Genomic DNA, 115343 nt, shown 5'->3' with positions numbered 1-115343 from the left:
GAGCAACAGTGTTAGGCGCTCATAGGCTTGCAACCGCAACGGCAATGAATCTTTATAGTGAGCAGCCCTCAACTCCAGGTCCTTTTTACTTCTTTCACCGCTGATCAATACCCGGATGAGTGTATAGGCGGTTAAAAAAGTGATCAGGGAAGGGATGGTATATTTTAATATCTCAGTTACGTCGGAAAAAGTCATGTGAAACGGATTGTATTGCTGACGAAAGTACTATAAAACAGAGCAATAAATGAACGTGTTTACTTTGTAGTTTGTTGCGTAGTTTTGCTCATCAAAATTATTTCAGACATGAACGATCAATCAGTTGAGAAAGAAATGAGTGTAGCCGGGAACCCGGTTGCATTAACGGCAAGTGCAGTTGCGGAAATAAAACGGCTGCTTGTGGCAGAAGCGGTTTCGCCGGATCATGGATTGCGCGTTGGTGTAAAGGGTGGCGGCTGTTCGGGCATGACCTATGTTTTAGGATTTGACAATAAGGAAGAAACGGATGAAGAATTTATGATTGATGGCATCAGGGTGCTGATGAATCCTTCGCACCAGTTATATCTATTCGGCATGCAAGTCGATTTTCAGGAAGGGTTGAATGCAAGAGGTTTTGTTTTTAACAATCCGAATGCCACCAAGACCTGCGGCTGCGGCACTTCATTTTCCGCATAAATGGATTTATGTTACCTGCTGCTTCGATGAAACCGGTATATCATTGCCGTCGCCATCATGACAGGATTACGCCGCGTTTTTCATCCGGACCGAAATCAATTTTATCTCTTCCCGACACAGGTATAGGAAGCCTTTGCATATCATGAATATTCATTACGTATCCGGCCGGTGCAATAATCCAAATAAAAATATGGATTCAACAATCGTGCGTTGAAACGGAACCGGTAGCATTATCTTCCCTTTCAAAAAAATCACTCCTGATCTGCCGTAGTGCCTCCAGCACATTTGCTTTGAAGATGTCAAATTGTTCAAGCACGGCATCCTGAACCTTACCGGATAAAGGCAACTGGTGCATATCATCCACAAATGAACTTTGATCGCGGATGCTTAGCATCGAGATGTTGGTCTTAATCTTATGCGTTCCGGCCTTTGCGGCTGCCGCATCATTGCGCAAGAGCGAACGCTCAATCAGCTCGAGTTCTTTAGGTGTCTCTTCCAAATACATCTGCAGAATTGGAAGGATGGCATTCATCTCATTATCAAAATAATCATTCAGAAAAAAAAGATTGTATTGCTTTTCTGCCCCCATTGCTCAAATGATGTTTATTGTTTATAAATCCCCGGTTGAAATTAACAGAATTATTCAACAATAAACCTGCTGATGCCGGTTGCGACCCCGCCGGATTTTAACTGCAGGAGATAGGTGCCCGGTGGTATTGCCGGCAGGGAAAAAGGCTGATGGATTTGCCGGCATTCAAACTGAAAGATTTTTCTACCTGAAAGATCTATGACCATTGCCTGCAGCGGAAGCAACAGCTCGCCGTTTAATTGCAGGATGCCATGATCATGAACAGGATTGGGAAGAATGGTGAATTCATCCGTAGGATCCTTTATTTTTTCCGTACCGGTAACCAGTTCAATTTGGCTGACCATGGTGCTGTCGCAGCCATGTTCATCCGTCGCAGAAAAAGTAACCCAGTATGATCCGGTAAACGGATAGCTGTGTGACGGATACAAATCGATGGTGTTTTCAGGCGATCCGTCGCCAAAGTTCCAGCTGAAAAAAGCAGGAGTGAAAGGCGCGCCGGGTGAAAAAGTTGCATTCACACCCGAGGATAAATAGGTAAAGGAAACAGGTGGTTTAGAAAAAATTTCCAATGGCATTTCAAGGGAAGCCGCACAGGATGACAGACTTACGGTGTCATTGCCCGCTTCAGCAAAAAAAAAGGCGGTATTGATGGCTTGTGAAAGTAGGTTTCCATTCAGCTTCCATTCAAATGCCGCTGAACTAACCGTAGTATTGTTGAAGAATACTGCCTGATCTTCGCAGGGCGAACTGTCGTCAGCCGTAAAACTCACATCAGCAGGACAAGGTATGATTCCGGCCGCATCCAGCTTCACCACATAGCCATCCGGATTATATGCGCCAAATCCTTCCGTTTCGCCCACAACATAAATGTTGCCATCTGCAGTGTACAGCAAGCTAAAAGCGATTTCATTCTTCAAACCTCCATAGTGATGCGACCAGGCTGTATCACCGGTCAGATTGGTTTTCACCAGCAAAAATTCACTGCCTTTAACCTGGCTGAAAGTGTTTCCGGTGATGAGGAACCCATCGGGCAATGCAGCGAATCCATAGCCAAAGTCGCCGGCATGCACGGCAACGGGAAAAGTAACTGCATTTAATCCGGCGGAATCCGTCTGAATAATCTTGATGAACCCGCTGTCGGCTGTCGTTGGCTGATTAGCCAGCAGATAAAAATTGCCAACAGCATCTTCGGCAGCATCGTAACCATAATCAGTGCCCGCACTTTCAAATGCCTGCGACCATTGCATGACAAGGTTGCTGTCCACTTTAACGGCATATACATCAAAGGTGGGAGTGAATGAATTGCTGTTCCCGATCATCAGATAGCCATGGTCATGGGTAGGAATCACCTTTTTCAAAATATCTGAGCCTGTTCCACCATAATGTGCTTCTGCCAGCTCATTCCCATCTTCATCAACAGTCACCAAAAAAAAATCGAAACTGCCATAGGTATTAGAATTCGTGCTTCCTGCCAGCAAAATCCTGTTGCCGGACATGGTAGCGGCACTGACGCAATAATCTCCGCCATTGGCACCATAGTAATTTTGCCATACAGCATTACCGTTGAAGTCTGTCTTCACTGCAAAAAAATCGTAGGTATTGTTCGACGGATTCAGTGATTGGCCTGCAAACAGGTAACCGTCAATCAAACCGGTGATAGCATAGGCGTAGTCCGGAGAACTGCTGCCGAATGTCTTTGTCCAAAGTGTATCACCATCGGTATTCATGGATACCACATAAAAATCAGGATTGTTTACAGTGCCATATCCAAAACTCTCGGTATAACCGGCTGTTATCAGGTTGCCGTCATCCGCTGCATAGATGGTACGCAGTATTTCATTTGCGCTGCCTCCATACACCTTTTCAAAACCTTCCTGGGCAAAGAGGATACCGGCCATCAGCAGCAGGCCAATGAGTATGTAAAGTGTTTTTCTCACTGCTTAAAAGTAAAGAAATACATGCATAAGCCACAGCCGTTGCGCTGCTGCACTTTGTTTTCAGGCCAATACTATGGCACAACATGAATCTCCTTAATTTTACCAAAAATTATAGTATGGAATTCAGGATTGAAAAAGATACCATGGGGCAGGTGCAGGTGCCTGCCGATAAATACTGGGGTGCGCAAACACAGCGGTCAACTGAAAATTTCAGGATTGCGCAGGACATCAACCGGATGCCTAAAGAAATCATCCGTGCCTTTGCTTATCTGAAAAAGGCGGCAGCACTCACCAACCTCGAATTGGGTGTTTTGCCGAAGGAAAAATGCGACCTCATCGGTAAAGTTTGTGATGAAATACTGGAGGGCAAGTTAGATGATCAGTTTCCACTGGTGGTGTGGCAAACCGGAAGCGGCACGCAGAGCAATATGAATATGAATGAGGTGATTGCCTATCGCGCCCATGTGTTGCATGGCGGCAAACTCACTGATGAAAAAAAGGTGCTGAATCCGAATGATGACGTCAATAAATCGCAGTCTTCCAACGACACCTTTCCTACGGCGATGCATATTGCCGCCTATCGCATATTGACTGATACCACACTGCCCGCATTGCGCACACTACGCGATACGCTGGCTTACAAATCAAAAGAATTTATGCAGGTGGTGAAGATCGGCAGAACACATTTCATGGATGCAACGCCCCTGACCGTTGGACAGGAACTTTCCGGCTATGTCTCGCAGCTGAATCATGGCATAAGGGCAGTTGAAAATACCTTACCGCACCTGGCGGAACTGGCACTGGGAGGCACAGCAGTGGGAACAGGGTTGAATGCGCCAAAAGGATATGATATAAAGGTGGCAGCCCAAATTGCCGAAATCACCGGTTTGCCTTTCGTTACCGCGGAGAATAAATTTGAATCGCTGGCAGCACATGATGCTGTGGTAGAAGCGCATGGCGCCCTGAAAACCGTTGCCGTAAGCCTGATGAAAATAGGCAATGACATCAGGATGCTTTCTTCCGGTCCGCGCGCCGGCATAGGCGAATTATTTATTCCCGACAATGAACCGGGCTCATCTATCATGCCCGGTAAAGTAAACCCGACCCAATGCGAAGCGATGACGATGGTAGCCGCGCAGGTGCTGGGTAATGATGTAGCCATTAACATCGGAGGCGCTAACGGTCATTTTGAACTGAATGTTTTCAAACCCATGATGATCTATAATTTTTTGCACTCGGCGCGGCTGATCGGCGATGTGTGTGTTTCCTTCAATGATAAATGCGCCGTGGGTATTGAGCCGCTGCAGGAGAATATCAGCAGGCATGTGAACAATTCGCTGATGCTGGTAACCGCACTGAACACGAAGATCGGTTATTATAAAGCTGCAGAGATTGCGCAGAAGGCACACCGTGAACATAAGACACTCAAGCAAACCGCAACCGAACTGGGCTATGTAACGCCGGAACAGTTTGATGAATGGGTGAAACCGGAAGAGATGGTAGGCGACTTGCTTTAACAAAGCATGAACATCATTTCAGTACATCTTCACGTGCTTTCCTGCTTTCCGAACCTTGCCTTCAGGTAAAGAAACACGGAAGGAATGAGGGAAATGCCGATGATACCCAACACAATCAATTCAAAGTTTTGCTGTACAAACGGAAGGTTGCCGAAATAATAGCCGGCATAGGTAAAGATGACCACCCATAAGAGGCCGCCGATAAAATTGTAAAGCATAAACCGAGTGTATTTCATTTGTCCCACGCCGGCAATGAACGGCGCAAACGTCCGGAGTATTGGTGCAAAACGGGTATATACAATGGTCATGGAACCATAGTTGTCAAAGAATTTTTTAGTACGGTCGAGGTATTCCTTTTTGATGAATTTGTAATTGCCATCGAACACCTTCGGGCCGATGTAACGCCCTACCGAATAGTTCAATAGGTTACCCGTGAAGGCAGCTATCACCATCAGGACCACGAGCAGGTGCACATTCAGTCCGCTGCCATCGAGTGCTGCAATGGCACCCGCGGCAAACAGCAATGAGTCGCCGGGCAGAAATGGTGTTACCACCAATCCTGTTTCACAAAAAATAATGGCGAAAAGTATCAGCAGGGTAAGCGTTCCATATTCTGAAACGAGCACCGCTAAATGCTTATCGATGTGCAAGACAAAATCAATCAGCGTGTGAACCAGCTCCATCCAAAAAAATTTCGGGCAAAGGTATTTAAATAATCGGGAGCGGCTTGCGAGCGACGGCGATCGTTAAATCGTAAGCGGATAGATGGATTAATCAAATGCTGCATCCTATCCAGCCAGGTGAAATATATGAGCCGGCTGCGGTCAACTGATATTTATTCCTGTTCGTTTTTTTATTTCGTGCCGACGAGGTCGGTGTTCAGGCCACACTCTGTTTTCTTCAGCCCAAACCATCGTCCTTCACGCGAACCGGTTTCCATTTCCAATTTACGCGTGCACGGCTCGCAACCGATGCTGAAGTAGCCTTTGTCTTCCAGCGGATGATGAGGAATATTGTATTCTTTGCGATAGGCGTAAATCATCTTCGGCGACCAGTCGAGCATCGGATGAAAACGGATGGTATTGAATGGCGCCGGTTCTTCGGTCTTGAAACTTTTTCTTACATCACTCTGATCGCCGCGTACACCGTTGATCCAGACATCATGCGCGGCAAGCACCGGTTCGAGTGGCTGTGTCTTATTCAGGTAGCAGCAGTAATCAGGGTCGGAAGCAAACAAGAGTTTACCTCCCGCGTCTTTTTGCATGCTCTTGGGCGTTAACGGAAAAACATTGCGTACATCCAGTGCAAACATTTTCGCGATGTGGTCTTTGAAAGCAACTGTTTCAGGAAAATGATAGCCGGTATGAATAAAAAAAACCGGAATGGATTTGTCAACGCGGCTGATGATATGCAGCAGCACCAGGCTGTGCGTCTGAAAAGAAGACGTCGTGAACATCTTCAACCCGTTTTCCCGGTAGGCGATGATTTTATCTTTGATGGCATTGAATTCCATGTGACAGATTTTGAAAATTCATCCGGATTTACAATGTAAATATACTGCGATGCCCATCATGACGTAAAAAGTAAGTCAGCTGCCAGGCTCATGCTTCACGCGGCGATTCCTGCTTCCATTCCTTGTTACGCAGGAGGATTAACAACACAACCGAGGAATTCAGCATGCAGCGATTTATTCGTCGCAATTAATTCCTTTCCGAACAAATAATTTTCACCGCCGCTGAAATCTGAAACCTGTCCGCCTGCTTCTTTTACAACCAGCGCGCCACCTGCAATATCCCAGGCATTAAGGTTGTATTCATAAAAAGCATCCAGCCTTCCGCAGGCAACATAAACCATATCCACCGCTGCTGACCCCAACCGGCGGACACCATGACTGTTTTGAAACAGGTACTTCAGCGTGTTAAAGAAACGATCCATGTGCGTAAAACTTTTATAGGGGAAGCCGGTTGCACATAGTGCATTTCGCAGCGCATCCGTCGCTGTTACACTGATTTTATTTCCATTGAGAAAAGCGCCCCCGTTCTTCCAGGCATAAAAACATTCATCCAGGTTTACTTCATACACAACACCCACCAGCAATTCATTTTTTTGAAGCAGTGCAATGCTGACTGCAAATAAGGGTATGCCATGAATGAAATTAGTGGTACCGTCCAGCGGATCAATGATCCATCTTAAATCCGTTCCGGTGTCATCCACCGTTTTCTCTTCTGTTAAAAAACCAGCATCGGGTAAGGCAGCGCGCAATCCCTGCACAATCATTTTTTCTGCAGTCACATCCACGTAAGAAACAAGATCGCGTTCACCCTTTTGCTCGACGCTCGACTGTGCAAACTTTTTTCGCTCTTCCCTGATGAAAGCGCCTGCCTGACGGGCAATGTCTGCTGCCTGGCGGCAAATGATCTCCAGATTCATTTTTGATAATTTTTTAAACTTAACGTTTGTATTAATTGCTTATGGCGTCTTGCCTGCTCAAATTAAAACAATGTGGAACAAAGCAGCAAGGAAGGGTGGATACATGGCTTTAGGAAGGCAGGCACAAGTCTTCCCTGCCCCGGGGCATTGCCAGGACTTGCCCGTGTGAGCGTTACACGGATACACTATCCGTTTAATGCGACACTTTAAATCTGCTTAATTCCTGCCCGTTTCGCCCATGCAAGGAGCGCCAGCAAAATACTCATCAATATGGCTGCCCTTCCGATATAGTCACCATAGCGAACATAAAAAGTGAATGCTGTGTTTGCATGTAAAGTTGCTTTTATGGCTGCCGGCTTCCACCACGCTGTGGCCTGTGAAACATCACCACGCTGATTGATGAAGGCGGAAGTGCCGGTGTTTGCAGCCTGTGCCACATCTCTTCTTGTCTCAATGGCCCGCAACCTGGCATATTGAAGGTGCTGCCTGTAGCCGGCCGTATTTCCCCACCAGCCGTCATTGGTGATGATAAATAAAAGATTGCCGCCACGCCGCACATATTCGGTTGTATATTCTCCATAGATGGATTCGTAACAAATCATCGGACCCACTCCGGTGGAATCGGCGTCACGAAAAACATCTCTGTGTTCCTGTTTTCCAAGGCTGCCGCTAATGCCTCCCATCTGAATGGCCAGCGGCTCTAAAAATCTGAAGAGTTGCGGATAGGGCATTTGTTCCACTCCCGGAACCAGCTTTGATTTGTGATAGACCGGAATGTTGCCGGATGAATCAAGCTGTATGGCTGTGTTAAACGCATCATACCAGAAATGACCATTAGCGGCATAACGCGCGGTAACAGTTTCTTTGGTATCATACTTTTTGTAAGCATTTATGCCGGTAACCAGCTTCAGCTGCGGATACGGCAACAAAAATTGTTTGAGTGCGTCAATGGTTTTATCGGCGGAAAGGTCATTGAGAAATATTCCCTGCGGAATTGCGGTTTCAGGCCATACCAGGTAATCCGTTTCTGCATCAATGCTTTTTTGGGAGAGCTGCAACAAGGCGTCCAGTTGTTTATCCAGCGTGGTGAAGTCGAATTTTTCATTGTATGGATCAATATTGGGTTGAATCAACACCACTTCTTTACCTGCGCCTTTTTCCCGGTAGGAAAAATAAACAGCCAGGGAAAAGGCAACCGGCAAAAGTATCAGCAATGCAACCGGCAAATAATTTTTGCTGAATAATTTTCGCTCCTTTGCCGAAGGCTGTGCGCTTTGCACACTCCCTTTTATCAACTGATAAATAAGAATATTGGCAGTCAATATCCAGGCTGTTCCGCCAAAGACGCCAGTGTATTCATACCATTGCACCACCTGTGGAAACTGCGCGAAGCCATTGCCCAGTGTAAGCCACGGCCAGGTGAGATCCCACCGCAGGTGAATGTATTCGAAGGTGATCCAGTAGGCCACCAGTGAAACATAGCCCCACGTTTCACCGAGTTGCTTCTTGGTGCGGTGAAAGCCAAGCAAGGGAATGCACATAAGCAACGGGTTGGCGGTGTTGGCAAAAATTCCGGCAAAAGCGGTAGAGATATCTTTGGTTCCAAAATAGGTGGCACCGACCCACCACGTTGTGCCGATATTCCATATGAACAAAGCGAGATAGCTGTAACCGAAAAAATTTCCTGCGGAATGAGCGGCCTTGCCACAGGTATCCTCGAGCCAGAGAACAGGCACGAAGCCGATAAACAACAAAGGAAAAAAAGGCAGTGGCGGCCATGCTAACCACAGTAAGATGCCGGCGGAGATGGCAAGAAAGTATTTAGTTGATTTACGCATGTGCTTCGATGTAAGTTGTAATAAACAGTCAGCCCGCTCCTTCAATTACCACTACAATCTCACCCTTCACCGGTTTGGTTTTATAATGCGAAAGCAAGGTAGTGGCCGTGCCTCGCTGTGTTTCTTCAAACATTTTAGTCAGTTCGCGGGATACACTTATTTTCCGGTGTGCCCCGAAAAATTCGCACAGCTCTTCCAGCAATTTATCGAGCCGGTTCGGTGATTCATAGAGGATGATGGTACGTTTTTCCAAAGCCAGCGATTTCAGTCTTGTCTGCCTTCCTTTTTTTTGCGGGAGGAAGCCGGCAAAGAGAAATTCACTGGCAGGAAATCCCGAAACCAGCAGTGCCGGCACAAATGCAGTGGCGCCGGGCAAACACGTGACCGGAACATTTTCCTTTACACATTCGCGCACCAGCAGGTAACCTGCATCGGAAATGCCGGGAGTGCCGGCATCGGAAATCATGGCCAGTTGTTCGCCATGCTTCAGGCGTTGCACCAGTTGCGCCGTTACTTCATGCTCGTTGTGCTGATGGTAGGGAATCATTTTGGTGTCAATTGCAAAATGCTGCAGCAAAATCCCCGACTTGCGTGTGTCTTCGGCCAGTATCAGCTGCGCTTCCTTCAGCACCCTGATGGCGCGCAGTGTCATGTCTTCAAGGTTGCCGATGGGTGTGGGTACGATATAGAGCATGAACGGTATTAAACATTACAAGGTGCACAAACAACGAATGGCATGGGTTAAAAAGTGCCGGCAAATTCTGTCAGCAACCGGAACAGGTTATCATAAGCGGTTAACGGCAGTGTCTGCGCACGGTCATACACATCATGGTAAGCCGCAATGCCGCCCATGGTATAGATGAAAAAGCAGGGAACTCCCTTTTCAAAAAACGAATAGTGATCACTGTTGGCGGCCTTGCCTCTCGGGGAAACAACTTTCAGCAGTTGCTCTTTTTCATTCAGCACAACCAGTTGCCTGAACGGCTGTGGAAATTCAGTGCCGTTTACCACTTTAATGCCTTCATCTCCTGTTCCGACAATATCAAGGTTTACTAAAAATTTAATGTTACCTAACGGGAAAAGCGGGTGATGCACGTAATACTGTGAACCCAGCAGCCCCAGTTCTTCACCGCTGAAAAACATAAATGCCACTGAGTACTTCGGCGGATGCGCCGTATAATATTTTGCCAGGTTCATCACCATGGAAGTGCCGCTGGCATTGTCATTCGCGCCGGGGAAATAGGTGCTGTCGCCCATCTGACCAAGGTGATCGTAGTGTGCGGTGAATACCAGGAAGGAATCAGGCACAGCTGTTCCTTTAACGAACCCGATCACATTTTGGTTGCTGTAGTTTTTCTTCCATTTACTTTCAATGTCAACTGTTACCACTGTTTTTTTGGTTGCAGGCAGGTTGCCTTTTACCTGCAGCCAGCACCATGGCAATTGTTCCTGCGAAGCATGCCAGGTGAGCTTATCCGCTGAATATTCCACCACACCTTTTGCGCCGAATGCATTTGTTGTTTGCAGCGACTCTTGCCAATTCGCATACTGCGCCACCGTAAACTGATCCTTCGGAACAAGTAAAAAAATCTGCCGGTTGCTTCGTTCAGACAAATCGCTGCACAGTTTATAGACTGCTGCGCGGGAAGTATCTGCTGCCGGTAAACTGATTTTTCTTGTGGCAAATTTTCCGCGGCAGGAGCCTGAAGCGGCATTCACTAAAAAATCCTTGCCCGGCGACAATACCGTATCATTCACCGAAAAATGCAGGGCACCCGGAAAAACATTCACACTGAGCGGATATTGCTGGTAATAGCTTTCATGAAATGACTGCAACCCGCTTTCCTGCAGCGAGTGCCGGATAAATTCAGCAGCTTTCCAGTCGGCAGAATCCACATAACCTCTTCCGTTCATGGCGGATGAAGTAAGTGTATCAATCACCCTCGTGGCATAATCAATGGCAGATGACTGCGCGGTTACATCCGATACTGTAATGAAAACAATCAGCGTCAGCCAATGCGGGCAACATCGCAGCTGCAATGGTATATGCTGAAGAGCACGAAGCGGCAGGCTGCCATACCTGTTTTTCACCAGGCTGCTATTCATGCACTTCGCATTCAAAATATTCCATCACCGGATTCGCCAGCAGTTTTTTGCAGGCTGCTTCGGCAAGCGTTTTGGCTGCATTGGCATCATCTGCTTCAATCTTCAGTTGAATGTGTTTACCGATACGGACATCGCCCATTTCCTTCATACCAAGATTATTTAATCCGTGCAGCACCGCTTTGCCTTGCGGATCGAGTAATTCTTTAAGCGGCATAACTTTTATTTCGGCAGTGTATGTCATGATGAAAACGTTTTCAGTAGTCTGTTTTAATCGATGGATCTTTTCTTTTCACAAAAAAATATTGTGCCAGGCAAATGGCGATATACAGCAATATCACCGCTGCAATGCCTGCATATTTTAATACGATGATCAGCAAGATGCTGACGGCCAGGAAAATCAGCAGTACTTCATTTCCCTTCCAGCCGTATGATTTTGGTTTCAGTGCAAACATGGGTATTTCCGCTACCATCAGCCAGGAAAATAAAGCGATGGCAGCATACAGATACCATGGGTTCAGGATGTAAGGTGCCAGGTGAAAGGCATTCGTGAAAACCATCAGCGGCAGAGCTGCGGCAAACAATGCATTGGCCGGTGTAGCCAGGCCGATGAATCCTGTATGCTGCCTTTCATCTACATTGAATTTTGCCAGCCGGTAAACAGCACAGAGCGCCACCAGCAGCGATGGTAACTGGTAAGCTATCGGAATATTCAATGCATCGGGTTGCAGCTGCCAGGCACCGCCCAGCAATTGATAATAGATGCAGGTAGGTAACACGCCAAAGGTGACTGCGTCGGCCAGTGAATCCAGCTGCGCGCCAATCGGTGAATGGACTTTCAGCAGCCGTGCGAGAAAGCCATCGAAGAAATCGAGTACCGCGGCTCCAAAAATCATAAACGATGAAAGGTGAAGCCGGTTATTATATCCGAAAATAACGGCGAGGTTGCTGCCCGACGGATCGAGCTCTTTCAGTTCTATCGGGAAGATGTGATCGTTGAACGCAAAGAGGACACCCAAACAACCAAGCAACAGGTTGCCGAGGGTGAACATATTCGGAATGTGACGGACAAAAACCGGCTGTGACATTTACAATTAGGTGACGGCGAAGATACTCGCGTATTCTCAGAATCAGAAATGAAGTGCGCTGTGTACCGCCTGACTAATGGAGGAGCAGATCGAGAATCTTAGTCTCATGCCCGTCCACATTGGCGGATGAACCGGTGGCATACAGTACGGCTCCATTTGTATCAAGTTTTTCAGCATACACATAATAGGGGCCGTCCTGCAGGGGAAACAATGAATAATAACCCGACGATCCGGTTGTGGCAGATTTATCAAAGGCGGAAGGATGATCCTGGAATTGCACGATGGACTGATACAGATAAACCGTGACATCGCCGGCAGGCACCTCAAGCCGTGAAGTGTCGTTGATATAAGTCACTTTTCCCTGAATTACATTGCTGTTAGACTGACATGCATGCAGATGCAGCAGCAGCACGAACAACCATATTTTTAATGGCAACGACATGGTTCACCGCTTTACTGAAAGAAAGTACGGTTGCTGTGAAGTTACAGGAAGCGGCAACACTATCCAAAATAAATCTGTGCTGCAAAACCGCTGTGTTTTCCATTAAATAAATCATGCCATCAATTGCCTTATTGTGAGGCTGGCTGTTGCATCGAATGTTATCATGGTCTTCAGAAAAACAATTTTACCGTTTGTGTCCATGCAGGTGTCTGAACACTAACCAGGAAGATACCATTGCCGGGCGATGCAATATCAAAATTGTTGATGCCCGCTGAAAAGCTGATCGGCTGGCGGCTGACGATTCTTCCAGTCAGATCGTATAGGTAAATCCAGCCTTTGCCCTGTTCTGCCGACATTAACTCCATGGAATAACCTTGAGCTGAATGCGTGAATGTGGCACGTGACGGTGAAGTCCATTCGTCGGTTTCCTTTCCTGCCTTATTACAGTTTGCAATCTTCAGTTCGATCCTGTTGCCTGTTTTGTTCACCGTCAGCCCCTGTATGGTGAGCAGCCCGCCGGTATAAATAAAACTCCCGCTCTGTATCTTGGTATTTGATGCATCAAAGTTTTTCCACTTAATGGTTTGCCCGGATGCCGGATTAAAATTCTGCATCCGGCGAAACGTAATATCCGTTGAACAGGAATTGTATTGTTCCGGATCAAGCACACCACCTACATAAAAATCCTTTACGGAAACATTGATGGTGAAGTCGCAGATATTGTCGGTGATGCTGTCGTCCCAGTCGAGATAACCATTAATAGCACCGTATTTAGCACCCGATGATGGCGAACCATTGCCCGGATCCTGGTTCACTGAGCAATTGGAAAAGGCCGGGTAAGCTTTGTTGGAGCGGTACCTGAAAAAATCGGGTGTGGTTTCATCCGGCAGAAAATTTTTTCCGTCGCCGCCATGATTGCGCTGATCCCAATAGAAAACGCCGCCGACGTGATTCGATTCGAGGGAATCAAACCAAGAAATAATTTTACTCGACCAGGTGATGGTTACATCCTTTTTGCCATGCACATCAAACAGGAGTGGCAGGTTGAAATTTTCTTTGAGGTTCACCATTGTGCGTGCATCCAATGCCTGGTATACGGATAAGGGTGCACCTGTCGCCGGATCTGTTATGTCGGAGTTCAGGTTGCTGCTGCTTGCGCCCCACATCTCTTCATACAATTCTCCTTTGGAGCCAACGGGTTTTACAAACATGGGCTCTACCGTGGCATATACAGCACTGATCTCATCCGGGAAAAAGATGCCCGTAAGCAATGCGCCATAGCCGCTGGCGGAAACACCTTTTGTATAAACACGTGTGGAGTCAATCGGGAAATATTTCTTCGCCCAGCGGATGGCTTCTATATACCGCCGCTGACAATACATCTTAACCGTGCCGGCAACAGGAATCGGATTCTGATCCGTATAGATGTTGAAATTTTCATGGTAGCCTGCAAAGTACGTTCCGTCGCCAATACCCACGGATGTTCCGTTTGGCAACGGCAGCCAGTCATAAACGCCCATTACATAACAATTGGTGATATCACCATCCAGCCCTGCGCCGGATGTGATGGCGGCACCCGATCCTTCATAAACCACAATCAGCGGATAGGATGTGGCGCTACCTCTTTTGGTCAGGTAAAAATTGAAACCAAATGAACCGATGCTGTTCATGGCAGGATACAACGCCGTTTCCTGGTTATTTACAAATTGTGTGTAGTAGTCTTTGAATTCATTGCCCGGTGCAGTAACAGTTTGCTGAAATACCGGCCTTGGTTTCGCTACGGTCTCGCTCACTGCTGCAGATAGGCTGTTCTTTCCCACCGTAACCGTTTTTGACTCTACGGATGTGGTAAGATCGGTAACCGTTACCGCATAAAAGAATGGCAGGTTATCGGTACAGGTTATCACATACAAGCCCTGCGTGCTGCTCAGCGGCAGGCCCGTATCTTCAATTTTATAATATACATCGCCGGGCAGGTCTGCCGAAAGCTGAATATTTTGCGATGAATTATCCCGTACAAATCCCATCAACTTGGATGTAACAAGCTGACTGCTGGTTGTAAACTTGGCGGTGCTCCGGTAAATGTTGTATTGAAACTGCGATCCCGCCGGGTTGGTCCAGGTAAGAAAGACCTGGCCATTGCGATACGTTGCTTTCAGGTCGGTAACAATCGCGCCAAAGGATGATGCAACATGGCATAATGAAATGGGGATTAAAAGGATTAAAGCATAACTAAATTTTCTTAGATAGTGCGTAGCAGTAAAAGTCATTGGCATTGGTTTGGTTGGTTGAGTGTGTAGTTATCGTTAGGTATTTTATTCCTGTAATTGCCTTCTGAACCGCTGACAGGAAATATGCTGTGCCAGCTTCCATGCGACAGTGCCTGCAGCCGGCAGATCTAGTTTTACCGCAACTTCCTGTTGCATAACATCAGGCATGAATGAAGCAGAATGAATAGTGCCGGCAACGACAACGGCTGATCCGTTTTGTGCATCACCGTGCCCTTCTTTCCCTGAAAAAAACAAATGGCTATTCATACTGCTGTGTTTTACGTTATGATGGTCCCAGGGATCTGGAGTTCGATGGTTCAATGTATCTGTATCAATCCTGCCGGCATTTTTCATCCTGCAAACAATTACTGCAAAACTGTACGGTCGATTATCCGCTCATCCGGACAAACTTATCCATTGAACAGGTCTATGACTGCTGTCAGCATTAACTTATTAGATATTAATTAAATACTTAAAACAAGAAAACTTCTTCCGCCCCTGGCACGACAAACCGCAGCAGTCAGCAATAATCGGGCTAATAATTATTGAAGCCGGGGATGCAGTTATTTTTTTAGCAGCGGAATTTTAAGTGGCTGAACAGAAGCGAATAGGATATTAAATCAACTCCTGATATCGCGGATTTTTTATACACCGGGGAATGTGTCTTTTCATTTCAAGGCGAGCGTTTATGACTGTGTCCGCAAAATGATACGGTTGCCATAGCCAACGCTCCGGCTTCCACCGCATCCGTATTTTAAACGGTGCTTATCGTTTTTGGAGCAATGCTACATTTTCGACATGCTTGGTATGCGGGAACAGATCAAACGGCCGGATACATTCAATCGAATACGCAGTATTCAAAAGACTAAGATCACGAGCCTGTGTTGTTACATTACAACTCACATAAACAATGCGATCGGGCGCCATTTGCAGCAATTCAGCTACAACAGCATGATGCATACCTGCCCTTGGTGGATCTGTGATCACCACATCCGGCACGCCATTTTGCAAATGAAATGGCTGACCCGGAATTTTTGCAATGTCTGCAACATAAAATGATACATTACTGATATTGTTGAGCAATGCATTTGCTTTGGCATCTTCAATGGCCTGTTCAACCTGTTCTATACCGACCACCTTTCTGCAAGACCGTGCCAGGTACAGTGCAATGCTGCCTGTGCCTGTGTAAAGATCATATACCAGCTCATCTCCTTTCAAAGCGGCATATTCCTTTACGCAGGCGTATAACCGCGCTGCCTGCATCGTATTGGTTTGAAAAAAGGATTTTGCGCTGATCCTGAACCGTAGGTCATCGATGCATTCGTAAATCACATCGGCACCGGCATAAGTGATCACCGGCAGATCATAGATCGTATCATTCCTTTTCTGATTGATGACATATTGCAGTGAAGTAATCTCCGGAAACTGCAGGTGTAAAAAATGCAGGAGTCCGTCAATCATTGCCTGATCCGGCCGTGCAAAAACCACCAGCACCATTACTTCGCCCGTTGATGCCATCCTGATCATCAGGTTACGCATAAAGCCGCTTTGGTTCCGCAGGTAGAAATAATCATAATGATTGTCGAGTGTGTATTGCTTCACCGCCAGCCTGATACGGTTGCTGAGTGCTGGTTGCAAGTCGCATGATTTAACATCAAATACCCTGTCAAAAGCGCCGGGCAGATGAAAACCAAGAGCAGGTTGCGGTGGTTGCCCTTTGGCGGCATAATCTTCAGCTATCAGCCATTCTCGGTCGGAGAATGTAAATTCCAGTTTATTACGGTAATAGCGGTTCTGCTGCGCTCCCACCATCGGATCTTTTTTGCCGATCACCACTTTGCCCATTCGCTCCAGCGTATCAATCACCGATGCTTCTTTATAACGGAGCTGTGCTTCGTACTGCAGGTGCTGCCACTGACAGCCTCCGCATTTCCCAAAGTGCACACAAAAAGGTTGTTGCCGCAATGGCGATGGTTCCAGTATCTCCACCACGTCGGCTTCCATCCAGTCTTTTTTGTTTTTGGTGATGCGCGCTTTCACCGATTCACCGGGCACGGCACCTTTTACGAATACCACCTTGCCATCGTGGTGCGCAATACACTTCCCTTCATTCGCAAAGGCGGATACTGCCAGCTGAATTGTAATGGATTCTTTGTTATTCATGAGCGGGTGAAGGTACGCCGGCAGGCAATCAGTTGGTGTAAAAACAAGGTAAAGGTGCGACACCTGACAGCAGATAAAGGCCGCATGAATAAGTTATTGTTCACTTTGTAATGACGCCTGCTTTCTCCCTGTAACCGCAACAGGTTATCATGCCAGCCGGCATTTGTGGATAATTAGGTCATTACTTAAAAATAAATATCTTTGCGTCCTCCAAAAAAAATCCAAACCAACAGCATTTCCTCTCTTATGAAACGTACGTTAATCGTAATGGCGCTCCTCCTCGCCACCTTTTTTACTCATGCACAAGCTCCTGAAAACGCCACCCTGTTCACTATCGGAAATGAGAAAGTATCGAAAGATGAATTTGTGAAGGTGTACCAGAAGACCAATGTAAGCGGCGAAGCTGATTTCAGCGAAAAATCGTTACGCGACTATCTCGATTTATATATCAACTTCCGTTTGAAAGTAAAGGAAGCGCGTGATATGAAACTCGATACCACCGCCGCAGTGCTGAATGAATTCAAAACATACCGCAGCAAACTGACGCCCTCTTACATGTATGATACGGCCGTTGTCCGCGAAGCCTATAAACGGCTGCAGACCGATGTGCATGTTGAACACATCCTCGTAAAGCTGGATCCGAATGCTTCCCCTGCCGATACCTTAAAAGCATACAAGAAGATTTCCGCCTGGAGAAAGTTATTGGTAAGCGGAAAGAAGAACTTTAATACCCTTGCTGCAGATTCTTCCAGTGATCCTACGGCAAAAGACAACAAGGGCGACCTCGGATGGATTACAGCCATGCAGGTGATCTATCCGTTTGAATCCGCGGCGTACAATACTAAACCCGGCACTATCAGTTTGCCGGTACGTACCCGTTTCGGCTATCACCTCATTCAGACAATGGAAACACGGCCATCCCGCGGAACCGTTACCGTTGCGCATCTTTTTATTAAGGTGCCGAACAATGCAACCGATGAAGACAAGCAAAAGGCGAAGAGCAGGATTGATTCCTTATCAGGTGTGATTAAGAACGGCGGAAACTGGGATGAACTGGTGAAACAGTTTTCGCAGGATAAAACTTCATCGGCCAATGGCGGCAAACTGTCTCCGTTCGGCACCGGACAAATGGTAGCCGAATTTGAGAATGCCGCATTCAGTCTGAAAAATCCCGGTGATATCTCTGCGCCGGTACAAACGAAGTTCGGCTGGCACATTATCAAGCTGATTGAAAAGAAACCGATGGGCAGCTACGAATCGATGAAGGATGACATCCGCAAAAAAGTGGAAAACGGAACCTGGTCGGAGTATTCAAAACAGGCTTTCATCAATAAACTCAAAAAGGATTATAAGTACAAAGAAATACCGGGAACAAAAGATGAGCTGCGTCAGCGCATGGACTCCAGCCTGCTGAAAGGCAACTGGAGCGATACCCTCTGCCGCGGCATGGTTACACCCATGTTTGCACTGGCTGATGCAAATTACAAACCCGGCATCAAGCCATTCAGGCAGAATGACTTCGCTGATTTTATTGTGAAGAATCAGCGTAAGTATATGAACCTCGGCGGCATTGACAACATGTACAACAAGCTGTATGACCAATATGTGGCTGCCAGCGTAACAGCCTATGAAGATGAACGGCTGGAAGCAAAGTATCCCGCTTTCAACGACCTGATGGATGAATATATGAACGGCATTCTGCTCTTCGATCTTGCCAGTGAAAAAGTATGGACGAAAGCTGTGGAAGACACTGTGGGACTCAAAGAATTTTACGAGGCGCATAAGACCAACTACATGGGACAGGAACGTGCACAGGTAACCACCTTCACTGCTAAGAATCAGGCTGTGGCCGATCAACTGTCAAAATACCTGGAAAAAGGAACTGCCAACGAGACCATTCTTTCGAAGATAAACAAGAAAGATCCTGATAACCTGACTATCCTGACTGAAGAGTTTGAAAAAGGCAAAGATTCTGAAATTGAAAAGCTGGGATGGGAAGCGGGTAAGACCTATACGGTTAAATCAGATTCTTCCATACGTATTCTTAAAGTGAATCAATTGCTCCCACCCGCACCCAAACCTCTGGGCGAAGTGAAAGGGTACGTAGTAGCCGACTACCAGGAATCTCTGGAGAAAACATGGATCACCGACCTTCGCAGAAAATATCCTGTATCCGTTAATGAGCAGGTCTTTCAGTCGATGGTGAAAAAATAAACCGTTCACAGTTGCCTGTTCGCAGCCGGCCACTGCGGCAGCAAACGTTTCAAGATCAATACACCGAGATAGCGCAAGGTTAACACCTTGCGCTATTCAGTTTATAGCACTGCATGAAAGTTCTTCAGTTTAACATCCTTATCATTCTGCTGGCCTTAGCAGGCTCCTGCAATTTTTTCAGTAATCCTGATGAAGGTGAAAAACCTGTCGCCCGTGTATATGATAAGTTTCTTTATCAATCCGACCTGGAAGGAGTAGGCAGAGGTGCAGCCCGGCCGGAGGACAGCATTCAAATGGTAAAAAACTACGTGGACAGCTGGATACGGCACAACCTGCTGCTCCGGTATGCGCAGGACAACCTGCCGGAAGAACAAAGAGTTTTAAATGAGCAGATGAAGGATTACCGTGAGTCGCTGCTGATTTATTTGTATGAGAAGGAATTGCTGAACGATAAACTGGATACCGTGGTGAATGCAGCAGAAGTGGCGCAGTATTACCAGGATCATAAGGAGACTTTCCAACTCAAACAGAGTATCTCAAGGGTGAAGTACATCATGCTTCGCATGGACACTAGGGTGCAACTTGATTCCGTGAGAAGCTGGATGCGCAACACCACGCCGGACAACTATCCGAAGCTCAGGGGATTTTGCACTGAAAATGCAGTGCGCTACTCTATTTCTGACAGCATCTGGTACAATAAGGATGAACTCACGGCGTTTCTTCCGGTCGCTAAATTTAATTTTGATAATGCGCAGTTTAACAGAAGCTATCTTGAAGTACCGGATTCCGGTTTTGCTTACCTCATGAAATTTGATGACTACCGGATAAAAGGAAATGATGCCCCGATTAATTTTGTCAGGGAAGAGATCACGAATATCATTCTGAATAAACGAAAGCTGGCCTTTATCAGCGCAATCCATAAAAGCATCTATGAAGAAGCTTTGAAAAAAAGCGACTTTGAATCATTCCTTGACTCATCCGTTAACGCAACAAGGTAAAAAATGGTAGTTTCGCCGTTATTGCGGGTTACGCCTTTTAACCTTATCAGGAAAGTGATACATCTGCCGGCCGACTTAGAAAATAATTGATTTACCCTATTCTACCATTCGTGCGCACCACTCTTTTCATTTTGCTGCTGCTATCCAATTACCTGCTGAAAGCACAGCCTGTTCTTGCCGATAAAATTGTCGGTATTGTGGACGACCGCATGATCCTGCTTTCGGAAATTGAAGCGCAATACCTGCAAACCACTTACCAGGCAACGTCGCCTGTACCGCCTGATTTAAAATGCGAACTCCTCAATGCAGCGCTGACAGAAAAACTCATGGTGGCACAGGCTATTCTTGACAGCGTGGAAGTAACTGATGAAATGGTAGAAAATGAACTCGACCGGAGGGTTCGCACCTTTGCCAATGTTGCCGGATCAGTGGAGAAACTGGAAGAATATTATGGCAAATCCATCCTGGAAATGAAGGATGAGTTCCGGCCGCAGGTTCGTGAAAACCTTCTGGCTGACGGTGAGAAATCAAAAATTGCCGGCGATCTGAAAGTGACACCTTCTGAGGTAATGACTTTCTTCAACAAAATTCCTAAAGACTCACTGCCGTATTATAATGCAGCCATGGAACTGGGTGAACTGATCATTTATCCTAAAGTGAGTGAGGCGGTACGTGCTTACAGCAAAGATAAAATCGCCGATCTGCTGAGCAGGGTTAATAACGGCGAAGATTTCGCAACACTGGCAAGCACTTATTCGGAAGATCCGGGAAGCGCCGAAAGGGGTGGTGAACTGGGCTTCGTGAATCGCGGTGAACTCGACCCTGAGTTTGAAGCGGCTGCTTTCAGTTTAAAGAAGCCCAACGAAGTGTCCGGCATCATTGAATCAGCATACGGTTTTCATATCATTCAGCTAATTGAACGGCGTGGTGACCGCATCAATGTCCGCCACATCCTTATCCGCCCGAAAACAACTTCTTTTGATCTGAACACGGCAGCCAAACTGATGGATAGCATTTACGAGCTGATTCAATCCGGAAAGTATTCTTTTACGGAGGCCGTCAATAAATTCAGTGAAGATGAATATTCAAAAGGAAATGGCGGTATGCTGGTAAACCCATCTACAGGAACCAACCAGTTTGATGTGAGCGAACTGGGAAACTATGATCAAACACTTGTGCCTGCTACGGATACCTTGCAGGTAGGCGCTATTTCCAGGCCTATGCTTTTTCGTAACGAGCGCGGCGAAACAGGTTATCGCATACTATACATGAAATCGAAGATCAAACCGCATCAGGCGAATCTGAAGGATGACTATAACAGGATACAGGACATGGCATTAGGTCAGAAGCAGGTTGATACGATAAATAAATGGCTGGAAGACAGGATTGCAAAATCTTATGTATTCGTGGCTCCGGAATTTCACAATTGTAAGGTGATAAAGCGATGGATCAACAACCAACAGTAATGAAGTATGCGAACGATGCAGCCGCTATTGACGGGCTGGCTGCCTGTTACAACCAACTCACGGGAGAGATCAGTAAGGTCATCGTCGGGCAGCGGGATGTTGTTAAATACGTGCTGCTCTCTGTCTTTTGCGACGGTCACAGCCTGTTGGTTGGTGTGCCCGGCCTTGCCAAGACATTGCTGGTAAAAACCATTGCCGATGTGCTTGACCTCAGCTTCAAAAGGATACAGTTCACCCCTGACCTGATGCCTTCTGACATTATCGGATCGGAGATCATGAATGAGTCACGGCAATTCTATTTTAATAAAGGACCCATTTTCGCCAATATCATCCTGGCAGATGAAATCAACCGTACGCCTCCAAAAACACAGGCAGCCTTACTGGAATCCATGCAGGAACGGAGTGTGACGTTTGCGGGACAGCTGCATACGCTGCCGTTGCCATTTTTTGTACTGGCCACCCAAAACCCTATAGAGCAGGAAGGAACTTATCCTTTACCCGAAGCGCAGCTCGACCGGTTCATGTTTAACATTAAACTCGATTATCTCCTGAACGAAGAAGAGATTGCTATGGTGAAAGGGACTACTTCCTCGCAGCAGCGTTCGGTGAATAAAATAGTTTCCGGCAGCGATATTCAGTTCTTCCAGCAACTGGTCAGGAAAATACCCGTTGCCGATAATGTGCTCAGCTACGCCGTTGCCCTTGCCCGCAAAACACGGCCCGGTCAGCAGGAAGCTCCTGCCGTGGTGAATGATTATGTTTCGTGGGGAGCAGGTCCGCGAGCTTCACAGTTCCTGGTGTTGGGTGCCAAATGCAATGCCGCCATCAACGGAAAATATTCGCCGGATATCGAAGATGTGAAAGCAGTGGCAACACCGGTGCTGCGCCACCGCATCATCCTCAACTACAAAGCGGAAGCAGAAGGAATCACGATAGAAGAAGTCATCAAAAAGATCATCTGATCATTGCCGGTAAATTCTTGGCTCCGGCCCGTTTAAGTCACGCCTGACGGGACCGCTGTTAAGGTTCAGCCATACAAGCATTATTTTAGTGCCATGCCATCGATGCTTCAGGTCGTATTGAATTTTATGCTGCTCGTATCAGTGAAAACTGATGCTCTCTTTATTACCACGGATTACCTGCAAAACGGCTACCTGATCACCGCGCATAATGAATTACAAAAGGTGGATTCTGCCGGGAACCTGCTCGCCACCTTTAATCAAAACCGGTATGGCAGACTTGCATTTGCAGACGCCACCAATCCGATGCAACTGGTGCTTTCATATCCTGACTATGGCACGATTGTGATACTCGACAATACGCTGTCGGAAATCAGTGCACTGTCTCTCCGCAAGATCAATATTCAGAGCTACAGTGCTGCCTGTTTTTCATCACATGACAATAACATCTGGATTTTTGACGACCAGGATTACAAACTGAAAAAGATTGATAAGAACAACGATATTATTGTGGAAAGCGGTGACATGTTTTCCCTGCTCGGCCATGCCGTTCATCCGGTATATATGCAGGAAAACGATCAATATATCTACCTGAGCGATCCTGCAGAAGGCATTTTGATATTTGATATTTACGGCACCTATTATCAGAAACTGCCTTTTAAAAACATCAGCAAATTCCAGGTGCGTGGCAGCCAGTTATATTTTCGCGAAGCAGATGCTTTGCATGCCTACCAGTTTAAAACACTGGAATCGAAAAATATTTCACTGCCTGATACCGCTGCCGTGGAAGATATCAGCATTGAAAAAAACCGGTTTTATCTTCTTCGCAAAGACCGTCTTGACATCTATTCTTATTGATGAAGGTTGCTTCATTACACACCAAGCAGGCATGCTCCGTCACCAACCGGACTATTCCTCCGTATCTTCCTTTTCAACAGGCATCATGCCCAGCATTTCATAGAGCGGGGCGATATCATATACATTACGGTTGTATTTATTCGCCAGAACGATGATGCAGGTTTCTTTCCCGGGCATCCGGACAAACAAAGTATTATAACCCCGCCACCACCCATTATGGTAAATGATGGTTGAACTGTCATCCAATTCCTTCAGGCGCCAGCCAAGCCCGTAGTTCTTCCGGCCCGGCTTTTCAAAACTGTACCCTTTATAGGCTTCATCCAACAGTTCCTGTCCTAATAACAAGCCATGATTTAAAGCCTGGTCGAAAAAGTAAAGATCAGCGGCGGTGGTGTAGATTCCTTTATCACCGGCAACACCATCGTAAGGCACATCACCAACTTCTGTCCATCTGCTTCCTTCATACGCTGTACATTGATTACGATGCGGCATTGTGTCGGTCACATCCCTCAGGTAAGTATGATACATATGAGCCGGATAGAAAATATGCTCCGTCAGGTAATTGCCAAATGATTGGCCACTTGCAATTTCCACTAAGCGGGCCAGTAAAGCGTAGTTCGTATTGCAATATTGAAAATGATGGCCGGGAACCGATTGCAACGGCGGCTTATCCCTGATGAAATAGTTCACCACATCCTGGTTACTGATATAGGTGCCCGCATCAAGTTTCATCGTGTCAAACAAGTAGATGTAATTGAGCAAACCCGAACGGTGGTTGAGGAGATGACGTATGGTAATACTATCGTAGGGGAAGTCTTTAATGTACGCAGATACAGGATCATCAATATGCAACCGCCCCTTTTCCTGCAACTGCAGAATAGCTGTGGCGGTGAATGGCTTGCTGGCAGAAGCAAGTTGAAATGCAGAACTATCGGTGAGCAAAATTTTCCGCGGATAATTCAGATAACCGAAGTGCTGCTTGTACAGAATCTTTCCGTGTTGTGCAACGAGCACGGTGCCGTTAAACCCGCCTCTTTTTGCCTTGTGCTGAAAAAATGTGTCAATCCTGTGGGCAAGTTGTCGGTCTGTTGCATCCAGTGGTACTATTTGTTCCCATGCATATTGCTTATTTTGATAACGGGCGGCACTCTCATTGCAGGATGATGCAACAATGAGCAGCGATAGTATAAGGAGCATGGCAGTGAAACCATGAACAGTCTTCAAAAATAAGAGCGCTTTAATCATGTCGGAAAAACGCGAAGATATTTCAAATTAGCAGGGATTCATCTATGGAAAAATCTCACTGGCACGATACTTTAATAAACCGCATTTATGGATATAATGAAACACAAAAAAAGACTTCCCTTCGGCAGGCATTGCCTTGCAGTTCAGATTGATTAGCTTCAAGGAAATAAAAATGCTGCTTTCAAAATAAAGCTGGATGGTTGGAATGCGGGCAATGAACAAATGAGTATATGCTATGTGCTAATAATCGCTTTATTATGAGACAAATCATACTAAAGAGCAACATGGAAATAACTTGCAGATCTCATAACCTGGCTCATAGGTTAAAATCAAGCTTTTTCAGCCATTTTCAGCGGCAATATTACTCACAAGAAATAAAAAGTATGAATTTGCTTGGAAAATCAAAATTGTTGAAACATTTTTATGTGACTTAAGTTTAAATGTTAATAACCCCTGTGGCTTCTTAATAAAGGAACCGACCTCCTGGAAATGCAATAGTAGCGGTAGCATTTTTGATGGCACGGTTCAAATTACTGAGATTTAGATAGGCATAACATCCTCTTAATCAAGGCTTCTGCCAGATTATAGGATGAAATTAGTGTCGGTAACAATCAGTCAGCTGCAGGGTGGTCTTTTGTTATGAATGCCTGCTTTGAGTAACAGAATTTGTGACTTTTCAACATTAGGCAGTTTACCTGACCGAATGGCGATGAGATTAAATAGCATAAACTAATTGGTATGAAAAGAATTGTTACCCTGTTATTACCCGGATTATTGTTGACCGTTAATGTATTTGCACAATGTAACCTGGCAAAGCCGGGTAATGTAGCCATGCCTAATTTATATAGCTGTAATGCCACGCTTACCTGGAATGCTGTTAACGGGGCATCTTATTATATGGTAAAGTATAAACTGGCATCAGGAACGTTTATCCTTTTACCGGATATCATCACGGGCACTTCCTTTAACTTCACAGGATTAACACCAAATACTGATTATACTTTTGCCGTTGCAGCTTATTGCTCGAATAATGAAAACAGCGGCTGGAAGCAGGTTAACAAAACCACCCAAAAATGCGCCGACCCAATTGCTGTTTCCGTTTTAAATATCACCCAAAATCAGGCAACTGTTTCCTGGGTTGCGCAATGCGGTTCCAGTGTCTTCAAAGTGCGTTATAAGTTGCATACGGCATCCGGATATACTGTCTTGTCCAACATTCAGTCAACATCTTACCAGTTTAACGGTTTATTAAAAAATACCTCTTACGATGTTTGTGTACAGAGTGTTTGCGGAACCGATGTATCCAAATGGACTACACCGGTAACATTCACGACCACCACCACGCCTCCGGTTGTTAACAAACCCAATTTTGTGATTTTCCTGGTAGATGACGGACGATACGATAACTATCAGCCGTCCGGCGGTCCTTCCTGGTTCCTTACACCTTCTATCAACCGCATCGCTTACGAAGGCGCCAATTTCACCTACACTTTTCCCACTACCTCTCAATGTGCACCCAGCCGCGTTTCCATTTATACGGGTTTATATGCGCATCATCATGGTGCATTGGATAATAGTACGCGCATGTATGATGGCTTGCCACTGATCCAACAGATATTGAAGGATAACGGATATTATACAGGATTCGTAGGTAAATACGGGCAATTGCAGGGCAAGCCTTCCGGATTCAATTATTGGGCTACCAGCGATGGAAACATTTACATAAATGCCAATTTCAATATTAACAACAGCCCGGACACTACCATGCAGGGGCATATTTCCGATAACTATCAGGCGCTGGCATTGAACTTCCTGAACAGCGTGCCTTCGTCAAGCCCATTCCTGCTTATGTTTTTTACCCGGGTTCCGCATGGGCCTAATGTGCCAAGGCCGGCAGATCTGAATCTCTACACGACAGAAACGATGCCTTTCCCTTCCAATTTCAGTAAATACAGTATTAATTACCCTTCTTATTTTTATGATACACATAACTGGAATTACAGCTCTCAAGAGACCGATTCACTTACATTATTGGAATTTCAAAACCTGGCAAGCGTAGAATCCAATGTTTCATCAATCATGAGTTGGCTGGAACAACATAATAAGCTGGACAGTACGATGGTAATTTATTCATCTGACAATGGTTATATGAGAGGAGAACACAAACTGGAAGCAAAACAGATTGCTCAGGAAGAATCTATCCGTGTGCCGCTCTACGTCAGGTTTCCATCGTGGTTTCAGCCGGGCACCGTCTATAATGATAAAATGGCCACCAATATTGATATCGCTCCAACCATTCTTGATGCAGCACACATTACCAATACTTATAATATGGATGGAACGTCTATCCGGAAACTCGCAGACGGTTCAGCACAAAGGAAATACTTCTTCTATCAATATGCGGGCGAATCCGGGGCTCCTTCTATCAGGGCAGTACGCTCATCACAATACAAGTATGTGAAGCATTATTGCACCAGTGCGGTGGAAGAATTTTATGATATCGCCGCTGACCCAAAAGAAAACACTAACCTGATAAATAACTCCTCTTATACCGCTCTTATTCAGTCGTACAGAACAATTTTGGACAGCATCAGGACTTCAGTTGGTGATTATACACCAGTTTCTACCAATTGCAACCTTTCAAACCCGCAAAAAGATCTGAGCAATGGGGATGAAAACGAAAATATCAATGACCGCATTTTAAGGTTATGGCCCAGCCCTGCTTCATCCTATTTTATCCTGAGTTTTAATGAAGCCGGCAACAGGGAAAACATCAGTGTAGAAGTTTCAAATACAATCGGTGAGCAGGTTTTCCGGAAAAATATTGATCAGGCTGATGTAATGAATATGGTGGTTGACTGCAAAAGCTGGTCACCCGGATTTTACATCGTTAAACTCACAAAGGGAAATAGCACCTATACGGAAAAGGTAATGGTTGGCGAATAATAGCCGGACTCACAAAATTAACTTCAGTGTCTTTTTATTTCACCGCCAAATACACCCTGCGATATTCGTATGTGCGTTCAAAGCTAACAGATGCTTTTTGAATTCAGTGTTGTGAAATGATGTTTTCTCTCTTTGAACCGCTGATGATCAGGGCATATCAGCCCGGGTATTCCACAAAATTCCTTTCCGTTTCATACAGCCTGACGGCCACATCAAATTTCACATCCAGCCGCCTGCGGATCTTTTCATAGATCACCCATACTATGTTTTCGGCAGTTGGATTCAGGTTGCGAAACTCTGCAGTGTCTTCATTGAGGTTTCGGTGATCAAATTTATCCAGCACTTCTTCCTTAATGATATCCTTGAGTACTTTAAGGTCAATCACATATCCTGTTTCCGGGTCAGTTTCACCGGTTACTTTCACCTCGAGATAATAGTTGTGGCCATGGTAAAGGGGATTACTGCACAAACCAAATACTTCGGCGTTTTTTTTATCGTCCCAATCTTTTCTATACAGACGGTGCGCTGCATTAAAATGTTCTTTTCTGTAAACAGCTACACGCATGGTTGAAACAATTTTGATTTAATTGGGTTATACGGTTATTAACTTGCCTTGATAAAACATACTCCGAAAAATGATCAATATGATTTTAAGCTGCATCTTCCTGGCCATGATGCCTTGCGTACCTCAACCGGCCCCAACTATTTACAACTATAAAGTGACTTCCATAGATGGTGGCACAATTGACCTTGCCTCGTTCAAAGGTAAAAAGATTCTCATCGTGAACGTTGCATCCGAATGCGGCTATACGCCACAGTATGAAGAACTTGAGAAGTTGTACCGTCAATATCGTGATCAACTCGTTATCATCGGATTTCCTGCCAATGATTTTATGGGTCAGGAGCCCGGCAGTAACCAGGAAATACTGCAATTCTGCACTTCCAAATATGATGTCACCTTTCCGTTAGCGACAAAAATTTCGGTGAAAGGAGCAGATATGGCGCCCATCTACCACTGGCTTACGGAGAAAAAACTAAATGGTGTGGAAGACTCCGAAGTAAGCTGGAACTTCAACAAATACCTCGTGAATGAATCAGGTGAATATGTCTGTCATTTCAAATCAAAGGTGGCACCATTTGATCCTGCCCTGATTGCCGCGATTGAAAAATGAGGCATGATGCAATATTTTGCCGCGTATTTTGCAGCCTGATAACCGTGTAAGGTAATGAACCCGGCGCGATGCTTCAACGCACAATCTCCAATCTCTTAACAGCCTGCCATTCTTCCGCCTTCAGTCGAACAAAATAGATTCCAGCCGGAAGATTCTCAACATTCAATTGAAAAACATCTTCCGAAACGGATGTTTCTTGCTGTAATAAAACCTGTCCCATGATATTAGTTAGCATTACCGTCAGGCTCTCACCGGCAAATCCTTTAACTGCAACATTGAGGTTGGAATTGGCAGGATTCGGATAAATTGACACCACCGGCTCATCGCTGCCGAATGGCACATCTTCTTCCAACCTGAATGGCGTAGCGCTGATTTTTGCATTAATGATATAGCATTGTGAATTGCTGAACGCACCATTCTTACCATATATTTTCACTTTGTATATACCTGTTACGCCGGTGTTGAAGATGACGGATTCATTCGTCGTGCCTCCCTTCTTGGACTCCGTTACGAAGTTTTCATTGGTATCATAAAACTTGAGATTGTAATTTGCAGGCAGCGAAGATATTTTCACTTTAATATTGCTTGCAGCCGCACTGTTGCTGAATGCAAACCAGTCTTCGTCGGTTGCACTGCTGATCTGCGACAAGATATCTGCATTCGTCACAATTGTTTTCGCATTTCCTTTGGCATTGTTGGGTTCAAAAGTTTCTGTACAGAGTGGCGCCTGCAAATCGAGTGTATAATCTTCAACTTCACCATAGCTGAAGGTGCTGCATGGGGTGGGCGTGCTTTCAAAATTCATGCTCACACGCATACGGGTTGTACCCGTAGATGCTCCATAAGGAACAGCCAGTGTAACAGTTTTATTGCTCCCGTCTGTGGTATTGAAGGTTATGGCGGTTTCACCTTCATCTGTAAAATCACCATCTATATTCCAGTCAACAAATACAGCCCATTTTTCCGGATACACATCCGCTTCCATAAAACCATTGAACCCGGCACTGACAGTCAGTGTATAGGATGATCCTTTGTTTACCACCGTACTCAGGTTGGTGGCATTATAATAACCGCCGGCATCCGGATAAGCATATGCCCTGCTGATACTTCCGAGATTCACATAGTCAATGTATTCATAAATTGCATTGCTGTTGCCGCCTGACTTACAATACACTTCCCCCTGTGATGTAGTTGAAAAAACTTTATCAGTGGTATAGACAGAAAAACCGCCAAGACATTTCGTCTGTATGCGATAGTTATACAGTGTTCCCCAGGCTAAGCCTGTAAGTGTTTTACTTGGTGACAACGGCAATGCAGTTACTGTAGTCCATTGTGTTCCGACGTATGGCTTATATTGAATGTTATAACCCAATGATCCGATCACGCTTGTCCAAGTCACTACGGCGGAAGAAGAGGTTATACCGGATGCACTGAGCGAGGTCGGCTTATTACAGGCATTCGATGGCTGTGCATTTCCGGGCAAGCCGATTCCGACAGCATACCAGGCATTTTTTACCTGTATCACAGCGTTTGAATATGCACCATACAAATCCGTTGCAGCATTGATACAGGCCTCCCGCCAATCGCTGTATTCCGACAGATTGAAAAGATAGACGGTTTGTGAGCGGTAGATAATCTGTTCGGCAGTGCTTTGCCCGATAGCATCGACAAAATAACTATCACCATTGTCATTGGTACCGCTGCCGCCATTTACTAAAAGATAAAACATAAAGTTACCTACACCGCTGTTATAATGCACTCCATAATTATCATTAGAGGAAGTCCACCAATAAGTACCCAAATAGGTATCGGGTTGACTATACAGATTCGGATCTGATAAGTCCCGTACTTTCCAACCCATATCATTGCCTATCACCCAGTTCACATCCCCTGGTTTTTGATAGAACTGAATACATTTTCCCATGATGTCGCTCAGGCTCTCATTGATGGCACCCGGTTCCTGAAGATACTGCAAACCACAGGTATAATGGGTAAGCCCATGCGTGAGTTCATGTCCGCAAATATCTATGCTTGACACACCCGTATTGTTAGATGATACCTTACCGTAGATCATGGAAGAACCATCCCATTTTGCATTATCGTGCATAGTAATGTTCAGGTAGCTATAGAGCGGCAGGCCGGCATTGTCGAGGCTGTTACGGCCAAATTTGGTAAGGTAATAGTCATACGTAGCTGCCGTGCCGAAATGAATATCCAATGCATATTGATTGAATCCATTCAATGTCCAGTTGGAAGAAGTTGATGTATAGTCACCGCCACCTTGTTCTAATGTGAAGATTCCTTGCCCCCGTGTGAGATCATGCAGGGTATAAACACCCGCATTCAGGTCACTGTGTATGGTAACGCTGCCGCTGTAAGCTGTAGCAGCCGTTCCTGTTGCATCAACAGCATGCATACGCTCTTCGCTGCCTAATATCGCTGCTGTCTGCGCATCCACAAATATCCATGCACGACTGAGCGGTTCTGATGCAAACACATCTACTTTGTAAGCAAGCCGTAAGTGGCGGGTATTGATTTTACTTCCTGCACAATACCAGACCAATTCAGGATCGGCCACTTTAGCCAACATCCGTTCGGACATGGTTAGATAAACAGTTGCTTTTACGGATTGCATGGCAGCCTCCATCGCTGCCGTCATGGGCACAACAGCACTTGCATGGTTAAGCATATCCTCACCGAATCCTTTGACAAGGTTACCGCTCATGCCACTGATCATGCCCGACTTCACATGCACGATATACATGGTATTTTCAACAGGTATACCAAGGTAAGTCTGGAGGTAACGGTAATGCGTGAATCCCAATGCATCCGTCTCCGCATTCAGTAACCGGAGATTGCTGTTAGCCTCCAGCCCTAGGTCTGCCGGCAGTTTCCCGGCATCGAAAGCAAATTTTGCTGAATCCGGGATGGAAACATAATGGGTAGTTTCCGTGCGCTCATTCCAGGCAAGATCTCTTAATTTCTGTTGGGCAAAACTGAAGGTAAAAAAGGAAATGCACAGAACAGTATTGAGAAAAGCGGTTTTCAGCATATTATGCAAGGTTGAAGTGAACTGAAGCGCAGGCTGAAAGTATCTTTTGAATCAGGCCTGGTGCGTACAATATAAGGAAATAATATAGCATCCGAACCTCCGATTTCTGATTTGAAGCTGATTACTGTATGATACAATGGCAAAAGATAATACCCTGTCTTTTATTTGATTAAGTAATCCTTCACTTCAATTATTGCCCGCTGATACGTCTGAACCGATAACTAGTATTACATTAGACTAATGATCAGAGCTCTTATAGTGGATGATGATGATCAGTCGAGAGATACACTCAAGCTGCTTATTGAAAAATATCAGCCCGAAATTTCTTCTATCTCTCTGGCAGGTGATGCCATGCTTGCCCGGCAGCTGATTGATGCGGAGCAACCTGATCTGATCTTCCTCGATGTTGAGATGCCGCAATACTCAGGCTTTGACCTGCTGAATATGATTGCAGCAAAAAATTTCGATGTCATCTTCACTTCTTCTTTTCAGCAATATGCCATCAAAGCCATCCGGTTCAGTGCCCTCGACTATCTGCTGAAACCGGTGCAGAAAGAGGAATTGGCACAGGCCATTCAGCGGCATCTTGAAAAAAGAGACTACGTGCATCACCGGCCGGCGCTCTATCAGAATCTGCTGCAAACCATTCAAAGCCGGGAGGTAAAAGACTTCCGGCTCGCCATACCCACTACGGAAGGCGTCTTCTTCTTTCATCCCGACGACATTATCCGGTGCGAAGCAGAACGCAGCTACACAAAATTTTTTCTCTCTTCTCACAAAACCTTTCTCGCATCAAAACCTTTGCGGGAGTATGAAGAACTGCTGCAGGAAAATGGTTTCCTGCGGGTGCATAAGTCACACCTCATAAACATACAATATGTGATCCGTTACCTGCCTTCCGGTTATCTGCTGATGAAAGACGAATCGAAAGTGGAAGTGGCGCGGAGAAGAAAAGCGGAGATTGAATCCGTGCTGAGAAATAAGACTTCATAAAAAACAATCCGGTTTTCCGTTGGGAAAATCGTCCCTGCCGAAGGGAAGTCAGCACCTGGCGTTTAATAAGATTACCTTAACTCGCAGCACCACATTTTTCTGATATAACTCCCATGAAGCACAGCATATCTTTTTTCGTAACAATGCTGATCGTGATGCTTGCATATGGGCAAACACCGGTTATTGATTCGCTGGAACGTGTTTTAGATAAGGAGACGAGTGACACGGGCAGAATTGTTTTGCTGAACAGGCTGGCGTTGGAAGCGGAAGATACCATCTCGCTGGCTTTCGCGAACCGTGCCATGGATTTACTGCAATCGCTGCCACCCTCGTTTCAGCGCGATAACAAAAAATTTTACCGCTATCAGCAGGCGGAAGCTTACTATTGGATCTCCAGTTATTACAACAGGTATACGGAGGAATCCGACTCAGGTATCAAATACCTCAAACTGACACTTCAAACAGCATTACAGGCAGGTGATTCTATTCATATCGGGCTGGTGTATAATGATTTCGCAGTGGTGTATAATTATAAGGGAGCCGATACGAGCATATACTGGCTCAACAAGAGCCTGCCCTATACCATCGCATCAAATGACTCCGCACAACTGGCCACTGCTTACTCCAACTTTGGCCATCTATACCGGATCAAAGGCCAATACCAGCAAGCGCTCGATTACTTGTTCCTCGGCATGAAACTCGACGAGCATTTTGGCAACGACGCCGATGTTGCAGTTGAGCTGAATAACATCGGGCAGATCTATTTTGAGATGGAATTCTACAAAGAGGCGCTCGAATATTCTTTCAAGTCGTTGCGGATCTCCAAGCAGGTAAAAGATGAACACGCCATAGCACTGCGCTATAATAATCTCGGCGGAATTTACGACGAGATGAAAATGTATGATTCAGCCCTCGTGTACTATGACAGCAGCCTGCAGATCCGTACCAGGATCGGCACCACGGTTGCACTGGCAAAATCCTATTCCAACATTGGCTCCACCTGGGCAAACCTCGAAGACTACGACAAAGCGATTACTTTCTATAGCCGAAGTATCGGCTATGCAAAGCAAACAAAAGATACAGCGCAGCTACTGGAAACTTACACCAGCCTGGCCGGCGCCTTTCTCCGCAAAGGCATAAAGACAGACAGTGCCGAGTTGCTGCTGAAGGCTGCCTACAAATATTTTAAGATAAACGGCAATGCGCGAAACATGCAATCCATTACACGCCTGCTGATGGATGTTTACAGCAGCAAGAAAGATTTTACCAATGCCTATGCTTTCTCGCTCGAATATCTTGCTGCACGCGACAGTGTGGAAAGCAGGGACGCCAGGAAAAATGTATTGAGAAAGCAGTTTGAATTTGAATACCAGAACAAGGTGGCACTGGCAGCAGCGGAGCAACAAAAGAAGGATGATGCTGCGGAAATACGGCTGGCCGCCCAAAAGAAAATCCGCAACCTGTTTATTGCCGGTTCTGTATTCCTGCTGATCATAATTGGCCTGCTGTTTAACCGGTTTTGGCTCAAACAAAAAACAGCTAAAGCATTAGAAGCAAAAAATAAAGTGATTGAGCAGGAGAAATTGCGGGCGGAAGAAAGTGAGCAGTTCAAATCAAGATTTCTGGCTAACATGAGTCATGAGATTCGGACACCCATGAATGCAGTCATCGGTCTCACCGACCTGTTGCTGGATTCACCTGTCACGGAACAACAACAATTTTACCTGGATGCTATCCGCAAATCATCGGAGAACCTGATGGTGATCCTGAATGATGTATTGGATCTCAGCAAGCTCGAAGCAGGTAAAATGGAACTTGAAAAATCACCCTTCAGCATCCGTGCAGTGGCAGAGAACGTGATGAACACCTTACGACATAAAGCGGAAGAAAAGGGGTTAGGAACAGTCATGACCATCAGTGATGAGGTGCCGGAATATGTACTCGGCGATTCCACACGGCTCTTCCAGGTGCTCATCAACCTGATTGGCAATGCCATCAAGTTCACAGAAAGAGGCAAGGTGATGGTGGAGATAGGTGGTGTACGTGCTGAGATAAATACCAATGATGCCAGCATACGCCATACGGATGTAACCTTCCGGATTAAAGATACCGGCATCGGTATTTCAAAAGAAAAGCTCGACACCATCTTTGAATCATTCAGGCAGGCTGCTCTTGATACTTCCCGCAAATTCGGCGGAACAGGACTGGGGCTTTCCATTGCGCAACAAATAGTGCAGTTGCATGGCGGCGAGATCAGTGTGGTGAGTGAAGAAAACAAAGGTTCCGTTTTCAGCTTCACCATACGTTATGAAAATTCAACGGAGGAAGCTTACCTGCGGGTTCACACACCGGTTGCGCGAATAGATTATTCCAGGTTTGCAACGCTTAAAATACTGCTGGCAGAAGACAATGAATACAATCAGCTGGTAACTGTTGAATCACTGAAGCGATTGGTGCCTTCTATGCGAATAGATGTTACGGAAAATGGGCGCGAAGCAATGGAGGCGCTTTCTGAAGAATCATATGACGTGATACTCATGGATGTTCAAATGCCTGAGCTGAATGGTTATGAGGCCACCAAAAAAATAAGACAGCAATTTCCGGCAGATAAAAAAGATATTCCTGTCATTGCACTTACCGCTTCTGCCACCCGTGAAGAAATTGCAACAGGTTTTGAAGCCGGCATCAGCGCACATCTTGCAAAGCCATTTGTAGCTGCTGAACTCTTGCTCGTCATGGCACGCGTGCTGGGATGGAGCACGGCAGAAATTCAACCAACAGCGTTGCTGACTCCCGGTATACAAGAAAAGAACGGGCAGGTTGATTTATCGGCACTGTCGAAATATTGCGCGGGCGACGCTGACCTGATGAAATTGTATATTGAAAAATTCATTCACTCCGCACCACTTGCAATTTCACAGATAAAAAGCGCACTGGAAAGACATGATGCCGGACTTTTCAAACGCCTGCTTCATTCGATGAAACCACAACTGGTGATGCTTGGCCTGCAAAACCTGCATCATCATGCCACTCAAATGGAGCAGATGGCAGCGGAAAAGATGACCTCAGATGAATTACCGAAAATGCTGCTTCAATTTGAAACAGCCATCTGCGAGGCGATCACTTTTCTTTCCGCCATTAACCGTGATCCGGCCATTCCAACTCCATGAACCGTGCACGCTTTGCATCGTGCATAGCACTGCCAAACCGTGTTGCAGACTGCCTGAAAATACCAATTGGAAATTACAGGCTGCCGTTCGGAAAACTGAATTAGCTTACCGTAATACAGCATGCATCTTTGACCCATCAATCTATTCAACCAAAACTTTTCAATCATGAAAAAATCCCTGTTACACATTGTACCGGCAGTCGCCATCCTAGTATGTGCCTTTAACCTGCAGGTATCCGCTCAGGCCAACACCACACTATCTAATCTCGTTGCGCCTACGGCAGTCAATCAGAGCTTAGTGCCAAGCGCCACCAACAGCAAAAGCCTGGGCACATCCACCGCTGCATGGAAAGATGCATGGTTTATGGGTAAGATTAATATTGGCGGCTCGTCCACTCCATCAACGATGATGGACATTACGCCTACCGGCACTTCTACCGGAGCCTTGAACCTGAAACCCAATGGTGCGGTGCTTCCTTCAACCGGTGAGCTGCGTTTTTCCGAGTTAACCGGCAACGGATCAAACTATGTAGGCTTCAGAGCACCGGCTACCATCATTTCCAACAACATCTGGACGCTGCCCAGCACCGATGGAACCAGCGGACAGTTACTTTCCACCAATGGTACCGGCGCATTAAGCTGGGTTTCTCCACCTATCAGTGGCCTTACAAGCAACTTTATTCCCAGGTGGAACGGATCTTCACTGGTTGACGGAACACTGTATGATAACGGAGAGAAGATCGGACTCGGCATCGTGGCGCCGCAGGCTTTCATGCATATCAGCAAATCAGGCGATGCTGATCATCCGCATGTCTGGCTGAAAGAAGTAAGCACCGACGGTTATGCCCGTATATATCTTTCTTCATTTACCAATGTTATCGGCGATGAATCGAAATGGAAGATCCTGGGAAGAACGTCTACAACGGCAGAGAACAATCAATTCTATATTCAACAGGTGCGCAATATTTTTGGTGACAATGTTGGTTATACGAGATTCTTTATTGACTATGACGGAAAAACAGGCATCGGCACTTCGTTGCCGACAGCGAAGTTACATGTGAATACTGATTTTGCAGGAGATGCCTTTTTAGTTGGTCCCGAATCAGGAACACCACGTTTCGTAGTGGATGGCACAGGCCGCAGCGGTTTCAATGTGGCCGATCCCAATGCAAGAGTGCATATAAATTCAGATGCAGGCGAAGATGCTTTCAGGGCCCAGGTAAACAATACAACCAAACTACTGGTGAGCAGTACCGGAGGTGTATCGGTAGGAAGTGCAAGCACTCCGCCTGTCAACGGATTGTATGTGGCAGGCAGCATAGGTCTTGGCACAACAGCTCCCGCCGTCAAATTACACATCAACGGAACAGACGAAGTATTGCGGCTTGATGGAACGAACCCTTACATTCAACTATTCAACAATGCTGTAGCAAAAAGCTACCTGCAGCAAAACGGCGATGATCTGAGACTGGGCACGGTCGGATCCAATTCCGGTGGCAAGGTGCAGTTCACGGCAGGATCATCTACGGTGATGACCTTGAAGTCGAACGGTAAAGTGGGTATCGGCACAACCACTCCTTCAGCCCTGCTACACCTGAAAGGATCCAACGAACTCATGCGCCTGGATGGCACAGATGGTTACATTGATTTCTACAATTCCAGCGCGCAAAAGGCATTTATCCAATGTTCAGGCAATAACCTGAAGATAGCAAGCAATTCAGGCAATATCATTTTTGGTAATAATGTAACAGGTGATCAGTTGTTTATCCTTTCTGACGGCCGTATTGGCATGGGAACATCCACTCCCAAGACTGGCTACAAACTCTCCGTAGAAGGTAAGGTAGCCTGCCGTGAGCTGAAAGTGGAAACCGCTTCATGGCCTGACTATGTTTTTGAAAGTGATTATCATCTTCTGCCGCTGCATGAACTCGAGCGCTTCATCACCAATAACAATCACCTGCCGGGAATCCCATCAGCAGAAGAAGTACAGGCTGACGGACTGTCGGTAGGCGAAATGCAACATAAGATGATGCAGAAAATTGAAGAGCTCACTTTATATGTGATCGACCTGCAAAAGCAAAATGCGGCCCTTGCAGAGAAAGTGAGTGCCATGGAAGTAAAATAGTATCCTGCTTTCAACACACTTCAACTTACTACCATGAAAAAAATTATCGTCTTCACAGGTTACTGTTTGCTGATGGTTGCATGGCTGGTTTCTCATCATCAGGCGGCGCAGGCACAACCATCTGCAGTAACGTACAGGCCATTGGATGAGGCCGCACTCAGCACCAAAGAAAGAGCATATGCTGCCGGCGCTTTAAAAAGCCAATTCGTTTTGCAGCATTGGTATGCTGAATTTTCCTTCGATCCTGCTGCACCGGAACTGAATCTCCAGTTGCCCGAATCTGCCGGAATCACTTTTGCGCTAACCCGCAGAAATGAACAGTCGGAAAGTTTAGTGGCCTGGTGCGGCAAATCCGCTGACGGTGCTACCGCAACACTGGTATGGCATAACGGCATGATTCACGGCAACATTGCAGTCAATCCAAGGCTGGTCTACAGCATCCGCCCGCTGGGCGGCAACCGCCACATCATCTACGTCATCAATCAGCAATATGCGCCGAGAGAGGAATCGCAGGCACAATATGAAAGAATGAAACAGGGTGTGGTTGTTCCGGAGGAATTCAACAAGCCCCGCTTTGAACTACCGGAAGCGGATGATCTTCGCAGCGGCGGCAATGATTGTTACATCAGGGTATTGGTGGGCTTCGATCAGATTGCCGCGTCCAATGAAGCGGATCCAGTTGGTTTCGCTCTGGAATGCGCTGAACTATCCAATACCATTTACGCGAACAGCCAGGTTAATTTTCAGATGGAGATCGCTTATGTGAGAAGTTATAATGATGTTGCCTCTGAGGATATTGATGATGCACTGGCTGAATGGGAATTCGGTTTAACAGATGAAAAGTTCAATGATGTTTTCAGTGAACGTGAACAGTATGATGCTGACTTCTGTATCCTTATTGCAGAGGATTTTGACGGCGACTACGTCGGGCTGGCCGCTACCATTCTCGCCAGCTATGGCTCAGCTTTTTGCGTGGTGGAGCGGAACAGTGCCATCGATAATCTTTCCTTCCCGCATGAGATCGGCCACCTCATGGGTGCGCGTCACGATCTGTACGTGGATGGCTCCGGAGATTACAACCATGGCTACATCATTCATTCTGAAAAAGTGCGTACCGTGATGGCGTATGATGATGAATGTGATGATAATGGCTATAACTGCCAGCGTATTCAGTATTTCTCCACGCCCGACGTAAATTATCCGGGAACCAGCAAGCCTTTGGGCACTGCAGCCGAGGAACATAATGAAAGAGCGCTGGATGAAAATGAAAGTGAATTCGCGGACTTCGAAACGGTTGTGAGCAACAAGTCTTTCTTCTATCCCGAGTTTATTGACGGTAATATCTATGGCAGTATAACAGCCATCAATACCATTCAACATGTCAGCACCTACGAAGTTACCGGTGGCGCAGAGGTAGTCTGGAGTGCCGGCGACTGGATACTTCTGGAAGCCGGTTTTTATGCCGGAGGCGGCGCAACCTTCCAGGCGAAAACAGCAGGATGTGACGCACTGCGGATGCAGGATGGGAACATCAGTCAGCATGAATCTTCAGGCTCATTGCTGACCATGAACATTTTTCCCAATCCGGCATCGCAGGAAACAACCATTTCCATTCAACTTGAAAAAAAATCATCTGTTTCCATCAGCATTGTTGACCTGCAGGGCAGACTGATCACTAAGCATGACAGCCGGCTGTACGAAGCAGGCCCTCAGCAGCTTGCAATCGATTGTGGTGCTCTTGCATCCGGAACATACCTGTGTTATGTAGCTGTTGACGGGGAACCCATGGTGAGCAAACTGATCATTCAACATGATTAGCATCATTCATCGGGAGCGAACATGCCATAATTCACGCATTAAAATTTATCTGACATGAAATCTCTATTGATAATCCTGCTATTCAGCCTGAACAGCATTTTAGCCAATGCACAAATTGTTGTGTGCTTCAATACGGTGGCAGACCAGGATCCTGCAAGTTGTGATAATATTTACTGCTCGCCGAATGCGCCTTATAGCTTTTCAAAAGGAATTTACCGCATTCCTTATGAAGATGGCATTGTGGTAAGCGTTACCAACGATCACATTAAGCATTGTCCGCGCGGCGCTATTGACATGCACGGAGATTCCGGCGATAATGAATACAACATTGTCGCAGCGGCATCAGGCTGGATTCGAGCTATCAGTGACGGCCATACGCAGCAATGCACCTGCAAAAACGGCGATAACTGCGACAACAACTATGTGTGGATTGAACATCCCAATGGCGAATGGACAAAATATACCCACGTACGTTATCATACCGCCAGCGACCTGCATGATGAAGGTGATTGGGTAAACGTGGGCAACGTGATTGGCATAGAAGGTACAGTTGGCTGCTCAACTGGCGATCACTGCCACTTTGAAGTAGCAACGCCGCTGGCAGGTGTTGATGATTTACATTTTGATACCGGTGGCGGATGGATTGACGAAGATTCAGCCATGAACCTCGTACCACTTTTTTGCAACATATCCGGCTACATCATGAAAAGCGGCGAATCCTATATCGCCGTTGATTGTCCGAATAACTGTGATGTCACACTGCCATCAACGAACACGACTTACAGTGGCGGCACGTTTAAAGCGTTTATCGACAATGATGCGCTGAGTACCACCGATAATATTTTATTTCAGGCAGCATCAAGTGGTGTCATGCAAGGTGGTTCGTCTATTACACTCAATCCGGGCTTCCAGGCAGAATTCCTTTCAACGTTTGAAGCAAGAACAGGTAGTTGCAGCGGGGCAGGATTTAACAAAGCGACTGAGTATGCTGCGGGCGAAGCAAATGAAGATTTATCGATAGAGCCAAACCCTGCTTCGCAAACCACTGTTGTGAAATGGGAAATGATTCAGCCGGGCGCGGTGAAAATGATGCTCTGTGATATCAGCGGTCATGCCCTGATTACCCTGATGGATGCACAACCGGTGAATGCAGGACGGCATCAGCAATCAATTGATCTGAGCAGCCTTGCTTCCGGCGCATATTACCTGCTGACGATCATTGACGGCCGGCAGCTGATCAGAAAAATAATTGTTCAGCAGTAGCAACACATGCATCTGTTCCTAAACGCATAAGCCGTTTCAAATGACTGATACTATGAAATTCCTGACATCCATACTGTTGTTTGGCATCATTGCCCGAAGCGTGTCGGCTCAAACCAATGTCTGCTTTTCCCTGCCGGAAACCGATGAGTTCTTTTGCGGGAATTTTGAATACTGTTCTGCAGATGGTGCACCGTTTACTTTTTCCAGGGGTATTTATCGTCTTCCGTTTACCGAACTGACTTCCGTGCATGTTGATTTCGACCATGAAACAAATTGTCCGCGCGGCGGAATAAAAATGCATGCCAATGGCACACCTTCCAACCATTACTATATTGTTGCAGCAGCCGACGGCTGGATTCGTGGAAACAGTGATAACGGTTGTGCAGATCTAAACTGCAGCAACTATGTATGGATGGAACATCCAAACGGTGAATGGACTTTCTACCAGGGTTTGATTACCGGTTCATTCAACGACGAACTCACCTACGGCGACTGGGTTACTGCAGGAACACTGCTGGGAGAAGAAGGCTATCGAAGCAGTGCCGATACAGAGAAAGGAATTTACTTCGTAGTGGTGGTACCGGTAGACACGGATAAAGTGGCTTTCAATCCGCAGTATGGATATCCGCTCGAACAATGGACCGATAAGGTAGTTCCGCTTTTCTGCAACGTATCGGATAATTTGCTGAGTTATGGTGCCAACTACACGGCGCTTGCCTGCGGCTCATCCTGCGATGCTTTCGTTCCGTTTTTGGATGTTACATATGATGCCGGCAATTTCGAAACTTTTATTGCTGATGCATCATTGAGCAATTCCGCCAACATGGTATTTGAGACGGCATCTGCCGGCATCATGCAAAGCGGCTCCTCCGTAACACTCCTGCCGGGCTTTCATGCAAAAACACTTTCCCACTTCCAGGCACGAATCGGCGAATGCAGCGGAGCAGGATTTACTAAAATGATCCGGGAAAACGAAGCATCAGCTGTGTTGCACCATGACCTTTCAGTATATCCGAATCCGGCCAGCGCTTCCACATTGGTTTCATTCAATCTCGCCGAATCTACTACAGTCAGGATTGAACTGGACGACTTGAACGGCAGCATTGTAAAAGTGATAACGGAGGGAAATCTTGTTGCCGGGCAACACAGCATACAAGTTAAACTCGACGGATTGACACAAGGTATGTACATGATCAGGAAAACGGAACGGGGATTCTCCTTGATGCAAAAGTTGATTGTGCAGTGACGAAAGCGGCCAAACGCACCGCTTCTTCATTTTCAATTTTCCATTTCGCAATCATGCTGTCAGCTGTCCATTCAATGAAGTCAGGCACGATGTATGCTGAAGCCTGTCTGGCTGACATTATTTTCCTTCCTCCTGTTTTCCCAATTAAATAAAATCCTTAACCGGATTATCCGCTGAAGATTTTCATCCTTCATCCTCAGAGCATTTTTTTTCCGTTCCTGAGCTGCCTGCATTTGCCGCATAGCATTCGCCGGCAGTTCACTATTTTTGAACCTCGCATGTTTTTCAGAGATGTCATCGGTCAGCAGGAGATCAAGCAGAAGCTCATCATCAGCGTAAAGGAAAGCCGTGTAAGTCACACACAGCTGTTTCTCGGGCCGGAGGGTTCCGGCAATCTCGCGCTGGCATTTGCCTATGCACAATATGTGAACTGCGAAAACAGGCAGTCCGACGACAGCTGTGGCAAGTGTTCATCCTGCGTGAAGTCGCAGAAGATGATTCATCCCGACATACATTATTCTTTCCCGGCTTTCAAGTTGAAACCGGGCAGTGAAAATCCGGCGCTCAGCAGTGATTTTCTTCCGTTGTGGCGCGAGGCTATGCTGGAAAATCCATACCGTAATGCTTCCGGCTGGCTTGATTTCATCAATGCGGAAAACAGGCAGGGAAATATTTCAGCCGCTGAATGCCGCGCCATCATACACAACCTGAATCTGAAAACGTTTGAATCCGATTATAAAATTCTAATACTGTGGCGTGCCGAATATCTGCTGAAGGAAGGTAATATCCTGCTAAAACTGCTGGAAGAACCACCGGCCAAAACACTGTTGCTGCTCGTAGCGGAAAACCGCGATCAGTTATTATCCACCATTCTTTCGAGAACACAGATACTCAGCATACCAAGACTTGCGGGAGAAGAAATACTGGAAGTGCTCACCGCCAAGCACGGGTTGTCGCACGAAGCAGCCGCTAAGATTGTCCGGCGGGCTGATGGCAATTACAATGAAGCGATCCGGCTTTTGACGCATGTGGAAGACAATAACCAGGAATTGTTCAGTCGCTGGATGCGGTTGCTTTATGCACCCAATGCTGCAGAACTGATGCAGTGGGTAGAAGAGATTTCAAAAATCGGCAGAGAATCGCAGAAGAGTTTTTTCAGGTATGCCCTGGAATTTCTGCATGAGTGTATCATGTTGCAGCAGATCGGCGAGCAGCAGTCGCGGCTGTACGAAGATGAAAAACGCCTGGGCACATGGATGGCGCAGAAGATGACTGCGTATGACTGGCAATCCATGGCAGATTTGTTTGATAAATCACATTATCATATAGAGCGCAATGCCCATCCGAAAATCCTCTTCCTCAACCTTTCACTGCGGCTGCAGCCCATCATCAGCCGGAAAAAATTATCTTTAACCGCTTGAGTCGGAGTGGACCTTGCCCGCATATGAAGGCGGCAAAGTTTTGATGCATCTGCTTTCAGCAAAAGGCAACATCAACAGGCATGAACGCTGTTTCCGGCAAGGGCTTGAAATAAATCACGTATTAATCTTTACTGCTAACGATGGGATGCAACGGTTGTACTACAGGCGTAAATGGAAAGCCATCAGGTTGTAAGAGCAACGGCACCTGCAGCAATGGCGGCTGTAACAGGATGAATGTTTACGACTGGCTGTCGGATATTCCCGTAGTGGATGAAGCGGAAGCTTCCCGCTTTGTGGAAGTAAGCTTTAAGAACGGCGCAAGGAAAGAATTTTACCGCAACATTCACCACCTGCTCATTGACACGCATGATGTGGTGGTGGTGGAAAGCGGCACCGGAGGTTATGACGTAGGTGTGGCATCACTGACCGGCGAACTGGTGAAGCTGCAGATGAAACGCCGTCGTGTGCCTGAAAACTCTGATGACATCAAAGGCATTGTCAGAAAAGCCAATGAATACGATCTGAAGAAATGGGAAGATGCCCGCATGCTCGACCGCGAGACGATGGTACGTGCCCGTGCCATTGCACGGCAGATGAACCTGAACATGAAGATCGGCGATGTGGAATACCAGGGCGACGGCAAGAAAGCCACCTTCTACTATACGGCAGATGAAAGGGTAGATTTCCGCGAGCTGATAAAAACATTTGCCAAAGAATTTCATATCAAAGTGGAGATGCATCAGATCGGCGCAAGGCAGGAAGCAGGCCGTATCGGAGGTATTGGTTCCTGCGGGCGCGAACTCTGCTGCAGCACGTGGCTCACTGAATTTAAAACTGTTACCACCACTGCCGCACGTTATCAGCAGATGAGCATCAACCAGGCTAAACTTTCAGGTCAGTGCGGTCGGCTTAAATGTTGCCTCAATTACGAGCTCGACACGTATATGGATGCGTTGCATGATTTTCCGCAACACATCGACCGTGTTGAAACGGAAACCGGCATCGCTTATCTTCAGAAGACCGATATCTTTAAACGGATGTTGTGGTTTGCCTACAAAGACAGCGCAGTATTTCATCCGCTGACTGTTGAACGCGTGAAAGAGATTGCCGAAATGAATAAGAATGGCACTAAACCAACCGATCTCGGTGCCATCAAACTCGCACCGGTGAAAGAGACGTATGAATTTACCGATACGGTTGGGCAGACAAGCCTTGCCACGCTCGACAGCAAATCCAAAAACAAGAAGCGGAAAAATAAAAGCGGGAAAAGGCCTGCAGGCAATCGCCCGCAGGGACAACGGCCACAGGGCAATCGTCCGCCACAGTCAGGAAGCAAACCCGATACACGCCCCAACCGGCCACCGCAGTCAAATAAAAAATAAATGCCGGCCAATACAGACGGAATGAGCAGCAGTCAACTTTTGCATGGTATCAGCATGCCGGCAGGTAACACCATGAACAAGGCCGGCCGCAAACTATCAGTCCTGCTGCTGATGGTCATCACGCTGGTATCCTGCGAAAAAAACAGGGTGTATGAAAAAAATATCAGCATCGGGAAATATGTATGGGACAGCAGAGTAGTTCCGGCTTTCACTGTTGAAATTTCAGATACAGCCCAGCTATACAATATTTATGTAAACATCCGTCATGCTGATCTTTATCCTTTTCAAAACATCTGGCTGCAGATCGGCACTGAATTTCCGGATGGCACCAACACCAGCCGTCGCTACGAAATAATGCTCGCCAATGATGAAGGTAAATGGCATGGTGAAGGCCTTGGTGATATCTGGGACTTCCGCTCGCTTGTACAGGAAAATGCCTTCTTCAAAACACCAGGAACTTATACTTTCACTTTAACGCAAAATATGCGGCAGGATCCTTTGCCGGGCATTATGGCGGTTGGATTGAGAGTAGAAAAAACCGGATTGCAGAAAAATGCAAACTGATTAAACTGCAGGCAACGTACATACAGCAGTTGCAAACAATCAAAGTCCAGGTCACTCCAGGTCGGTACTCAGCTTAAACCGGCAAATGCGGTTATTGCCTTTGTCAGCCACATATACCAGCTTATCAAAATAGCATACACCGGATGGCTGCATAAATTGAAACGGCCCGCTGCCCTGTCCGCCAAATGATGCAAGCAACTGTTTTTTGTTCGTGCTGGTTGCCGGCGCATTTACTCCCTCAAATCCCTTTTGTGTGAACTGGTAGAATGAATCTGTTCCGCTGTCAACAATAAAGATATAGCCGCTGAAATCAGGAGCGACATAAATATCTTCCGGCACCAGGAAACGTCCGGGCATATATAAAAACCGGCTTGCCTTGGAGGTATCAAAATTCAGCAGCGAAGCATTTTCGGTGTACACAACGCCGGCATCAGGATCCAGCACTTCTTTAATCCATAACGCTTTATACTGCGCCACCGGATCTTTCTGCAGCAATAAAAAATCATGCGATGTGCTGATGCCGGTGGTGCTTTGCGGTGGTGCGGCAAAACAGGCAATGCTGCTCACGCCCAACACGGATTTAAGGCTGGAACTTACAGGATTCAATCCGATGGAATAGCCGGTATTGGTGCCCTCGTCATTATAAAACAATATCGTGTTATCAGGGCGGGCAATGGAGGAAATACTGTTGGATGGACCGGTGCGCGCAACATACAGCCTATTTTCACTTGTGGTGCCAAGGCCCGTGAAGGAAACCGCTTCGTCACCGGATCCCCTGAATGCAGTGTTGTTGCGCGACACATCACAAAACGGATGAATAAGCGTATCAATGATAAGTGGTTCATCGGCCGTTGCTGTATTGATGAGGTGATAAACTGCCGGCAAATCATAGCTGATACCGTCAATCACTTTTTCCACTCTCCCGATTACGAATGTATGCAACCGCCTGTCCTGTATCACATCAGTGGCGCCTTTAATGGCAATGGTTCTTTGCTTCAGTCCCTTCTGATCAAAAACCTCGAGGCCATTGTCGTCCACCACATACACCATCTCATCATATCCGGCATAAACATCCACAGGGTTGGGAATGCCCTGCCAGAAGGGTTGAAGCGGAACATACCCTACCTGGTCAGGATAGAGGTCAGGATCAATCGCTCCCTGTTCAAATATTTCCTGCACCGTTTCATCATCCTTGCTGCCGAACAGGAAATCGCAGGAAGACAGGCCGGGCAACAGGCATATCAACAGGCCAATTTGATAAGCGTTTTTCAATGATAATCTGTTTAGAATTTATTTCAGGTTGAACGGGTATTAAAACAATGAGGCGCTGAAGGTCAGCCGGTGAACGGTTCCGAGACGGCTCTTGTCTTCAAAACCATAGTCGAGCTGCAACATGCCAAAGCTTCTTTTAAATCTTACGCCAAATCCGAAATTCGGAATGCCTTTCTCATCGATACCAAATTCATAACCGGTACGGCAGAACATGGTATTTCTCCATGCGTATTCAGCGCCCAGGTTATAGGTTTCATTGTTATCTGTCGGATGATTCAGCTGCCCGGTAACCGTCAGCCTGTTTTCAGCGTTCTTCACCGGATCCCAGGCAATGCCAATGCGAAAGACAGCCGGCACGCCGATTTTTTCAAACTGCTGAATAGTATCAAATCCTTCCAGCGTGGAAACCGTGATATCACCTGACGGCTCGGTATTGAATCCAAAGTTGGACACTCCCACGGCAAAGCGTGTATTGGCAATTCCCACTTCATACTGAAATCCGAAATCGATCACGGCATTGTCGGCATACACATCGGCAAAGCTCTCGCGTATGTATTTTCCGGTAAGCCCGAAGCTGAAGTTATCGGTGAGAATTCTTCCCATGGTAACTGCCAATGCGAAATCGTTTGCATTAAAAGTTTGCCCAGTGCCGAAGGGTTGAAACGTTGTGGTAACATCCATGGGGCCTGTGGAAAGATACGTTAAGCCAGCACCTAAAAAAGTCTGTTTGCTCACCTGGTGCACGATGCCGATATAACTCATATTCACATCGCCGAAATATAAAGTCTGTGACAGCTGCAGGTGAACATCCTGTGTATCCGTTTTAGTAATACCGGCCGGATTCCAGTACAGCGCGGCTACATCATCCGTTGTTGCAATCACGCTTCCTCCCATACCCGTTGACCGTGCATCCGGTGCGATCTTCAGAAACTGAAAGCCGGTAGTGCCGGTGCGGCTACCGCCAAAAGAAGGCAGCAGCTGCGCATGAACAGCATTCATGACACCAAGCGTCAGCAGCAGCAAAAGCATACCATTTTTCATGGGCTGCGAAAGGTAGCATATTTAATAAAACGGTCACCGTTAAATAATGCTTTCAGCCATGCATATTCTGAACCATTCTTACCGGCAGTTTAATGTCTTTAAAAAACAATAATTCAAATGACGGCAGTCAAGTAAGTGGCTGAAGGCAACCAGTCAATACGGTCATTCATTTTATAGTGGACGGCTGCAGTTGTTGTGTGCATTTGTAGTCAGTTTATGAATCGTTGTTTGCAACATACGTCAGGCGCTTTGGCTGATTGTGTCAAACCCGCTAATTTTACGGGCAGATCATGCATTTTTTTCCTGAAGCATTAGAGCGCTATGCCGAAGCGCATACAAAACCCGAATCGGAAGTGCTCCGGCAGTTGAACCGTGAGACGAATGCACGCGTGCTGATGCCGCAGATGCTGTCAGGTCATTTGCAGGGGCAGTTTATCAGGATGATCAGCTTGATGCTGCAACCCTCCGGCATACTGGAGATCGGCACTTTCACCGGATATTCCGCCATCTGCCTGAGTGAAGGGTTACAGCCAAAGGGCAAGCTAATTACCATTGACATTAATGAGGAGCTGAAAGAAATGACCGTGCGTTATTTCCGGCAGGCCGGTATCCTGGATCAGACAGATTTCCGGACAGGTGACGCGGCGGATATAATTCCAACCATTGATGCAACGTTTGATCTGGTGTTTATCGATGCGGATAAGTTGAACTACAGCCTTTATTACGACCTGGTCATTGACAAGCTGAGGCCCGGAGGCATCCTGCTCGCTGATAATGTCTTGTGGAGCGGCAAGGTAACTGAAGATCATCCGGATGCGGAAACACAGGCATTAAAAGACTTCAACCGGAAGGTACAGGAAGACGACAGGGTGGACAATGTACTCGTGACTTTGCGTGACGGGCTGATGATGATCAGGAAGAAATAAGCAGGAGAATAAAAATAACAGGCAACAGCATGCAGCATACACTTTTCAGCATTACCATGAAGAAATTACTGGTTACGGTTATATACATTTTCGCGGCAACAGTGATGTTGTCTGCACAAACATATGATCAGCTTGTGGAAGCTTATATCCGTCAATACAGCGGTGTAGCGGTGGAAGAGATGCAACGTACCGGCATTCCGGCAAGCATTACACTGGCGCAGGGAATTATTGAAAGCAATGCCGGGCAGAGCCCATTGGCCACACAGGCAAACAATCATTTCGGCATCAAGTGCCATGTTGAATGGAAAGGCCCTTCCTTCACCTATGATGACGACCGGAAGAACGAATGCTTCCGCCAATATGATTCCGCTATTGTTTCTTACAGGGATCATTCTGACTTCCTGCAGAGCAGGCCACGCTACGCCGTGCTGTTTACCTACGACGTTAAAGACTATAAGGCATGGGCGAAAGGGCTTAAAGCATGCGGTTATGCCACCAATCCGCAGTATGCAAACATTCTTATCAAATGTATTGATGACTATGATCTGCATCAGTGGGACCTTACCGAAAGTGAACGCTCAAAATGGTTTGCCTCGCTGAATAAATCAGCAGCGGATCCCGTGATAAAAGCCGATGGCAATCCTGCAGTGGTGAATGCCGCGCCCACCATAAAGAATGCAACCGAGCGGATTTATGTCTTTAATGATATTGATTGTGTGACTTTGCTGGAAGGTGAATCTTTGAATGATCTTGCCACCACCTATGAAATCGGCATTAAACGGCTGATGCGGTACAACGACATCACCACAGCCGCACAAATTGCAACCGGCGACCGCGTTTACCTGCAGCCGAAAAGGCATAACGGAGCGGTGGCCACGCATACTGTCTTAGCCGGTGAAACCATGTTCAGCATTTCCCGTGATCATGGCATCCAATTGAACAAACTGTATGAAAAAAACCTGATGGCGCCAGGTACACAGCCTGCCGCAGGCGAAGTGCTTTTCCTGCAGGAGGTGCGTAAAGAAATGCCTGCATTGCTTGCAGAAAAAACAAACAGTGCTTCCGCAAGTGCTCAAGTGGCAGTATATGAAAAGCCTTCCGGAGAAAAAATTCATATTGTTGCGAAAGGCGACACATTATATTCCATATCGAAAAAATACAATGTCACCGTCGGCGAACTGCAGGCCATCAATCATCTCCAATCGACCAATCTGCAGGTGGGTGAAAAGCTGCTGGTGACAAAATAATAAAGCTGCACCGTTTCACTTTATTTTGCCGGCTGCAACATCAGCTTTAAAGAGGGCTGCTGTTGCAGCAATGCATTGCTTCATTGGGGTAAACTGAAAATTCAGCGCTTTTACAAGTTTTGAATTGTCGTAGCGGCAGGAAAGCTGCGCAATAGTCGCTGTTTCCCGGCTGATAAGCGTCTGCTCTGCGAGGAATAATCCGCGCAAATATTCGAGTCGCCAGACTAACGATGTAAGCCATCCATCCGCCTTCATCACGGGTCGTTTTTTACCCATCGCATCCGCTATTTCAAAAAGAAAATCGCGGTAGCTGAGGTTTTCCGCATTGATAATAAATTTTTCCTGCTCTATGCTGCTTTTCATCAATGCTATCATCAGTCCGGCAACATCCTTTGCTGCAACAAAACCTGTACTGCCGGAAGTATATACCCATAAGCCCTTCCATACATCCAGGAAAAAGCGCGGCGGACCGGTTTTCCAGTTACCTTCTCCTATCACGATGGAAGGATTTACGATCACGGCATTCAGTCCTTCGGCCATGCCACGCCAGACCTCCCTTTCACCAAGATATTTGCTGACAGCATATTGAGAATTAAACCCGTTAAAGTCCCACTCCGTGGCTTCATTGATATCAGCCGGTTTTGCCGGCCTGCCAATGGCGGCCACCGAACTTACATGCAGCAACCTTATATTTTTTTTGCTGAGCGCAACATTCACTACGTTGGCAGTGCCTTCCACATTCACCTTCCGCAAAGCATCGCGATGGCGGCGCTGAAAGGAAACCATGCCTGCGCAATGATATACTTCGCGGCAGCCTTCCATCTGCGCTTCGAGCGATGAAACGTCAAGTATGTCGCCGTCAACCCATTCAATACCGGCAACAGTATCGAGGCCGGCCGGTATGCTGCTGCTGCGTTTCAGGGCACGCACAGGCTCGCCCTCCTGTGCGAGTGCCTGAAGCAGGTGACTGCCTATAAATCCTGTTCCGCCGGTGACAAAAATCATGATGAAGCTTTGGAGGGTAAGATACTACACGGGAGCAAATTGTACTGTGCTCATTGTGCGAACAGGATACACATCGTGCAACAATTGTATGTAAATCTTAAAGGCAGTAATCAGTGCATCATGCATCATAGCTGCAGAACAATGGCATGGTCCGTTGCGATCCGACAAAACAAAAAAACCCCGCATCACCTGATACGGGGTCACTTGTTTCTGATGTAATTCTTACAGGTTCGCAGGTGTTTCCAGCCGCTTGCCGGTTGTCTGATAGATTTCGCCGCCGATGGAATCAGAAGAGGCACCGGTAACGGATGAAAGCACATTCACTTCATTGCGCATACGCAAAGCACCCATGAGGCAAACCAGCAATGCTTCCTTAAACTTAATAGTGGCAGGATCAGGTACCACTAACGGAACGGAAGAATGATAGTTAATCCGTTCGAGCAGGAATTTATTGAAGGCACCACCGCCTGATACCAGCATGGAATGACTCTCATCCTTTGTCAGGAATTCTGTCGCGTAAATATTCTTGATGTCTTTACCGATCTGCAAAGCGATATGTTCCGTGGCGGTGCATAATTTATCTTCAATCTGCATGCGGTATTTCTTGAATACCGGCTGGAAGATTTTCGTTACCCAGCCGCCGCCGATGGATTTTGGATACGGCTTTTCATAATACCATTGCGCATTGAGTTCATTCAGCAAATCGTGGTTGACGGTGCCGGAACGGGCAATCATACCGTCTTTGTCATATTCAAGGTCTATCTCTGCCGCAAGCGCATTCAGCACCATATTGGCACCGCAAATATCAAATCCGATCATTTTTCCGTCGAGGTTACAGCTGATATTGGCAATGCCGCCGATATTCAGGCAAAACTTGAAATCACCAAACAACATCTTATCACCGGTGGGTGCAATCGGTGTTCCCTGTCCGCCCAATGCCACATCAACTGTTCTGAAATTACAAACCACGGGCAAACCTGTTTCGGCCACAATAGCGCCGCCGTCGCCAATCTGGCTGGTCATCTGATTTTCGGGCTGATGGAAAACCGTCTGGCCATGCGAAGCGATAAAATCAATTTTTCCATCCAGCATATTTTCCTGAATGAATTTGCGCGCCACCTCGCCAAGGTAGTGGCCATAGAAAGCATCTGTTTTAAGGTAAGTAACCGCATTCTGCAGCACTAAACTCTGAAGGCGCAACCTCCATTTCGGCGGATATGGAATACACTCTGCCTTTTCAATCTCGTAAGTCCATTTGCCATTGTTTTCATCGAGCCGGCAATAGGCAATGTCAACTCCATCCATAGAACTGCCGGACATCATACCCAGTACATGATACGTTTTCATTTCAAAAAATTTTAAGTTAATAGAAGAGATACGTTGTAAAAAAAAACTACCCAGTTTCTTTCAATGGTAAATGTATTAACAAATTGTGAAAATCGGAACGGGCAATATCAGGAATAAAAAAGAAGAATCAGCGTATGAGTGTAAGCGTTCCATTGTCGGCTAATACATCGCCATCATAGGTAATGCCCGTTATGGTATAGATATAAGTTCCCATTTCGCATGGTATCTCTCCGAATGTTCCATCCCACCCATCATCATTTGATGCGTTGCTTTCATATACCACTTGTCCCCAGCGGTTAAATACTTTAACTGACTGAACTTCCCGCACTCCTTTTGTATAGAACTGAAAGAAATCATTCAGTCCATCGCCATTTGGGGTAAAGGCATTCGGCACGAGGAAGAGATGATTGTGCGTGACGGTTACGGTAACGGAATCAGTTGCTTTGCAGCCGTTGTTTTCCTCAACCACCACCGTGTAGGTAATCGTATTTTCCGCACTCGTTACCGGGTTTGGCACAGCAGGATCATTCAGCCAGTCGGGCGGCGACCATTGATAGGTGCCGTTGCCGGTAGTGTTCAGCTGTGCGGTTTCTCCCTGGTTAATGGTGATGTCTTCTCCCGCATCCACTACTGGCGGATAGAGAACCGTAACCGTAACAGTATCTTCATCCGTGCAGGAGCCAATGGCAGCTATAACATAATACGTAGTGGTGATATCAGGGCTGACAACCGGGTTGGCAATGAATGGATTGTTTATGTGAAAATCAGGCGACCAGTGATAATAAACAGCATTGGATGATGAAAGCTGAACACTGTCGCCACTGCAGATGATGGCATCTCCACTCGTGGCGGCTATCACGGTATCTGTAACGGCAATGACCACGGAATCGGTGGCCATACAACCGAATTCATTGATAACAGTAACGGTGTAAACCGTTGTCAACGGCGGGTTCACATCCGGATCCGAAGCTGTCACATCACTGATATGAAAATCAGGTGACCAAACATAGCTTACTCCGTTATGGGCATGTATGCTTACCGTATCAATGTCGCATATAAAAGTATCCGGCCCGGCATTGATCTGTGGTGATGGGAAAACCTGCACCTGCCTTGTAACGGATGACATGCATCCATAGTTATTGCTTACCGTCAGGTTCACATTGAAGAATCCCGGCGTACTATATGCATGCGACGGATCTTGCTGAAATGCGGTATTGCCGTCTCCGAAGTTCCATTCCCAGTCTGATAATATTCCATCGAGCGCAACTGACTGATCATTGAATGTGACCGGCGTGAATGCACATTCATTTTGAAACGAGAAATCTGCGGTAACACCTTTTCTTATTTCCACATATTTAAAAACCGTGTCGGAACATAACAGTCCTGGTGCGACTTCAAGCACAACTTTGTATACGCCTGTATCCGGATACACATACACAGGGTCTTCTGCTGCAGAAACATCCGTAGTGATACCATTCACCCCGAAATCCCAGCTATAGACCGATGATCCAAAACTCTGGTTTTTGAAGTACACGGTGTTGGTTCCGCAGATCAGCAGGGTATCATTTACCGAAATGCTGCCTGTCACATCAAAGTTTGCCTCCATCAATGGATTACAGGTGGTGATATTGAATTGAAAATCTCTTACATCCTGGCTGAGAAAAATACCATTGCGGTATTCCTTCACACAAACACCTACAACAAATTGTCCGAGGGCAGTAGGAAAAGCCGTCAGCAATCCGGTTTGCGGATCAATACTCATGACCGGGTTGCCGCCGATCTGATTGTTCACATTGTAAGGAGGCAGCCATACCACCGGGTCATATGGTGGCGGCGGTGGTGGACTCGGTTGTGGAACGGTTGCATCGGCACCCTGCCATGGCGTACAGAGTGAATAGACCAGCGAATCACCATTGGGATCTGTGGCACTGTGATCAAATTGTAACACCTGATCAACACAGATCACTATTGGCGGATAATTTTTAAACCGCGGACTGCTGTTACCCTGCGCAATACCCGATGAGGGAATATGGGCCGTAAATGTTGCGCCGGTATTAGCCGGATCGAGGAGATTGACAATGGTATTGTTGCGGCAACACCGCTGATACGACAAATCAAAACCACCTGTCAGCGGCGGAAGTGTGGTGGTAACTTTATAGATCGCTTCTTCCACGCAAATACCCGGCGGAAGAACAAGGCATGGATCACTCAGATCAGGATCTACACTATTCGCTCCCTGCAAAAAGACAGCAAGCGTCTGCTGCAACGCACCTGAACTGCTGTACACGCCGATCGCCGCCGGGTTATCAAACGGTGTAGTGCTGTTGCAATCGCGGTACACTTTTAAAGTAATCTCATAGGTATTGCCACCCAGGCTGGTATAATATATTTCACCGCCTATGATATGCCATGCTTCCGACACAGCAGGAATGAAGAAGAACGGCAGCCATAAAAAAATGAAAAATTTCATTTGACTTAATCTGCACTAATCATTTCCCGAAAGTACCAAACCACACCCACTTCAACAAAAACATGCAGTTACTTTCCGTATTGAGGAACCGGCACGCTTCCGCCCCTACTTTCTGCAAATTGCGCTACTTTTGCCCCGCTTTTATTAATTACGGTGACAGATTGACCGAATGAAACCCGTGGCAAAGCATTTGTTCATGCGTCCCGTTTAAACCTTTTTCAGGAATGGAAAATAAAGAGATGAACCCTTCTTTTGATGAATCTTTAGAAAAGAAGAAAGATGCGGCGGATAATCCTTCTGCACAGGCCGGGCATGATTTTTCAGGAGAAGAAATTCTGCATAAGATTGAGCAGGATGCTGAGGAGCAGGGAACAACAAACAATGACACTGCACAGGATCATGCTGAAGGCAACGATTTGCTGAGCAAGCTGGGCCTGTCGAAAAAAGAAAAGCTCAAAAAGGAAAATGCAGAATTGAAGCAGAAAGCAGATGAGCTGAATGACAAGTTCCTTCGCCTGTATGCTGAATTCGACAACTATAAGAAGCGCATGCAGAAAGAAAGAATAGAAAATTCCAAAACCGCCGGCATTGAAATCATCAATGCACTGATACCGGTGGTAGATGATTTTTCGCGCGCCATGAAACAGATGGAGTCATCGCAGGACTTGCAGGCATTGCAGGAAGGCGTGAAACTGATACAGCAAAAACTGGGTGCCGTACTGGAAGCGCGCGGTTTGAAACAGATGAAATCAATAGGTGAAATTTTCAATCCTGAATTGCACGAGGCTATTGCAGAAATTCCAGCGCCCGATGAAACCTTCCGGGGCAAAGTGGTGGATGAAATTGAGTGCGGTTACTACCTGAACGATAAGATCATCCGTCATGCAAAAGTGGTGGTGGGCAAATAAGCGGCTCACCTTTGACCATCATCATGCCTGCGGAAAAATTTTTTTAGTCATGCATGCATCCGGCAATTGAAATTATTAAAGAGATGAATAAATAAATGGCAGCTAAGAGAGATTATTACGAAGTGTTGGGTGTCGGGAAAACCGCTACGCCTGAAGAAATCAAGAAAGCTTACCGTAAGGTGGCTATGCAGTTTCATCCCGACAGAAATCCGAACGATAAAACTGCCGAAGAAAAATTTAAAGAGGCGGCGGAGGCATACGAAATTCTGAGCGACAGCGACAAGAAAAAAAGGTATGATCAATATGGCCATGCGGGAATGGGTGGCAATGGCGGTTATGGTAATGCCGGTGCCGGCGGCATGCGTATGGAAGACATCTTCACCAACTTCGGCGACATCTTCAGTGATATGGGCGGAAGCCCATTCGAAGCTTTCTTCGGCGGCGGACGCAATACCCGCGAACGCTCGCGTGGTGTGCGTGGTGGCAATCTTCGCATCAAGGTGCCGCTCAATCTGCAGGAAATCGCCAAAGGTGCCCACAAAAGCCTGAAGGTTAAAAAGTATGTGTCGTGCAGCACTTGCGGCGGCAGCGGAGCAAAAGACAAGAACTCATTTCATGCCTGCACCAACTGCAAAGGCAGTGGTGTCATCCGCCGCGTGCAGAATACCATTCTCGGACAAATGGCCACCACCACCACCTGCCCCACCTGCAATGGTGAAGGCCAGGTGATTACTGCCAAGTGCAATGTATGCCATGGTGAAGGCCGTGTGTATGGCGAAGAAACCATTAACGTGGATATTCCGGCTGGCGTAGCAGAAGGTATGCAACTCTCGATGAGTGGCAAAGGCAATGCCGGTGAACGCGGCGGCGCACCCGGCGACCTGCTCATTGCGATCGAAGAAGAAGAACATGGCGAACTGAAGCGCGATGGTAATAATGTGGCGTATGAATTATTTATCTCCTTCCCCGATGCCGCCCTCGGCACGAGTGTGGATGTGCCCACGATTGATGGTAAGGCACGCATCAAAATTAAAGCAGGCACACAGGCGGGAGAAATATTCCGGTTAAAGGGAAAAGGACTTCCCAACGTAAATGCATATGGCAGCGGCGATCAGTTGATTCATGTGAATGTTTGGGTGCCGAAGGAACTGTCGTCGGACGAACATCAGCAACTGGAAAAACTTCGCAATTCGCATAACTTCAAACCCAATCCCGGGAAGAATGACAAGAATTTCTTTGAGAAGATGCGGGATTATTTTGCCTGATCACCTGCCCTGTTCCTTCCTTTGAATGTCCGATAATCACATCAAATTCCTCCGGGAAACACCGCTGCATTACATCTTTCCTCACCTGATTCATTTCGAGATTCAGTTATTACTTTTTAGGTCCGATGCGCTTTTCACGCACCTCCGGCAACTGCCGCAGCTGCGCATAAAAATAATTGTCACCGCCCTGCGCCTTCAGGACACAAACTGCCGGCATTTACTGTACGGATAACAATACCCAAAGCAGGTAATTTCATCACGATCGTTACCTTTGATAAAAATCTCGCGTATGGGTTTCGTTTTTTTAGTGATCATCCTTGTTTTGCTGCTGATACCGGTAGTGCTGTACAATTCGCTTATCAGGAAAAAAAACGCAGTGGGCAATGCATTCGGCGCCATTGATGCCATGCTGAAAAAACGGTACGACCTGTTGCCGAACTTAGTGACTACCGTGAAGACTTATATGAACTATGAGCGCGATACGCTTACAAAAATCACGGAACTGCGCAACCAGGCAACCGCTGCGAACATTTCGCCAGAACAAAAGATCCAGCTCGAAAACCAGATCGGCAGCGCCATGCGCAGCATTATGGTGCAGGTGGAAAATTATCCCGACCTGAAAGCCAATCAGAATTTTTTACAGCTGCAGGGTTCATGGAATGAAATTGAAGAGCAGATCTCCGCTGCCCGTCGTGCTTACAATGCAACTGTGAATGATTATAACAATGCCGTGGAACAGTTTCCTACCAATATCCTCGCAGGCATGATGCATTACAGCTTAAAACCGTACCTCGATATTCCGGAGGAAGAACGGAAGAACATCAGCGCCGGAGAGCTCTTTAAATAACCCGGTGAAGGAACAACAGGATGACTCCGCAACTTATCCGATCAGTTGCTTCATTGTTATCGCACATAGCACCGAAAAAATAACCGGCAACCATATTCCTTCGCCATTGGCCAGATGAAACCCTCCGCATCCTTTGACCAGCTCTACAACACAAGACTGCGGCCCGAACTGGAAACACTCGAGCAGTCGAGGAAAGCCGTATTAACAACATTCCGCGTGGCGCTGGCCATATTACTGACAGAAATCCCGCTTGTGCTCCTGGCCATGACGATGGGTCATCCGGCCGCCTACCTGCTGACCGTGCCTTCAATTCTGATCAGCATCTTTAAATTTATTGACTATGGCAAAAAGAAAACAGCATATGCACAAACATTTAAAGCCAAAGTGATTGGCAACATGGTGAAGACGATGAGCGAGCAGTTGGTTTATACACCTGGCGCTTGCATCTCAGTGAATGAATATGTTGCATCAGGTATATTCCGCAGCCGTATCGACCGCTATACGGGCGACGACCTGATAGCGGGCACGTTAGGAGCGACAGCCGTTAAGTTTTCAGAAATACACCACGAGGAAAAGCATGTTACAACCGACAGCAAAGGCCATCGTCAGGAAAGCTGGGTTACCATCTTTAAAGGCATCTTTTTTATCGCCGATTTCAATAAAAATTTTAACGGCAAAACCTTCATCGGGCCGGATGTGGGCGATGGCTTTTTTGGTATCGGAAGGCTTTTTGAGCAATGGGTTTCAGGCAAAGGTGAGGTGGTGCGACTGGAGAACCCTGAGTTTGAAAAGTATTTTACGGCATACAGTACCGACCAGGTTGAGGCACGCTACATTCTGTCAACCACAATGATGGAAAGACTGGTGGAGTTCAGAAAAAAGGTGAATGGCCGGCTTAATTTATCGTTCGTGGGTTCCAATGTTTACATCGCACTTTCGCTGCAAGAATCACTGTTTGAACCGAAGGTCTTTTCATCGGGCCTGCAACAGGAATACCTGAAGAAATACTTCGACTATCTTCAGCTCATTACCGGTATTGTGGATGATCTTAACCTGAACCTGAGAATCTGGGGGAAATAAACAGCATGCAGCGGCATTTAGCATTTTGTTTTTGAAAACAACTATGATGTTTGTCATGTTTTATACGCAACCTGGCACATTATAAAAAATAGTACTATCATTGACGGACATCGATTAATTTTACATGGAAATTTTTTCACTATCCGGAACAGAAGCATCAACTGCCATGTGTGATTATCCGATACGTAAAATTTTTTTCACGGTGCTTTGCTGCCGGTTTTTTTCTGCAATAACCAATCATTTAACACATAAAATCAAATTGTTATGGCCACTGTAAAATTAGCTGATCAGGTAAATGAGTTCATGAAGAAAGTGAAAAAGAAAAATCCTTATGAACCTGAATTTCACCAGGCAGTATCGGAAGTTGCGGAGTCGCTGCTTCCTTTCATCAATGAAAATCCCAAGTACAGCAATGCGAAAATACTGGAGCGTATTACTGAACCCGACCGCGTGATCATGTTTCGTGTAACCTGGCTCGACGACAAAGGTGAATTCCAGGTAAACCGCGGATTCAGAATTCAGATCAACAATGCCATCGGGCCGTATAAAGGCGGACTTCGTTTTCACCCTACCGTAAATCTAAGTATCCTGAAATTCCTCGCTTTCGAGCAGGTGTTTAAAAATTCACTCACCGGCTTGCCAATGGGAGGAGGAAAAGGCGGAAGTGATTTTGACCCTAAAGGCAAATCGGATAATGAAGTGATGCGTTTCTGCCAGAGTTTTATGACGGAACTGTACAGGCATATTGGCGCTGATATCGATGTGCCTGCCGGTGATATCGGTGTGGGAGGGCGCGAGATTGGCTTCCTCTTCGGACAGTACAAACGGCTGCGTAATGAATTCACCGGTGTGCTCACCGGCAAATCCATTGATTACGGCGGAAGCCTTATCAGGCCGGAAGCAACCGGTTATGGATGTGTTTATTTTATTCAGGAAATGCTGGCCACGCGCAAAATGAACATCAAAGGTAAACGCGTGGTGATCAGCGGCTCAGGCAATGTGTCGCAGTATGCAGCGGAAAAAGCCATTCAGCTTGGCGCCAAAGTGGTTACACTTTCCGACAGCGACGGATACATTTATGATGAAGCCGGCATTACAGCGGAAAAATTAGCATACGTGCTGTGGCTGAAAAATGAAAAACGCGGCCGTATCAAAGAGTACGCGGATAAATATGGCGTAGTGTACGTAGCCAGGAAAAAACCATGGGACATCAAATGCGATATCGCATTACCCTGCGCCACGCAAAACGAACTGGATTTTGAGGATGCAAAAAAGCTGACCAGAAACGGTTGCATCGCTGTGGCGGAAGGCGCCAACATGCCCTCTACCAATGAAGCGGTGAGCTGGTTTCTTAAGAAAAATATCCTTTACGGTCCGGGCAAAGCGGCTAATGCGGGCGGCGTAGCCGTATCAGGACTGGAGATGAGCCAGAATTCGGAACGCCTCTCATGGTCACGCGAAGAAGTGGATGCACGATTACTCAAAATCATGAAAGACATCCACGAGAGTTGTGTGAAGTATGGCAAAGAAGGTGATGCGATCAACTATGTGAAAGGTGCCAACATCGGAGGCTTCGTGAAAGTAGCCGATGCCATGCTTGCACAGGGGCTCGTTTAAACGCATCAAATGGTTGTGTAAGCCGGCAACGGATGTTACTTGCCGGCTCTTGCGCATCAGTTGGGCCGGGTGAATTATTCAGTAATGGCAATCATGCTGCAACTGAACAATTCATCCGGCCCATTTATTTTAAGCAATATCGTGCAGGAGAAAATGGATGGTGTCATTTGCCGAAGCAAAAGGAATGCTTTAACAACATCAAGCATGCGGAAACGGCACAAGGCGCATTTGGAATCAGGCCTTATACGGCAACCATTGCCTTTACAGGTGCCATCAGCCTGTCATATTTATTCTTCCAGAACAACGCATTCATCAGGCGTGCCGACCAGGGCAGCGATTCATCGAGCATTTTATTTTCGTCCGCCGACAAGGAATCACGCAGCCAGGGAACCATATAAGACAGGTAGCGAACAGGCGCATTTCTTTTCACATCCTCTTCAATGCGTCGCTGCTCTTCGGGCGTGAAATGGGCTTTCATTTTTTCAAGGATGTATTTTTCCTCTTTCATGATATGACCGGTGAAAACCTTCAGGAGTTCACCGGTGTGGTATTGCAGATCCTTGTTGAGCTGGGCTCCGGCGCCGTTTCGCTGCAGCTCACCAAGCAGCCGCTTAATCTCATCAATCAGGAACTGCAGCCTGTTGTGCTCCACTTCCATCACTTCAATAATTTCAGAAGGAGCCTCCAGCCTTTCTTCCACAGCCCTGAACAATAAATCATCTTCGGCAGCATGATGTGCTTCCATCATGTTCCAGAAGAACTCATACCACTTCCGCAGCTGATCCCGTTGCTGCTGACTCAGCCGGTCTACGCGATGTGCAATGGTATTCAGCAGCTCCACATCGCGCGACAAGGCACGATGCGCGAAAAACGATCCCTGCATTACAAACTGGTTCATGATAATTTTAAGTGCTGAATAATTACAGGTAACAAAGATAACAATCAGTTGTTCCCGCGGCTGAACAGCGCATTTACACCGGTGCAAAAAAACGATTGACGATCAGCCCAAAATCTCCGGCCACCAGAGGATTTGCAACGCATAAAGATGCAGCAACACCTTAAGAAAGTGAATGCGCTGCCGGTTGCGATAAAAATGATTTTTTGAAATTGCCAAAAATACGGCCCGCTGAACCAGGTCAATTAACCAAGTGTTCCGTCTTCATGGCAGCCATAAGAACGGCAGTTATGATTGATGTATTATTTTAGCAAAATAGTTTTACCTCCAAAGCATCGAAAGCCGCTATACATGTCGCGTTCCTTCCTCATCATTATCCTGGTTCTTTGTTCGGGTTTGATTTTTTTTATTGTTAAAAAAATAGTTACCGGAAATGAATCATCGCAGTCTGCCCTGCAGAAAAAAGGCGGCGGTGCCGTGATGTCTGAAATCATGATTGTCCGCGATTCACTGATCACCTATCAGCTGCATGCCACCGGCACTGTTCGGGCGAATGAAGAAGTAAGTATTGTGAGTGAGTATGCCGGAAAGATCACCGGCATCTATTTTAAAGAAGGTACCACTATTGAAAAAGGAGGGTTGCTCTTCCGTTTGGATGATGCTGAACTGAAGGCCAGGAAAAAGAAACTGGAAGCAGGTGCCACCCTTGCCACACAAAATGAACAACGGCTGAATGTACTGCTTTCGAAAGGCGGTGCCAGCCAGCAGGACTATGACGAGGCCGCCAATAACCTGCAGGCGATACAGGCAGATCTTGAACTCATCAATGTGCAGCTTTCGAAAACGGAAATCCGCGCGCCGTTCACCGGAAAAGCGGGGCTGCGTACGGTGAGTGAAGGAGCTTATGTTTCCGCCAACACACCACTCACCTCCCTGCAGGATGTGAGCAGGATTAAGGTTGATTTCACCCTGCCGGAAAAATATGCGGCCATCATTCAGTCGGGACAGCATATTAATTTCAGCGTTGAAAATGATACGCAGTCATTTTCCGCCACAATCCTGGCCACCGAACCGGCAGTGAATCCTTCAACACGCAGCATCCTGGTAAGGGCTGTATCGGATAATGCGCAACGCCGTTTAATTCCCGGCACTTCTTCCACCATCACCATCGCCTTACATGAAACGCGTAAATCCGTTATGGTGCCCACGAGTGCATTGATTCCGCAATCGACAGGCTTCACAGGTTATCTGCTGAAAGGAGGAAAAGCAGTGGCCGTGCCGCTGAAGACCGGCTACCGCGATGAAAACAACGTGCAGGTAACGGAAGGGCTTGTTGCGGGCGACACACTGCTGACAACCAATATGCTGATGCTTCGCCCGGGTGTAACTGTAAAACCTGTTAGTAAGCCAACCGAATAAAAATCTGAATGAGCAGCCTCTCTTCCACTTCCATCGACCGTCCTGTACTGAGCATCGTGATGTCGCTGATGCTTGTTTTGCTGGGTGTGGTGGGTTTCTATTTTTTAGGCATAAGAGAATACCCTGCCGTTGACCCTCCTACTGTTACCGTCACCACCACTTATACCGGTGCCAATGCCGACATTATAGAGTCGCAGATCACCGAGCCGCTCGAAGAAGCATTGAATGGCATTGATGGTATCCGCACCATTTCTTCCACGTCCAAAGAACAGTCGAGCATCATTACGGTTGAATTTAACATTGATGAAAACCTGGAGAAAGCCACCAATGATGTGCGCGACCGTGTATCGCGGGCAGTACGCAATCTGCCACGTGATGTAGAGCCGCCTGTGGTAGAAAAGGCGGATGCCAACTCAGAGCCTATCATCTTTATGACCTTGCGCAGCGATACGCGTGACATCATGGATGTGAATTCCATTGCCACAAACGTAGTGAAAGAACGGCTGCAGACTATTTCAGGTGTCAGCTTCGTGCGCATCTTCGGCGAGAAAAAATATTCCATGCGCCTGTGGATGGATCCGGCCAAGATGGTGGCTTTTGGCATTACGCCCGTGGATGTACAGAACGCCCTCGATCGTGAAAACATTGAATTGCCGTCGGGCAGGATTGAAGGCAATGAAACAGAGTTAACCATACGCACCATCGGCAAGCTCAGCAAGCCGGAGGAATTCAATAACCTGATTCTGAAAGAAAGCAACGGTACCATTACCCGTTTCAGCGATGTTGGGTTTGCGATGCTGGGGCCGGAGAATGAACGCAATGCGGTGAAGCGCAACCTGGTGCCGATGATTGGTATTGCATTGGTCCCGCAACCCGGCGCCAATGCCGTGGATATCTCCAATGAATTTTATGTGCGCAAAGCGCAACTGGAAAAAGAACTGCCTGCCGACTGCAAGCTTGAAGTAGGATTCGACTTTACCACCTTCGTAAAAAAGACCATCACCGAAGTGCAGGACACCGTGCTCATCGCCTTCCTGCTGGTGATCCTCATCATCTTCCTCTTCCTGCGCGACTGGCGTTCAACCATCATTCCTGTCATCGCCATACCGATTTCCATCATTGCCGCATTTTTCATCATGTATGTGGCCGGCTTTTCCATCAACGTACTCACCCTCGTGGCCATCATCCTGTCCATCGGCCTGGTCTGCGATGATGCCATTGTGGTGCTGGAAAACATATATGCCAAGGTGGAAGACGGACGGTCGCCGGTAGCTGCTGCCAAAGAAGGATCCAAAGAAATTTTCTTTGCCGTAATATCCACCACTATAACACTGGCCGCTGTTTTTTTTCCCATCATGTTCCTGACGGGGCTGACGGGAAGATTATTCCGCGAATTCGGCGTAGTGGTGGCAGGATCCGTTTTGATTTCCGCATTTGTCGCGCTCACGCTTTCACCCATGATGAGTTCGCGCATGCTGAAGCATCATGACAAACAAAACTGGTTTTATCGTATCACTGAACCTTTTTTTACAGGCATGATTAATGGCTACCGGTCGTCACTGGAAGGATTTATGAAGCGGCGGTGGCTGGTATTCCCGATACTGGGTTTAATCGCCCTGCTTGTATTCATCCTGTTAAAAAATGTACCTGCCGAGCTGGCCCCTTATGAAGACCGTTCCAGTATCCGTGTTTCTGTAAGCGGTCCTGAAGGTTCTTCCTATGAATTCACGGAAAAATATATGGATGAATTGTCGAAGTACGTGATGGATTCCATTCCCGAAGCTTCGTCTTCCCTCAGTATCATTGCACCGAGCTTTGGCTCTGTGGGCAGCGTAAATACAGGTGTACAAAGTATTTACCTGGTAGATCCATCGGAACGTAAACGAACCGTAAGCGATGTGATGGTACAACTCACCCGCGACCTGAAATATTTCACCGGCATACGGGCCTTTCCGAATACACCGCCGACAATCGGCAGCCGGTTTGCCGGACAACCCCTGCAATATGTGATACAGGCACCGGATTTGAAATCTCTGCTGCAAGTGCTTCCGGAATTTTTGGATGAAGCCAACAAAAATCCAAAGCTGCAGTTTGTGGATGCCGACCTGAAAGTGAACAAACCCGAACTCACCCTCACCGTCAACCGCGAGAAATCATCCGAGCTCGGCGTATCGGTAGCTGATGTGGCCAAGACATTGCAACTCGCACTCAGCGGGCAACGCATGGGTTATTTTATCATGGATGGAAAGCAGTACCAGGTGATTGCCCAACTGGAACGCAGCGACCGCAATAAACCCAATGACCTGAAAAATATTTATGTGCGGAGCAACAACGGTAATATGGTATCGCTCGATAATCTCATTACGGTGCAGGACAATACAAGTCCGGCAGCGGTGTATCGTTTCAACCGCTATGTGTCGGCCACCATCTCATCGGGAATTCCGGCCGGTTCTTCGCTCGGTGAAGGCATCAAAGCCATGGATGATATTGCCGTGAAAGTGCTTCCAGAAACTTTCACTACCTCACTGAAAGGACAGGCAAGAGATCTGCAGGACAGCTCCTCCAGCCTGCTGTTTGCCTTCCTGCTCGCATTGCTCGTGATTTACCTGATTCTTGCAGCACAGTTTGAAAGCTTCCGCGATCCGATGATTATTATGTTCACCGTGCCGGCCGCTATTGCAGGCGCTTTACTCAGTCTCTGGTACTTCGATCAGACCCTTAATATTTTTTCACAGATCGGCATGATCATGCTGATAGGCCTGATCACCAAAAACGGTATCCTGATTGTGGAATTTGCCAATCAGCGAAAAGAACAAGGGTTGAATAAAACGACTGCGGTAAAAGATGCAGCGGTTCGGCGCTTCAGGCCTATCCTGATGACTACGGCGGCCACCCTGCTCGGCATATTGCCTATTGCACTTTCGCTGAGCGGTTCTGCCAGCAGCCGTCAGTCATTGGGCATTGCAGTGGTAGGCGGACTGTTGTTCTCCGCATTCCTTACACTGTACATCGTGCCGGCAATGTATTCCTACCTGTCGCATGAAGTGAACCCCACATCAAAACCATCGCCATCATTTGAAAAGGAAAAACCGGAGCTGATAGCATGATGCCGCAAGTAACACCGCCGGCAACGGATGTTTTTTGTGCAACAGGTTTAGATTTTTCATTGGTTGCGGAAATTCCCGATTCAAATTTTATGCTCACTGATAAAAGTTTTTGAAACTCAATCGTCATTTATGTTCAGAATTTTTGCTTTCATCGCATTGTCCCTATGCTTTCTGTCTGCCGCTGCACAGGAAGTACTGACGCTCGAATCCGCTATACAGATTGGCCTGCAGAATAATTACAGCGTACGTATCGCCAGGAATGATGCGGATATTGCAATCAACAATGTAACACCGGGCAATGCGGGCTTTCTTCCTTCAATAGATGCATACGGAACGATATCACAAGGCATCAATAACAGCAATCAAAAGTACCTGTCGGGACAGGAAGTGGAAAAAACCGGCGCAAAGAATACCATAGGAACGGCCGGTGTCGGTCTTACCTGGACATTATTTGACGGTTTCAGCATGTTTGTTTCGCATGATCAGTTGCAGTTGCTGGAAGCAAACGGGCAGGCGATGCTGAAACAGCAAATGGAGAATACAATAGCGCTGATCATGGCTGCCTATTATGATGTATTGCTTGAGCAATCACTGCTCAGCGCATTGCATGAACAAAAAGATATTTCGCTTTTCAGAAAAGAACTGCTTGAAACACGGCTGTCGGTTGGCAGCGCCTCGAAAATAGAAGTGCTGAAGGCAACGGTAGATCTGAATGCCGATGAAACAGCCGTAATACAGCAAGAAGCGGAAGTGCAGAAAATAAAAGTGCGGCTCAATCAATTGCTGGCCCGTGATGTAAACATGGATTTTACGGTGGATACTGTTGTCAGCCGCAACAACACCCTTACCTATGATCAGTTGCACCGTGACTTGCTGGAACATAATTCCGCACTGCTGATTTCCAATCAATATGTGCAGCTTGCTTCCCTGAATATGAAGCAAACAACAGCACAACGCTACCCGGTGATCGGACTCAACACCGGTTATGATTTTCTGCGTTCGAGCTCAGAGTCAGGTTTTGTGAGTTCCAACAGAACAAACGGCCTTTACTACGGGCTTACTGCCAGCATTAATATTTTTGATGGATTTAATCTGAACAGGCAGCATCAGAATGATAAAATAAATATTGCCAGCAGCCGGCTGGAGCTCGAACAAACTCAGCTTTCGCTGGAGTCGGAGCTGAAACGCATTTACCTCGACTATCAGAATAATCTGCGGCTTGTTGACCTGGAACAAAGCAACCTGAAATATGCGGAAGAGAATCTTGCCGTAGGGCAGGACAGTTATCAGGTGGGCCGTTTGTCGGACCTTGAACTCAGAGAGATTCAAAAAAACCTGGTTGATGCAAAAGTGAGGCTGGCAGATGCGCTGTTTAAATCAAAACTGCAGGAGACGGATTTGCTGAGGATCACAGGGAATTTGGTGAAAGAGTGAGAGGTGAGTAGCGAGTAGTGAGTAGTGAGTTTTTGAACAAACTATTACTGTTTCAAAATAGCTTAAGGCTTTAAGCTTTTATATAATTGCCTGGGATGGTGAATCCAATTGTTTTCGATAGAGATCAATAAGCCCTTGTAGAAGCGATCTCAAAACAGGCAATCAATCCGGTCATGCCGAATTTATTTCGGCATCTGTCAATGAATGGAAGGGATCCTGATCAATCGGAACAGGATGACTCCAGGTAATTTGGAATAGTTTCTATTGATTTAAAGGCAGAAATAATTTCAACGGCAGATGAACTCATCTCAGTAAAAGTCTTGCCAGCCATAGGCTTACTTTTCTGAATGGCGGATATCGAAAATTCAAATCCAGCCAGGTTCCTTTTTTCATCACACTTTTATGATGTGAAAATGTGTCGAAGCTGTATTTGCCGTGATATGCGCCCAAACCACTCGGGCCGATGCCGCCGAATGGCAGATACGGATTGCCCAGGTGTTCGATGGTATCATTGATGAGGCCACCGCCAAATGAAATCTCGCGGATGATGCGTTGCTGCAACTTTTTATCCGAAGCAAATACATACAACGAGAGCGGCTTCGGCTGTTCATTCACCTGTTGAATGACTTCGCTGATATCATCATAAGGAAGAACGGGAAGCAAGGGGCCGAATATCTCCTCTTTCATCAGCGCATCATCCCAGCTAATGTTGCTGATGATCGTCGGCTCCATTGTTTGACGCCTGTCATCGCGCTGTCCGCCGTACAATATGGTGCCACCGCTGTGCAGGAGTTTTTTCAACCGTTCATAATGTTGTTGATTGATGATGCAGGGATAGTCGCCGTCATGCAAGGCGCCTTTCGGATAAAATTGGTGCAGCGTACTGATCAGTGCCTGCAGCAGCTGTTGTTCCACGGAGCGGTGCACATACACAAAGTCGGGAGCAACACACGTTTGTCCGCTGTTGATCGTTTTACCCCATAACAATCGTTTGGCCGCCAGTGTAATATTCGCCGAGCGATCTATGATGCAGGGCGTCTTGCCGCCGAGTTCCAGTGTACAGGGTATCAGGTGCCTGGCAGCGGACTGTGCCACCAGCTTTCCTACCCTGGTGCTGCCCGTGAAAAAAATATAATCGAACTTTTGCTGCAGCAATTTTTCACTCACCAGCGCATCGCCTTCTACTACCTCCACATAGCCTTGCTCAAAAGTTTCTTCCAGAAGCTGCTTCAGTAACATAGAAGTTGCAGGCGCGTGTTCAGATGGTTTCAGCACCACACAATTACCTGCTGCCAGTGCGCCCGCCAAAGGAACAATGGACAACCAGAAAGGATAATTCCAGGTAGCGATGATCAGGACGATTCCATATGGTTCCGCATAAATTTTCCCGGAAGAAGGAAAGCTGTAAATCATGCCGGGCACTGACTTCGGCCGCATCCACTCCGCAAGGTTTTTCAGTTGAAAGTTTATTTCAGCAAGTGCCGGCCCGATTTCCGTATTGTATGATTCCTGCGGCGCTTTGTTCAGGTCTTTTCTTAATGCATCGTTTATCCTTGTTTCATACCGGCTGATGGCAGCATACAGATTTTTCAACTGTTGTATTCTGAACGAAGCTGGCCTGGTAATACCTGTTTGAAAAGTGCTTTGCTGCCTTTGCAGTATTACGGTCAACTCATTCATGTAAACAAGATACTCTATAATAACGAGATGCTGGCAGGAGTGGGCGGGCAACCATTTGTCGCATGAAAAACCATAAGGACTCTAATACCTGTATTCAGCTTTTCCTGCTTGCTATGCCATGCAACTTTATCGTTTGCATTGATGAAAAAAAGATGGAATTATCAGCATCTTCAATTCCAATCAAAGCATGGGATCCGGATAGCTAAAGGGAAATCCGGATATCCTCTGAATCCCAGTGAAGGAGCGCGCAGCATATCCACAGGATTTTATATCCTAACTTTGTTTCAAACCTTCCTGCATGAAATTGCTGTTTTCCCTGCTCTTACTGTTCCTTTCCATTGCTGCCGCTGCACAAGTCACCATGCAGATCACCACTGTTCCGGCAAATACACCCGCCATGGATAACATTTATATCGCAGGCACCATGAATGGCTGGAATCCGGGCATACCGGATTATCAGCTGACAAAAGTCAATGCATCGTTTTATACGATCACCCTCGAGGCAGGATCTGGCACTCTTGAATTTAAATTTACACGCGGCGACTGGAGCAAGGGAGAGTGTAAAGCGGACGGATCGTTTCTCCCTAACCGGACTTTTACCTATGGCAACGGCGACACAATCACCCTTAGCATTGCAGGCTGGGATGACCTGCTCAATGGCGGAAGCACTTCCACGGCATTACCCAATGTATCGGTGATGAGTGCTTCTTTTTTTATGCCGCAGCTGAACCGCAGCCGCAAAATCTGGCTCTACCTGCCTGACGATTATGCAACCGCACTGAATAAATCTTACCCGGTAATTTATATGCAGGACGGGCAAAACGTGTTTGATGATTCCACTTCGTATGCCGGCGAATGGGAAGTGGATGAAACCCTGCACACCTTGCAGGCAGACGGTAATTACGGCGCCATTGTGGTGGCCATCGAGAACGGCGGCATCTACCGTATTGATGAATATTCGCCCTACGATAATCCTTCCTATGGCGGAGGTCAGGGCGATGCATACTGCGACTTTATCGTGAACACGCTGAAACCATTCGTTGACGCCAACTACAGAACGCTTCCGCAGCGCGACTTTACCGCCATCGCCGGCAGTTCGATGGGTGGCCTGATTTCATTTTATGCCGCCTTGAAATATCCGGCAGTATTCAGCAAGGTGGGCATATTCTCTCCCTCCTTATGGTTCGATGATTCCATTTTTACCTATGCCGGCAGCCACAACAAAACACAGGAGATGAAATTTTATTTTACTGCGGGAAGAAATGAAAGCGCGGAGATGGTGCCTGATATCAAATCCATGTATTCCACCTTATATGCAGACGGTTATGCTGATGCCGAAATGGATACGGTAATTAAAGAGGACGGACAGCATGCGGAATGGTTCTGGGCCCGTGAGTTTCCTTTTTGCTTTAAATGGCTTTTCGATGGCACCATCATTCATGCTGATGATCCTGAAGCAGATTCCATTTTTTCCATCAACCCCAATCCGGCACAGGATAAAATCTATCTGCAGTCCAGGTACCCGATGAAAAAAATAAGGCTTGAAATCTATGATGCCAATGGCCGGAAGATGATGGACAAAACACAGGCCTTCGCGAAGGAGATTGATATCAGTAAGCTGCCGGTCGGCATGTACTACCTCAAGGTGAGTGACGGAATAAAGGAATATTCCAAAGTGCTGCAGATCATGCAATGAACCACGATGATCCGTTGCAGGATGCTGTCTGCCGTGTTTTAGTTATCCGGAGCACCGTCATTTACCCATTTCGTGATTTGTGCAATCTCACAGTCGGGAACAGCACCACCGGCAGGAGGCATCGGAACATATCCGCTTGCAAAAGTTATTGTGCCTAACAGCTTGCCATTCAGCGCAGCGGCCGCAGCACCATTGTAATCGCTCAGCACAATGCCGCCCGATGCATTCGATGCATTGTGACAACCGGTGCAATAAGTCTGCAGTATCGGCGAAACAATGCCTGACCATGTAACATTGGTAGTATCACATGCACCTGCATTGGCATTGCATGTTAAATACAGCGCACCCTGGTTGATCCATTTCTGAATGATTGCTATCTGCACAGAGGAAAGCGGGTCGGCCGAAGGCGGCATGCGGTCGTCCACATCATTGGTAGTGATTACCTTGTAAAGTTTGCTGCCGCCCGGGTTAAAGGGTTCCACATCTGCGGTATTCATCACACTTTCGTAGGATGTAAGGTTAACATCTTCCGCATGCGTCTCGGCATCATGGCAACCGCTCATGGCACAATTAGAGATCAGGATGGGAAGTACATCCTTATCAAAATAAACGGAGTCGGGATCACAGAAATCCGAATCAACAACATTACCCGTGGTATCATTACCGGTTGTATCAATCGGGTTGGCGGGTACTACGGGTATATCATGCCTGCAGCTTGCAAGCGCCAGCAGGACGGTGAAAACCAGCAACAGGAAAATGGTGGAACTTTGATTTGTCTTTATCATATGTGTATGTCTTATCCGCCGGGCCTGCCGTTTTTTACGCGTTATCACACGTGATCCGCAAAAGCCAATTGGTAAATGACATCACGAAATACAGACCCTTAGATCATGCAGCCAAAAGAAGAATACTGAACAGCATCAACAGGATGCTGAAAGGGGCAATAATGGATATGAGTCCAATACAAATGGAAACCTGTTATCCGGACTCGTCTGTGAGCCATTTCTTAAAAGTAGCTACCCGTTCGGCGCTCACCGCTGTTTCTGCATCAACAGGTGGATGCAGCACCATCTTTACGCGTGATTTTGAAATCACATACATCTCGCGGATGGCTTTGCTGCTGACGATGAACTGCCGGTTTATGCGGAAAAAGAGTTTGGGATCCAGCAGTTTCTCCAGCTGATCCAGCGTATAATCTGCCGGATACTTCCGGTTGTCGCCGGTAATGATGGTTACAATTTTATCGTGCGTATAGAAATAAGCAATGTCATTTATTTCGAGCGCACGGATTGTTTGACCGATTTTGATCAGTAGCCGCTTCTGGTAAGCACCGCCTTCACTTTGAATTGTTTCCAGCAACCGCTGATAGTTAAAGCTGGAAGAGGAAGATTTCAGTTTATCATACTTTTTCAATGCGGCCTCCAGGTCATTCGCTTTTACCGGTTTCATCAGGTAGGCAATGGCATTCACCTCAAATGCTTTTACAGCATATGTATCATATGCAGTAGTGAAAATGATCGGGCAATTTATTTCCACCTCTTTCACAATCTCGAAACAGTTACCGTCCGCCAGGTGAATATCCATTAACACAAGGTCGGGTTGTGCATGTTCCCTGAACCATTTTACGGCTGATTTGACACTGTCCAGCACATCCAAAATTTCTGCTTCTTTCAGCAGTTCGCCCGTCATTTTCCGCAGACGGCGTGCTGCTGCAATCTCATCTTCAATAATCAGGATTTTCATCGGATGCATTTAAATGGGTTATAGCCGGCGATATCAGTCAGTGATTCTTTCCGCAGTCTGTAAAATTTGAAAGCAGGCATGCCTCTTTCAAATTATTCCGCCCGGGCAGGTAAAATTTGCCGTTTAACAGGCCAATCTCATTACTGAAATTTTACATGGATGATTGAACAATCAGTCAAAAGGCTACTTCACGCTCATCGGATTCATTTCCGCATGCAGCGTTACCAAAATTTCAGGAGATATTTTCTGGTACACTACGCGAGGTATCCTGATATTATGGTCTTCCAGCAAAACTGTAAATTTTGAATCAATAGTCAGCAAATCGCCTTGAACATTCAACTTGCCCCTGATGATACGTTCCTGTTGAACACCATGCACTTCGAGCATACCTTTCGCCCTGATTTCATAATTTCCATTGGCAGCAAAGTCAATGTTCTCCACAAATTTCCCTTTGAAACTGACTTTTGGATACAGGCTTGTCTCCAGGTAATTTTCACTAAAATGCTCCCGCTGCAATCCGCTGTTAAACCCATGAAAAGTATTTACATCCAGTGTGAACAGGAAGGTGCGGTTGGTGACATCTACGGCGCCCTTCAGGTCATGTGATGATGCCCTGATCGTTTCAAGCGGAGCATCGGAGACAAACGAAACCACGCCATTATTACAACTGAAAATCTTGTCGCCAGCGCTGAAAAATGCGGATGAAAGCAACAGGCAGAAGACTATTGCCACATTCAGAATAATTATTGCACCGTTCCGGTTTACCAACATTGATTTGCTGCGTGTTGAATTGCTTGTTGAATTTATCTATATTCCTATTGATGCCTACCTTTCCTGTACACTCACATTCAACCGAAATGTGAAATGAACAGATCACCCCTCAAAAATAACAGATCATTTATATCGCTGAATCTGCATAAAACATCCGTGCCACAAAACGCTTTTACCATTGAAAGCGTATCACAAATTCATTACATGGTCAGCCAGATTAAATTTTAACACTCACCTGAGATGAGCCACCACAGTACGATTCCTTCAACCGGGCAATTGCTGGCTTACCATTGATTTTCTACCGCTCATCTTATGTAAATGACCATTGACACTTTATTAATTGATGAACCATGCGGCGTAGTCTTGTTTTGCTCTGCAATCACATCAGTTAAAAACAAAAATCCGGCTTTCTCCGATCATGCGATTCAACCAAATACAGCAGGTAAACAGGAATGCCCCATTCACCGGTACAGGCAAATTTGTAATGCCTGCCGGGTTCTTGCTGTTAACTGCCCTGTTACTGGCACTGAACGGTTGCTACTATGATGTGGAAGAAACATTGTATCCGGCCGATCTGAATCCGTGCGACACCGCTAATGTAACCTATACCGGCACCATTCAGCCGATGCTGCAACAGAATTGTTACAGTTGTCACAGCGATGCTGCTAACCTTGGTTCCGTTTCAGTGGAAGGGTATGATAATGTGCTGGCGCTTGTCAATGACGGGCGCCTCGTTGGCACAGTGAACTATCAGTCGGGTTTTTCGCCAATGCCATCAGATGCTCCGAAACTGAGTGACTGCAATCTCTTAAAGATTGATGCGTGGATCAGTCATGGCGCATTAAATAACTAAGTACTAAACCCCGTAAACTCCATTCAACATGAAAAAATTTATCATTCTCGCAACGCTGATGATCTGGACTGCACTCGCAATCTTTGGCTGGTACTACATCAATCAGCCCGTAGGAAGCCTTGAGTCAGTAAAGCCGGATTATACGGTATCAAGCCCTGTCTTTTACGCCATGTTTAATGAAAACGAAGAGGCGGCCAACCAGCAATACCTGGGTAAGGTGATTGAAGTCTCCGGTACGGTTGAAACTATCACCGTAGAAGAAAACGGGCAGATGAGCATAACGCTCAGTGGCGACGATATGTTTGGCGTAAGCTGCAAGATGACTGCAGGCAGTGAACAAATGGCAAAACAAATCAATAAAGGTGACGGTATTGTGGTGAAGGGCAGGTGCTCCGGAAAATTGATGGATGTTGTGCTGGTCAACTGCAGTCTGCAAAAAAGCTGATGGCATCTGTTGCGCAGGGATCTTAACAATGGGATGGAAGGATTCCTGCGCAAACAGAACCTGTGAAAACAGGTAAAGCCTGTAAAGCAGTTTTCCTCCGGTTGATAATTCATCCACAATTGCCGGACTTATGCCGGTCATTATTTTTTGAAAAACTAAACCAATCCATAATCAGTCATGCGTTATTATCCTGCTATTGCCCTCTCCATCATCTTGCTCCTGGCAACGAACATTTTGGCACAAGCACAAAACAAGTACTTCGACAAAAATTGCGATGTGTCATTTATTTCCAACACGCCGCTTGAAAAAATTGAGGGACAAAACAGCTCCGCCGTATCCGTGCTTGATATCTCTACGGGTGCCCTTGATTTTGCTGTATTGAATACAGCTTTTGAATTTCACCAGGCATTGCTGCAGGAGCACTTCAATGAAAACTATATGGAATCTGAAAAGTATCCCAAGGCGACGTTCAAAGGCGTTATCAAGAATCTTTCCGCAGTCAATTTCAAGGCAGACGGAAGTTATCCCGCAGAAGTGAGCGGCACGCTTACGATGCATGGTGTTTCAAAAGAAATACAGGCCAAAGGGACCATCAAAGTGTCCGGTGGCGTTATACAGGCTCAGTCAGATTTTTCCGTTAAACCGGAAGATTACAACATTGAAATACCGAGCGTGGTAAAGGATAAAATCGCAAAAGAAATCGCCATTAAGGTATCCGCGAATTATCTGCCTTACACAAAATAATATGTGCGTTTTATGAATAAGCTGTCTGCTGCCCTGCTGATCTTTCTCGCCGGTTATGCAATACCTGCATTTTCGCAGGAAGATAACCTCGACATACTAAATAGCCTCGACGAACCCATTACGAACTATGCAACAGCCGGTTTCAAAACAACCCGTGTCATCAATGCACATTCCATTGAGAATGTTGGCGCCGGCGTTATGGATGTAAAGATTTCACACCGCTTTGGCTATCTCAATACGGGTGGCTATGAGTTGTGGGGATTGGATAATGCAACTATCAGGATAGGGCTTGATTATGGTATCACCAAGCAACTGATGGTCGGCATTGGCAGAAGCAGTTTTGAAAAGACCTATGATGCATTTTTGAAATACAAATTTCTCCGCCAAAGCAGCGGCGCGCACAACATGCCGGTGGCAGCTGCTTTTGTGTCTACTATTGCACTCAAGACACTAAAACCCGCAGACCCCGAGCGAACGAATTACTTCTCTTCCAACCTTTACTATAGCCACCAGCTCATTGTCGGACGCAAATTTTCCGAATCCTTCACCATGCAGGTGATGCCAACGCTGGTGCACCGCAACCTTGTTGCTACCACAGAGGATAACCACGATATCTTTGCCATCGGTGTAGCGGCACGGCAGAAGCTAACCAAACGTACATCCGTCAACCTGGAATATTTCTACCAGCTGAATCAGACTGACCCCACCATTCACAATTCGCTTTCCCTGGGTTTCGACCTTGAAACCGGCGGTCATGTGTTCCAGCTGCATTTTACCAATTCCACTTCAATGATTGAGAAAGGTTTTATCGCTGAAACCAGTGGCGACTGGCTCAACGGCGATGTTCACTTTGGATTCAATATCGCGCGTGTATTTACCATCGTGCATAAGGAGCCCAAAAAACCACCGGTGGAGAAAAGCTGAAGCATACAGCCGGTTCATGCAGCATTATCCTTTTGTTACTATTTTTGCCGGCGTTATTCCGGCGATGCTGCAATCCATTCCGGTTGTTGCCGCCTGCACAGTAACCCCTCAACATGTCGAATACCGTTGCTTCCTTTGTTGACCATGCGCATCAGACAGCGGCAGATAAAGAACTGCATCGCAAGCTGAATCACAATATCGGCAAATATGATGCTGCCGTACAAAAGGGAAAACACCAGTTCTCCGATCTTGACCTGGCCAGGCAACGCTGTAAAAACCTGAAGTGGAAAGCCATTGCCAACCTCGATAAATACCTGTTAGAATTTGAATCGAACATCACAAAGCGTGGCGCACGAGTGGTATGGGCTGAAAACAAAGAAGAGGCACTTGCAGAGATCGGATCGGTGATGAAACGCGTGAAGGCAAAATCGGTGGTGAAGTCCAAATCAATGACTACCGAGGAAGTGCACCTGAATGAATTTTTGGAGAAGATGAATGTGGAAGTGGTGGAAACCGACCTCGGTGAATACATTCAGCAACTGGATGGGGAACCTCCCTTTCATATTGTAACGCCGGCCATGCACAAATCGAAAGAGGATGTGGCCAAAGTGTTCAACCAGCATCTCGGAACGCCTGTCAATTCCACACCCGAAGAACTGACGATGGTGGCACGCAAGACACTCCGCCAGAAGTATGTTACAGCCGATGTCGGCATCACCGGTGCCAATTTTATTTTGCCGGATCTTGGTGCCGTAGCGGTTACGGAAAATGAAGGCAATGCCCGCCTCACCACGACCTTTCCGAAAGTGCATATTGTATTGGTGGGTATTGAAAAAGTGATTCCGTCCTATAATGACCTTCACCTGTTTCTTCCCCTGTTGTCCACCTTTGGAACCGGCCAGCAACTTACCGTTTACAATACCATCATCACCGGCCCGCGGCAGGAGAATGAAGTGGATGGCCCGGAAGAGATGATTGTCATACTGATGGATAACGGGCGCAGCACCTTGCTGGCAGAAGCCGAACAGCGTGAAGCACTGTATTGCATCCGTTGCGGTGCCTGCCTGAATGCCTGTCCCGTGTATAAAAACATTGGCGGGTTTGCCTATGAAACCACCTACAGCGGGCCGATTGGTTCGGTGATTACGCCACACTTTAAAGGCATGGAGCAGTTCAAACACCTCAGTTATGCTTCCTCGCTTTGCGGCAACTGCACGGAAGTGTGCCCGATGAAAATCAACCTGCATAACCTGCTCGTCTTTAACCGCCGTGATGCGGTGAAAAAGGGTGACTTTAACAGGTCAGAAAAATTCGGCTGGTTTGTATGGAAGCGCGCCATGATGAGCCGCAAACTCATGAATACCGGTGGCGAGCGCATGAAAAATTTCATGCTCAGATTCCTCTTTACAAAATCATGGGGCACACATCGCGAAATGATGCAGGTGGCGCCAAAGTCGTTTAATCAACTGTGGAAGGAGAAGTATCACACAAAATAATCAGGCTAATGCTGAATGCCTGAATGCCGGGCAACATGATGCACCGCCGCAGCAGTCCGGATATTTTTGTAGCTGTCAATTCTGCTAATCTTCCATTTGTCAAAGCATATTCCGTGTCTGGTTGTTTTTATCAGTTGGGGCAAGATTCCGTCTTTACGCACTATAAAATTTCCACGGGTTTCATATCTTGCATAATATTATCTATTCTATAAATCTATATCCATGACTTCCGAAACAGATTTTCCCAATCAATTTTCCATTACTGCTGATTTTATTCAGCACACGGGCCAGCACATTTTTCTTACCGGTAAAGCAGGCACCGGCAAGACCACCTTCCTGAAGCATATCAAAGAAAAATGCGGAAAGAGAATGGCGGTGATCGCGCCAACCGGCGTGGCGGCGATCAATGCAGGCGGTGTTACGATGCATTCTTTTTTCCAGTTGCCCATGGGTTGCTTCCTCCCTGGATTATTCCGCGGATCATTTCAATCGCAACAACAGGTTACCGATAAGCATCACCTGCTCCGCAACCTTCGTTACACGGCTGAAAAAACTGAACTCCTTCGCCATCTTGAGCTGCTGGTGATTGATGAAGTCAGCATGTTGCGCTGCGACTGGCTGGATGCTATGGACATACTGCTTCGCCATGTGCGCAAAAATCAATATGAAGCCTTTGGCGGCGTGCAGGTGCTCTTCATCGGCGACCTCTATCAGCTGCCACCGGTTGCCACTGAGCAGGACTGGCTCTTGCTGAGAGATTATTATGAGACGCCATTCTTCTTTTCGGCGCAGGTAATCAAACAGGCCGGCCCGTTATGCATTGAGCTGGATAAAGTGTACCGTCAAAGTGATGAAGCCTTCATCCACCTGCTCAACAGGGTGCGCAACAATGAAGTGTCGGATGAGGACCTGCAGCAGTTGCATCAACGGTATCAGCCTGGCTTTAACCCTGATCCAAAAGATCATTTCATCACCCTTACCACGCATAACTACAAAGCGGATGAGATCAACAGCAGCGGGTTACGAAAGCTTCCGGGAAAAGAATTTACCGTGAAAGCAACACTGACCGGCGAATTTCCCGAGCGGGTTTTCCCTGTTGAACAGTCGCTGGTGCTCAAGAAGGGCGCACAGATCATGTTCATCAAAAATGATGTGAAGGAGAAAAAATACTTCAATGGAAAAATCGGAGTGCTGGAAGGAATAGAAAGGGATGGTGAAACGGAATGCATCAGCGTACACTTCCCTGAATCCGGGGAAACGATTAAGGTGCAGCAAGAAACATGGCGCAATATCCGGTACATTTTTAAAGAGCAGGAAAACAAGCTGGAAGAACAGGAGCTTGGCTCATTCACACAGTATCCGGTGCGCCTTGCCTGGGCAGTCACGATACATAAAAGCCAGGGACTAACCTTTCAGCGTGCCGTTATTGATGCTGGCGCCGCCTTCGCCGCCGGCCAGGTATATGTTGCTCTCAGCCGCTGCGTGTCGCTGGAAGGACTGGTGCTTCGTTCCCCCATCCGCCGTGAAGTAATAAAGACGGATGAAGCCATTGTTGCCTACATGATGCAACAGCCGGATATTCAACAATTGAAAAATTCATTGACTGCAGAAAAAGAAATTTACGCGGTAAAAACCTTGCTCGAGCTGTTCAACCTGCAGCCGCTGTCAGAGAAGATAACCGACTTCATCCAATACATGGGTTTGCGTAAGCTGGAAGATAAAGAAAAGATCATCGCCGGTTTACATGCGGTTCATGATGCTATATTAACCATGCACGATGTAGCGCAACGATTTCAGGCGCAGGTAAAAGGGATTGCGGCGGAAAGCCTCTCCGGCAATATTGCAGAACAGCTGCAGGAAAGAGTGGCGAAAGGCAAGGCTTATTTCGGAACGGCGATGGACGAAAAAGTAATAGCGCCGCTCGATAACCTGCTTATCTCACTTCAACAGATGAAAAAAGTGAGAAAGGTGCTGCTGCAGATGGATGAACTGATCGGCTTCTGCAGCAATTTTGCACTCCGATACCGCTACAAAGAGAGCCGAAGGGCGATGCCTGCTTTCCAACGCAATGTTACCGGTACCGAAATTGAAAGCTCCGGCGATGAACAGGAAGGCGATTTGATGCGGCAACTGAAAACCTGCCGTACAGCACTGGCTCAAACTGCGAATCTTCCTCCTTTCCGTATATGCAATGATGCCACGCTCAAAGAGATGGTGAAATACCTGCCACAAACAATTACCGAAATGGCAATGATCAGGGGCATGGGAGATTTTACATTGCATAACTATGGTGAAACCTTTCTGCAAATCGTAAAAATTTTCGCTGAAACCAATCAGCTGAAAAGCAGTATTCATCTGAAGGCGGAAGAGATGAAAAAAACAAGAAAAGTGAGAGCGGGCAGCCTGCATAAGACAGGTGACCTTCCTGCAAAAACAGCAGCAAACAGCACACAGCTGCAAAGCTTTCAACTCTTCCAATCCGGAAAAAGTATTGCTGAAATTGCAAGCCTGCGCGGCCTTGCCGCCAGCACCATTGAAGCGCACCTGGCCTATTTTGTGGAGGCCGGAGAACTGGAAGTTTCGCAGCTGATATCGCCAGAAAAAATGGAACGCATCCGGGAAGCATTGCAAAATGCACCGGAGCCCGGCCTGTCAACCGTCAGGCAATTGTTGGGTGGTGAAGTGAGCTATGCAGCAATACGTTTTGTGATAGCCGATATGAACAGGGCAGCAGCCGTTGCTGCCGGTAAAGAAAGCCTTGACGGCAGTTGATGCAGGTTTGTATAAATCTTACGATCTTACAGGCATCATGGTGCCGCGATCCGGTAATAAATTCTCAACACAAAAAATTATTTACATGAACAAGCATTTTCCTTCCATTTTATTTTTCAGCATGATCGTTTTCATGCACTCTTCCTGTAATCAGCAGCCCAAAACAGCAGCCGGTGGCGGATGCAACCTCGACACTTTTCTGAATGCATACATTGATACCACCGTGCGGCCCCAGGACGATTTCTTTCTTTTCTCTATGGGGAAATGGGTGAAAAACAATCCTGTGCCTGCATCTGAAAAATCGTGGGGCATCTGGAGTAAAGTGAATGAAGAAAATTACGGGCGCATGAAAAGCATTAATGAAGAAGCGGCGGCGATGAAGGCGGCTGACGGCACCAACTGGCAAAAGATCGGCGACTTCTGGCGCACGGGAATGGATACCGCTGCCATCGAACAACAGGGGCTGCAGCCATTGTCGGCACAACTTGCCGCCATCAGCGCGCTCACAGACATGAATGCCGTATTGGATGAAATCGGCCAGCTGCAATCCATCGGCGTTGCCGCACTGTTTGACGGATATATTTACCAGGATGAAATGAACAGCGAAAAAATGTTCCTTCACCTGTCGCAGGGAGGACTAGGATTGCCCGACCGCGATTATTACTTCGATAACGACAGCCGCACGAAAAACATAAGGACTGAGTATCTGAAACACATTACAAAAATGTTGGTACTGCTGGGCGAAGACTCAACAACTGCCAAAGCAAATGCAGCTACCATCATGCGCATGGAAACGTCACTGGCAGAGCAATCGCGCAAGCTGGCCGCACTTCGTGATCCTTATGAAAATTACAATAAGATGGCCCTGACAGGCCTCAACAAAATGACACCTTCCATTAATTGGAACAGCCTGTTGGCGAAAAGCGGCATTGCATCCATTGATTCCGTTATTGTCGGACAGCCTGAATTTTTCAAACGTGCCGAAGAACTCGTGAAAAAAGAAAGTATAGATAACTGGAAAACCTACTTGCGCTGGAACCTGATTAATACGTATGCCGACAAGCTGAGCAAACCGTTTGATCAGCAGAATTTCAGTTTCTATGGTACGGTACTGAATGGAACAAAAGAGCAGCGTCCGCGATGGAAACGCGTATTGGATGAAGAAGAAAACCTGATGGGCTTCATGCTTGGTCAGTTGTATGTTGAGCGATATTATTCCCCCAAAGTGAAAGCCCGCTATGATAAGATGGTGGATAATGTGATCGATGCCTACCGTGAACGTATCGGCAAGCTCGACTGGATGAGCGAAACCACCAAGCAAAAGGCACTGCAGAAGTTAGGAACGGTCATGAAAAAGGTCGGTTATCCTGATAAGTGGAGAGATTATTCCACGCTCACTATTGACAAGAGTTCCTTCGCCGAAAATGTGATGCGCGCAACGAAGTGGTTCAATGACTATGAAATTTCCAAGCTCGGTAAACCTGTTGACCGTACCGAATGGGACATGACGCCACAAACATGGAATGCCTACTACAATCCATCCAATAATGAAATTGTGTTGCCGGCTGCTGCCTTTATTGTTCCCGGCATGGCAGACTCCTGTGTAGATGATGCCATCATGTATGGCTATGCGGCAGGTTCCACCATCGGGCACGAAATCACTCATGGTTTTGATGATGAAGGCAGTCAGTTTGATGACAAAGGAAACCTGGTGGAATGGTGGACAAAAGAAGACCGATCAAAGTTTTTAGAACGAACCGGAATGATCGTGAAGCAATTCAATGATTACGTAGTGCTGGACAGCCTGCACATCAACGGTGATGCCACGCAAGGTGAAAACATCGCTGACCTGGGCGGTATGTTGCTGGGGCTCGATGCATTTAAGAAAACAGAACAATATCAGAAAGGTGAAAAAATCGGCGGCTTCACGCCGCTGCAGCGTTACTTTATCGGCTTCGCGCTTTCCTGGTACGGGCAGGTGCGCGATGAAGCCATGGCGGTGCGTGTGAAAACAGATGTGCATGCACCCAACTTTCTGCGTGTTAACGGTCCTCCGGTAAACATTGATGAATTCTATACGGCCTTTAACATTCAACCGGGCGATAAAATGTACCGTCCTGACAGCCTGAGGGTCCGGATCTGGTAATTGTATGGCATCTTTTCAGAAGCTGTCTCAAAATACCCGGAGTCATCCTGTCCCGATTAATCGAGATCAGTATCTCTTCCATTCATTGACAGATGCCCGAATAAATTCGACATGAATGCATTGATTACCTGTTTTTAGATAGCTGCTGGTGTCAATGAAAAAATGTAAGCGAAGCTTCATATGATGAGCATGCATAGTAAAAGGAATTTCCCTAAATAGTGCAGCAGGTAGTCTTATAAAAACTATCAGCGGTAAAAAACAAAAAGCCACAACACTTACAATGGTGTTGCGGCTTTTTGCTGCAACAGCGGATTGTATCCCACTGCTGCGAACTGTTACGTTAGCATGTAAAGGCAAGTGACAGAAAGTGCTGAATTGAATGTATTAGCCACCATAATCCAATTCATCGCTGCCGGAACAACAATTGGAGAAATGTGTTCCGGCAAATTTTCACCATGAAGGCACTTCCCGCCACTTGCCATATACCCCCAAACAATTAATGATTCAAAGAACCGGCATAAAAGTAAGCCCGGTGATAAAGTGTTTGAACTAATTTCAAAATTATTTTTGATTATTTCGATTTTATCAAATTTTATTCGTCTAATTTTGAAATTATCTAAAAACACATGTTGCGATGGCGACTAAATTGAATTTTGACAAATTGGACCTGCAGATTATATCGGAGATGATGCGCAATGCATCTGTCTCCTACAAAGAGCTTGGCAAGAAGTTATATGTATCAGGCGGCACCATTCATGTGCGCATGAAAAAGCTGCAGCGGCAGGGCGTGATTACCGGTTCGCGCTATCATATCAACCTTAAAAAAGTAGGGTACGATGTTATTGCCTTCATTGGTGTATACCTGGAGAAAAGTTCGATGTATGATTCCGTTGCCAAAGAGTTGAATAAGCTGCCTGAAATAGTGCGGCTGAACTATACTACCGGCAACTACAGCATGTTTGCTGAAATTGTCTGCCGTGATATGGATCACCTGAAATATGTATTGCATGATCAGCTGCAAAAAATAAAAGGAATAGAACGGACGGAAACACTGATATCGCTGGAAGAGAGCTTCAACCGCAGCGCTGAAATTTTGAAGGGCCGGTGAAGGGTATGGTGTGCTCTGGCATCCTATTGGTAATGAAAAAGGTATTATCGTAGTACATAGTAAGAGGGAATAAAAAGCGACCGATGAAAAAATTTTGAACATAAATCTTACCTGAGTGCCATACCATCGGGCAGCACATTATATTTTCCGCATTATACATGTTAAGTCAATACCTTACATTTCAAGCGATGCGATAAAGTTCTAAACCAGGCAGATTACCTTGCAGAGGAGTTGAACTCAACAAATTTTTTCCAATTGATATTTCCATCATTGTCGCAATAATCGTTAGCAAATTCCTTTGTGAACTTGTTTATCATCTGTGAATACGAGCGCATAAATTCATCGTTCCTTTCTTTGGCTTTGTGTCCAAGTGGTTCAATGATTTCTGTGTAAAGTGCGTTGTTGCCGGAAATAAACTCCCAAAACCTTTGTCCGCAATATTTGAAATATTCTCCCTTGTCAGGGTTATTGTCTTTACCGTAACAACAACCGTTCACTGCCGTAATGTTAAGCTTTGAGTTACTGGTTCGCAACGTTTTTTTCGCTGTCTTGAACTCAGAAATCATTCTGGCAACCTGCGAACTGTTGCCCCAATTTGGACCAGATTTAATTGTAATGATAACGAACTCCTTTGATGTCAACCTCTAAATCAATACCTGTGATGCCTGATTTTCTCCCGCCATAAACCTTTCCACTAATTGCGCTTAAGAACTTGCGAAAGTTCCTGTCGGTTTGAGAACCCGAAGTAACTGCTCAGAAATTGGAAGAAACCATTCAACGTACTTGTCGTGATGGATGCCTCCGTATGTACTCTTACGCTGGTCTGCATATGAAGGAGAAGTAACAATTAAATCAATTGAATTGTCCGGAAGCTTTTTGAGCTGCTCCTTGCTGTCGCCAGGAAATATGTCGGTTCTTATTTCCATTTTTTGTCTGTCAAATTACTATCAAATGAAGGATTTAATATGTTCGCTTCGGTGTGACTTAAGATTGACATTATTTACAAAAAGGCATCAGTTAAATATGGAGATGTTATGATTTGCTGCGTAGTCAACCACACAACACATAACAGGTAATGCATTGCATCAGGAGTGATTTTTCAGAAAGCTCGTTTCACATCATAACAAATGCAGCACCTTACACATCCGTGCCACCAAAGCCGTTCTGCCTTGTTCCGGCAATAGCCTGTCAGTAGCCCGCAGCTTCTTCTGTTGCCGGTACATAGTAAAATACAGTTGCACCCGAATGCAGGGATTTTATTTTCAGGAGTCTGAAAACAGTCCGGTTTATTATTTGGTCAAATAGTGGCAGCCCTTTCCCTTCTATAACAGGATGAATACAAATTTGAAATTCATCAATGAGCTGACGGTTTAAGAGCTGAATAATCAAACTCCGGCTGCCAATCAAAATGTCTTTCCCCGGTTGTTGTTTGAGTTCCTGCACTTTTTCTTCGAGCGGCCTGTTTGCCAGGCTTGCACTTTGCCATGCTGTATGCTTTAAAGTGTTGGAGAAAACGACTTTCTGAATTTTATCTATTGCAATTGCAAAGTCATCCATTGATTTTTCGCCGGAAGGATTGTTAAGTAATGTTTGCCAATACTGCATGAGCTGATAGGTTATACGGCCATATAAAATTACGCCTGCATTATCTATAAGTTCAGCATAATGTTGATGCAGTTCCTCATCTGCAATGCCGGCCGTATGGTTGCAAAACCCGTCAAGCGTCATATTGATGGCAGCAATTACTCTTCTCATATTTTAATTTTTAATCGTTTGCCTGTTTTATGCAGGTCGTTAGCTGCAATAACCGAAAGTGGATTTTCTTCCCGTCATATCGTACTACCCTACCCGGATCAATGTTCTTCCTGCTGCATCAGCTTCCACAACACGCCTTCTTTCAGTGCATAAGCAGACTGTGTGATTTGCTCCACCCGGAATTGCTGCACCACCACATCGGTGAGTATCGCTGCCACCACCATCATCGCGGCCCGGAATGCTTTCATGCCTTTCATCTGCAGCCGCTCCTGCAGGTTGCTCTTCAACAATCGCTGATACAATTGCTGAAATTGTTCCCGTGAAAAATCGAAGGCAGTGGCCGGCAACTGATCTTCCGTGTACGCAGCATCCGGCGCTATCATGGAAGCGAACGTATCAAATGAACCGGAGGCGCCAATCAGCCGTGAAATATAATAATGCTGTTGTTGCAGGAAAAGTGGTTGCAAAGCATCCTGCAGAAAGATTCTCATCCGCATCACTTCCTCCGCCGTTGCCGGATCATGCTGCTGAAACTGCTGCAACAATACAGATGCGCCTAACGGGAAGCTTTGCTTCCAGAACACCTGATCATCATTCGCTATTATAAACTCTGTGCTGCCGCCGCCGATATCCATCATCAGCACGGGCGCCGGTAAAAGCTGCACGGCCTGCTTTACGCCAAGGTAGATGAGCGTTGCTTCTTCATCGCCGGAAATTTTGCGCACTTCCATCGGGCAGACCACGCGCGCCTGCTCCATGAAATCATGGCCATTGGAAGCAGTCCTGATGGCAGCAGTGCCAAAGGCGATGATCTGTTCAGGGTGATATTCATCCATCACCGTTCTATATCGCCTGATCTGCTGCAAGCCGCGTTCAAATGGTTTTTCACCAATACGTTCCAAACCCTGCTCTCCCAGCTGCACGAATTCTTCCGCCTTGTACAACACTTTAAACTTGGCTTCCTCCAAAACATCAGCAATCAGCAGATGAAAGGTGTTGGTTCCGAGGTCAAGGATGGCGATACGTTTTTTCATGCTCGTGCTGCAGGCAAAAGTAACAGAATGAAAAGGCGAATGCGGCTGCCGCTTAATAAATATTCGATGCAGGTTTACAAAGTGATGAAACTGTTTCTATTTTTGAAGCACACAACCCATTCATCATATGACTGAGCTCACCCGCCGTAACTTCATCAGGCAAGCTTCCATGCTTGGCGCAGGCGCCTGCTGCATAGGCGCCCTTTCTGCCATTGAAGGCTGCACCACTTCGCTCGAAGCGATAGGCACGGAAAAATCAATTGTGGAAACGCCCGGGCAGATCAGCATTCTTAAGTCTGCGGTAGCAGGTCAGTCTTACATGAAGCTGAGCTCCAGCAAATTCAAGGATCCTATTTTTCTGAACGTGAACGCCGATGGCAGTTATACGGCAGTGTTGATGAATTGCACCCACAAAGGATGCGGACTCAGCGCATCGCAGGGGAAGTTTGTTTGTCCATGTCATGGTTCCGAGTTTGATCTCACCGGGCATGTGCTCAAGGGACCCGCCAAAACCGATCTGCAAAATTTCCAGGTTACCACCGATGACTTGCACATTATGGTGAAGTATCAGTAAGCAGTCACCGGTCACTTACAGATTGTAACGCTGTTGAATGACCTGCAGCCGGTCATGAAAACAATGTCCGCATCTCACATCTGACTTCTCGCGGGAAGGTATTTTCCAAAGCCGTTTTCTTCCTGTTACATTTACGGCACTTTCATGAGTCATCAACCAACCTTCACTGACTGGCTTTTGCTTGCCCTGCTGGCACTCATCTGGGGCAGTTCCTTTATTCTCATGAAAAAAGGGCTGGAGGCTTTTCACCCGGAACAGGTGGCAGCACTTCGTATCGTCATAACCGGATTGGTGCTGCTGCCGGTAACCGTGTTGCAACTGAATGCGGTGAATAAAGACAAGCTCCGGTACATCCTGCTGCAGGGATTGTTTGGCAATTTTATTCCGGCTTTTCTTTTTACGGCCGCACAGCAACACATCAACAGTTCAATGGCCGGCATTCTTAATTCATTGTCGCCGGTTTTCGTACTGCTGTTGGGCATACTGTTTTTCCATACCGGATATACCTACTGGAGAATTGCCGGCATGACGGTGGCATTTGCCGGTTCACTGTTGTTATTGTTATTCCAGGATCCATCCGGCATAAAGATTAATGGCTCCTACGGCTGGCTGATTGTACTGGCCACTGTCTCATACGGCATCAGTTCCAACATCATTAAAAAATTCCTGTTTGATATCAGGCCGGTCACCATCAATGCCGTAGCCTTCTCCTTCATGCTGCTTCCTGCATTGCTGGTATTGTATATGACGCACCTGCCACAGGCATTCGCGACGCACGACAATGCCATGACCGCACTCGGATACATTGCCATCCTTGGTATCGTTGGATCAGGCGTTGCTTCCGTTATTTATTTCAGGCTGATTCATCATACCACCGCGCTTTTTGCTTCATCAGTGACGTACCTTATTCCCATCGTTGCATTGTTCTGGGGCCTGCTGGCCGGGGAATCCATCGGGCTTATTGACTATGCAGGAATGGCATTGATCCTCTCCGGTGTTTACCTCGTAGGTAAATAAAATGCTGTTACAGGGCAGATGGTTTACACGTCGCAAATAAATAATGTTTGGTGTCAGTGCATGCTTATCACTTGCAGGCAATCATTGAAATCTCCACATTGACCTGCAGCGGCAGTCCCAGCACGGCAACGGTTTCCCTTGCAGGGTAATTGCCTTTGAAGTAGCTGCCATATACTTCATTCACGGCAGCAAACAACTTCATATCGCTCAGAAAAATGGTCGTCTTCACCACATGTGCAAATTCAAAACCTGCAGCGTTCAGAATGGCCTGCAGGTTCTCCATCACTTTGCGTGTTTCGCTGGCTGTATCACCTGTAACCAGCTCACCTGTTGCAGCATCCTTGGCCACCTGGCCTGAGATAAACAGCATGTTGCCCGACATCACCGCCTGGCTGTAAGGCCCTATAGGTGCCGGGCCTTTATCGGTTACTATAATTTGTTTTTCCATGTCAGCAGTTTAATTTATGGCAAAAGATAGCACTCTTTCGGCAGGTGCACCACCGTAAAAAAGATTGTCATGCAACGGTTACCTTTGTACGTAACAAACAATTCATTCACATTCATTGAAAATTTTTGCCACCGGACATCCGAAACGTCTTGCTGAGCTGCAGGAAAAAATCGGTGCTGCTCATTCCATTCACCTGCATGCATCTTCCGGCAATGGTGTGCAAGTGTCGGGTGAATATGATGTTGTTTTTGATCTGAATTTTGATGATGATGCTTCAGCGTTGCCGGCATACGCTGCGCTGCAGGACATACCTGTACTGGTTTGTGCCGTAAAGAAAACCCTTGCGCAACTCATCAGACAGCATGAAGGCGAAATAAAATGTCACTTCATAGGCATCAATGCACTTCCTACCTTTATCAATCGTTCACTCGCAGAAGTTTCACTCACTTCCAGTGCAGCAGGGCAGGCCTGGGAGAAAATATCGCACCTGCTCGGCTGGAATTATCAGGTAGTGGAAGACAGTCCGGGCATGGTGACACCCCGTGTGATTGCTATGCTGATCAATGAAGCATGCTTTACGCTGCAGGAGCAAACAGCTGCCATGCGCGACATTGATCTTGCCATGACGCTGGGACTTAATTATCCGTGGGGCCCGTTTGAATGGTGCGACCGTATCGGGATCACGGATGTTTATGAGACGCTGCAAGCCATCGCCGCCGCTTCCGGCAACGACCGTTATAAAATTTGCGGGCTGCTCAGCGCACAATACGCATCGCAGAAACCATTTTACGATAGATGAACCATCTGACCTAACGGCATGCAGGATACGAAGCTGTTGATTTATTCTTCACGCGATTCTTCCCGGTTGCAGTATATCCTGCAGCTGATGCTGTATGATTTGCTGGGGCTGGATTTTGAATTTACGAAAGATGAACAACGCTTCCTCGCATTCAACGGTCCCAAATTATGCTATGGGCTGCATAATGCCGGGGGCGTGGTTTTTATTCATGCAGATGAATTATTGTTTGATACAGGCATTCATCCTGTTTCCTTCCATACAGGAATTTACCAGGAGGTTACAACTATATTCCATCATGCGCAAAAGAGCGCCCTGCCGTTTGATCCGTTCGCCGCTGCATTCTACCTCGTTTCCAGGTTTGAAGAATATCTTCCTTTCAGGGCTGATCAACATGACCGGTTTCCGGCAGCACTGAGCATCGGCTACCGTCACGGATTTCTCCGGGTGCCTGTGGTGAATCATTATGCGCTTTTCCTGCAACAGCTATTGCAGCAACATTTCCCTGAAATAATTTTCCACCTTAAGAAATACCGGTTTCAGCTGACCTATGATATTGACATGGCATTTGCCTATCGCGAAAAGGGCTTGCTGCGGAATACGGCCGGCCTGCTGCGTTCGGTCATAACCCTCAACCTGAAAGCGTTCACCAACCGCCTGAAGGTGCTTGCCGGATTCGAACAGGATCCGTTTGACACATTCGGATATCAGCGCTTATTGCATGAACGTTATGCATTGCAACCTGTTTACTTCTTCCTGCTCGGCGATTACAGCCGCTACGATAAAAACATTGGCTGGAAAAATGCAGCCTTCAGGCAGGTGGTGAAAGCAACTGCTGAAAGCTGTCCAACCGGCATTCATGCCAGCTATGCTTCCAACCGTTTGCCCGGCAAGTTAATTACTGAGAAAGAACGGCTGGAAAAAATCACCGGCACAAAAGTATTTCGCAACCGGCAGCATTATCTGAAACTGCAAATGCCCGGTACTTATCAGCGGCTGTTGGCGGCTGGCATTACCGAAGACTTCACTATGGGTTATGCTTCTCAAATCGGATTTCGTGCAGGCATTGCAGCGCCATTTTATTTTTATGATCTTGAAAGAGAAGCTACCACCGAACTTTTGATTCACCCTTTTGCTGCCATGGATGCCACCTTGTTCTACCACCTGGAAATGGATGCGCTGACGGCGCTCCAGCAGGTGAAGCTGCTGGCAGATGAAGTAAAAAAGGTGAACGGCACTTTTATATTTCTTGCACATAATGACCTCATCAGTCAGCATGGCCCATGGAAAGCTTGGCATCAGCATTTTGAAACCTTACTCAGCTACTGTTCTGCATCGGTGAAAATATTCACGGAAACTAACATTACACCCAGCGCTGATTTGCGAAAACCATTACCTTTCGAACCGTAACCTCTTTTCTCCCAGCTATGCCGGTCATCAATTTAAGCAACACCAACTCCCTGGTGAATCAATTCCTGTCGGAAATACGCGACGCATCCATTCAACAGGACCGGATGCGGTTCAGAAAAAACATGGAACGTTGCGGAGAAATACTTGCCTATGAGATAAGCAAAGTATTGCCCTACCGGGAAAAGAAAGTCACTACACCACTGGGCACAGCCAATGTGCCCGTGCTGGAATCACCACCCGTGATCGGCTCCATTTTAAGAGCCGGCGTTATTCTGCACCAGGGCATGCTGAATTATTTTGATCATGCCGATAATGCATTTATCTCCGCCTATCGCAAACATCAGCCGGATGGCACCTTCGAAATACTGCTGGAATACGTGTCTTCGCCCAGCCTGGAAAACCGCACCCTGATATTAGCTGATCCCATGCTGGCTACCGGGCAATCGATGGTAAAAACGTTGGAACAGCTTTTTGAAACCGGCAAACCCAGGCATACGCACCTTGCCTGTGTAATAGCTGCACAGGCCGGCATTGACCTCGTGTTGCAGCATATTCCCGATGTAACGATATGGGCTTGTGCAATTGATGAAAGGCTCGATGCAAGGTCCTATATCGTGCCCGGACTTGGTGATGCAGGCGATCTTGCCTATGGTTCAAAAATGCAGCATTAGATTCCTAAAAATGTTAAAATTGCATTTGCTTATAGCATTTTGATAAAACTATACTAACTTTAAAATCCTTTATCCCGAAACGGTCCGGCATAATTGATTACTTAAACCGATTGGTAGATGAAAAAATTTATACGCTTCACATTTGTTTTACTGCTGATTATAACCACTGCGGTGCGTGCACAGGATGTACACTTCTCGCAGTTTTATTATTCACCCTTCACCCTCAATCCCGCATTGGCAGGATCGATGGACGGGCAATACCGTATCGGTGGCATCTACAAGAATCAATGGGGCAGTGTTTCATCACCGTATGTGTATTCCACTCCTTCTGTATTCGCCGATTTCAAATTGTTTGCCGGCGGATATTCTTACAATTACCTGGGGCTGGGTGTACTGTTGCTGAATGACAAATCAGGCGATGGCGGCTTGTCCAACATTACCGGCATGCTTTCCGCTTCCTATCACCAGGCATTGGACAGGGAAGGAAATTATCATATTGCCGTTGGGCTGCAGGGCGGTTTCGTGCAGAAGAAAATTGACTTCGGCAAACTGGATTTTTATGATGAGTTCGACGGGTTAGGATTCAATGGCATTACCTCGGAACATTTCGATTATTACCAGATCGGCTATGCTGATTTTGCCGCCGGTGCATCATTTGACGGTATGGTAAGCCGTTCAAGCCGTGTGCAGTTCGGGGCTTCCGCATTTCACCTCACCACGCCCACTGAATCATTTTTCGTGTCCAGCGACAATGTGCTCAACATGCGTTATGTGGTGCATGCCAATGCCACTTTTGGTATCAATAATAAATACTACATCTTTCCTTTCCTGCAATACCAGATGCAGAACAACGATAATGAATTTGTAATCGGTTCCAATTTCGGTATTAACCTCAACAGTAATCCGCGCGGGTTACCCAGTGTATTTTACATCGGTGCCTTCAGCCGTGCCGGCGTTGACCTCATTCCTACCGTCGGCATCATGATGAAAGGCGTGCAGGCAGGGTTAAGCTATGATGTTACCACTTCCAGCGATCTGAGCGCCGCCACCAATGGCAAAGGAGGTTTTGAACTTGCCATCGTTTATACGGGTAACAATCAACCGCCGCGTCACTACAAACGCATCTACTGTCCTTCTTTCTGATCCTGCTTCACCGGCGGAAAAAACCAGCGGATTTTACTGCAAAAGCATAATGAGATTTTGCCGCTTCATGTAGTTGCAACGCTTCACATATTCACTGCTGCTATTGCTGTGCAGATCGTGACACCCAAAGGTTTCCTTTCACATAAAAACGATAGGGCAGCTTTGCATCGTCACCTGCATAGTCAACACCAATACGCGGGCCGGACACAATCTTACTGCGCGATATTTTTATTCCACAGTCTTCCAGCCATATCGTATCGGAAAGCAGGCTGCAGCCGGTATGCATCGTTTTGATGCCAAGCGCCTGTGCAGCAGCACCGGGCCCCGCCGTCAATGCAAATGCCGGTTTTATTTTTTTTCTGCGTTCCAACATGATTGCGATACCTTCCAACGGCTCAACCGCCCTGATGAGTACGGCATGCGGAATGCCGATTTGATTAGTCACCACATTAAACAAGTGATGTATCCCGTAACATAAATACACATACGCCGTTCCACCGGAAGCATACATCACGGAAGTGCGCGTAGTTTTGCGGTGATTGTATGCATGTGAAGCCCTGTCTGTTGCTCCTGCATAAGCTTCCACTTCCGTAATAGTGCCGGAGGTTAAGCCTTCCTCAAACCGCGTGACGATGATTTTTCCCAACAGGTCACGGGCAACCTGCAAGACATTACTGCGCAGGTAAAATGTTTGTGGCAGTTTATTCATATCGGTTCAGCAACTCGCGGCTCATCATGTGAACTGCATCAGTCAAGCTAAGCAAGTAAATGATGTGTAAGATACATCATCAAATCGGTGGCAGACGGTATGATGCTGCACATCGCTGAATGATTCAAAGCAAGCCGGGGCGATTGTCAAAATCAATAATGGAAAGTGTTTAAAATCCTAATTGTTATTTTAACGATTAATTTCATCAAGCTTCCATTTTCATTGTCACCGAAAACAAAAGGCCATCTTTACCTCATCCCTTCATCCCTCGGTGATGAAGGCATGGCTTTCATGACAGCTGCGAGCCTTCAGATCATTGACGGCATTTGTTATTTCATTGTGGAACATGATCGCTCCGCCCGGCGATTTTTACGAAGCATCGGTTATAAAAAGAATTTTGATGAAGGTCACATGTACGCCTTTGCCAGAGATGAGGCATTCACGCCGCCTGTATCGTTGCTGCCTTACCTTTTGCAGGGCAATCATGTGGGTGTAATATCCGAAGCAGGTTGCCCGGGCATTGCCGATCCCGGGGCAGGTGTGGTAATCTGGGCGCATCAGCACGGTGTAAAAGTGATACCACTGGTAGGTCCTTCATCGCTGTTTCTCGCGCTGATGGCCAGCGGATTAAACGGGCAGCAATTCGCTTTTCATGGTTACCTGCCTATACCGGCTGCCGAACGAAAAGCAAGGCTAAAGCAACTGGAAGAAGAATCGTTGCGCAAAAATCAAACACAGCTGTTCATGGAAACACCGTACCGGAATATGTCGTTGCTGAAGGATTTGCTGACCACCTGCAGGCCAGCTGACTTGCTGTGCATTGCATCGGCTATCACGCTGCCGGATGAAATGATCCGCACCATGACGGTCGGCAATTGGAAAAATCAAACGGTTGACCTGCGTAACAAACCAACGGTTTTTTTGCTGCTGGCAAAATAAATGCACCTCAGCCGCCACCGCGTATCACTTCAAACGATGAAAAATTCTTCAACGGGGCTGTTATTACATCCACCCTGCTCACGACAGCCCGTTCCGGACCTTCATGGCACCAGCCGATAAACAGTGCAAGGCTCTGTTCTTCACCTTCCGCTTCAATATATACAGATCCGTCAGGTTCATTTTTAGCAAATCCTGTTATATCGAGCAACATCGCACGGTGGCGGGCACTGGCGCGAAAAAAAACGCCCTGCACTTTTCCATAAACGTGAATATCACAATGCATGATTTTCATGGCAGGACCCTTCAGCGAAAGATATAAAAAACGGGGATATGTTATGCCATGTCTGCAACGGCTACTACCTGATATGCCGCATTGTTAACTTTGATGCATTCCGGTAAATCTGCAAGCGTGACAAAGAACATTTTAATCTTTCCCGGGCTGGCGGCAGATGAGCGTATGTTTTCACTGCTGCAACAGAGCTTACCTGCCGTAAGGGTGATACGCTATTTGTTGCCGGATAAAAAGGAGACCCTTGCCGCATACGCTCAAAGAATGGCTGCAACCATACCGGAAAGGCAGGAAACCATCTTCATCGGGGTTTCATTCGGCGGTATCCTTGCACAGGAGCTAGCACACTATATTCCGGCGAAAAAAATCATACTCATCTCTTCTATTTCATCATCGGCTCAACTGAGCGCGTTACTTGCTTTTTTCAGAAAATTCCCTGTATACGACTGGCTTTCAGCACAGCAAATAAAATGTATTGTTATTTGGGCCGGTCGTCTTTTCACAAAGAAAAGCAATGAAGAAACCGCATTGTTCGAATCAATGGTGCATGATGCGGATATTCAATTAATACGATGGGGTATCCGCATGACCTTATGCTGGAAGCAGGAAACGGCTCCCGCTAACGTAATTCATATTCATGGTTCACATGACCGTTTGTTTCCCGTGCGTAAAATTCCGGCCGACTTCATCATTGAAGGCGGTCAGCATTTTATGATTGTTCAGCGAGCCACAGAGATCCGCACCTTGTTGATGAAACTGCTGCAATTATAACGCCACTGGTTCGATGCCGACAGCAGGTTAACCTTCCGCTCCTGCTGCTTCCTGTGCCACTTATGTTTCAAAGTGTTACATTCGTTTACCAAAAACGCCACCGCATTTTATGAGCATAAAAATCCTGATCACAGGGGGAACATTTGACAAGGAATACGATGAATTGAATGGCACCCTCTATTTTAATGAAACGCACCTGCCGGAAATGCTGAAGCTGGGTCGTTGTACGGTGAAAGTGGAAGTAAAAACCGCTATGATGATTGACAGCCTTGAGATGACTGATATACAACGCAAGATTATAGTTGATTTATGCGACCGTTGTGAAGAAGACAAAATTGTGATAACACATGGCACTGACACCATGGCTGTTACCGCGAGGGTGCTGGGTGAAGCAAGCCTGCCCAAAACCATTGTACTTACCGGTGCCATGATACCTTATAAGTTCGGCAGCTCCGACGGATTCTTCAACCTGGGCAGTGCGCTTGCCTTTGCACAAGCGCTTCCTTTTGGCGTATATGTTGCCATGAATGGCCGGTACTTCAACTGGAATAATGTGCGGAAAAATAAAAAAACCGGCATGTTTGAAGAGCTCCTTTGACAGGCTGAAAAAGACCGTGCTGGTTGCTCATCAATAAGCACACTTACCATCTATGTCGCCGGCCGGCATTGCAATGCCGGAAGATGCCTTCCTCAAAACATTTAAAAACTAACTTTACCGTACAACCCGGAAATTATCCATGAGAACAATCATAGATGCGGGCCGGCCCGGGCTGGCTTCGCAACTCAGAGAAATTTTTCACTACCGTCACTTGCTGTGGATGCTGGCCTATCGCGACTATCGTGTACGGTATGCGCAGACCGTTTTAGGTATTGCCTGGGCACTGATACAGCCGGTGCTGACCCTCCTGATTTTTATTCTTGTATTTAACAAAGCAGTGAAGGTGGAAACGGGTAGTGTCCCTTATCCCGTTTTTGCACTTACCGGCATGTGGGCCTGGTCTTATTTTTCCTATGTAATTACACAGGCCGGGCAATCCATCATCAATGCACAGGCACTGGTAACAAAAATCTATTTCCCCCGGATGATTATTCCTGTTTCCAAAGGACTGGTTGGCTTTATTGATTTCATCATCGTGTTTTTATTGTTGATGATCCTGATGCTTTGGTATCGCTTTCTGCCCGGCAGCAATCTGTTCGCACTTCCCGTTGTTATCCTGGCCGTCATCCTGTTTTCCATGGCGATGGGAATCTGGTTCAGTGCGCTCACTATCCGTTTCCGCGATCTGCAGTATGTCATTCCGTTTCTTGTGCAGATCGGATTATACCTCTCTCCGGTAGGTTATCCTTCGTCACAAATCCCGGATGCTTACAGGCATCTATACTACCTCAACCCCATGGCCGGCATCATTGATGGATTTCGTTATTCCGTACTTGGCACACCGCTGCCGGCAGCAAGTTACCTGCTTTACAGCGGTGCCATCATGGTGGTGTTGCTTTTGAGCGGTGTGTATTATTTTCAACGTACAGAGCGGGTGATCGCAGATGTTATTTAAACCAGCCATACCATCAAGGCATAGCAACTTTCAGCTGCCTGCTGCGAATCCGCTGCTGAACAACCTGGTTCATGAATAAGAACAAATGAAAAACACCTGACTGCTTTTGTCTATGCAACCTGTTATCATCGCTCAGCATATTTCCAAATTCTACCGGCTTGGCCGCAGGCGCAGCGGGAGTTTTCGTGAAACGCTAAACGACCGCTTCAACAGTTTGCTCATGAAAAATGAAACGCTGGCAGCCACGGAATTCAGGGCACTCAACGATGTCTCCTTCCGGGTAAATGCCGGCGAAGTGATGGGCATCATTGGTAAAAACGGCGCAGGTAAAAGCACCTTACTAAAAATATTATCCCGTATAACCGCTCCGACAAAAGGAACTGTGGAGATACAGGGAAGGGTTTCATCACTGCTGGAAGTCGGCACGGGATTTCATCCTGAACTCACCGGTCGCGAAAATATTTTTATGAACGGCGCCATTCTCGGCATGAAGCGGAAGGAGATAAAAAACAAGTTCGATGAGATCGTGGCATTCGCAGGCATCGGGCAGTTTCTCGACACTCCCGTGAAGCGTTACAGCAGCGGAATGTATGTAAGGCTGGCTTTTGCCGTGGCCGCGCATCTTGAGCCGGAGATCCTGATCATCGATGAAGTGCTGGCTGTGGGCGACGCGGAGTTTCAGAAGAAGTGCCTGGGAAAAATGAAATCCGTGAGCGAACAGGATGGCAGAACAGTATTGTTCGTCAGTCACAATATGGGCGCCGTTGCACGGCTTTGCAGGCGTGCCATGATACTGGAGCAGGGTAATATCGTTTTCGACGGCACATCGGCAGAAGCCATTCAGCAATATCACCGCAGCGTGAATACCGCTGACGGAAACCTGTTGCTGCGGAACCGCGCCAACAAAACCGGCAAGTCTTCCTACATTTTTTCTGATTACTATATTTCAGACAGTGACAACCGTAGGGTGAATACTATAACAACCGGCAGCAACGTCAGCTTCCATGTATTTTTGCGGCAACAACAGCAGCATCCGGTGCAGGCATATATCACGCTGTCGCTGAAGGATAGTGCCGGCAACAGGCTGCTGAGCCTTGCCTCCGGATTATACAACCGCAAGATCAGCCTCAGCGGCGACGCAGAAGTGATCTGGACGATTGAACGACTCCAGCTCGCTGATGATGACTACTCCTGCGATTTGTATTTGTTTGAAGCCGATGGTGGCGCAGGGATGATTGATGCATTGGAAGATGCCTTCAGCGTGACGGTGGAAGAAGGCGATTACTTTCATTCAAACATGATACAGACAAGGGGGCGCGATAAATTCTTTTGTGAATTTAAACTGGAAGTTCGTGAAGCATGACTTCCCCAATTTGTTTGTTCCGGGCGCCGGCAAATCCGGCACTTCTTCACTGCACCTTTATCTCGGCCGGCATCCCGGCATTACGATGATGCAGGTAAAAGAGCCGCACTTTTTCTCCAGGGATGAATACTACCGTATAGGATGGGATGCATACCTGCAGGGATATGCATCCGGTAATTTTAAGGGACAATATCTTGGCGAATCCAGCACGACTTACTTCCTGTCGGTAAAAGCGATTACACGCATTCAGTCTGACATACGTGATCCTAAATTTATATTCCTGCTTAAAAATCCAGTTGACAGGATACTCTCTCACTATAACTGGATACGCACCATAGGTGAACAACTGCCACCATTCAGGAAGGAAGTTACGGATGACCTTTCCGTACCTTTTGATGCCGATCAACCAATGCAACAATTCTACTACAAAAGTTATGTCGAGTTCAGCCGTTACGGAAAATGGATACAGCATTTTTTTTCCGCATTCGGAAAAGAAAACTGCCATATACTACTCGCAGAGCAACTGGAAGAAAATCCGCTGCCGGCGTTGAACGGTTGTTTCCGCTTCCTTCAGCTGCCGGCGATGGAGGCCATCACTCCCATAACGGAAAATAAAACGAAGGATTATTTCTATTCGGAACGGCCACGCACCATCACCAGGCTTGGCAAAAAACTGTTGCCGCCGCAAATCAGGAAGAAAATTATTGCAGCAGGTGTTTTACCTTTCCCCACCACAAAAAAAATAAAGGTTGATGCCCCTCCTTATATCGCTGCCGCGGAAGAAAGAAAGTGGCTGCGTTCATTGCTATCCGATGACTTTCTTCATTTAAAAAAAATTACAGAAATTGATTTCTCATCCTGGACGGATTTTTATGAAGCTGGATAAACCACACTTAATTACATTTCAGAAGATCGGACAGCTGGAGCAGGGTTATATCTCAGTGTTTGAATTTGAGAAGTTTCTATCGTATCCTATCAAGCGGCTTTTCTGGACTTACTTCACGCCTGAAAGCGTTATCCGCGGCAATCATGCACATTATGCAAATGAACAGGTATTGATTGCAGCAGCAGGCAGTATTCACATCACCACCGAAACTATAGCAGGTGAAACAACAAGCTGGACGCTGGATAATCCGAATACAGGACTCTATGTTCCGCCACTTACCTGGACAGTGTTGCAATACTCACACAATGCCGTGCAGATGGCATTATGTTCTGCATTATATGCGGAAGAAGATTATATACGGGATTATGAGCAGTTCCGATTACTGGTGAAAAAATATGCTGAATGACCGGCATCGTCCGCTATAAGAGCAGCATGAGCGAGGAGTGGAACGCCTTTGTGGAAGGCAGCAAGAATGCCACGTTTCTGTTTAACCGGAATTACATGGATTATCATGCGGACCGTTTTGAAGATCATTCCCTGTTTTTTATAGAGAAAGAAAAGATCATTTCCGTAGTGGCGATGAACCGGCTGGAAAACAGTTTTATCTCTCACCAGGGACTTACTTATGGCGGGTTTCTCAGCGGAAACGGCATGAAGCAGGAAAAAATGGATCGTTGTTTTGATGCCTTACTGAACTATGCGCAGCAGTGTGGCATTTCGGAAATTGTTTACAAAACAATACCGTATATCTATCACCGGTATCCCGCCGGTGAAGATCTGCACTGCCTTTTTAAAAGAGGGTTCATGCTGACACGGCGCGATGTGATGGCAACGATAGACATAGCCATGCTGAATGATTCCATCAGAGACCGCGAGCAGGAAGTGCAACGTGCAAAAAGAAACAACCTGCATGTGCAGCGGTCACGTGACCTGCCGCGATATATGGCTATCGTGAAAGCACTCACGAATAAAAAATTCAACCGCGATCCTGTTCATACTGCTGAAGAGATGATGCAACTGGCGGCCGCCTTTCCGGATAATATTAAGTTGTATGCTGCCTTTAGAAACAGCCACATGCTGGGCGGCATTCTTATTTATGAAACAGCAACAGTTGCCCATGCGCAATATATTGCCGCAGATAATGAAGGTGAGCAAACCGGTGCGATTGACCTGGTGATTGACTACCTGATTTATGAAGCCTATCCGCACAAACAATATCTTGACCTCGGCAATTGTGCGGAAAACGACGGCATGCAGCTGAATAACGGGCTGATGTCATTTAAAGAACGATGTGGCGGACGGGCCGTCGCACATGATTTTTACACTTTCAAAAGCTGAAATGGGCCGCAAACTCGATCAATATTTCAATGCTTACCGTTTGCATGAGTTTGAAACGGTGCAGGCCTATTACCGCCGGAAAAAGGTATTGGAGATCATCGCAGGGCTGGCACCAAAATCAATCCTGGAAGTCGGTTCAGGCAATCATCCCCTCTTTACAGATATTCCAACATTTGAACGGTTTTGTGTTGTTGAACCTGCTGACGGGTTTTACCGCGAAGCCGTGAAGCACAGAGAGCAACTGCCGCAAGCAACACAGAAGAAAATAACACTGCATCAAGCGGACTTTGAATCTTATTCCCGGCATGCGGAAGCGGCCTTTGACCTGGTAGTGATTGGCGGCTTGCTGCATGAAGTGGAGTTTCCTGAAAAAATACTGGCAGCAGCTGCACGGATTTCTTCTGCGTCCACCATCATTCACATCAATGTTCCGAATGCGTATTCTTTTCACAGGATGCTGGCCGTTTCGGCAGGACTGATTCCTTCCGTGTTTACGGTTTCCGAAGCTCAGCAGCAATTACAACAACACCATACCTTTGACATGGAACAGCTGTCATCGCTCGTCATCAAAAACGGATTTACCGTTATTGACCGTGGTTCTTTTTTCCTGAAGCCTTTTACGCATCAGCAGATGCAGCAAATGCTCACGCATAACATCATCAACCAACAAATACTGGACGGGCTGTATGCCCTCGGCGATCAGTTCCCGCTGCATGGATCAGAAATTTTCATGAACATAAAACTGTCATAACAAGCAAAATGATACCACCGTTGCAGGTTGTCATTTTATCCCTTTTTTCCTGATGCACGTACCATTTCAAAATCTGCCATTATCATTGCGCCCGATGGCTGCGGAAATCAGCGCTGCCTTGCAGGCAACCCTTGAAGGCGGATGGTATATACTTGGCAAAAATGTGGAGCACTTTGAACAGGAATATGCGGCATTCGGTGGCGGTGGCTATTGCGTGGCAGTCAGCAATGGCCTCGATGCCCTTCACCTTTGTCTGCTGGCACTGGAAATCGGTGAGGGCGATGAAGTAATCGTGCCTTCCAACACCTACATCGCTACGCTGCTCGCCATATCACATGTAAATGCAAGACCGGTGCCCGTTGAACCGTCGCTGGCATCATACAATATTGATCCGGGTAAGATCGAAGAGAAGATCACGTCAAAGACCAAAGCCATTATGCCGGTTCATCTGTATGGCCGCGCATGCGAAATGGATGCAATAGCTGACGTGGCACAACGGCACGGTTTGTATGTCATTGAAGACAATGCGCAGGCGCATGGCGCTTATTGTAAAGGGCGGATGACAGGAACATTCGGTGAAGTGAATGCAACGAGTTTTTATCCTACCAAAAACCTTGGCGCTTTAGGAGATGCCGGCGCCATTACCACACATTCGGCACCGCTGGCAAAAAAAATCCGTTTGCTGCGCAATTACGGATCAGAAAAAAAATACATCAACACCGTGATCGGCTATAACAACCGTATGGATGAGCTGCAGGCCGCTATATTGCAGGTGAGACTGCGCCACCTTCGGCAGGATAATGCCGAAAGAATTAAACTCGCCGCATCCTATGTTGAACAACTGAAAAATGAAGCGGCCATCATATTGCCGGCGCAAAGTGCCGAAGCCGCTAATGTCTGCCACCTTTTTGTAATCCGGACGGAGAAGCGGGATGCCTTACAGCAATTTCTGATGGAAAAAAATATTGAAACGATCGTGCATTACCCCGTTCCGCCTCATCTGCAGCAAGCATATTCACACCTCGGATATAAAAGAGGTGACTTCCCTGTCAGTGAAAAAATCGCCGACACTTGCCTCAGCCTTCCGCTTTATCCCGGACTCGGCGAGGATGCAATCACTTACATTTGTGAAAGCATTCACGCGTTTTTTTAATGGCTGGTCAGCTTCCCGTTGTTTCTGTCTGCACACTGATCTATAATTCAGGCCACTGGGTTATAGAAGCATTGCAAACTGTTCAGCAGCAATCGTACCCGCAGCATGCCATACAACATATTGTGATTGACGACGGATCTGCTGATGATTCCGCAAACGTGGTGGACGAATGGATCAGGAAAAATAATTTTCAGTGCCTGTTTATCCGGCATGATGCGAACCAGGGAATCTGCAAGAGCCTGAATGAAGCTTTGCGTCATGCTACCGGTAAATATTTTTCCTCTTTGGGAGATGACCTTTGGAAAGTGAACCGTCTTGAGAAGCTGGTGGCAGCATTTGAAAAACTACCCGATGAATATGCTTTGATTCACACACCGGTTGACTTCTGTGATGAAAACAGCGTCATCACCAAGCGCCATTTCCAACGAAATAATCATGTGATGGAAGGAGTTGTGTTTACGGAAATCTTAAGCAATGGCAGCATGGTTATTCCACCGTCGGTCATCTACAGAACTGATTGCATCCGTACTGCCGGCGGATATAATGAAGCAATGGTGTTTGAAGATCTTGATATGCTGCTTAAGCTTTCTTACCGGTACAAATTTAAATGGCTGGATGAAGCATTGACCGTTTACCGGATACAAAACAGGATCAGCAGCAGCAACACTGATTTTTTTATGAAAGAAGGAGTGTTCACCTTGCCGCTGTATTATATTGTAAGCACTGCTCCTTTTCTTGGTAAACAAAAAAAGATTGACAAAATTATTCTGAAAAATCAGGCTGCCGCGAAACGGGCTTATCATCTGTCGAAGGATAAGCGCGATACAGGACCGGTTAACCTCTTCCACTACTCCGTCTTTGACCGTTATATACCGGATTACTTGCGTAAAGAAAAGATGCTGTTTCCCTATCTGCTGCAGCTGACGAAACTTTTCCTGTTCAGGAAGAGAGCAGGTTATTCCATAAGAGATATTGCTTACCTGTTCAGGCTCTATTTCAAAAACTGAACTTCATGCTGCATGAGGTTATCATTACCGTGTAATGCATCATCATGCACTTTCCATAACCCGTCAAAGCAACATTAACTTACCTCGTTAACATCAAATGCTGTGCGCAATGAGTCAGCATAAAACTCATCGGCATCGGGCAACCAGGCAGGATCTTCCATTTTGGAAATATAGGTAGAAGTGTATTGATGCGCTTCACTTTTCAGCACCCGTAAAAAGGGCTTGTCATCCCTGTACAACACCACGTATGGAGACTGGAATATTTCAATACCGGTCCTGGCAATCTCATCTTCATATGCCGTATTGATCCGTTCGCACATAACTGCGATCAGCCGCGCCATCCTGTATTCGGTGACATTATGATCAGCTGATTGAAATACATGTTGAAGCCACCTGCTCTCATAGTATGAAAATTCCACGCCTTGTTTATGCTTGTTTACATATTCACGGTAGTCGAGGTAGCAGGTGCGGTAAAATATTCTCCTGTTCGATTTACAGAAATTAGCATGAATCAATCCTACCGTCTTATTACGCGACAGCCGGTAGTAGATCGGAATGCGGGCATGTTCGATACGGCCGTAAAATTCTTCATACCGCACATCACTTTCAAACGAACGCAGGTAGTATTCTCCCGGTCGTATGAAGCGGACATACCTGTTGCCATGATGTTCATCACCGAAAAGCTCAATCAGCTTCAGTGATATGGCACCGGGCATTCTGCTTTTTAAAATATTTTTCTTCAGCCGCTTATATTCCGGTAACAATAAAAAATCACCATCACCGCGGAAAAACCAGGTTCGCTGCACATGGTCAACACATAGCTGCCGGCAGTCACGGAGATTGAGATCAGGACGATGAAGCACTGTGATATCCATGACACCGCTGTACTGTTCCCTGAACCGAAGCATCCTTTCATAGGTATCATCGGTGGAGCCATTATCAACGGCGATCAACTGATCTGCAAAACCAACAATACTAAGCAGGCATGCATCAATCGTATAGGCCTCGTCTCTTGCCACGAGGCAAAATGCAATACCGTCTTTCAGCGGAAGCCCTGCTTTTGAGTGCCGCTTTTCCCGGATACGGAACTGATAGTACAGGTGATAGCTAAACCATGCAACAACAGGCCGTAATAAAACATAGCGGGTAAAGGTGACCGCTTTGGCAAGCCGCTTTACCCATTCATTTGTTTCAAACCTCACCTGTATCATGGTTCAAAGATGGTAATCGCTGTATAAACGCCGTAACAATAGCAGTCAATAAAAATCATTCTTGCAAATTGTGCAAATTTGCCGCATGCAAAAAATCAGGGTGGCGCATGTCATTTATAACCTGCAACGCGGCGGTGCTGAGCGACTAACCCTTGATATCTGCCGTGAACTGAACAAAAGAAATGATTTCGAATCGGTGCTGATCGTGTTTGATGACCGGAACGATTTTCCGGAAGCCACCGGTGACATCAATATCGTGCGGTGCAGCAGCACAGTCGTGCTGAAATTCCCATGGAATGTAGTGAGCGACCTTGCAGACTGGAACCATATCATGACGAAGCAAAAACCCGATATCATTCATTCCCATCTGTTTTATGCTGATTGGGTGAGCCGTGAACACCTGTATAAGGATATAGCATACTTCTCGCACATTCACGGAATCACTACGCAATATGAACGGCTTTCGGCCGGGCAGTGGCTAAGCCGCCAGCATGCAATACGTTTGGTTACCGGCAGGCATATCAGGAAAAGATACAAGGCCTGCCACAATCAGTTTATCGCGAATTCGCATGAAATCAAGCGATACCTTCAGCGTAATTTAAACGACAAAAGCGGCATGGTGCACCTTCTGCCGAATGCAATCGACCGGCAGAGATTCAGCAGCAAGCAACACGGCTCCTCCGGCCAACTGATCAGGTTAGTTAGTACAGGCACTTTGAATGAAAACAAGAACCAAGCATTTCTGCTTTTGGTCGTGCAGCAACTTCGTGCTAAAGGAATACCGGTTCAGCTTGATCTCCTCGGTGACGGCCCGCTGTTGCATGAACTGGAAAAGAAAGTAAAAGAATATCAGCTGGAAAATGCCGTTCATTTGCATGGCATGGTACAGGATGTGGAGGCCTATTTACAGCAGGCAGATATTTATGTGCATGCAGCCAGTAACGAACCCTTCGGGCTTGCATTGGCAGAAGCGTTGTCAGTTGGGTTGCCGGTGATCAGCCTCGATGGCAAAGGTACCCGCAACATCGTGGAGGACGGAAGTAACGGCTTCGTGGTAAGCAGTCATGATCCCGAATTATTTGCAAAAAAAATAATGGATGTTGCGAAAGATGAAAACACATACATTGGGTTTTCAAACCGGGCCCGGGAAAGTGCGGAGAAATTTGACATCGGTAATTACGTTGACAAACTTACCGTGCTTTACCGGAATGAGTTGAAGTACAGAAGACCAAATGCTGTTGCATACACCACTTAATTAACGCCGCAAGTGAGTGCCGACCGTTAGCGGCAAGTTGATTTTCAATCTTTGTTTCTTCAATATCAGGATACATTGGAAACACCTGCAACATATCACCGTTTAGTCCAATTAAGTGTTCCGCTTTTTCATCAGCCGTTCTGGCTGGATGCGGTAGCGCCCGGCGCCTGGCATGCCATTGAGATCATGGAAGACGGCAAGCTGATTGCTTCCGCGCCTTATGTTATGAAGAAAAGCTTGCTGGGCACAGAGCTCATCATGCCGAAGCTCACGCAGTTCCTTGGCCCGAATCTCTTACTGCCACAGGTTGATTACAAGGAGCGCCTCGCTAAAGAGATGCAACTGCTGGAACAAATTATCCTGCAGCTGCCTGCCCACGATTTCTTTTTACAGCGCTGGCATTACCATTATCAGAACTGGCTGCCGTTTTATTGGAAAGGCTACCATCAGACAACACGCTACACTTATGTGCTGCCCGATATTTCACAACCGGAAACTCTGCGCAAACATTTTAGTGATAAAGTGAAAAGAGAAATCCATAAAGCGGAAAAGCAGTTTACGGTGGAGCGCAGCAGTGCAGTGCAGCCATTTTATGCAATGCTTGCCGCCAACTTTAAAAGCAAGGCAATGGATATTCCCTTTGACGCGGCCTTGTTGCAACGGATTTACGCAGCATGCCGTAAACACCAGTCCGGCGATATCTGGTTATCGAGAGATGCTCACGGAACTGTTGCCGGAGGTATCATGGTTGCCTGGGATCAACAGAGCGCCTATTATATTATTGGCGGAAAGAACAATGACTTTGGTAATGCCGGTGTAATGAGTCATCTTTTCTGGCAATGCTTTAATGATTTGAAATCCACGGTGAAGCAATTTGATTTTGAAGGATCGATGATCAGGGGAGTGGAAAATTATTTCCGTTCATTTGGCGCGTTGCAGCAGGGATTTTTTGAGTTGTCTAAAATCAGTTCTGTGTTGCAATCGGCGAAATCCGGATTGCGTAAACAGTTCAGGCGTTAACAGCCGGCATCAGCTCTTTTGCAAATACAGGATAATTGATAGCGGCATTGTATTGTTGCTGCCAGGTATCATGCGCATGCTTCCGGAATGACATGATCTCCGCTTCACTCTTTGCATGAAATTTTTCCAGGGCTGCCGCTACTTCGCGGGGCGAAGGATTGGCTGGCAACAGTACGCCGTTGAATCCGTCTTTCACAATTTCAGGAACACCTCCCACGGCTGTTGCCATCACGGGAATGCCGGCAGACATACATTCCATCATGCTTACCGGCACACCTTCCAGCGCGCTGAGGTTGAGCAGCAGGTCAAATGAAGTTGACGCATATAATTCCGCCAGTTGCTGATGGTTTAAATTTCCGGTAAACTGAAGCTGCACCGTGCTGTTGACGGAAAGCAGCTCCCTCACCCGTTTTTCATAACGGCTCCTGTCATGCATGGCGGTTCCCACATGTTTCCATTGCACTTCCAGTCCGGTAACCGCAGTCAGTGATTCCGCCAGTAGCTCAATCCGCTTGACGGAATAGTTGTATCCGATGCTCATTATCCGGATACAGCTTGCATGCTTTGTATATGGTGCGCCCGGCATTTCAAAACAACCGAGCCGTGCAAGACGGCAGTTTTCAAAATGCAGTGCGGGAAAACGCTGCCGGATATAGTTCAGTCCGAAGGAAGAGATAAAAAAAATCCTGTTCAGCTTATCGAACTTGATCTGCTGAAACGGAATATAATTGCCTGCATGCCGCTCATCATAGATCTCGAAAGCATGCGCCCGGGAACAGGCATTGACAACCGGGAACCTGCTCTTCAGCAAGGCAAGCGCAACAGCGGAAAGATCATTCCAGTAAGAATACAGGTGAACGGTATAACCCTGCGACGCATATCGATCTACCACAGGACGGAGCTTGCTGCAGAGGTCTGTCGCTATCAGCAACGACCCAAACATATTACGCAGCAGCGCCAATGCAGGCCAACGGCTAAAATTTTTCCTGACGAAATTGAATTCCCCGCGCAACACCTTCCAGTCAAGTTGTAACAGCGCTTTCCATTTTGCCACCAGTGAAAGCCTGAACGGAATCCACAAGATCTTCACCTGTTGCGGCAACAACCGTGTTTGCTCTTTCACCGCCGAACGCGGCACGACGATCACTTCCACACCTCTTTCACTCAGCACTTTTAACTCATCTTCAAAGTGCTCATCGCCAATGTCGAAAGGAAAAGAGTGTGTAATGCAGATAAGCACGGCAGGTGCGATTGCTTCAGGCATGGCATGGAAGTGATGAAAGCGATAACTGAACGATGGAATTCCCCTGCGTAATTTTAGTTAAGTTTCAACTATCTTTCACAAAATTCTTGCTGGGGGCAAAGCAGCCGGTCACGGTGAAGTATCATGCAAAAACAGAAAGTACTGATCCTCTCTTATTTCTTTTTTCCATGCAATCTCCCCGGCGCCCACCGCACCTTTTCATGGGCACGCCATCTGCATGATTTTGATCTTTGGCCTGTCGTCATCACCCGTAACTGGGACCGGCCGCTGAAAAACAGGAATGACTTGTTCATGCCTACAGGTAACTCGGTTGTGCACCGTGTGGAAGACGGGTATGAGGTGTATTACCTTCCCTTCAAAGGCGGCATCCGCGACATGGTGCTAAACCGTTACGGTGAATCAAGAATGGTTTTGCTGAGAAAAGCATTGACTTACCTCGAACTGATTGCCCAGAACTTTACCACGCATGCACTTGCCTACCGCAATTTTTACACGTTTGCAAGAGAACTGATCCGGAAAGACCCATCGATAAAAATCATAGTCACTTCCGCGATGCCCTTCGGCCTGTTCAGTATCTGTCATAAACTACACAAGGCAACCGGCAAACCGTGGATAGCAGATTACCGCGATGACTGGAATACCACGTCATGGACATCCAACTATACCATTGAAAGTCACATCACCGGGAAAAAATCCCTTCCAGACCGCATCCTCTCTTTCTTTGAGAGCAGGAGTGAGAAACGATGGCTGTCATCGGCCAGCATGGTGACCACCGTATCACGTTACTTCGTTGATAAAATTTCCAACTATGTATTGCGTCCTGCAAAGGTGATTTACAATGGCCATGATATTGACCTGGGAAAACTGCAACCGGCTACCGGCAAAAAGTTCACCATCAGCTATCTCGGAAATCTTTACTGGAAACAGCAGATTGAAATATTTTTTGAGGGCATGGCTAAAGCGATGGCAGCATTAAATACCCGCGACATCGAAATTATTTTCGTCGGCACGGCGTACGATCTTCAGCAAGGTGAAAGAATCAGGAAGTGCGCCGCAGCATGGAATGTTCCGGTAACGGTTACAGGCTGGCTGAGTGAACAGGAAGTAATGGATACTGTGAATGCTTCGCATTTGCTCCTCAGCATTGGATACCATGGTGTAAAAGGTGTGATACCCAGTAAAGTGTTTAACTACCTGGCCTTCCGGAAGCCGGTGTTGCTGTGTCCGTCTGATTATGATGAGCTGGAAGAAACACTCAACCGTTCCGGACTGGGAATCATTGCCAATGATGCCGAAAGCTGCGGCAGGAAAGTAGCCGAAGTGTATAACAATTATCTCAGTGGCCGCTCATCTGTTACACCTGACGATGCTGTTATCGACAGTTTTTCACGCCGCAGCCAGGCAAAAAAGCTTGCTTCCATCATTCATACAATCACCGGCAGCTGACAGTCAATGAAAGAAATGCTCGCTATGCTTTTGCGGATTGGCGGAGTAGCACACTTCCTCCGGGTGAATAAAAAAGAAACCATTACCATTTTATGCCTGCATCGCATCAGCAATGAGCGGAATCATGTTTGGGCACCGCTGAAAGTGGATCTCTTCCGGTCACTGATGTTGTATTGTAAAAAACATTATGCTGTAATACTGCCGGCGCAATGGAATGAAAAGACATTATTACCAAAACTGATGATCACGTTTGATGACGGCTTTTATGATTTCATGGAAAATGCTTTGCCCATCCTCGCGGAAAATAATTTGCCGGCAGTGCACCATGTGCTGATTTCATCCGTACTTGATAATAAGCCCAACTGGACTTACCGGCTTAACCTCGTGGTGGAAGATCATTTAAAATCGCGGCAAAAATTTTCGCTGTCGGAGTTCATGATTCCCTATGCGATGGATGTTATGGAAAAGAATGCACCCAAAGTTGCCCTGCAAGCCATGCTCCTGCTGAAAGATCTTCCTATGCAACAGGCAGAAAATATCGTGTCGCAGCTGGAGCTTGCGTGTGCCGGCGACCTTTATTACCCGAAGATGATGAACGAACAGGATCTGAAATACTGTGAGACAGCGGGCATAGAGATCGGATCGCATGGCTGGACGCATGTGATCTTAAATGCGGCAGTAGGTACGGCGGTATTGACGCAGGAAATCAGTGAATCAAAAACGACGCTTGAAAAAATGCTGGGACATGCCGTGCATTGTTTCGCATTTCCGGCAGGGCAATATGATCAGGCAGTGATGAATCATGCGGCACAGGCCGGCTACAAATATGTATTTTCGGCAGGCGATGCTTTCTTCCATCCCGAAAAGATGCATGGCTTACCCGTATTGTTTCCAAGGGTTACTCCTTCCGCCGGCGATATCAACATGAATGTGCTGAAGATGGAAGGATTCAACCTGATGCTGAAAAAAAGAACTGTGGCACATGGACAAGAATAAAGAAGTGTATGAAAATCAAAAGATCTCTTCCAGGTACTTTGGCTGGCACTGGCTGTTTCCGCCTGAAAAAAAATTCCTGCAGACATTAAGCAAAAGCAATTTGCCTTTGAAAATGCTGGACGTCGGCATCGGCGGCGGCCGGACGACCTATTCTTTTGCTCCTAAAGTGGCACACTATACCGGTATAGATTATTCCGGTGCCATGATCCGCTATTGCAAGCGCAAATACAAGTCGATGAAGAATGTTGAACTGTTTGAGATGGATGCCAGGGATTTGTCTGCCTTTCCGGATGATCAGTTTGACATTGTACTTTTCTCTTTTAACGGTATAGATTGCGTGGACTATGAAGGGCGGACGCGCATTCTTGCTGAGTTCAGGCGCGTCCTGAAGCCGGGTGGAACACTGTTGTTTTCATTTCATAATGTACGGCATCTGTATAACCTGTACTCTTTTCAGATGCCCAACAGTCCTTTCACCATTCCATGGGAACTGAAACGCATAAAAATGCTGCATAAGCTGAACGGGCCACCGAGTCAATATGTGGGCAAGGAAATATTTTCCATGTACGATGGTGCAGATAACTTTCACACACTCATCTTCTACCTGTTACCGGAGAAGCAACTGAAAGACCTTCACCAGGCAGGGTTTGAACTGATGCAATGGTGGGATCTTAAATCAGGTAAAACGATTGAATCGCATCAGTTGGTGGATACGGCTATTCCTTGGATATTTGTCCAGGCACATAAGCTATGATGTATCAGTATCAACTGCTCGACGGCTGGACCGAAGCGTTTTTTATTTCCGCAAAAAAAATATTTAATCAGTCACCTCACCGTTTCTTTTACCAGGATCCCGACTGGATGCAGCTCGATCCGCATCCCAAAAGACTGCTGGCTGTAACCGATCCTACGGGAAGCCTGCTGGCGTATGCTGCAGTAGAGATAAAAAGTCTGCGAACCCTTCAGCTTGCCTTCGGGCCGGTATTAATTAATCAGGAGGAGCTGCCGCAAATTATTGCCGGCATGGCCCGTTGGCTCAAAAAAAATGGTTGGTGGCGGTTTACCGTTCAGCTTCCTGTTCCCGATCGTGATGGCGGCCGCGAAGCAGTTGAAAAAACCGGCAGGCTGATCTCTTTCCGTCAGTCTGCGCGCCTGTTCAACTGGAAAAGCTGGTGGCTTGCACTCGACCACGAGCCGGCACAACTCATGAAATCGTTCAGCCATCACCATCAAAAGAGTGTGCGGCAGGGATTGAAACATCAGATCAGCTACCTTGAGGCAACAACAGATGAACAGGCGCTTCAGCTCGCTCAGCTTTATATTGAAATGTACCGTCACCGCAAACTGCCGGTGAATGACGATGATGCACGAAAGCTTTTTATTGCGGTAGGCCGCTATATTCAACTGTTTAAAAAAGGCATCATGCTGCAGGCGGTAATGGATGGCCGTACCGTTGGCGGAATCGTGATTATTTTCCAGGGTAACACGGCTTACTATTATCTCGGTGTAACCACCATCAGCTATAAAAGAAGTATTCCCATACTCTATACGGCATTTTATCATGTGATGGAATTATGCAGGCAGGCGCGAATCAGCACGCTTGACTTTGGCGGTATTGCCATTGCCGGCAGGAAAGGAGTATCACTTCACAATATCAATCGCTTCAAGATGGGATTCGGCGGAGAGGAAGTGAATTATCCGGAGCAATTGGTATTTGACCTGAACCCGGTACTATCACGATGTATAGAAACAGCAGTGCTCTGGAGAAACCGCCTCCGGCAATGGAAGGTGCGCCAATGATGCAGTATGACGGATTGCGGCATTGCGTTCGGCTGAAATTACTCGCACAAAACTTTATTAGGAGTCGAAAACTAAATATACAGAAAAATCGTCAAACAAAACACAAAGCCCCGCCCGACGCAAAACCGAAGTTATAAGCTGACCATATTACTTCATTTTATTAAACATGTAACGGGCAATTTTCCATTGTCCATTTACCTTTTGCAGTACAAACAACTCACGGTTTTCTTCCGGCACTGTCTGTCCGTTGGCATGTATAAGAGTAGTTCCTTTTGAGATTGTTCTTGCAAAGGCAAAATCGCCGGAGATTTCGATTTCATCAATAAAGAATTCAATATTCAACTGAATGGATTTGAAAACAAACTCGTATGAAACCTTAACTTGCTCTTGACCTATTGCAGACGGAGCGTTGGATGGCATAAATACTCCGTCATTGGTGTAAAGTGGTAATACTTTGCTTACGGCTGAGCTATTTAATGCGTCACGGTAAGAGAAAAGTAATTCCTCGATTTTTGATTTTTCAGTTTGACTGTTCATTGTATTATTATTTATTATATCTGAATTATTATTTACTTCATTATTGCACGCTGCCAACATTGAAAGTAGCAAAACGGTGAATAGTGCGGTTCTCATTAAATGGCTATTTCGTGCTTTGATTATATGTTATTTGATTGTTGGCAATACAAAGGTGCCATGAACAGCCGACCACAGCCTGCAAACTACTTTAAGAAATAGTCTTAATGTAGATTAAGGGTACGTGTTATTTAACAACTCTTTCGTTTCGGATTTTACTAAGAAATTCAGGTGTTACACCAAGATATGAAGCGATTTGTGTACTTGGCAGGCGCAAGGAAAGTTTAGGATATTGCGCTAAAAAAAATTCGTAGCGTTCGTAAGCTGTCGAGCTGAAAGTCTGTAATAGACGGTTTTGTAATTCAATGTATTTGTCTTCTATAATTACACGGAAATTTCTATCAAACTTAGGGTAGTTGTTGTATAAATACCAAAGGTCGCCTTTTGAAAGCTGGAGAATTGTGCATGGTTCTATAGCTTCGATAAACAGTTTAGAAGGTTTCTCTTTATGCAAGCTGTCAAGGTCTGCAATCCAATCGTCCTCGGCGGCGAACAATAAATTGTGTTCTTTGCCTGATTTGTCCATGCCATACATTTTAAAGCAGCCTTCAACAACATAAGTAAAATGTTTACACGTGTCACTTTCTTGTAAAATGAATTGTTTGCGTTTTATTTTACGCGCTGTTAAACGGCTAGTCAAGGCCTCTCTTTCTTTCTCGTTTAGTGATATGTACTTATCAAAATGTCGTACTACATTTTCCATGGTTACTGCGTCTGATAGGTTTGACCATCACTGTCATTTGTTCCAATGATCGAGATTCAGCCCCGTCATCAAGGCAAGTTCATCGTTATAGGGTTTGAAGAATGCAATCAGCTGCTCCCGCAGCTCCGGCGGCATGGCAACCGGTGCGGCCAGGGTGGCTGAGGTATTCATGCGGAACAACCAATTCCGGATCTTAACAAAAGTCGTTGCGGGCAGCAGCTTCTTCGCAAAAATTTTTATTGGGTTATCATTTGCCATCAGCCAGATCAAAAACCTGCCCATGCTTTTCGACCGCACTTTTTTGGTCGGGTTATGGATGGATGATGTATCTACGGTTACGGATGCATCCACTGCAAGCAGCCGGAACAGCCGCGCACAGATTGCCGCAGGATCTGATTTTAAATCTTCAAATAATACCACCTCGCATTGATGGAGCGGGAAGATGCGGCGTATTTTTTTCAGGTGTTCTGCATAGAGTCCCAACTCAATAAAAAGCCGGAACATCTGATCCTTCTCGCCATTTTTAAATTTGGTGAGTGAGGCGGAAATGCCGGCCCATGGATGCCTGAACCATCCGCTTTCACGTTCCATGTTATACGAAGAGTATGCGCGTTCAACAGGATGCCGGATGATAAAAACCACGATGCAATCAGGGTTATGGTCATAGAGCCGCTGCAACGCTGTTTCGTCAATATAGAGTCCTGCATTCTTCGCAATCAGTTTCTTTCCTTCGATGGTTGCCGTATCTGGAAAATATTTCCTCATGGCTTGCGGAAACCCTTCACGGTATTCTTCCTCATTTACAAAAAATGCAAATTCCGTCATCGCATGGGTAACCAGCGACGGATGTTTGCCAAGGTAATTTTTCAATGAAGTGGTGCCTGCCTTTTGTGCACCGGCAATCATGAGGTCAATATGTTCCATGCAGTAAACAACGTGCTGATTAAAGCAATGCCTTGTTTTAAAACCTTAATGTAGTCAGAAACCTGTGAATAGTAGTACATTCGTTGCTCACCTTGTAAACATATCATGTGCGGCATTGCAGGCTACTTTGCACCAACCCAAATGGCCGGCGAAGCGGTTTTAAGGCAAATGGTCCGCAGCATTGCCCACCGTGGGCCGGATGCAGAAGGATTTTATTCGCACCATACGACAGGCCTCGGCCATCACCGCCTCAGCATCATTGATGTTTCTGCAGCCGCCAATCAGC

102 protein-coding genes (2 of these 102 running past the window's edge) are annotated in these 115343 nt (G+C 46.6%); 61 read left to right on the top strand and 41 right to left on the bottom strand.

Annotated features, from left to right (window positions below):
• On the bottom strand, positions 1–195 hold the 5' portion of the coding sequence (locus tag K1X61_09835) for a hypothetical protein (GenBank protein MBX7108936.1). 336 nt of this gene lie to the left of the window's left edge; only the first 195 of its 531 coding nucleotides appear in the window; its start codon is at positions 193–195; its stop codon lies beyond the left edge, outside the window.
• A gap of 135 nt (positions 196–330) precedes the next feature.
• Between K1X61_09835 and K1X61_09830 the strand changes: the two genes are divergently transcribed.
• Positions 331–672: an iron-sulfur cluster assembly accessory protein gene (locus K1X61_09830; GenBank protein MBX7108935.1), complete on the top strand. Its 342-nt coding sequence runs from the start codon at positions 331–333 to the stop codon at positions 670–672.
• Between the two features lie 196 nt (positions 673–868).
• On the opposite strand, the gene K1X61_09825 is transcribed toward K1X61_09830, so the two are convergent.
• A complete protein-coding gene (locus K1X61_09825; protein ID MBX7108934.1) occupies positions 869–1261 on the bottom strand; it encodes a hypothetical protein in 393 nt (130 codons plus the stop codon).
• A gap of 50 nt (positions 1262–1311) precedes the next feature.
• The gene (locus K1X61_09820; protein ID MBX7108933.1) at positions 1312–3198 is read right to left on the bottom strand and encodes a T9SS type A sorting domain-containing protein; all 1887 of its coding nucleotides are present in this window, start codon (positions 3196–3198) and stop codon (positions 1312–1314) included.
• Between the two features lie 116 nt (positions 3199–3314).
• Between K1X61_09820 and fumC the strand changes: the two genes are divergently transcribed.
• Positions 3315–4715: a class II fumarate hydratase gene (gene fumC / locus K1X61_09815; protein MBX7108932.1), complete on the top strand. Its 1401-nt coding sequence runs from the start codon at positions 3315–3317 to the stop codon at positions 4713–4715.
• Between the two features lie 29 nt (positions 4716–4744).
• On the opposite strand, the gene K1X61_09810 is transcribed toward fumC, so the two are convergent.
• The 12 genes from K1X61_09810 to rlmD form a co-directional block, all read right to left on the bottom strand.
• A complete protein-coding gene (locus K1X61_09810; GenBank protein MBX7108931.1) occupies positions 4745–5398 on the bottom strand; it encodes a DedA family protein in 654 nt (217 codons plus the stop codon).
• Positions 5399–5568: 170 nt separating this feature from the next.
• The gene (locus K1X61_09805; protein ID MBX7108930.1) at positions 5569–6228 is read right to left on the bottom strand and encodes a phosphoadenylyl-sulfate reductase; all 660 of its coding nucleotides are present in this window, start codon (positions 6226–6228) and stop codon (positions 5569–5571) included.
• Between the two features lie 125 nt (positions 6229–6353).
• Entirely contained in the window at positions 6354–7145 is a 792-nt protein-coding gene (locus tag K1X61_09800; GenBank protein MBX7108929.1) for an inositol monophosphatase, read from the bottom strand.
• Between the two features lie 206 nt (positions 7146–7351).
• Positions 7352–8983 (bottom strand): apolipoprotein N-acyltransferase, encoded by a 1632-nt coding sequence (gene lnt, locus K1X61_09795; GenBank protein MBX7108928.1) that lies wholly within the window; start codon positions 8981–8983, stop codon positions 7352–7354.
• Positions 8984–9011: 28 nt separating this feature from the next.
• Complete coding sequence (gene rsmI / locus K1X61_09790; protein ID MBX7108927.1) at positions 9012–9677, bottom strand: 16S rRNA (cytidine(1402)-2'-O)-methyltransferase; 666 nt, start codon at positions 9675–9677, stop codon at positions 9012–9014.
• A gap of 47 nt (positions 9678–9724) precedes the next feature.
• Complete coding sequence (locus K1X61_09785; GenBank protein MBX7108926.1) at positions 9725–11089, bottom strand: M28 family peptidase; 1365 nt, start codon at positions 11087–11089, stop codon at positions 9725–9727.
• Positions 11082–11330 carry a phosphoribosylformylglycinamidine synthase subunit PurS gene (gene purS, locus K1X61_09780; protein MBX7108925.1) on the bottom strand — a complete coding sequence of 83 codons (249 nt, stop codon included), beginning with the start codon at positions 11328–11330 and terminating at the stop codon, positions 11082–11084. Before purS ends, K1X61_09785 begins: the two co-directional genes overlap by 8 nt.
• A gap of 13 nt (positions 11331–11343) precedes the next feature.
• The gene (locus tag K1X61_09775; GenBank protein MBX7108924.1) at positions 11344–12174 is read right to left on the bottom strand and encodes a CDP-alcohol phosphatidyltransferase family protein; all 831 of its coding nucleotides are present in this window, start codon (positions 12172–12174) and stop codon (positions 11344–11346) included.
• Positions 12175–12247: 73 nt separating this feature from the next.
• Entirely contained in the window at positions 12248–12616 is a 369-nt protein-coding gene (locus tag K1X61_09770; GenBank protein ID MBX7108923.1) for a carboxypeptidase-like regulatory domain-containing protein, read from the bottom strand.
• Positions 12617–12786: 170 nt separating this feature from the next.
• Complete coding sequence (locus tag K1X61_09765) at positions 12787–14886, bottom strand: T9SS type A sorting domain-containing protein (GenBank protein MBX7108922.1); 2100 nt, start codon at positions 14884–14886, stop codon at positions 12787–12789.
• A gap of 45 nt (positions 14887–14931) precedes the next feature.
• Entirely contained in the window at positions 14932–15153 is a 222-nt protein-coding gene (locus tag K1X61_09760; protein ID MBX7108921.1) for a hypothetical protein, read from the bottom strand.
• Between the two features lie 498 nt (positions 15154–15651).
• Positions 15652–17049 (bottom strand): 23S rRNA (uracil(1939)-C(5))-methyltransferase RlmD, encoded by a 1398-nt coding sequence (rlmD, locus tag K1X61_09755; GenBank protein MBX7108920.1) that lies wholly within the window; start codon positions 17047–17049, stop codon positions 15652–15654.
• Between the two features lie 246 nt (positions 17050–17295).
• Between rlmD and K1X61_09750 the strand changes: the two genes are divergently transcribed.
• From K1X61_09750 to K1X61_09730, 5 genes are all read left to right on the top strand, one after another.
• Positions 17296–19263 carry a peptidylprolyl isomerase gene (locus tag K1X61_09750; protein ID MBX7108919.1) on the top strand — a complete coding sequence of 656 codons (1968 nt, stop codon included), beginning with the start codon at positions 17296–17298 and terminating at the stop codon, positions 19261–19263.
• Between the two features lie 113 nt (positions 19264–19376).
• Positions 19377–20261 carry a hypothetical protein gene (locus tag K1X61_09745; GenBank protein MBX7108918.1) on the top strand — a complete coding sequence of 295 codons (885 nt, stop codon included), beginning with the start codon at positions 19377–19379 and terminating at the stop codon, positions 20259–20261.
• 86 nt (positions 20262–20347) lie between these two features.
• Positions 20348–21727, top strand: coding sequence for a peptidylprolyl isomerase (locus K1X61_09740; GenBank protein ID MBX7108917.1), 1380 nt, complete (start codon positions 20348–20350; stop codon positions 21725–21727).
• Positions 21727–22689, top strand: a complete 963-nt coding sequence (locus K1X61_09735; GenBank protein MBX7108916.1) for a MoxR family ATPase — start codon at positions 21727–21729, stop codon at positions 22687–22689. Before K1X61_09740 ends, K1X61_09735 begins: the two co-directional genes overlap by 1 nt.
• A 93-nt stretch (positions 22690–22782) precedes the next feature.
• Complete coding sequence (locus K1X61_09730) at positions 22783–23544, top strand: hypothetical protein (GenBank protein MBX7108915.1); 762 nt, start codon at positions 22783–22785, stop codon at positions 23542–23544.
• 51 nt (positions 23545–23595) lie between these two features.
• Here K1X61_09730 and K1X61_09725 read toward each other — a convergent pair whose 3' ends face one another.
• On the bottom strand, positions 23596–24768 hold the full coding sequence (locus K1X61_09725; GenBank protein ID MBX7108914.1) for a beta-lactamase family protein: 1173 nt from the start codon (positions 24766–24768) through the stop codon (positions 23596–23598).
• Positions 24769–25527: 759 nt separating this feature from the next.
• Between K1X61_09725 and K1X61_09720 the strand changes: the two genes are divergently transcribed.
• Positions 25528–27735 (top strand): sulfatase-like hydrolase/transferase, encoded by a 2208-nt coding sequence (locus tag K1X61_09720; GenBank protein MBX7108913.1) that lies wholly within the window; start codon positions 25528–25530, stop codon positions 27733–27735.
• Between the two features lie 157 nt (positions 27736–27892).
• On the opposite strand, the gene K1X61_09715 is transcribed toward K1X61_09720, so the two are convergent.
• Positions 27893–28300 carry a 6-carboxytetrahydropterin synthase gene (locus tag K1X61_09715; protein MBX7108912.1) on the bottom strand — a complete coding sequence of 136 codons (408 nt, stop codon included), beginning with the start codon at positions 28298–28300 and terminating at the stop codon, positions 27893–27895.
• A 70-nt stretch (positions 28301–28370) separates the two neighbouring features.
• Between K1X61_09715 and K1X61_09710 the strand changes: the two genes are divergently transcribed.
• On the top strand, positions 28371–28907 hold the full coding sequence (locus tag K1X61_09710; protein MBX7108911.1) for a glutathione peroxidase: 537 nt from the start codon (positions 28371–28373) through the stop codon (positions 28905–28907).
• A 73-nt stretch (positions 28908–28980) separates the two neighbouring features.
• On the opposite strand, the gene K1X61_09705 is transcribed toward K1X61_09710, so the two are convergent.
• Positions 28981–31959, bottom strand: coding sequence for a M4 family metallopeptidase (locus K1X61_09705; GenBank protein ID MBX7108910.1), 2979 nt, complete (start codon positions 31957–31959; stop codon positions 28981–28983).
• Positions 31960–32199: 240 nt separating this feature from the next.
• On the opposite strand from K1X61_09705, the gene K1X61_09700 reads away from it, so the two are divergent.
• The 9 genes from K1X61_09700 (at position 32200) to K1X61_09660 (ending at position 45940) form a co-directional block, all read left to right on the top strand.
• Complete coding sequence (locus K1X61_09700) at positions 32200–32952, top strand: LytTR family DNA-binding domain-containing protein (protein MBX7108909.1); 753 nt, start codon at positions 32200–32202, stop codon at positions 32950–32952.
• Positions 32953–33065: 113 nt separating this feature from the next.
• Positions 33066–36122, top strand: a complete 3057-nt coding sequence (locus K1X61_09695; protein ID MBX7108908.1) for a tetratricopeptide repeat protein — start codon at positions 33066–33068, stop codon at positions 36120–36122.
• 165 nt (positions 36123–36287) lie between these two features.
• Positions 36288–38246, top strand: a complete 1959-nt coding sequence (locus K1X61_09690; protein MBX7108907.1) for a hypothetical protein — start codon at positions 36288–36290, stop codon at positions 38244–38246.
• 33 nt (positions 38247–38279) lie between these two features.
• On the top strand, positions 38280–40064 hold the full coding sequence (locus K1X61_09685) for a T9SS type A sorting domain-containing protein (protein ID MBX7108906.1): 1785 nt from the start codon (positions 38280–38282) through the stop codon (positions 40062–40064).
• A gap of 54 nt (positions 40065–40118) precedes the next feature.
• Positions 40119–41327 (top strand): peptidoglycan DD-metalloendopeptidase family protein, encoded by a 1209-nt coding sequence (locus K1X61_09680; GenBank protein MBX7108905.1) that lies wholly within the window; start codon positions 40119–40121, stop codon positions 41325–41327.
• Positions 41328–41379: 52 nt separating this feature from the next.
• Complete coding sequence (locus K1X61_09675) at positions 41380–42573, top strand: T9SS type A sorting domain-containing protein (protein MBX7108904.1); 1194 nt, start codon at positions 41380–41382, stop codon at positions 42571–42573.
• A 278-nt stretch (positions 42574–42851) separates the two neighbouring features.
• Positions 42852–43994, top strand: a complete 1143-nt coding sequence (locus K1X61_09670; protein ID MBX7108903.1) for a hypothetical protein — start codon at positions 42852–42854, stop codon at positions 43992–43994.
• 140 nt (positions 43995–44134) lie between these two features.
• The gene (locus K1X61_09665) at positions 44135–45376 is read left to right on the top strand and encodes a hypothetical protein (GenBank protein MBX7108902.1); all 1242 of its coding nucleotides are present in this window, start codon (positions 44135–44137) and stop codon (positions 45374–45376) included.
• Positions 45377–45940 carry a gliding motility lipoprotein GldH gene (locus K1X61_09660; protein MBX7108901.1) on the top strand — a complete coding sequence of 188 codons (564 nt, stop codon included), beginning with the start codon at positions 45377–45379 and terminating at the stop codon, positions 45938–45940.
• 51 nt (positions 45941–45991) lie between these two features.
• Here K1X61_09660 and K1X61_09655 read toward each other — a convergent pair whose 3' ends face one another.
• Positions 45992–47212: a hypothetical protein gene (locus K1X61_09655; protein ID MBX7108900.1), complete on the bottom strand. Its 1221-nt coding sequence runs from the start codon at positions 47210–47212 to the stop codon at positions 45992–45994.
• A 39-nt stretch (positions 47213–47251) separates the two neighbouring features.
• The gene (locus K1X61_09650) at positions 47252–48253 is read right to left on the bottom strand and encodes a PorV/PorQ family protein (protein MBX7108899.1); all 1002 of its coding nucleotides are present in this window, start codon (positions 48251–48253) and stop codon (positions 47252–47254) included.
• Between the two features lie 290 nt (positions 48254–48543).
• Between K1X61_09650 and K1X61_09645 the strand changes: the two genes are divergently transcribed.
• Positions 48544–49179, top strand: a complete 636-nt coding sequence (locus tag K1X61_09645) for an O-methyltransferase (protein MBX7108898.1) — start codon at positions 48544–48546, stop codon at positions 49177–49179.
• Positions 49180–49208: 29 nt separating this feature from the next.
• A complete protein-coding gene (locus K1X61_09640) occupies positions 49209–50426 on the top strand; it encodes a LysM peptidoglycan-binding domain-containing protein (protein ID MBX7108897.1) in 1218 nt (405 codons plus the stop codon).
• A 15-nt stretch (positions 50427–50441) separates the two neighbouring features.
• Here K1X61_09640 and K1X61_09635 read toward each other — a convergent pair whose 3' ends face one another.
• The 3 genes from K1X61_09635 to K1X61_09625 all read right to left on the bottom strand — a co-directional run bounded on the left by K1X61_09635 (position 50442) and on the right by K1X61_09625 (position 55248).
• Positions 50442–51431 (bottom strand): NAD-dependent epimerase/dehydratase family protein, encoded by a 990-nt coding sequence (locus K1X61_09635; GenBank protein MBX7108896.1) that lies wholly within the window; start codon positions 51429–51431, stop codon positions 50442–50444.
• 222 nt (positions 51432–51653) lie between these two features.
• Positions 51654–52778, bottom strand: a complete 1125-nt coding sequence (locus K1X61_09630) for an anhydro-N-acetylmuramic acid kinase (GenBank protein ID MBX7108895.1) — start codon at positions 52776–52778, stop codon at positions 51654–51656.
• 127 nt (positions 52779–52905) lie between these two features.
• Complete coding sequence (locus K1X61_09625; GenBank protein ID MBX7108894.1) at positions 52906–55248, bottom strand: gliding motility-associated C-terminal domain-containing protein; 2343 nt, start codon at positions 55246–55248, stop codon at positions 52906–52908.
• A 239-nt stretch (positions 55249–55487) separates the two neighbouring features.
• On the opposite strand from K1X61_09625, the gene K1X61_09620 reads away from it, so the two are divergent.
• The 5 genes from K1X61_09620 (at position 55488) to gdhA (ending at position 60965) form a co-directional block, all read left to right on the top strand.
• Positions 55488–56156, top strand: coding sequence for a nucleotide exchange factor GrpE (locus K1X61_09620; GenBank protein ID MBX7108893.1), 669 nt, complete (start codon positions 55488–55490; stop codon positions 56154–56156).
• Positions 56157–56251: 95 nt separating this feature from the next.
• Entirely contained in the window at positions 56252–57421 is a 1170-nt protein-coding gene (dnaJ, locus tag K1X61_09615) for a molecular chaperone DnaJ (GenBank protein ID MBX7108892.1), read from the top strand.
• Between the two features lie 289 nt (positions 57422–57710).
• The gene (locus tag K1X61_09610) at positions 57711–58268 is read left to right on the top strand and encodes a LemA family protein (protein ID MBX7108891.1); all 558 of its coding nucleotides are present in this window, start codon (positions 57711–57713) and stop codon (positions 58266–58268) included.
• Positions 58269–58382: 114 nt separating this feature from the next.
• Positions 58383–59348 (top strand): DUF3137 domain-containing protein, encoded by a 966-nt coding sequence (locus K1X61_09605; GenBank protein MBX7108890.1) that lies wholly within the window; start codon positions 58383–58385, stop codon positions 59346–59348.
• 264 nt (positions 59349–59612) lie between these two features.
• Positions 59613–60965 (top strand): NADP-specific glutamate dehydrogenase, encoded by a 1353-nt coding sequence (gdhA, locus tag K1X61_09600; GenBank protein MBX7108889.1) that lies wholly within the window; start codon positions 59613–59615, stop codon positions 60963–60965.
• Between the two features lie 241 nt (positions 60966–61206).
• Here the strand turns inward: gdhA and K1X61_09595 are convergent, their stop codons facing one another.
• Positions 61207–61863: a hemerythrin domain-containing protein gene (locus tag K1X61_09595; GenBank protein ID MBX7108888.1), complete on the bottom strand. Its 657-nt coding sequence runs from the start codon at positions 61861–61863 to the stop codon at positions 61207–61209.
• Between the two features lie 348 nt (positions 61864–62211).
• On the opposite strand from K1X61_09595, the gene K1X61_09590 reads away from it, so the two are divergent.
• From K1X61_09590 to K1X61_09580, 3 genes are all read left to right on the top strand, one after another.
• On the top strand, positions 62212–63279 hold the full coding sequence (locus tag K1X61_09590; GenBank protein MBX7108887.1) for an efflux RND transporter periplasmic adaptor subunit: 1068 nt from the start codon (positions 62212–62214) through the stop codon (positions 63277–63279).
• Positions 63280–63287: 8 nt separating this feature from the next.
• A complete protein-coding gene (locus K1X61_09585) occupies positions 63288–66386 on the top strand; it encodes an efflux RND transporter permease subunit (protein MBX7108886.1) in 3099 nt (1032 codons plus the stop codon).
• 129 nt (positions 66387–66515) lie between these two features.
• Positions 66516–67820, top strand: a complete 1305-nt coding sequence (locus K1X61_09580; GenBank protein MBX7108885.1) for a TolC family protein — start codon at positions 66516–66518, stop codon at positions 67818–67820.
• Positions 67821–68123: 303 nt separating this feature from the next.
• On the opposite strand, the gene K1X61_09575 is transcribed toward K1X61_09580, so the two are convergent.
• A complete protein-coding gene (locus tag K1X61_09575) occupies positions 68124–69500 on the bottom strand; it encodes an aldehyde dehydrogenase (GenBank protein MBX7108884.1) in 1377 nt (458 codons plus the stop codon).
• Between the two features lie 298 nt (positions 69501–69798).
• Here K1X61_09575 and K1X61_09570 point away from each other — a divergent pair, with 298 nt between their 5' ends.
• On the top strand, positions 69799–71196 hold the full coding sequence (locus K1X61_09570; GenBank protein MBX7108883.1) for a T9SS type A sorting domain-containing protein: 1398 nt from the start codon (positions 69799–69801) through the stop codon (positions 71194–71196).
• A 38-nt stretch (positions 71197–71234) separates the two neighbouring features.
• On the opposite strand, the gene K1X61_09565 is transcribed toward K1X61_09570, so the two are convergent.
• From K1X61_09565 to K1X61_09555, 3 genes are all read right to left on the bottom strand, one after another.
• The gene (locus K1X61_09565; protein MBX7108882.1) at positions 71235–71981 is read right to left on the bottom strand and encodes a hypothetical protein; all 747 of its coding nucleotides are present in this window, start codon (positions 71979–71981) and stop codon (positions 71235–71237) included.
• A 193-nt stretch (positions 71982–72174) separates the two neighbouring features.
• Positions 72175–72939 (bottom strand): LytTR family DNA-binding domain-containing protein, encoded by a 765-nt coding sequence (locus K1X61_09560; GenBank protein ID MBX7108881.1) that lies wholly within the window; start codon positions 72937–72939, stop codon positions 72175–72177.
• A gap of 183 nt (positions 72940–73122) precedes the next feature.
• A complete protein-coding gene (locus tag K1X61_09555; GenBank protein ID MBX7108880.1) occupies positions 73123–73671 on the bottom strand; it encodes a YceI family protein in 549 nt (182 codons plus the stop codon).
• A 457-nt stretch (positions 73672–74128) separates the two neighbouring features.
• On the opposite strand from K1X61_09555, the gene K1X61_09550 reads away from it, so the two are divergent.
• The 8 genes from K1X61_09550 (at position 74129) to K1X61_09515 (ending at position 84198) form a co-directional block, all read left to right on the top strand.
• A complete protein-coding gene (locus K1X61_09550) occupies positions 74129–74563 on the top strand; it encodes a hypothetical protein (protein ID MBX7108879.1) in 435 nt (144 codons plus the stop codon).
• A gap of 28 nt (positions 74564–74591) precedes the next feature.
• Positions 74592–75008, top strand: coding sequence for an OB-fold putative lipoprotein (locus tag K1X61_09545; GenBank protein ID MBX7108878.1), 417 nt, complete (start codon positions 74592–74594; stop codon positions 75006–75008).
• A 177-nt stretch (positions 75009–75185) separates the two neighbouring features.
• Positions 75186–75752: a YceI family protein gene (locus K1X61_09540; protein MBX7108877.1), complete on the top strand. Its 567-nt coding sequence runs from the start codon at positions 75186–75188 to the stop codon at positions 75750–75752.
• A gap of 12 nt (positions 75753–75764) precedes the next feature.
• Positions 75765–76676, top strand: a complete 912-nt coding sequence (locus tag K1X61_09535; GenBank protein MBX7108876.1) for a hypothetical protein — start codon at positions 75765–75767, stop codon at positions 76674–76676.
• Between the two features lie 113 nt (positions 76677–76789).
• Positions 76790–78172 (top strand): iron-sulfur cluster-binding protein, encoded by a 1383-nt coding sequence (locus tag K1X61_09530; GenBank protein ID MBX7108875.1) that lies wholly within the window; start codon positions 76790–76792, stop codon positions 78170–78172.
• Between the two features lie 222 nt (positions 78173–78394).
• Positions 78395–80944, top strand: a complete 2550-nt coding sequence (locus K1X61_09525; GenBank protein ID MBX7108874.1) for a helix-turn-helix domain-containing protein — start codon at positions 78395–78397, stop codon at positions 80942–80944.
• 85 nt (positions 80945–81029) lie between these two features.
• Positions 81030–83090 carry a M13 family metallopeptidase gene (locus K1X61_09520; protein ID MBX7108873.1) on the top strand — a complete coding sequence of 687 codons (2061 nt, stop codon included), beginning with the start codon at positions 81030–81032 and terminating at the stop codon, positions 83088–83090.
• Positions 83091–83724: 634 nt separating this feature from the next.
• A complete protein-coding gene (locus K1X61_09515) occupies positions 83725–84198 on the top strand; it encodes an Lrp/AsnC ligand binding domain-containing protein (protein ID MBX7108872.1) in 474 nt (157 codons plus the stop codon).
• Positions 84199–84413: 215 nt separating this feature from the next.
• Here K1X61_09515 and K1X61_09510 read toward each other — a convergent pair whose 3' ends face one another.
• From K1X61_09510 to K1X61_09490, 5 genes are all read right to left on the bottom strand, one after another.
• Positions 84414–84839, bottom strand: a complete 426-nt coding sequence (locus K1X61_09510; GenBank protein ID MBX7108871.1) for a hypothetical protein — start codon at positions 84837–84839, stop codon at positions 84414–84416.
• Positions 84805–84897 (bottom strand): hypothetical protein, encoded by a 93-nt coding sequence (locus tag K1X61_09505; protein ID MBX7108870.1) that lies wholly within the window; start codon positions 84895–84897, stop codon positions 84805–84807. Before K1X61_09505 ends, K1X61_09510 begins: the two co-directional genes overlap by 35 nt.
• A 5-nt stretch (positions 84898–84902) precedes the next feature.
• A complete protein-coding gene (locus K1X61_09500; GenBank protein ID MBX7108869.1) occupies positions 84903–85124 on the bottom strand; it encodes a hypothetical protein in 222 nt (73 codons plus the stop codon).
• Positions 85125–85386: 262 nt separating this feature from the next.
• The gene (locus K1X61_09495) at positions 85387–85953 is read right to left on the bottom strand and encodes a dihydrofolate reductase family protein (protein MBX7108868.1); all 567 of its coding nucleotides are present in this window, start codon (positions 85951–85953) and stop codon (positions 85387–85389) included.
• Between the two features lie 98 nt (positions 85954–86051).
• Positions 86052–86987, bottom strand: coding sequence for a hypothetical protein (locus K1X61_09490; GenBank protein ID MBX7108867.1), 936 nt, complete (start codon positions 86985–86987; stop codon positions 86052–86054).
• Positions 86988–87114: 127 nt separating this feature from the next.
• Here K1X61_09490 and K1X61_09485 point away from each other — a divergent pair, with 127 nt between their 5' ends.
• Both K1X61_09485 and K1X61_09480 read left to right on the top strand, forming a co-directional pair.
• Positions 87115–87561 carry a Rieske (2Fe-2S) protein gene (locus K1X61_09485; GenBank protein ID MBX7108866.1) on the top strand — a complete coding sequence of 149 codons (447 nt, stop codon included), beginning with the start codon at positions 87115–87117 and terminating at the stop codon, positions 87559–87561.
• A gap of 144 nt (positions 87562–87705) precedes the next feature.
• Complete coding sequence (locus tag K1X61_09480) at positions 87706–88578, top strand: EamA family transporter (protein ID MBX7108865.1); 873 nt, start codon at positions 87706–87708, stop codon at positions 88576–88578.
• Positions 88579–88645: 67 nt separating this feature from the next.
• Here the strand turns inward: K1X61_09480 and K1X61_09475 are convergent, their stop codons facing one another.
• Complete coding sequence (locus tag K1X61_09475; protein ID MBX7108864.1) at positions 88646–89026, bottom strand: RidA family protein; 381 nt, start codon at positions 89024–89026, stop codon at positions 88646–88648.
• 115 nt (positions 89027–89141) lie between these two features.
• On the opposite strand from K1X61_09475, the gene K1X61_09470 reads away from it, so the two are divergent.
• From K1X61_09470 to K1X61_09455, 4 genes are all read left to right on the top strand, one after another.
• On the top strand, positions 89142–89825 hold the full coding sequence (locus tag K1X61_09470; protein MBX7108863.1) for a hypothetical protein: 684 nt from the start codon (positions 89142–89144) through the stop codon (positions 89823–89825).
• An 18-nt stretch (positions 89826–89843) separates the two neighbouring features.
• The gene (locus K1X61_09465) at positions 89844–91232 is read left to right on the top strand and encodes a polysaccharide deacetylase family protein (GenBank protein MBX7108862.1); all 1389 of its coding nucleotides are present in this window, start codon (positions 89844–89846) and stop codon (positions 91230–91232) included.
• A 17-nt stretch (positions 91233–91249) separates the two neighbouring features.
• On the top strand, positions 91250–91903 hold the full coding sequence (upp, locus tag K1X61_09460) for a uracil phosphoribosyltransferase (protein ID MBX7108861.1): 654 nt from the start codon (positions 91250–91252) through the stop codon (positions 91901–91903).
• 117 nt (positions 91904–92020) lie between these two features.
• Positions 92021–93046, top strand: a complete 1026-nt coding sequence (locus tag K1X61_09455; protein ID MBX7108860.1) for a PorP/SprF family type IX secretion system membrane protein — start codon at positions 92021–92023, stop codon at positions 93044–93046.
• A gap of 100 nt (positions 93047–93146) precedes the next feature.
• On the opposite strand, the gene K1X61_09450 is transcribed toward K1X61_09455, so the two are convergent.
• A complete protein-coding gene (locus K1X61_09450; protein MBX7108859.1) occupies positions 93147–93755 on the bottom strand; it encodes a DNA-3-methyladenine glycosylase in 609 nt (202 codons plus the stop codon).
• A gap of 165 nt (positions 93756–93920) precedes the next feature.
• Here K1X61_09450 and K1X61_09445 point away from each other — a divergent pair, with 165 nt between their 5' ends.
• Positions 93921–94694: an SAM-dependent methyltransferase gene (locus K1X61_09445; GenBank protein MBX7108858.1), complete on the top strand. Its 774-nt coding sequence runs from the start codon at positions 93921–93923 to the stop codon at positions 94692–94694.
• 7 nt (positions 94695–94701) lie between these two features.
• Here K1X61_09445 and K1X61_09440 read toward each other — a convergent pair whose 3' ends face one another.
• Positions 94702–94986 carry an acylphosphatase gene (locus tag K1X61_09440; protein ID MBX7108857.1) on the bottom strand — a complete coding sequence of 95 codons (285 nt, stop codon included), beginning with the start codon at positions 94984–94986 and terminating at the stop codon, positions 94702–94704.
• A gap of 117 nt (positions 94987–95103) precedes the next feature.
• On the opposite strand from K1X61_09440, the gene K1X61_09435 reads away from it, so the two are divergent.
• The 10 genes from K1X61_09435 to K1X61_09390 all read left to right on the top strand — a co-directional run bounded on the left by K1X61_09435 (position 95104) and on the right by K1X61_09390 (position 103805).
• Entirely contained in the window at positions 95104–95754 is a 651-nt protein-coding gene (locus tag K1X61_09435) for an alpha/beta hydrolase (protein MBX7108856.1), read from the top strand.
• A gap of 109 nt (positions 95755–95863) precedes the next feature.
• Positions 95864–96352: an asparaginase gene (locus K1X61_09430; protein ID MBX7108855.1), complete on the top strand. Its 489-nt coding sequence runs from the start codon at positions 95864–95866 to the stop codon at positions 96350–96352.
• Between the two features lie 139 nt (positions 96353–96491).
• A complete protein-coding gene (locus tag K1X61_09425; GenBank protein MBX7108854.1) occupies positions 96492–97307 on the top strand; it encodes an ABC transporter permease in 816 nt (271 codons plus the stop codon).
• A gap of 112 nt (positions 97308–97419) precedes the next feature.
• Entirely contained in the window at positions 97420–98670 is a 1251-nt protein-coding gene (locus K1X61_09420; protein MBX7108853.1) for an ABC transporter ATP-binding protein, read from the top strand.
• Positions 98660–99556 carry a sulfotransferase gene (locus tag K1X61_09415; GenBank protein ID MBX7108852.1) on the top strand — a complete coding sequence of 299 codons (897 nt, stop codon included), beginning with the start codon at positions 98660–98662 and terminating at the stop codon, positions 99554–99556. The genes K1X61_09420 and K1X61_09415 overlap by 11 nt, the downstream gene beginning before the upstream one ends.
• Positions 99543–99962 carry an FdtA/QdtA family cupin domain-containing protein gene (locus tag K1X61_09410; protein ID MBX7108851.1) on the top strand — a complete coding sequence of 140 codons (420 nt, stop codon included), beginning with the start codon at positions 99543–99545 and terminating at the stop codon, positions 99960–99962. Before K1X61_09415 ends, K1X61_09410 begins: the two co-directional genes overlap by 14 nt.
• On the top strand, positions 99959–100894 hold the full coding sequence (locus tag K1X61_09405) for a GNAT family N-acetyltransferase (GenBank protein ID MBX7108850.1): 936 nt from the start codon (positions 99959–99961) through the stop codon (positions 100892–100894). Before K1X61_09410 ends, K1X61_09405 begins: the two co-directional genes overlap by 4 nt.
• Position 100895: 1 nt before the next feature.
• Complete coding sequence (locus tag K1X61_09400) at positions 100896–101645, top strand: class I SAM-dependent methyltransferase (protein ID MBX7108849.1); 750 nt, start codon at positions 100896–100898, stop codon at positions 101643–101645.
• Between the two features lie 94 nt (positions 101646–101739).
• Positions 101740–102798 carry a DegT/DnrJ/EryC1/StrS family aminotransferase gene (locus K1X61_09395; GenBank protein ID MBX7108848.1) on the top strand — a complete coding sequence of 353 codons (1059 nt, stop codon included), beginning with the start codon at positions 101740–101742 and terminating at the stop codon, positions 102796–102798.
• On the top strand, positions 102798–103805 hold the full coding sequence (locus tag K1X61_09390) for a glycosyltransferase (protein ID MBX7108847.1): 1008 nt from the start codon (positions 102798–102800) through the stop codon (positions 103803–103805). Before K1X61_09395 ends, K1X61_09390 begins: the two co-directional genes overlap by 1 nt.
• A 74-nt stretch (positions 103806–103879) precedes the next feature.
• On the opposite strand, the gene K1X61_09385 is transcribed toward K1X61_09390, so the two are convergent.
• Positions 103880–105016 (bottom strand): hypothetical protein, encoded by a 1137-nt coding sequence (locus K1X61_09385; GenBank protein ID MBX7108846.1) that lies wholly within the window; start codon positions 105014–105016, stop codon positions 103880–103882.
• Positions 105017–105101: 85 nt separating this feature from the next.
• On the opposite strand from K1X61_09385, the gene K1X61_09380 reads away from it, so the two are divergent.
• Together K1X61_09380 and K1X61_09375 are read left to right on the top strand one after the other, a co-directional pair.
• Entirely contained in the window at positions 105102–106271 is a 1170-nt protein-coding gene (locus tag K1X61_09380; GenBank protein MBX7108845.1) for a glycosyltransferase, read from the top strand.
• A gap of 75 nt (positions 106272–106346) precedes the next feature.
• Entirely contained in the window at positions 106347–107291 is a 945-nt protein-coding gene (locus tag K1X61_09375) for a GNAT family N-acetyltransferase (protein ID MBX7108844.1), read from the top strand.
• On the opposite strand, the gene K1X61_09370 is transcribed toward K1X61_09375, so the two are convergent.
• Positions 107281–108555: a glycosyltransferase gene (locus K1X61_09370; GenBank protein MBX7108843.1), complete on the bottom strand. Its 1275-nt coding sequence runs from the start codon at positions 108553–108555 to the stop codon at positions 107281–107283. The genes K1X61_09375 and K1X61_09370 overlap by 11 nt on opposite strands.
• A 123-nt stretch (positions 108556–108678) precedes the next feature.
• Between K1X61_09370 and K1X61_09365 the strand changes: the two genes are divergently transcribed.
• The 4 genes from K1X61_09365 to K1X61_09350 are packed head-to-tail and all read left to right on the top strand — an operon-like array spanning position 108679 to position 112797.
• Positions 108679–110001 (top strand): glycosyltransferase, encoded by a 1323-nt coding sequence (locus K1X61_09365; GenBank protein ID MBX7108842.1) that lies wholly within the window; start codon positions 108679–108681, stop codon positions 109999–110001.
• 6 nt (positions 110002–110007) lie between these two features.
• Positions 110008–110997 carry a polysaccharide deacetylase family protein gene (locus K1X61_09360; protein ID MBX7108841.1) on the top strand — a complete coding sequence of 330 codons (990 nt, stop codon included), beginning with the start codon at positions 110008–110010 and terminating at the stop codon, positions 110995–110997.
• Positions 110984–111751: a class I SAM-dependent methyltransferase gene (locus tag K1X61_09355; protein ID MBX7108840.1), complete on the top strand. Its 768-nt coding sequence runs from the start codon at positions 110984–110986 to the stop codon at positions 111749–111751. Before K1X61_09360 ends, K1X61_09355 begins: the two co-directional genes overlap by 14 nt.
• Positions 111748–112797, top strand: coding sequence for a GNAT family N-acetyltransferase (locus K1X61_09350; protein ID MBX7108839.1), 1050 nt, complete (start codon positions 111748–111750; stop codon positions 112795–112797). The genes K1X61_09355 and K1X61_09350 overlap by 4 nt, the downstream gene beginning before the upstream one ends.
• Before the next feature lie 147 nt (positions 112798–112944).
• On the opposite strand, the gene K1X61_09345 is transcribed toward K1X61_09350, so the two are convergent.
• From K1X61_09345 to K1X61_09335, 3 genes are all read right to left on the bottom strand, one after another.
• The gene (locus tag K1X61_09345; GenBank protein ID MBX7108838.1) at positions 112945–113430 is read right to left on the bottom strand and encodes a DUF4440 domain-containing protein; all 486 of its coding nucleotides are present in this window, start codon (positions 113428–113430) and stop codon (positions 112945–112947) included.
• A 127-nt stretch (positions 113431–113557) separates the two neighbouring features.
• Positions 113558–114133: a Crp/Fnr family transcriptional regulator gene (locus tag K1X61_09340; protein MBX7108837.1), complete on the bottom strand. Its 576-nt coding sequence runs from the start codon at positions 114131–114133 to the stop codon at positions 113558–113560.
• A 33-nt stretch (positions 114134–114166) separates the two neighbouring features.
• On the bottom strand, positions 114167–115057 hold the full coding sequence (locus K1X61_09335) for a sulfotransferase domain-containing protein (GenBank protein ID MBX7108836.1): 891 nt from the start codon (positions 115055–115057) through the stop codon (positions 114167–114169).
• Between the two features lie 105 nt (positions 115058–115162).
• Here K1X61_09335 and asnB point away from each other — a divergent pair, with 105 nt between their 5' ends.
• A protein-coding gene (asnB, locus tag K1X61_09330) for an asparagine synthase (glutamine-hydrolyzing) (protein MBX7108835.1) crosses the window boundary here: on the top strand, positions 115163–115343 show its start. Its footprint extends 1667 nt past the window's final position; only the first 181 of its 1848 coding nucleotides appear in the window; its start codon is at positions 115163–115165; its stop codon lies off the right edge, out of view.

The organism is Chitinophagales bacterium, from assembly GCA_019694975.1.
Lineage (GTDB): Bacteria > Bacteroidota > Bacteroidia > Chitinophagales > UBA10324 > JACCZZ01.
The sequence above is the reverse complement of the archived record's forward strand: the minus strand, read 5'-3'. Positions and strand labels throughout refer to the sequence as shown.

What these genes read in the sequence shown, in the direction of transcription:
- K1X61_09830 (MBX7108935.1), top strand. Translation starts at nt 331, where the DNA reads ATGAGTGTAGCCGGGAACCCGGTTGCATTAACGGCAAGTGCAGTTGCG.
- K1X61_09825 (MBX7108934.1), bottom strand. Translation starts at nt 1,261, where the DNA reads ATGGGGGCAGAAAAGCAATACAATCTTTTTTTTCTGAATGATTATTTT.
- fumC (MBX7108932.1), top strand. Translation starts at nt 3,315, where the DNA reads ATGGAATTCAGGATTGAAAAAGATACCATGGGGCAGGTGCAGGTGCCT.
- K1X61_09810 (MBX7108931.1), bottom strand. Translation starts at nt 5,398, where the DNA reads ATGGAGCTGGTTCACACGCTGATTGATTTTGTCTTGCACATCGATAAG.
- K1X61_09805 (MBX7108930.1), bottom strand. Translation starts at nt 6,228, where the DNA reads ATGGAATTCAATGCCATCAAAGATAAAATCATCGCCTACCGGGAAAAC.
- K1X61_09800 (MBX7108929.1), bottom strand. Translation starts at nt 7,145, where the DNA reads ATGAATCTGGAGATCATTTGCCGCCAGGCAGCAGACATTGCCCGTCAG.
- lnt (MBX7108928.1), bottom strand. Translation starts at nt 8,983, where the DNA reads ATGCGTAAATCAACTAAATACTTTCTTGCCATCTCCGCCGGCATCTTA.
- rsmI (MBX7108927.1), bottom strand. Translation starts at nt 9,677, where the DNA reads ATGCTCTATATCGTACCCACACCCATCGGCAACCTTGAAGACATGACA.
- K1X61_09785 (MBX7108926.1), bottom strand. Translation starts at nt 11,089, where the DNA reads ATGAATAGCAGCCTGGTGAAAAACAGGTATGGCAGCCTGCCGCTTCGT.
- purS (MBX7108925.1), bottom strand. Translation starts at nt 11,330, where the DNA reads ATGACATACACTGCCGAAATAAAAGTTATGCCGCTTAAAGAATTACTC.
- K1X61_09775 (MBX7108924.1), bottom strand. Translation starts at nt 12,174, where the DNA reads ATGTCACAGCCGGTTTTTGTCCGTCACATTCCGAATATGTTCACCCTC.
- K1X61_09770 (MBX7108923.1), bottom strand. Translation starts at nt 12,616, where the DNA reads ATGTCGTTGCCATTAAAAATATGGTTGTTCGTGCTGCTGCTGCATCTG.
- K1X61_09765 (MBX7108922.1), bottom strand. Translation starts at nt 14,886, where the DNA reads ATGACTTTTACTGCTACGCACTATCTAAGAAAATTTAGTTATGCTTTA.
- K1X61_09760 (MBX7108921.1), bottom strand. Translation starts at nt 15,153, where the DNA reads ATGAATAGCCATTTGTTTTTTTCAGGGAAAGAAGGGCACGGTGATGCA.
- rlmD (MBX7108920.1), bottom strand. Translation starts at nt 17,049, where the DNA reads ATGAATAACAAAGAATCCATTACAATTCAGCTGGCAGTATCCGCCTTT.
- K1X61_09750 (MBX7108919.1), top strand. Translation starts at nt 17,296, where the DNA reads ATGAAACGTACGTTAATCGTAATGGCGCTCCTCCTCGCCACCTTTTTT.
- K1X61_09745 (MBX7108918.1), top strand. Translation starts at nt 19,377, where the DNA reads ATGAAAGTTCTTCAGTTTAACATCCTTATCATTCTGCTGGCCTTAGCA.
- K1X61_09735 (MBX7108916.1), top strand. Translation starts at nt 21,727, where the DNA reads ATGAAGTATGCGAACGATGCAGCCGCTATTGACGGGCTGGCTGCCTGT.
- K1X61_09730 (MBX7108915.1), top strand. Translation starts at nt 22,783, where the DNA reads ATGCCATCGATGCTTCAGGTCGTATTGAATTTTATGCTGCTCGTATCA.
- K1X61_09720 (MBX7108913.1), top strand. Translation starts at nt 25,528, where the DNA reads ATGAAAAGAATTGTTACCCTGTTATTACCCGGATTATTGTTGACCGTT.
- K1X61_09715 (MBX7108912.1), bottom strand. Translation starts at nt 28,300, where the DNA reads ATGCGTGTAGCTGTTTACAGAAAAGAACATTTTAATGCAGCGCACCGT.
- K1X61_09710 (MBX7108911.1), top strand. Translation starts at nt 28,371, where the DNA reads ATGATCAATATGATTTTAAGCTGCATCTTCCTGGCCATGATGCCTTGC.
- K1X61_09705 (MBX7108910.1), bottom strand. Translation starts at nt 31,959, where the DNA reads ATGCTGAAAACCGCTTTTCTCAATACTGTTCTGTGCATTTCCTTTTTT.
- K1X61_09700 (MBX7108909.1), top strand. Translation starts at nt 32,200, where the DNA reads ATGATCAGAGCTCTTATAGTGGATGATGATGATCAGTCGAGAGATACA.
- K1X61_09695 (MBX7108908.1), top strand. Translation starts at nt 33,066, where the DNA reads ATGAAGCACAGCATATCTTTTTTCGTAACAATGCTGATCGTGATGCTT.
- K1X61_09690 (MBX7108907.1), top strand. Translation starts at nt 36,288, where the DNA reads ATGAAAAAATCCCTGTTACACATTGTACCGGCAGTCGCCATCCTAGTA.
- K1X61_09685 (MBX7108906.1), top strand. Translation starts at nt 38,280, where the DNA reads ATGAAAAAAATTATCGTCTTCACAGGTTACTGTTTGCTGATGGTTGCA.
- K1X61_09680 (MBX7108905.1), top strand. Translation starts at nt 40,119, where the DNA reads ATGAAATCTCTATTGATAATCCTGCTATTCAGCCTGAACAGCATTTTA.
- K1X61_09675 (MBX7108904.1), top strand. Translation starts at nt 41,380, where the DNA reads ATGAAATTCCTGACATCCATACTGTTGTTTGGCATCATTGCCCGAAGC.
- K1X61_09670 (MBX7108903.1), top strand. Translation starts at nt 42,852, where the DNA reads ATGTTTTTCAGAGATGTCATCGGTCAGCAGGAGATCAAGCAGAAGCTC.
- K1X61_09665 (MBX7108902.1), top strand. Translation starts at nt 44,135, where the DNA reads ATGGGATGCAACGGTTGTACTACAGGCGTAAATGGAAAGCCATCAGGT.
- K1X61_09660 (MBX7108901.1), top strand. Translation starts at nt 45,377, where the DNA reads ATGCCGGCCAATACAGACGGAATGAGCAGCAGTCAACTTTTGCATGGT.
- K1X61_09650 (MBX7108899.1), bottom strand. Translation starts at nt 48,253, where the DNA reads ATGAAAAATGGTATGCTTTTGCTGCTGCTGACGCTTGGTGTCATGAAT.
- K1X61_09645 (MBX7108898.1), top strand. Translation starts at nt 48,544, where the DNA reads ATGCATTTTTTTCCTGAAGCATTAGAGCGCTATGCCGAAGCGCATACA.
- K1X61_09640 (MBX7108897.1), top strand. Translation starts at nt 49,209, where the DNA reads ATGCAGCATACACTTTTCAGCATTACCATGAAGAAATTACTGGTTACG.
- K1X61_09635 (MBX7108896.1), bottom strand. Translation starts at nt 51,431, where the DNA reads ATGATTTTTGTCACCGGCGGAACAGGATTTATAGGCAGTCACCTGCTT.
- K1X61_09630 (MBX7108895.1), bottom strand. Translation starts at nt 52,778, where the DNA reads ATGAAAACGTATCATGTACTGGGTATGATGTCCGGCAGTTCTATGGAT.
- K1X61_09625 (MBX7108894.1), bottom strand. Translation starts at nt 55,248, where the DNA reads ATGAAATTTTTCATTTTTTTATGGCTGCCGTTCTTCTTCATTCCTGCT.
- K1X61_09620 (MBX7108893.1), top strand. Translation starts at nt 55,488, where the DNA reads ATGAACCCTTCTTTTGATGAATCTTTAGAAAAGAAGAAAGATGCGGCG.
- dnaJ (MBX7108892.1), top strand. Translation starts at nt 56,252, where the DNA reads ATGGCAGCTAAGAGAGATTATTACGAAGTGTTGGGTGTCGGGAAAACC.
- K1X61_09610 (MBX7108891.1), top strand. Translation starts at nt 57,711, where the DNA reads ATGGGTTTCGTTTTTTTAGTGATCATCCTTGTTTTGCTGCTGATACCG.
- K1X61_09605 (MBX7108890.1), top strand. Translation starts at nt 58,383, where the DNA reads ATGAAACCCTCCGCATCCTTTGACCAGCTCTACAACACAAGACTGCGG.
- gdhA (MBX7108889.1), top strand. Translation starts at nt 59,613, where the DNA reads ATGGCCACTGTAAAATTAGCTGATCAGGTAAATGAGTTCATGAAGAAA.
- K1X61_09595 (MBX7108888.1), bottom strand. Translation starts at nt 61,863, where the DNA reads ATGAACCAGTTTGTAATGCAGGGATCGTTTTTCGCGCATCGTGCCTTG.
- K1X61_09590 (MBX7108887.1), top strand. Translation starts at nt 62,212, where the DNA reads ATGTCGCGTTCCTTCCTCATCATTATCCTGGTTCTTTGTTCGGGTTTG.
- K1X61_09585 (MBX7108886.1), top strand. Translation starts at nt 63,288, where the DNA reads ATGAGCAGCCTCTCTTCCACTTCCATCGACCGTCCTGTACTGAGCATC.
- K1X61_09580 (MBX7108885.1), top strand. Translation starts at nt 66,516, where the DNA reads ATGTTCAGAATTTTTGCTTTCATCGCATTGTCCCTATGCTTTCTGTCT.
- K1X61_09575 (MBX7108884.1), bottom strand. Translation starts at nt 69,500, where the DNA reads ATGAATGAGTTGACCGTAATACTGCAAAGGCAGCAAAGCACTTTTCAA.
- K1X61_09570 (MBX7108883.1), top strand. Translation starts at nt 69,799, where the DNA reads ATGAAATTGCTGTTTTCCCTGCTCTTACTGTTCCTTTCCATTGCTGCC.
- K1X61_09565 (MBX7108882.1), bottom strand. Translation starts at nt 71,981, where the DNA reads ATGATAAAGACAAATCAAAGTTCCACCATTTTCCTGTTGCTGGTTTTC.
- K1X61_09560 (MBX7108881.1), bottom strand. Translation starts at nt 72,939, where the DNA reads ATGAAAATCCTGATTATTGAAGATGAGATTGCAGCAGCACGCCGTCTG.
- K1X61_09550 (MBX7108879.1), top strand. Translation starts at nt 74,129, where the DNA reads ATGCGATTCAACCAAATACAGCAGGTAAACAGGAATGCCCCATTCACC.
- K1X61_09545 (MBX7108878.1), top strand. Translation starts at nt 74,592, where the DNA reads ATGAAAAAATTTATCATTCTCGCAACGCTGATGATCTGGACTGCACTC.
- K1X61_09540 (MBX7108877.1), top strand. Translation starts at nt 75,186, where the DNA reads ATGCGTTATTATCCTGCTATTGCCCTCTCCATCATCTTGCTCCTGGCA.
- K1X61_09535 (MBX7108876.1), top strand. Translation starts at nt 75,765, where the DNA reads ATGAATAAGCTGTCTGCTGCCCTGCTGATCTTTCTCGCCGGTTATGCA.
- K1X61_09530 (MBX7108875.1), top strand. Translation starts at nt 76,790, where the DNA reads ATGTCGAATACCGTTGCTTCCTTTGTTGACCATGCGCATCAGACAGCG.
- K1X61_09525 (MBX7108874.1), top strand. Translation starts at nt 78,395, where the DNA reads ATGACTTCCGAAACAGATTTTCCCAATCAATTTTCCATTACTGCTGAT.
- K1X61_09520 (MBX7108873.1), top strand. Translation starts at nt 81,030, where the DNA reads ATGAACAAGCATTTTCCTTCCATTTTATTTTTCAGCATGATCGTTTTC.
- K1X61_09515 (MBX7108872.1), top strand. Translation starts at nt 83,725, where the DNA reads ATGGCGACTAAATTGAATTTTGACAAATTGGACCTGCAGATTATATCG.
- K1X61_09500 (MBX7108869.1), bottom strand. Translation starts at nt 85,124, where the DNA reads ATGGAAATAAGAACCGACATATTTCCTGGCGACAGCAAGGAGCAGCTC.
- K1X61_09495 (MBX7108868.1), bottom strand. Translation starts at nt 85,953, where the DNA reads ATGAGAAGAGTAATTGCTGCCATCAATATGACGCTTGACGGGTTTTGC.
- K1X61_09490 (MBX7108867.1), bottom strand. Translation starts at nt 86,987, where the DNA reads ATGAAAAAACGTATCGCCATCCTTGACCTCGGAACCAACACCTTTCAT.
- K1X61_09485 (MBX7108866.1), top strand. Translation starts at nt 87,115, where the DNA reads ATGACTGAGCTCACCCGCCGTAACTTCATCAGGCAAGCTTCCATGCTT.
- K1X61_09480 (MBX7108865.1), top strand. Translation starts at nt 87,706, where the DNA reads ATGAGTCATCAACCAACCTTCACTGACTGGCTTTTGCTTGCCCTGCTG.
- K1X61_09475 (MBX7108864.1), bottom strand. Translation starts at nt 89,026, where the DNA reads ATGGAAAAACAAATTATAGTAACCGATAAAGGCCCGGCACCTATAGGG.
- K1X61_09465 (MBX7108862.1), top strand. Translation starts at nt 89,844, where the DNA reads ATGCAGGATACGAAGCTGTTGATTTATTCTTCACGCGATTCTTCCCGG.
- upp (MBX7108861.1), top strand. Translation starts at nt 91,250, where the DNA reads ATGCCGGTCATCAATTTAAGCAACACCAACTCCCTGGTGAATCAATTC.
- K1X61_09455 (MBX7108860.1), top strand. Translation starts at nt 92,021, where the DNA reads ATGAAAAAATTTATACGCTTCACATTTGTTTTACTGCTGATTATAACC.
- K1X61_09450 (MBX7108859.1), bottom strand. Translation starts at nt 93,755, where the DNA reads ATGAATAAACTGCCACAAACATTTTACCTGCGCAGTAATGTCTTGCAG.
- K1X61_09440 (MBX7108857.1), bottom strand. Translation starts at nt 94,986, where the DNA reads ATGAAAATCATGCATTGTGATATTCACGTTTATGGAAAAGTGCAGGGC.
- K1X61_09430 (MBX7108855.1), top strand. Translation starts at nt 95,864, where the DNA reads ATGAGCATAAAAATCCTGATCACAGGGGGAACATTTGACAAGGAATAC.
- K1X61_09425 (MBX7108854.1), top strand. Translation starts at nt 96,492, where the DNA reads ATGAGAACAATCATAGATGCGGGCCGGCCCGGGCTGGCTTCGCAACTC.
- K1X61_09420 (MBX7108853.1), top strand. Translation starts at nt 97,420, where the DNA reads ATGCAACCTGTTATCATCGCTCAGCATATTTCCAAATTCTACCGGCTT.
- K1X61_09410 (MBX7108851.1), top strand. Translation starts at nt 99,543, where the DNA reads ATGAAGCTGGATAAACCACACTTAATTACATTTCAGAAGATCGGACAG.
- K1X61_09405 (MBX7108850.1), top strand. Translation starts at nt 99,959, where the DNA reads ATGACCGGCATCGTCCGCTATAAGAGCAGCATGAGCGAGGAGTGGAAC.
- K1X61_09400 (MBX7108849.1), top strand. Translation starts at nt 100,896, where the DNA reads ATGGGCCGCAAACTCGATCAATATTTCAATGCTTACCGTTTGCATGAG.
- K1X61_09395 (MBX7108848.1), top strand. Translation starts at nt 101,740, where the DNA reads ATGGCTGCGGAAATCAGCGCTGCCTTGCAGGCAACCCTTGAAGGCGGA.
- K1X61_09390 (MBX7108847.1), top strand. Translation starts at nt 102,798, where the DNA reads ATGGCTGGTCAGCTTCCCGTTGTTTCTGTCTGCACACTGATCTATAAT.
- K1X61_09385 (MBX7108846.1), bottom strand. Translation starts at nt 105,016, where the DNA reads ATGATACAGGTGAGGTTTGAAACAAATGAATGGGTAAAGCGGCTTGCC.
- K1X61_09380 (MBX7108845.1), top strand. Translation starts at nt 105,102, where the DNA reads ATGCAAAAAATCAGGGTGGCGCATGTCATTTATAACCTGCAACGCGGC.
- K1X61_09370 (MBX7108843.1), bottom strand. Translation starts at nt 108,555, where the DNA reads ATGCCTGAAGCAATCGCACCTGCCGTGCTTATCTGCATTACACACTCT.
- K1X61_09365 (MBX7108842.1), top strand. Translation starts at nt 108,679, where the DNA reads ATGCAAAAACAGAAAGTACTGATCCTCTCTTATTTCTTTTTTCCATGC.
- K1X61_09360 (MBX7108841.1), top strand. Translation starts at nt 110,008, where the DNA reads ATGAAAGAAATGCTCGCTATGCTTTTGCGGATTGGCGGAGTAGCACAC.
- K1X61_09355 (MBX7108840.1), top strand. Translation starts at nt 110,984, where the DNA reads ATGGACAAGAATAAAGAAGTGTATGAAAATCAAAAGATCTCTTCCAGG.
- K1X61_09350 (MBX7108839.1), top strand. Translation starts at nt 111,748, where the DNA reads ATGATGTATCAGTATCAACTGCTCGACGGCTGGACCGAAGCGTTTTTT.
- K1X61_09345 (MBX7108838.1), bottom strand. Translation starts at nt 113,430, where the DNA reads ATGAGAACCGCACTATTCACCGTTTTGCTACTTTCAATGTTGGCAGCG.
- K1X61_09340 (MBX7108837.1), bottom strand. Translation starts at nt 114,133, where the DNA reads ATGGAAAATGTAGTACGACATTTTGATAAGTACATATCACTAAACGAG.
- K1X61_09335 (MBX7108836.1), bottom strand. Translation starts at nt 115,057, where the DNA reads ATGGAACATATTGACCTCATGATTGCCGGTGCACAAAAGGCAGGCACC.